At 58.1% G+C, this 112,863-nt stretch carries 105 protein-coding genes, 3 pseudogenes and 1 riboswitch (1 of these 109 only partly in view); of the genes and pseudogenes, 64 read left to right on the top strand and 44 right to left on the bottom strand.

Translation table 11 applies throughout. The features are described 5' to 3' along the window. The 4 genes from livG to QN399_RS00530 form a co-directional block, all read right to left on the bottom strand. Positions 1–337, bottom strand: partial view of a high-affinity branched-chain amino acid ABC transporter ATP-binding protein LivG gene (gene livG, locus QN399_RS00545; protein WP_219064133.1) — the 5' end (the start) only. It extends 431 nt beyond the left edge of the window; the window shows 337 of its 768 coding nt (coding positions 1–337); its start codon is at positions 335–337; its stop codon lies beyond the left edge, outside the window. Next, positions 334–1,590 (bottom strand): high-affinity branched-chain amino acid ABC transporter permease LivM, encoded by a 1,257-nt coding sequence (locus tag QN399_RS00540; RefSeq protein WP_322181340.1) that lies wholly within the window; start codon positions 1,588–1,590, stop codon positions 334–336. Before QN399_RS00540 ends, livG begins: the two co-directional genes overlap by 4 nt. After that, positions 1,587–2,516, bottom strand: coding sequence for a high-affinity branched-chain amino acid ABC transporter permease LivH (gene livH / locus QN399_RS00535; RefSeq protein ID WP_322217575.1), 930 nt, complete (start codon positions 2,514–2,516; stop codon positions 1,587–1,589). The genes QN399_RS00540 and livH overlap by 4 nt, the downstream gene beginning before the upstream one ends. A 225-nt stretch (positions 2,517–2,741) precedes the next feature. Beyond that, complete coding sequence (locus tag QN399_RS00530) at positions 2,742–3,869, bottom strand: branched-chain amino acid ABC transporter substrate-binding protein (RefSeq protein WP_322181336.1); 1,128 nt, start codon at positions 3,867–3,869, stop codon at positions 2,742–2,744. 339 nt (positions 3,870–4,208) lie between these two features. Here QN399_RS00530 and QN399_RS00525 point away from each other — a divergent pair, with 339 nt between their 5' ends. Further along, positions 4,209–4,514, top strand: a complete 306-nt coding sequence (locus tag QN399_RS00525) for a DUF2288 domain-containing protein (RefSeq protein ID WP_322181334.1) — start codon at positions 4,209–4,211, stop codon at positions 4,512–4,514. A gap of 214 nt (positions 4,515–4,728) precedes the next feature. On the opposite strand, the gene QN399_RS00520 is transcribed toward QN399_RS00525, so the two are convergent. Then, on the bottom strand, positions 4,729–6,900 hold the full coding sequence (locus tag QN399_RS00520) for a hypothetical protein (RefSeq protein ID WP_330200378.1): 2,172 nt from the start codon (positions 6,898–6,900) through the stop codon (positions 4,729–4,731). Between the two features lie 480 nt (positions 6,901–7,380). On the opposite strand from QN399_RS00520, the gene QN399_RS00515 reads away from it, so the two are divergent. Then, positions 7,381–8,727 carry an MFS transporter gene (locus QN399_RS00515; protein WP_330200377.1) on the top strand — a complete coding sequence of 449 codons (1,347 nt, stop codon included), beginning with the start codon at positions 7,381–7,383 and terminating at the stop codon, positions 8,725–8,727. Positions 8,728–8,835: 108 nt separating this feature from the next. Here QN399_RS00515 and rapA read toward each other — a convergent pair whose 3' ends face one another. Further along, positions 8,836–11,682 (bottom strand): RNA polymerase-associated protein RapA, encoded by a 2,847-nt coding sequence (rapA, locus tag QN399_RS00510; RefSeq protein WP_322181328.1) that lies wholly within the window; start codon positions 11,680–11,682, stop codon positions 8,836–8,838. A gap of 219 nt (positions 11,683–11,901) precedes the next feature. Between rapA and QN399_RS00505 the strand changes: the two genes are divergently transcribed. The 3 genes from QN399_RS00505 to ccoM all read left to right on the top strand — a co-directional run bounded on the left by QN399_RS00505 (position 11,902) and on the right by ccoM (position 12,810). Continuing rightward, positions 11,902–12,240 carry an aspartate-semialdehyde dehydrogenase gene (locus QN399_RS00505; protein ID WP_322181326.1) on the top strand — a complete coding sequence of 113 codons (339 nt, stop codon included), beginning with the start codon at positions 11,902–11,904 and terminating at the stop codon, positions 12,238–12,240. Between the two features lie 86 nt (positions 12,241–12,326). Then, positions 12,327–12,545, top strand: a complete 219-nt coding sequence (locus tag QN399_RS00500; protein ID WP_322183160.1) for a hypothetical protein — start codon at positions 12,327–12,329, stop codon at positions 12,543–12,545. A gap of 154 nt (positions 12,546–12,699) precedes the next feature. Next, positions 12,700–12,810: a cytochrome c oxidase subunit CcoM gene (gene ccoM, locus QN399_RS00495; RefSeq protein ID WP_322181324.1), complete on the top strand. Its 111-nt coding sequence runs from the start codon at positions 12,700–12,702 to the stop codon at positions 12,808–12,810. A gap of 112 nt (positions 12,811–12,922) precedes the next feature. On the opposite strand, the gene QN399_RS00490 is transcribed toward ccoM, so the two are convergent. Further along, positions 12,923–13,393: a MaoC family dehydratase gene (locus QN399_RS00490; protein ID WP_219064124.1), complete on the bottom strand. Its 471-nt coding sequence runs from the start codon at positions 13,391–13,393 to the stop codon at positions 12,923–12,925. Positions 13,394–13,457: 64 nt separating this feature from the next. Then, positions 13,458–14,402: an alpha/beta hydrolase gene (locus QN399_RS00485; RefSeq protein WP_322181322.1), complete on the bottom strand. Its 945-nt coding sequence runs from the start codon at positions 14,400–14,402 to the stop codon at positions 13,458–13,460. 201 nt (positions 14,403–14,603) lie between these two features. Between QN399_RS00485 and fadD2 the strand changes: the two genes are divergently transcribed. The 5 genes from fadD2 to QN399_RS00460 all read left to right on the top strand — a co-directional run bounded on the left by fadD2 (position 14,604) and on the right by QN399_RS00460 (position 25,170). Beyond that, positions 14,604–16,292 (top strand): long-chain-fatty-acid--CoA ligase FadD2, encoded by a 1,689-nt coding sequence (gene fadD2, locus QN399_RS00480; RefSeq protein WP_330200376.1) that lies wholly within the window; start codon positions 14,604–14,606, stop codon positions 16,290–16,292. A 382-nt stretch (positions 16,293–16,674) separates the two neighbouring features. Beyond that, positions 16,675–18,366 carry a long-chain-fatty-acid--CoA ligase FadD1 gene (gene fadD1, locus QN399_RS00475; RefSeq protein WP_322181318.1) on the top strand — a complete coding sequence of 564 codons (1,692 nt, stop codon included), beginning with the start codon at positions 16,675–16,677 and terminating at the stop codon, positions 18,364–18,366. A gap of 186 nt (positions 18,367–18,552) precedes the next feature. Further along, positions 18,553–22,464, top strand: a complete 3,912-nt coding sequence (gene hrpA, locus QN399_RS00470) for an ATP-dependent RNA helicase HrpA (protein WP_322181315.1) — start codon at positions 18,553–18,555, stop codon at positions 22,462–22,464. 265 nt (positions 22,465–22,729) lie between these two features. After that, positions 22,730–23,851 carry a beta-ketoacyl-ACP synthase III gene (locus tag QN399_RS00465; RefSeq protein WP_330200375.1) on the top strand — a complete coding sequence of 374 codons (1,122 nt, stop codon included), beginning with the start codon at positions 22,730–22,732 and terminating at the stop codon, positions 23,849–23,851. 194 nt (positions 23,852–24,045) lie between these two features. Then, a complete protein-coding gene (locus QN399_RS00460; RefSeq protein WP_330200374.1) occupies positions 24,046–25,170 on the top strand; it encodes a GNAT family N-acetyltransferase in 1,125 nt (374 codons plus the stop codon). 27 nt (positions 25,171–25,197) lie between these two features. Here the strand turns inward: QN399_RS00460 and QN399_RS00455 are convergent, their stop codons facing one another. The 4 genes from QN399_RS00455 to QN399_RS00440 form a co-directional block, all read right to left on the bottom strand. Continuing rightward, positions 25,198–27,030 carry an ABC transporter ATP-binding protein gene (locus QN399_RS00455; RefSeq protein WP_323566143.1) on the bottom strand — a complete coding sequence of 611 codons (1,833 nt, stop codon included), beginning with the start codon at positions 27,028–27,030 and terminating at the stop codon, positions 25,198–25,200. 114 nt (positions 27,031–27,144) lie between these two features. Then, positions 27,145–27,714 carry a peptidylprolyl isomerase gene (locus tag QN399_RS00450; protein WP_322181306.1) on the bottom strand — a complete coding sequence of 190 codons (570 nt, stop codon included), beginning with the start codon at positions 27,712–27,714 and terminating at the stop codon, positions 27,145–27,147. Between the two features lie 157 nt (positions 27,715–27,871). Next, positions 27,872–28,672 (bottom strand): alpha/beta hydrolase, encoded by an 801-nt coding sequence (locus QN399_RS00445; protein ID WP_322217558.1) that lies wholly within the window; start codon positions 28,670–28,672, stop codon positions 27,872–27,874. Between the two features lie 14 nt (positions 28,673–28,686). Further along, positions 28,687–29,610: a LysR family transcriptional regulator gene (locus QN399_RS00440; protein ID WP_322181301.1), complete on the bottom strand. Its 924-nt coding sequence runs from the start codon at positions 29,608–29,610 to the stop codon at positions 28,687–28,689. Positions 29,611–29,658: 48 nt separating this feature from the next. Here QN399_RS00440 and QN399_RS00435 point away from each other — a divergent pair, with 48 nt between their 5' ends. The 3 genes from QN399_RS00435 to QN399_RS00425 all read left to right on the top strand — a co-directional run bounded on the left by QN399_RS00435 (position 29,659) and on the right by QN399_RS00425 (position 31,759). Then, on the top strand, positions 29,659–29,973 hold the full coding sequence (locus tag QN399_RS00435; RefSeq protein ID WP_322181299.1) for a 3-phosphoglycerate kinase: 315 nt from the start codon (positions 29,659–29,661) through the stop codon (positions 29,971–29,973). Positions 29,974–30,141: 168 nt separating this feature from the next. Continuing rightward, a complete protein-coding gene (locus QN399_RS00430) occupies positions 30,142–30,741 on the top strand; it encodes an FMN-dependent NADH-azoreductase (RefSeq protein WP_330200373.1) in 600 nt (199 codons plus the stop codon). Between the two features lie 139 nt (positions 30,742–30,880). After that, positions 30,881–31,759, top strand: coding sequence for a carboxylate/amino acid/amine transporter (locus tag QN399_RS00425; RefSeq protein ID WP_322181295.1), 879 nt, complete (start codon positions 30,881–30,883; stop codon positions 31,757–31,759). Here the strand turns inward: QN399_RS00425 and QN399_RS00420 are convergent. Beyond that, entirely contained in the window at positions 31,743–33,011 is a 1,269-nt protein-coding gene (locus QN399_RS00420) for a mechanosensitive ion channel family protein (protein ID WP_322217553.1), read from the bottom strand. The two genes, QN399_RS00425 and QN399_RS00420, sit on opposite strands and share 17 nt — an antisense overlap. A gap of 201 nt (positions 33,012–33,212) precedes the next feature. Between QN399_RS00420 and QN399_RS00415 the strand changes: the two genes are divergently transcribed. Continuing rightward, on the top strand, positions 33,213–34,559 hold the full coding sequence (locus QN399_RS00415; RefSeq protein WP_219064628.1) for a DEAD/DEAH box helicase: 1,347 nt from the start codon (positions 33,213–33,215) through the stop codon (positions 34,557–34,559). 117 nt (positions 34,560–34,676) lie between these two features. Here the strand turns inward: QN399_RS00415 and QN399_RS00410 are convergent, their stop codons facing one another. From QN399_RS00410 to QN399_RS00400, 3 genes are all read right to left on the bottom strand, one after another. Beyond that, positions 34,677–35,402 carry a TorF family putative porin gene (locus QN399_RS00410; protein ID WP_322181200.1) on the bottom strand — a complete coding sequence of 242 codons (726 nt, stop codon included), beginning with the start codon at positions 35,400–35,402 and terminating at the stop codon, positions 34,677–34,679. A gap of 163 nt (positions 35,403–35,565) precedes the next feature. Further along, a complete protein-coding gene (locus QN399_RS00405; RefSeq protein WP_322181198.1) occupies positions 35,566–36,063 on the bottom strand; it encodes a hypothetical protein in 498 nt (165 codons plus the stop codon). Positions 36,064–36,246: 183 nt separating this feature from the next. Beyond that, positions 36,247–36,435, bottom strand: a complete 189-nt coding sequence (locus QN399_RS00400; protein WP_219064632.1) for a hypothetical protein — start codon at positions 36,433–36,435, stop codon at positions 36,247–36,249. A gap of 361 nt (positions 36,436–36,796) precedes the next feature. Here QN399_RS00400 and QN399_RS00395 point away from each other — a divergent pair, with 361 nt between their 5' ends. After that, positions 36,797–37,633, top strand: a complete 837-nt coding sequence (locus QN399_RS00395) for a S1 RNA-binding domain-containing protein (protein ID WP_219064633.1) — start codon at positions 36,797–36,799, stop codon at positions 37,631–37,633. A gap of 127 nt (positions 37,634–37,760) precedes the next feature. Here the strand turns inward: QN399_RS00395 and QN399_RS00390 are convergent, their stop codons facing one another. Further along, complete coding sequence (locus QN399_RS00390) at positions 37,761–38,141, bottom strand: hypothetical protein (RefSeq protein ID WP_322181196.1); 381 nt, start codon at positions 38,139–38,141, stop codon at positions 37,761–37,763. A 257-nt stretch (positions 38,142–38,398) separates the two neighbouring features. Here QN399_RS00390 and QN399_RS00385 point away from each other — a divergent pair, with 257 nt between their 5' ends. The 3 genes from QN399_RS00385 (at position 38,399) to def (ending at position 40,383) form a co-directional block, all read left to right on the top strand. Further along, on the top strand, positions 38,399–38,590 hold the full coding sequence (locus QN399_RS00385; RefSeq protein ID WP_322181194.1) for a CsbD family protein: 192 nt from the start codon (positions 38,399–38,401) through the stop codon (positions 38,588–38,590). Between the two features lie 246 nt (positions 38,591–38,836). After that, on the top strand, positions 38,837–39,796 hold the full coding sequence (locus tag QN399_RS00380) for a YihY/virulence factor BrkB family protein (RefSeq protein ID WP_322181192.1): 960 nt from the start codon (positions 38,837–38,839) through the stop codon (positions 39,794–39,796). A 47-nt stretch (positions 39,797–39,843) separates the two neighbouring features. Continuing rightward, positions 39,844–40,383, top strand: coding sequence for a peptide deformylase (gene def, locus QN399_RS00375; protein ID WP_219064638.1), 540 nt, complete (start codon positions 39,844–39,846; stop codon positions 40,381–40,383). Between the two features lie 20 nt (positions 40,384–40,403). Here the strand turns inward: def and QN399_RS00370 are convergent, their stop codons facing one another. Both QN399_RS00370 and QN399_RS00365 read right to left on the bottom strand, forming a co-directional pair. Next, positions 40,404–41,273 (bottom strand): methyltransferase, encoded by an 870-nt coding sequence (locus QN399_RS00370; RefSeq protein WP_322181189.1) that lies wholly within the window; start codon positions 41,271–41,273, stop codon positions 40,404–40,406. Between the two features lie 111 nt (positions 41,274–41,384). Next, the gene (locus QN399_RS00365) at positions 41,385–41,804 is read right to left on the bottom strand and encodes a GNAT family N-acetyltransferase (protein ID WP_322181187.1); all 420 of its coding nucleotides are present in this window, start codon (positions 41,802–41,804) and stop codon (positions 41,385–41,387) included. A gap of 463 nt (positions 41,805–42,267) precedes the next feature. Here QN399_RS00365 and QN399_RS00360 point away from each other — a divergent pair, with 463 nt between their 5' ends. From QN399_RS00360 to QN399_RS00345, 4 genes are all read left to right on the top strand, one after another. Beyond that, positions 42,268–42,825 (top strand): GNAT family N-acetyltransferase, encoded by a 558-nt coding sequence (locus QN399_RS00360; protein ID WP_322181185.1) that lies wholly within the window; start codon positions 42,268–42,270, stop codon positions 42,823–42,825. After that, on the top strand, positions 42,822–43,325 hold the full coding sequence (locus tag QN399_RS00355) for a hypothetical protein (protein WP_330200372.1): 504 nt from the start codon (positions 42,822–42,824) through the stop codon (positions 43,323–43,325). Before QN399_RS00360 ends, QN399_RS00355 begins: the two co-directional genes overlap by 4 nt. Before the next feature lie 87 nt (positions 43,326–43,412). After that, complete coding sequence (locus QN399_RS00350) at positions 43,413–43,850, top strand: nucleoside deaminase (protein ID WP_219064643.1); 438 nt, start codon at positions 43,413–43,415, stop codon at positions 43,848–43,850. A gap of 197 nt (positions 43,851–44,047) precedes the next feature. Beyond that, the gene (locus QN399_RS00345) at positions 44,048–44,635 is read left to right on the top strand and encodes a LysE family translocator (protein ID WP_322181181.1); all 588 of its coding nucleotides are present in this window, start codon (positions 44,048–44,050) and stop codon (positions 44,633–44,635) included. 6 nt (positions 44,636–44,641) lie between these two features. Here the strand turns inward: QN399_RS00345 and QN399_RS00340 are convergent, their stop codons facing one another. Continuing rightward, positions 44,642–45,472, bottom strand: coding sequence for an AraC family transcriptional regulator (locus tag QN399_RS00340; RefSeq protein ID WP_322181179.1), 831 nt, complete (start codon positions 45,470–45,472; stop codon positions 44,642–44,644). Positions 45,473–45,822: 350 nt separating this feature from the next. Here QN399_RS00340 and QN399_RS00335 point away from each other — a divergent pair, with 350 nt between their 5' ends. Then, positions 45,823–46,089, top strand: a complete 267-nt coding sequence (locus QN399_RS00335; protein WP_322217823.1) for a hypothetical protein — start codon at positions 45,823–45,825, stop codon at positions 46,087–46,089. A 63-nt stretch (positions 46,090–46,152) separates the two neighbouring features. Continuing rightward, a pseudogene (locus QN399_RS00330) lies at positions 46,153–46,563 on the top strand (PQQ-dependent sugar dehydrogenase); the annotation flags it as partial. Between the two features lie 27 nt (positions 46,564–46,590). Here QN399_RS00330 and QN399_RS00325 read toward each other — a convergent pair. Beyond that, positions 46,591–46,896, bottom strand: a complete 306-nt coding sequence (locus QN399_RS00325) for a PepSY domain-containing protein (protein ID WP_322181176.1) — start codon at positions 46,894–46,896, stop codon at positions 46,591–46,593. A gap of 202 nt (positions 46,897–47,098) precedes the next feature. Between QN399_RS00325 and QN399_RS00320 the strand changes: the two genes are divergently transcribed. Beyond that, positions 47,099–47,593 (top strand): GNAT family N-acetyltransferase, encoded by a 495-nt coding sequence (locus QN399_RS00320; RefSeq protein WP_330200371.1) that lies wholly within the window; start codon positions 47,099–47,101, stop codon positions 47,591–47,593. Between the two features lie 45 nt (positions 47,594–47,638). Here the strand turns inward: QN399_RS00320 and QN399_RS00315 are convergent, their stop codons facing one another. Then, positions 47,639–49,807 (bottom strand): methyl-accepting chemotaxis protein, encoded by a 2,169-nt coding sequence (locus QN399_RS00315; RefSeq protein WP_330200370.1) that lies wholly within the window; start codon positions 49,805–49,807, stop codon positions 47,639–47,641. Between the two features lie 423 nt (positions 49,808–50,230). Here QN399_RS00315 and QN399_RS00310 point away from each other — a divergent pair, with 423 nt between their 5' ends. The 6 genes and pseudogenes from QN399_RS00310 (at position 50,231) to QN399_RS00285 (ending at position 55,907) form a co-directional block, all read left to right on the top strand. Beyond that, positions 50,231–51,550, top strand: coding sequence for an MFS transporter (locus QN399_RS00310; RefSeq protein WP_322181170.1), 1,320 nt, complete (start codon positions 50,231–50,233; stop codon positions 51,548–51,550). A 209-nt stretch (positions 51,551–51,759) separates the two neighbouring features. Continuing rightward, a complete protein-coding gene (locus tag QN399_RS00305) occupies positions 51,760–52,230 on the top strand; it encodes a VOC family protein (RefSeq protein WP_330200369.1) in 471 nt (156 codons plus the stop codon). 496 nt (positions 52,231–52,726) lie between these two features. Next, positions 52,727–52,971: pseudogene (locus QN399_RS00300) on the top strand (LuxR C-terminal-related transcriptional regulator). Between the two features lie 325 nt (positions 52,972–53,296). Next, positions 53,297–53,992: a hypothetical protein gene (locus tag QN399_RS00295; protein WP_323566145.1), complete on the top strand. Its 696-nt coding sequence runs from the start codon at positions 53,297–53,299 to the stop codon at positions 53,990–53,992. 206 nt (positions 53,993–54,198) lie between these two features. Further along, positions 54,199–54,570 carry a cupin domain-containing protein gene (locus tag QN399_RS00290; RefSeq protein WP_322181164.1) on the top strand — a complete coding sequence of 124 codons (372 nt, stop codon included), beginning with the start codon at positions 54,199–54,201 and terminating at the stop codon, positions 54,568–54,570. A 137-nt stretch (positions 54,571–54,707) separates the two neighbouring features. After that, complete coding sequence (locus QN399_RS00285) at positions 54,708–55,907, top strand: hypothetical protein (protein ID WP_330200368.1); 1,200 nt, start codon at positions 54,708–54,710, stop codon at positions 55,905–55,907. A 351-nt stretch (positions 55,908–56,258) separates the two neighbouring features. Here QN399_RS00285 and QN399_RS00280 read toward each other — a convergent pair whose 3' ends face one another. Further along, the gene (locus tag QN399_RS00280) at positions 56,259–57,179 is read right to left on the bottom strand and encodes a restriction endonuclease (protein WP_330200367.1); all 921 of its coding nucleotides are present in this window, start codon (positions 57,177–57,179) and stop codon (positions 56,259–56,261) included. 150 nt (positions 57,180–57,329) lie between these two features. Here QN399_RS00280 and QN399_RS00275 point away from each other — a divergent pair, with 150 nt between their 5' ends. Both QN399_RS00275 and QN399_RS00270 read left to right on the top strand, forming a co-directional pair. Further along, entirely contained in the window at positions 57,330–57,920 is a 591-nt protein-coding gene (locus QN399_RS00275; protein WP_322181158.1) for a nucleotidyltransferase domain-containing protein, read from the top strand. Further along, entirely contained in the window at positions 57,920–58,363 is a 444-nt protein-coding gene (locus QN399_RS00270) for a DNA-binding protein (protein WP_330200366.1), read from the top strand. The genes QN399_RS00275 and QN399_RS00270 overlap by 1 nt, the downstream gene beginning before the upstream one ends. 108 nt (positions 58,364–58,471) lie before the next feature. On the opposite strand, the pseudogene QN399_RS00265 reads toward QN399_RS00270, so the two are convergent. Together QN399_RS00265 and QN399_RS00260 are read right to left on the bottom strand one after the other, a co-directional pair. Further along, a pseudogene (locus tag QN399_RS00265) lies at positions 58,472–59,732 on the bottom strand (ferric reductase-like transmembrane domain-containing protein). A 187-nt stretch (positions 59,733–59,919) separates the two neighbouring features. Continuing rightward, positions 59,920–60,651, bottom strand: coding sequence for an HNH endonuclease (locus tag QN399_RS00260; protein ID WP_322181151.1), 732 nt, complete (start codon positions 60,649–60,651; stop codon positions 59,920–59,922). Between the two features lie 163 nt (positions 60,652–60,814). Here QN399_RS00260 and QN399_RS00255 point away from each other — a divergent pair, with 163 nt between their 5' ends. Then, the gene (locus QN399_RS00255; protein ID WP_330200365.1) at positions 60,815–61,129 is read left to right on the top strand and encodes a hypothetical protein; all 315 of its coding nucleotides are present in this window, start codon (positions 60,815–60,817) and stop codon (positions 61,127–61,129) included. Positions 61,130–61,395: 266 nt separating this feature from the next. On the opposite strand, the gene QN399_RS00250 is transcribed toward QN399_RS00255, so the two are convergent. Together QN399_RS00250 and QN399_RS00245 are read right to left on the bottom strand one after the other, a co-directional pair. Beyond that, the gene (locus QN399_RS00250) at positions 61,396–62,643 is read right to left on the bottom strand and encodes a ribonucleotide-diphosphate reductase subunit beta (RefSeq protein WP_322181149.1); all 1,248 of its coding nucleotides are present in this window, start codon (positions 62,641–62,643) and stop codon (positions 61,396–61,398) included. Positions 62,644–62,834: 191 nt separating this feature from the next. Then, complete coding sequence (locus QN399_RS00245) at positions 62,835–65,723, bottom strand: ribonucleoside-diphosphate reductase subunit alpha (RefSeq protein WP_322181148.1); 2,889 nt, start codon at positions 65,721–65,723, stop codon at positions 62,835–62,837. Positions 65,724–66,447: 724 nt separating this feature from the next. Between QN399_RS00245 and QN399_RS00240 the strand changes: the two genes are divergently transcribed. Both QN399_RS00240 and QN399_RS00235 read left to right on the top strand, forming a co-directional pair. After that, complete coding sequence (locus QN399_RS00240; RefSeq protein WP_330200364.1) at positions 66,448–67,188, top strand: response regulator transcription factor; 741 nt, start codon at positions 66,448–66,450, stop codon at positions 67,186–67,188. A gap of 4 nt (positions 67,189–67,192) precedes the next feature. Continuing rightward, entirely contained in the window at positions 67,193–68,803 is a 1,611-nt protein-coding gene (locus tag QN399_RS00235) for an ATP-binding protein (protein WP_322217532.1), read from the top strand. Between the two features lies 1 nt (position 68,804). On the opposite strand, the gene QN399_RS00230 is transcribed toward QN399_RS00235, so the two are convergent. Beyond that, positions 68,805–69,533, bottom strand: a complete 729-nt coding sequence (locus QN399_RS00230; protein WP_322181142.1) for a 4'-phosphopantetheinyl transferase — start codon at positions 69,531–69,533, stop codon at positions 68,805–68,807. A 232-nt stretch (positions 69,534–69,765) separates the two neighbouring features. Continuing rightward, positions 69,766–70,554, bottom strand: a complete 789-nt coding sequence (locus QN399_RS00225; protein ID WP_322181140.1) for a dienelactone hydrolase family protein — start codon at positions 70,552–70,554, stop codon at positions 69,766–69,768. A 183-nt stretch (positions 70,555–70,737) separates the two neighbouring features. On the opposite strand from QN399_RS00225, the gene QN399_RS00220 reads away from it, so the two are divergent. The 3 genes from QN399_RS00220 (at position 70,738) to QN399_RS00210 (ending at position 73,148) form a co-directional block, all read left to right on the top strand. Next, entirely contained in the window at positions 70,738–71,001 is a 264-nt protein-coding gene (locus QN399_RS00220) for a hypothetical protein (protein WP_322181137.1), read from the top strand. A gap of 126 nt (positions 71,002–71,127) precedes the next feature. Next, positions 71,128–71,805, top strand: coding sequence for a response regulator (locus QN399_RS00215; RefSeq protein WP_322181135.1), 678 nt, complete (start codon positions 71,128–71,130; stop codon positions 71,803–71,805). Then, entirely contained in the window at positions 71,802–73,148 is a 1,347-nt protein-coding gene (locus tag QN399_RS00210; RefSeq protein ID WP_322181133.1) for an ATP-binding protein, read from the top strand. Before QN399_RS00215 ends, QN399_RS00210 begins: the two co-directional genes overlap by 4 nt. Before the next feature lie 50 nt (positions 73,149–73,198). Here QN399_RS00210 and QN399_RS00205 read toward each other — a convergent pair whose 3' ends face one another. Next, positions 73,199–74,197 (bottom strand): AraC family transcriptional regulator, encoded by a 999-nt coding sequence (locus QN399_RS00205; RefSeq protein ID WP_322217531.1) that lies wholly within the window; start codon positions 74,195–74,197, stop codon positions 73,199–73,201. A gap of 341 nt (positions 74,198–74,538) precedes the next feature. Between QN399_RS00205 and QN399_RS00200 the strand changes: the two genes are divergently transcribed. Together QN399_RS00200 and QN399_RS00195 are read left to right on the top strand one after the other, a co-directional pair. Continuing rightward, positions 74,539–75,894 (top strand): dicarboxylate/amino acid:cation symporter, encoded by a 1,356-nt coding sequence (locus QN399_RS00200; RefSeq protein WP_322181129.1) that lies wholly within the window; start codon positions 74,539–74,541, stop codon positions 75,892–75,894. 171 nt (positions 75,895–76,065) lie between these two features. Next, entirely contained in the window at positions 76,066–77,247 is a 1,182-nt protein-coding gene (locus tag QN399_RS00195) for a CaiB/BaiF CoA-transferase family protein (RefSeq protein WP_322181127.1), read from the top strand. A gap of 170 nt (positions 77,248–77,417) precedes the next feature. Here the strand turns inward: QN399_RS00195 and QN399_RS00190 are convergent, their stop codons facing one another. Beyond that, positions 77,418–77,912: a SprT family zinc-dependent metalloprotease gene (locus tag QN399_RS00190; RefSeq protein WP_219063952.1), complete on the bottom strand. Its 495-nt coding sequence runs from the start codon at positions 77,910–77,912 to the stop codon at positions 77,418–77,420. 136 nt (positions 77,913–78,048) lie between these two features. Continuing rightward, positions 78,049–78,651: a Yip1 family protein gene (locus tag QN399_RS00185; protein ID WP_322181124.1), complete on the bottom strand. Its 603-nt coding sequence runs from the start codon at positions 78,649–78,651 to the stop codon at positions 78,049–78,051. Positions 78,652–78,936: 285 nt separating this feature from the next. Here QN399_RS00185 and ttcA point away from each other — a divergent pair, with 285 nt between their 5' ends. Together ttcA and QN399_RS00175 are read left to right on the top strand one after the other, a co-directional pair. Continuing rightward, positions 78,937–79,761, top strand: a complete 825-nt coding sequence (gene ttcA / locus QN399_RS00180) for a tRNA 2-thiocytidine(32) synthetase TtcA (protein ID WP_322217530.1) — start codon at positions 78,937–78,939, stop codon at positions 79,759–79,761. An 87-nt stretch (positions 79,762–79,848) separates the two neighbouring features. Next, on the top strand, positions 79,849–80,520 hold the full coding sequence (locus QN399_RS00175; RefSeq protein WP_322181120.1) for a DNA-3-methyladenine glycosylase I: 672 nt from the start codon (positions 79,849–79,851) through the stop codon (positions 80,518–80,520). 32 nt (positions 80,521–80,552) lie between these two features. Here the strand turns inward: QN399_RS00175 and QN399_RS00170 are convergent, their stop codons facing one another. From QN399_RS00170 to arsC, 3 genes are read right to left on the bottom strand one after another with little or no spacing between them, the layout of a single operon-like run. After that, positions 80,553–80,969, bottom strand: coding sequence for a DUF2069 domain-containing protein (locus tag QN399_RS00170; RefSeq protein ID WP_322217528.1), 417 nt, complete (start codon positions 80,967–80,969; stop codon positions 80,553–80,555). After that, positions 80,962–81,567: an NAD(P)H:quinone oxidoreductase gene (wrbA, locus tag QN399_RS00165; RefSeq protein WP_219063947.1), complete on the bottom strand. Its 606-nt coding sequence runs from the start codon at positions 81,565–81,567 to the stop codon at positions 80,962–80,964. Before wrbA ends, QN399_RS00170 begins: the two co-directional genes overlap by 8 nt. After that, on the bottom strand, positions 81,564–81,917 hold the full coding sequence (arsC, locus tag QN399_RS00160) for an arsenate reductase (glutaredoxin) (protein WP_330200363.1): 354 nt from the start codon (positions 81,915–81,917) through the stop codon (positions 81,564–81,566). Before arsC ends, wrbA begins: the two co-directional genes overlap by 4 nt. Before the next feature lie 115 nt (positions 81,918–82,032). Here arsC and QN399_RS00155 point away from each other — a divergent pair, with 115 nt between their 5' ends. Then, positions 82,033–82,500: a TlpA disulfide reductase family protein gene (locus tag QN399_RS00155; protein WP_322217527.1), complete on the top strand. Its 468-nt coding sequence runs from the start codon at positions 82,033–82,035 to the stop codon at positions 82,498–82,500. Positions 82,501–82,606: 106 nt separating this feature from the next. Here the strand turns inward: QN399_RS00155 and QN399_RS00150 are convergent, their stop codons facing one another. The 4 genes from QN399_RS00150 to QN399_RS00135 form a co-directional block, all read right to left on the bottom strand. Beyond that, positions 82,607–83,011 (bottom strand): META domain-containing protein, encoded by a 405-nt coding sequence (locus tag QN399_RS00150; protein ID WP_322181110.1) that lies wholly within the window; start codon positions 83,009–83,011, stop codon positions 82,607–82,609. Continuing rightward, positions 83,008–83,445 (bottom strand): hypothetical protein, encoded by a 438-nt coding sequence (locus tag QN399_RS00145; protein ID WP_322181108.1) that lies wholly within the window; start codon positions 83,443–83,445, stop codon positions 83,008–83,010. The genes QN399_RS00150 and QN399_RS00145 overlap by 4 nt, the downstream gene beginning before the upstream one ends. 42 nt (positions 83,446–83,487) lie before the next feature. Then, positions 83,488–84,477 carry a 2-hydroxyacid dehydrogenase gene (locus QN399_RS00140; RefSeq protein WP_322181106.1) on the bottom strand — a complete coding sequence of 330 codons (990 nt, stop codon included), beginning with the start codon at positions 84,475–84,477 and terminating at the stop codon, positions 83,488–83,490. Between the two features lie 86 nt (positions 84,478–84,563). Then, positions 84,564–87,317: a response regulator gene (locus QN399_RS00135; RefSeq protein WP_322181104.1), complete on the bottom strand. Its 2,754-nt coding sequence runs from the start codon at positions 87,315–87,317 to the stop codon at positions 84,564–84,566. A gap of 310 nt (positions 87,318–87,627) precedes the next feature. Here QN399_RS00135 and cysM point away from each other — a divergent pair, with 310 nt between their 5' ends. The 5 genes from cysM (at position 87,628) to QN399_RS00110 (ending at position 93,685) form a co-directional block, all read left to right on the top strand. Beyond that, positions 87,628–88,530 carry a cysteine synthase CysM gene (cysM, locus tag QN399_RS00130; RefSeq protein ID WP_322181102.1) on the top strand — a complete coding sequence of 301 codons (903 nt, stop codon included), beginning with the start codon at positions 87,628–87,630 and terminating at the stop codon, positions 88,528–88,530. After that, positions 88,530–89,885, top strand: a complete 1,356-nt coding sequence (gene rlmD, locus QN399_RS00125; RefSeq protein WP_330200362.1) for a 23S rRNA (uracil(1939)-C(5))-methyltransferase RlmD — start codon at positions 88,530–88,532, stop codon at positions 89,883–89,885. The genes cysM and rlmD overlap by 1 nt, the downstream gene beginning before the upstream one ends. Before the next feature lie 161 nt (positions 89,886–90,046). Beyond that, positions 90,047–92,290, top strand: a complete 2,244-nt coding sequence (relA, locus tag QN399_RS00120; RefSeq protein ID WP_322217522.1) for a GTP diphosphokinase — start codon at positions 90,047–90,049, stop codon at positions 92,288–92,290. Between the two features lie 34 nt (positions 92,291–92,324). Continuing rightward, positions 92,325–93,149, top strand: a complete 825-nt coding sequence (mazG, locus tag QN399_RS00115) for a nucleoside triphosphate pyrophosphohydrolase (RefSeq protein WP_322181096.1) — start codon at positions 92,325–92,327, stop codon at positions 93,147–93,149. Then, a complete protein-coding gene (locus QN399_RS00110) occupies positions 93,146–93,685 on the top strand; it encodes a DUF2058 domain-containing protein (RefSeq protein WP_219063936.1) in 540 nt (179 codons plus the stop codon). Before mazG ends, QN399_RS00110 begins: the two co-directional genes overlap by 4 nt. A 212-nt stretch (positions 93,686–93,897) precedes the next feature. Here QN399_RS00110 and QN399_RS00105 read toward each other — a convergent pair whose 3' ends face one another. From QN399_RS00105 to purM, 4 genes are all read right to left on the bottom strand, one after another. Next, positions 93,898–94,077, bottom strand: coding sequence for a hypothetical protein (locus QN399_RS00105; RefSeq protein WP_330200361.1), 180 nt, complete (start codon positions 94,075–94,077; stop codon positions 93,898–93,900). A 288-nt stretch (positions 94,078–94,365) separates the two neighbouring features. Next, positions 94,366–95,079, bottom strand: a complete 714-nt coding sequence (locus QN399_RS00100) for a DUF3108 domain-containing protein (RefSeq protein ID WP_219063934.1) — start codon at positions 95,077–95,079, stop codon at positions 94,366–94,368. 8 nt (positions 95,080–95,087) lie between these two features. Continuing rightward, on the bottom strand, positions 95,088–95,738 hold the full coding sequence (gene purN, locus QN399_RS00095; protein ID WP_322182811.1) for a phosphoribosylglycinamide formyltransferase: 651 nt from the start codon (positions 95,736–95,738) through the stop codon (positions 95,088–95,090). A gap of 11 nt (positions 95,739–95,749) precedes the next feature. Beyond that, entirely contained in the window at positions 95,750–96,808 is a 1,059-nt protein-coding gene (gene purM, locus QN399_RS00090; protein ID WP_219063933.1) for a phosphoribosylformylglycinamidine cyclo-ligase, read from the bottom strand. A gap of 349 nt (positions 96,809–97,157) precedes the next feature. Between purM and QN399_RS00085 the strand changes: the two genes are divergently transcribed. The 6 genes from QN399_RS00085 (at position 97,158) to QN399_RS00060 (ending at position 102,368) form a co-directional block, all read left to right on the top strand. Next, positions 97,158–98,210, top strand: a complete 1,053-nt coding sequence (locus QN399_RS00085) for a DUF2066 domain-containing protein (protein ID WP_330200360.1) — start codon at positions 97,158–97,160, stop codon at positions 98,208–98,210. A gap of 52 nt (positions 98,211–98,262) precedes the next feature. Beyond that, entirely contained in the window at positions 98,263–99,336 is a 1,074-nt protein-coding gene (locus tag QN399_RS00080; protein ID WP_330200359.1) for an AI-2E family transporter, read from the top strand. Positions 99,337–99,531: 195 nt separating this feature from the next. After that, positions 99,532–100,236, top strand: coding sequence for a DnaA regulatory inactivator Hda (hda, locus tag QN399_RS00075; protein WP_322182809.1), 705 nt, complete (start codon positions 99,532–99,534; stop codon positions 100,234–100,236). A 7-nt stretch (positions 100,237–100,243) separates the two neighbouring features. Then, positions 100,244–101,008 carry an NAD-dependent deacylase gene (locus tag QN399_RS00070; protein WP_330200358.1) on the top strand — a complete coding sequence of 255 codons (765 nt, stop codon included), beginning with the start codon at positions 100,244–100,246 and terminating at the stop codon, positions 101,006–101,008. Positions 101,009–101,084: 76 nt separating this feature from the next. Continuing rightward, on the top strand, positions 101,085–101,738 hold the full coding sequence (locus QN399_RS00065; protein ID WP_330200357.1) for an NlpC/P60 family protein: 654 nt from the start codon (positions 101,085–101,087) through the stop codon (positions 101,736–101,738). Positions 101,739–101,822: 84 nt separating this feature from the next. Then, positions 101,823–102,368 carry a C40 family peptidase gene (locus tag QN399_RS00060; RefSeq protein ID WP_330200356.1) on the top strand — a complete coding sequence of 182 codons (546 nt, stop codon included), beginning with the start codon at positions 101,823–101,825 and terminating at the stop codon, positions 102,366–102,368. Positions 102,369–102,414: 46 nt separating this feature from the next. Here the strand turns inward: QN399_RS00060 and QN399_RS00055 are convergent, their stop codons facing one another. Then, positions 102,415–103,740, bottom strand: coding sequence for a sorbosone dehydrogenase family protein (locus QN399_RS00055; protein WP_330200355.1), 1,326 nt, complete (start codon positions 103,738–103,740; stop codon positions 102,415–102,417). Positions 103,741–103,960: 220 nt separating this feature from the next. Further along, positions 103,961–104,184: riboswitch (cobalamin riboswitch) on the top strand. A gap of 104 nt (positions 104,185–104,288) precedes the next feature. On the opposite strand from QN399_RS00055, the gene cobO reads away from it, so the two are divergent. Genes cobO through cobC form a run of 9 tightly spaced genes read left to right on the top strand, consistent with a single transcriptional unit; the run spans position 104,289 to position 112,368 of the window. After that, on the top strand, positions 104,289–104,900 hold the full coding sequence (gene cobO, locus QN399_RS00050; protein WP_330200354.1) for a cob(I)yrinic acid a,c-diamide adenosyltransferase: 612 nt from the start codon (positions 104,289–104,291) through the stop codon (positions 104,898–104,900). A gap of 10 nt (positions 104,901–104,910) precedes the next feature. Further along, positions 104,911–106,206, top strand: a complete 1,296-nt coding sequence (locus tag QN399_RS00045) for a cobyrinate a,c-diamide synthase (protein WP_330200353.1) — start codon at positions 104,911–104,913, stop codon at positions 106,204–106,206. Then, a complete protein-coding gene (bluB, locus tag QN399_RS00040; protein WP_330200352.1) occupies positions 106,203–106,853 on the top strand; it encodes a 5,6-dimethylbenzimidazole synthase in 651 nt (216 codons plus the stop codon). The genes QN399_RS00045 and bluB overlap by 4 nt, the downstream gene beginning before the upstream one ends. Beyond that, positions 106,850–107,758, top strand: coding sequence for an adenosylcobinamide-phosphate synthase CbiB (cbiB, locus tag QN399_RS00035; RefSeq protein ID WP_330200351.1), 909 nt, complete (start codon positions 106,850–106,852; stop codon positions 107,756–107,758). The genes bluB and cbiB overlap by 4 nt, the downstream gene beginning before the upstream one ends. Further along, positions 107,751–108,758 (top strand): threonine-phosphate decarboxylase CobD, encoded by a 1,008-nt coding sequence (gene cobD, locus QN399_RS00030; protein ID WP_330200350.1) that lies wholly within the window; start codon positions 107,751–107,753, stop codon positions 108,756–108,758. Before cbiB ends, cobD begins: the two co-directional genes overlap by 8 nt. After that, positions 108,755–110,230, top strand: coding sequence for a cobyric acid synthase (locus QN399_RS00025; RefSeq protein ID WP_330200349.1), 1,476 nt, complete (start codon positions 108,755–108,757; stop codon positions 110,228–110,230). The genes cobD and QN399_RS00025 overlap by 4 nt, the downstream gene beginning before the upstream one ends. 1 nt (position 110,231) lies before the next feature. Continuing rightward, a complete protein-coding gene (cobU, locus tag QN399_RS00020) occupies positions 110,232–110,753 on the top strand; it encodes a bifunctional adenosylcobinamide kinase/adenosylcobinamide-phosphate guanylyltransferase (RefSeq protein WP_330200348.1) in 522 nt (173 codons plus the stop codon). Next, complete coding sequence (gene cobT, locus QN399_RS00015; RefSeq protein WP_330200347.1) at positions 110,750–111,802, top strand: nicotinate-nucleotide--dimethylbenzimidazole phosphoribosyltransferase; 1,053 nt, start codon at positions 110,750–110,752, stop codon at positions 111,800–111,802. The genes cobU and cobT overlap by 4 nt, the downstream gene beginning before the upstream one ends. Then, the gene (gene cobC / locus QN399_RS00010) at positions 111,799–112,368 is read left to right on the top strand and encodes an alpha-ribazole phosphatase family protein (protein ID WP_330200346.1); all 570 of its coding nucleotides are present in this window, start codon (positions 111,799–111,801) and stop codon (positions 112,366–112,368) included. The genes cobT and cobC overlap by 4 nt, the downstream gene beginning before the upstream one ends. The last annotated feature ends 495 nt before the right edge of the window (positions 112,369–112,863 follow it).

Below are 112,863 nucleotides of genomic sequence, written 5' to 3'. Positions count from 1 at the left end.
AATTGGTGTTGAGGTGACGATGCTGGGCAACCAGCAAGTTCTCCACTGCCGTCATTTCCTTGAATAGACGCACGTTCTGGAAGGTACGCACCACGCCTTTGCGGGCGATTTGATGGCCGGCAAGGCCTTCGATCGCTTCGCCGTCGAGCAGGATGCTGCCCGCCGTGGGTTTGTAGAAACCGGTCAGGCAGTTGAATACGGTGGTTTTGCCGGCACCGTTCGGACCGATCATCGACACCACTTGTTTTTCATTAACGGTCAGGCCGACGCCATTGACCGCCAACAAGCCGCCAAAGCGCATGCACAGGCCGCTGACTTGCAGAATCGGACGGGTCATCGCTGCAGCTCCATATGGGGACGTTGCATGGGCAGCAGACCTTGTGGACGCCAGATCATCATCAGCACCATCAGGGCGCCGAACATCAACATTCGGTATTCACTGAAATCACGCATCAATTCAGGCATCAGGATCAGCACCACGGCGGCGAGGATTACCCCCAGTTGCGAGCCCATCCCTCCCAGCACGACGATGGCGAGGATGATCGCCGACTCGATGAAGGTGAATGACTCCGGGGTCACCAGACCTTGGCGAGCCGCGAAGAAGCTACCGGCGAAACCGGCAAAGCAGGCGCCAAGGGTGAAGGCCGAAAGCTTGATGATGGTCGGGTTAAGACCCAGTGCGCGGCAGGCGATTTCGTCTTCACGCAAGGCTTCCCAGGCACGACCAATGGGCATGCGCAGCAAGCGGTTGATGACGAACAACGCCAGCAGGGCCAGCAACAGCGCGACCAGATACAGGAAAATCACCTTGTTCACCGAGCTGTAGGCGATGCCGAAGAACTCGTGGAAGGTCTGCATGCCTTCAGCCGCCGTTTTCTCGAACGTCAGGCCGAACAGGGTCGGTTTCGGGATGTTACTGATGCCGTTCGGGCCACCGGTAAGGCCTGTCAGGTTACGCAGCAACAGACGGATGATCTCGCCGAAACCGAGGGTCACGATCGCCAGGTAGTCACCGCGCAGACGCAACACCGGGAAACCGAGGAGAAAGCCAAACAGCGCTGACATCATCCCGGCAATCGGCAAGCAGATCCAGAAACCGAGTCCGTAGTAATGCGAGAGCAGGGCATAGGTGTAGGCGCCGACGGCGTAGAAGCCGACATAACCCAGATCGAGCAGACCGGCCAGACCGACCACGATGTTCAGGCCAAGGCCGAGCATCACGTAGATCAGGATCAGAGTGGCGATATCCACCGCGCCGCGCGAGCCGAAGAACGGCCAGACCAGCGCCACCAGAATCAAGCCAAGGATGATCCAGCGCTGAGTCGAAGGCAGGGTCAGGAAGTTGCTGGCCTTGGCTGGAATCAGCGGCATGCTTGGCGTCGAACGCCAGGCCGCGGCGATAGGTTCGTGGAACAATACCCGCAGGAACATCGCAACAGCGCAGGCGAAAATGGCGAACAAGGTTGTGGTGCTGGTGCCAATGACAGCCAGATTGACGCCGACGATTTCCAGCTTGAGGCCGAGGATCGGGTAGGCGACTGCCAGCACCAGCAAGGCGCTGAAAAACGCCGATTTAAGATTCCTGGTCATACTTTTTCAACCTCCGGACGGCCAAGCAGGCCGGTCGGCCGGACCAACAGCACCAAGACGAGAAGAGCGAAGGCCACCACATCCTTGTATTGGTCGCCGAAAATATCGGCACCAAAGGCTTCAGCTACGCCCAATACCAATCCACCCAGCATCGCGCCGGGAATACTGCCGATGCCGCCCAGTACTGCGGCGGTAAATGCCTTGATCCCGACGAGGAAACCGGCGTTGGGGTTGATCACGCCGTATTGCATGCTGAGCAATACCGCAGCGACCGCAGCCAGCGCGGCACCGATGACGAAGGTCAGGGCGATGATGTTGTTGGTGTTGATACCGAGCAGGTTGGCCATCTTGATGTCTTCAGCGCATGCGCGGCAGGCGCGGCCCAGACGAGAGCGTGAGATGAACCAGGTCAGTGCGAGCATGGCGACCAGGGTGACGATGAAAATCAGAATCTGCATGTACGAAATCACCACCTCATGGGTACTGGTGGTGCCGAACACGAAGTTGCCAGGGATCAAGTTGGGGATCGATTTGTCTTTCGAGTCTTGAGAGAGCAAAACCGTGTTTTGCAGAAAGATCGACATCCCGATGGCTGAGATCAGCGGGATCAATCGGTTGCTGCCGCGCAACGGGCGGTAGGCAACACGCTCGATGGCGTAGCCGTAAGCACTGGTGACGACGATGCTTGCGACGAATGCGGCGGTGATCAGCAGCGGCAAGCTGTCCAGACCGAGCATGGTCAGGCCGGCGATGGCGATGAACGCCACGTACGAACCGATCATGTACACCTCGCCGTGGGCGAAGTTGATCATGCCAATGATCCCGTAAACCATGGTGTAGCCGATGGCGATCAAGGCATAGGTGCTGCCAATGGTCAGGCCATTAATCAGCTGTTGGAAAAAGTGATAGACATCTATCTCAGGCATTACAGCGCTCCTAAAAACCTACTGAGTGTTCCACTGGTGAAGTCGTTTCCCGCTCGCGCGTCGTGGTATTTGTCCACGTTTCACGTGAGCCCAGTGAATCACTGGTGACGGTTTCAAGATTTTCAGGGAGGAAGAGGTGCTATAGCGCAGCGCTCTTCCCGTTACCTTGTAAAACAAAGCCCACTGTGGATGCAGTGGGCTTTGGGTGAGTCACAAGCGTGCCGGTTATTTCAGCGGAGCTTCTGTTTTTGTGCCGTCTTTGTGCCAGGTGTAGACCACGAATTTGAAGTCTTTCAGGTCGCCCTTGCTATCAAAGCTCAGGTCGCCAGTCGGGGTCTTGAAGGTGCCTGCACGGATCGCCGCAGCCACTTTGGCGGTGTCTTCGCTCTTGGCGTTCTTGATGCCGTCTGCGATCACTTCAACCGCTGCGTAAGCCGGGAATACGAACGGGCCGCTTGGGTCTTCTTTCTTCGCCGCAAATGCTTCTACCAGTGCCTTGTTGGAAGGGTCCTGGTCAAAAGATTTAGGCAGGGTCACCAGCAGGCCTTCGGAAGCATCCTGAGCGATCTGGGAGATCGACGCGTTACCCACGCCTTCTGGACCCATGAAGCCGGCTTTCAGGCCTTTCTCTTTCGCCTGACGCAGGATCAGACCCAATTCAGGGTGGTAGCCGCCGTAGTAAACGAAGTCGACATTGGCTTGCTTCATCTTCGCGATCATCGACGAGAAGTCTTTGTCGCCAGCGTTGATGCCTTCGAACAGGGCGACTTTCACGCCTTTGCTTTCGAGGGTTTTCTTCACTGCGGTCGCGATACCTTCACCGTATTGTTGCTTGTCATGGATGACAGCAACGACTTTCGGTTTGACGACATCAGCGATGTAGTTACCGGCCGCCGGGCCTTGGGCGCTGTCCAGACCAATGGTGCGGAAGACCATTTTATAGCCACGTGCGGTGATTTCCGGGCTGGTAGCGGCCGGGGTCACCATGATGATGCCTTCGTCTTCGTAGATGTCCGAAGCCGGTTGAGTCGAGCTGGAGCACAGGTGGCCCACAACGAATTTCACGCCATCGTTGACGACTTTGTTGGCGACCGCGACCGCTTGCTTCGGATCACAGGCATCGTCGTATTCGATAGCTTCGAGTTTCTTGCCATCAACGCCGCCTTTGGCGTTGATTTGCTCGATGGCCATTTTTGCGCCACTGAACTGCATATCGCCGTATTGGGCAACAGCACCTGTTTTAGGGCCGGCGATACCGATCTTGATGGTATCTGCAGCGAACGAATGGCTGGCAACCCCTGCCAGAACCAATGCGGCAAACAGCTTGGAAATCTGCTTAGTACCCTTAGTCATGATGCTCCACTCTTGTGTTTTAATTTTTATAATCCTGGCGGCCAAAGCTGCAGGACCGGATTAGAAACGCCCGGTCATCCCCCTGGCAACTGTACCGGTACAGTGTAGAGCGCCGGTTTGTCGCTTGAAAAGCTGGCTACTGGGGGGAAAACCGTATGATGTCGCTTAATTGAAAGAAAGATACAGAATCTAACCGGCTTCTTGAGCATGCGAGCTGCACATGTCCGTCCGCACCCCCGATCGTTTCTGAACCTGTCGTGCAATCAACCACTTAAATCTGGGTTTGTCTGTCGAAATTGCGGCGTTATGATTGCGCCGATTTTCTCTTTGGTGAAACCCATGACGAAAGAAGCTAGCACCCTCTATGCCAAACTGCTTGGCGAAACCGCCGCAATCACTTGGAGTGAATTGCAACCATTCTTTGCGAGGGGTGCCCTGTTGTGGGTCGAAGCTCCCTTGGATTTGATCGAAGTGGCGCACGCAGTGGCCGAAAATCAGGCCGATAAAGTGGCTGCCTGGCTTGCTGCGGGGGAGGTCAGCAAGGTGGCTGAATCACGGGCGCTGGATCTTCTTGAGCGCGATCCACCTCTTTGGGCGGTTGTCGTGGCGCCTTGGGTATTGATCCAGGACAGGGCGCAGGTCTGATCTGACGCTCTTTATTGGTGCGCAATGGCTGGCGAGTGGGTAGCTCGGTAACCGAGCGATAAAGGATGGCGAAGTGCCGTAGCGAAAAATCCCATCTGATTTAAGGATTTGGCAGGCATACCGGGTCAAGCCATTTGCCGGCAAGCCTGCCCCCATAAAGCCTGCACAGAAGTGTGCATTCCATTGGGAGAGCAGGCTTGTCAGCGGATTAGGCTCAATGCTCGGTTTTGCCCGTGTGACGGTTAAGCGAAATGACCCGTGTTTTGCCGATGCGGTGACGGTAAATTTCGCGCAGGTATTTGACTGCTTTCTTTACGCTATCGCGGGAGAGGCGGATGTCGTTGATCGAGACGAACTTGGATTTGTCGTCGATCAGCTCGCGGTACTTCTTCTCGTACATCGGTTTGATCGCGTACCAGTTGGTATCGAGGATCTTCGCCGGGTTTTCGTATTCGTTGAGTAACGCGTCGATGCTCCTTTCGTTGAACTCGTCGTTGACGATGAACTCGATAATGGCGTTGTCCAGTGTGTCGTCGAAACGGTATTCGGTCCGGGCGAAGCAGCGCTTGATGAACGCCACGATCAGCGTCAGGAAGTCATCGGACAGGCAGGGGCTTTTCGCGATCAGGGTGGTCAGCGACAGGTTGGCCGAAGCGCCGATCACCAACGCATAGCGCTTGAGCGTGGTATTGGGAAACAGGCTGTTGAGGTGAGTCTTGAGCCTGTTCAGGTCCATGTAGGACAGTTTGTAGTCCTTGGGTAACGAAACGATTGAGACCACTGACGAGCAATTCTTGAAGAAGTGCAGGTCGTGCAGGGCCGCCGCGTCATAGCCGGAGGCCTTGTACTGCTCCAGCGCCGCGCGATAACGCTTGGACTCGATCGGTAGCAGGCTGATGCCTTCGATGGCCTGGGTTACTTTGTTGAAGTGCGGCAGGTCGATGGAGCGGAAGAACAGGTCGTCGATGTTCAGCCGTGCCGGTTCTTTTTCGAACAGTTTCAACTTGTCCGAACTCGGTGCCGGTGTTTCCGGTACGACGGATTCTGCGTAGGCAATCGCTACGGGCCCGGCCAGACTCATGAACAAGTCGTTGGCATCCAGGCGAATGGTTTCGCCGATGTCGATCCCGGCCCGACGGAAGTAGTTCTGGTCGTAGTCAGTGGTGACCGCCTGCGCCGTCAGAATGTTGAAAATCTGCTGAGAGATGTATTGGTTAGCGTGCCGCTCCATGGCGTTGACGTCGATGTTCTCGATATTGCCGTCATCGCTTTCTTCGGCGTAACGCATGATGTCGTTGGAGATCAGCATCATCGCGTTCCATGGACGAATACGGCCCATGACGCTGGCTTCGCTGCTGTCTTCGTTCTCGAAGTTGTAGGAGAAGTCCCATTCTTCCGCGAGATACTTGCACAGCAGTCGTCCGGCGTTGATGTGCAGGGCTTCGGACATTTCACTGCGGTGGTCGGAAATGTTCGGCAGGATGCAGATGCCGCTGGTGAAAATAGGTTCAAAGACGAAGGAGCGGCCACGCTTGCCGTCGTTTTCACCCATCGGTTTGGTGTCAAACGTCTTGTTCATGTACGAGTACTGCTGTGCCAGGCCGAACTCTGAAGCCATGCCTGAACCGGTGCCACCGCCGGCGCTGAAGATATAGAAATACAGGCGCGACTGGTTGGCCTTGATCCCGCAGGAATCAATCAGGTACGAGTGAATCAGTTTCCAGTCGGTACTGGAGAAGTTTTGCGTGTCTTTGTTCAGGATGATCTTGGCCAGGTACTGACCGAGAATCGGCGCGTTACCAGCGCCGCCCGCATGGACCTCGGACAGGTCCATTATTTTCATTTTGCTGTAGTCATTGATGAAGCCGCCTTTTTCGCCCTTGCGGGAGAAGCGGATGCGCCCGGCGATGTCCTTGTCCAGGTCACCCAGCATCACCAGCGGCTCCACCAGGAATACCGGTTTGGCCGACTTGTTTTGTACCAGGCGCAGGTTGTTACGAATCCAGCGGGCCGGGCTGTAACCTTTCTCGTCTGCCAGACGGTCTTCATTGCTGAACTGGTTAAGGTAGAACTTCCGTGCGTTGTACACCAACTCGGCGACATCCAGCGCAATGTTCGACCCGCAACGACCCAGGCCGATCAGGCACACCGACGGGAACTGTTGGTCGCGGCGCAATTCGTTTTGGTCATCGATGTGAATCGAAGGTGGGAACACGATGTCACGCAGACCGTCCAGATTATCGAGGATACGATCAGTGTCGGTCTCGGTGAAATACAGGTACTGGTGCGCTGGCATTGGCTGCGGACTGTAAACGCCGCGCGGGGCGAGAGGAGCAATAGACGGGAACTCTAATGCCGCGCTGGCCGGATCGTTTTTTTTTGTCATCGTGCGCCATATGCCTGGAAAGGATGGCTGCTCGACTAGTGTTATCGGGCCATCACAGAGAAAGAAATTACGACTTTACAGTGCGTCTTGAGCTTGATCGATAGGGGTTACCCCTAGTGGGCCTAGGGTATTGCGTAGTCTCAAGCACCCAGTAGTCAGCTGAATGCTCGTGGTGACGGTGTACGGTCAGTCGGCAGAGTGCGCAATCGATGCGCTGACGAGGCCGTCAAGGGTCTTGGTCAACAGGTTTTCGGTAGTATTCGCACCCGGTCACCAGGCTGTCGGGTTGGGGTTGGGGGTGTTCTGCGTGCCCTGCCCATTACCCCCTATCAGCGTGACGAATGTTTACAGACAGTTGTGTTTGCGGGTTCTAGATTGGAACTTCCAGGCTCGGCTGCAGCAGGCTTGAAGTTCGTAAGCTCGTTGTCGGTTGGGTGTGTTGAAAGCCAATTGAATAACAATAAAAGAGACGGACCCCACATGCAGAACTTGACCCAAGCGGAGAATGCCTGGCGCATTCTGTTCCTGCTGTTCCTGGCAAATCTGTTCAATTTCTTCGACCGCACCCTTCCGGCGATCATCATCGAGCCAATCCGCATGGAATGGCATCTGAGCGATTTTCAGATCGGCATCATCGGTACCGCATTCACCGTGGTTTATGCCATTGCCGGGCTGCCGTTAGGTCGGATAGCCGACACCGGTTCGCGGCGCAAATTAATGGGCTGGGGCCTGGCGGTGTGGAGCGGGCTGACAGCGGCCAATGGCCTGGTTGGGAGTTTTTGGGCGTTCCTGCTGGTGCGCATGGGCATTGGTATCGGTGAAGCCAGCTACGCACCGGCGGCCAACTCGCTGATCGGGGACCTGTTCCCGGCCCACCGTCGCGGGAGGGCCATGGGTGTTTTCATGCTTGGTCTACCGCTGGGGCTGGTATTGGCGTTCTTCACTACCGGTGCGTTGGTCCAGGCATTCGGCAGTTGGCGCGCGCCGTTCTTCATTGCGGCAGTACCCGGTTTGCTCCTGGCAATCTTCATGTTTTTTATCCGCGAGCCCAAGCGCGGTGCCGCCGAAAGCATGCGGATCTCCGAAGAGAAAATCGACAAGCCGATTCGTCGAGTGTTATCGATTCCTACCTTTGGCTGGCTGGTATTGGCGGGCCTGACGTTCAACTTCGCCACCTACGCCTGCAACTCGTTCATGGTGCCCATGCTGCAGCGCTATTTTTTGTTGCCGTTGCAGGATGCCGCCATGGCGACCGGGCTGATCGTGGGTGTGACGGGGTTGTTCGGCCTGACCCTTGGCGGCTGGGTCGCCGACAAGATCCATCAGCGTGTCGCCAATGGACGCCTGCTGTTTGCCGCCGTCAGCATGCTGGTTGCGGCCATCGCTACGGGGTACGCGCTGCATTCTGGACGCATTGAAATAGGCCTGTTCGTCGGCGTGTTCAGCGTGGGCTGGCTGTTTTCCTACAACTTTTACACATGCGTCTACACGGCGATCCAGGATGTGGTCGAGCCGCGCCTGCGGGCCACCGCCATGGCGTTGTTCTTCGCCGGGTTGTATCTGTTGGGAGGAGGGCTTGGGCCGGTGGTAGTCGGACTGCTGTCCGACTATTTCGCCCATTCGGCGATGTTGTCGGCGGGTGCCGGGGAGATGAGCGAAGTGTTCAAGGCCGATGGCTTGCACGACGCGATGTATCTGATTCCGGTGGCGCTGTTCCTGACGCTGTTGTTCCTGCTCCAGGCGTCGCGCTGCTTCGCTCGAGATGCCGAGCGGATGAAAGTGGGAATGGTGGCGGATGAGCCGGATATGCCTGCGGTGACGGCCTGAAACACCCCTTCGGTCTATTCGCGAAGGCGGTGCCAGCTCAATCGCCAGTCATGTGCTTGAACGACAAAGCCCGCATCAGCGGGCTTTGTCGTTCAAGCAGTCAGCAGATCAACCGGCTACCAACACCCGAATCGCTTCCAGACGTAGCGCTGCTTTTTCAAGCATGGCCAGGCCCTGTTCGCGTTGTTTACGCAGCGCGACCAGTTCGCTGTCGCGCACGGTCGGATTGACCGCTTGCAGAGCGGTCAGGCGTGCCAGTTCTTCGTCGGTCTCGGCGGCCAGTCGACGTTGCGCCTCAGCCACGCGCTCGGCGTGTTTCGGCGCGATCTTGGCTTCGCCCGCATTGATCTGCGGGTTGAGCACATCGCGCTGCGCCTGGATGAATTTGTTGGCGCTGGCACGCGGTACGCTTTCCAGCTGCTCGTTCAAGGTCACGAACGAAACACGGCCCGACAGATCGTTGCCATTGGTATCGAGCAAGCAGCGCAATGCCGCTGGAGGCAGGTAGCGACCCAGCTGCAACGAGCGAGGTGCAACCACCTCACTGACGTAGAGCAGTTCCAGCAACACGGTGCCGGGTTTCAGCGCCTTGTTCTTGATCAGCGCTACGGCGGTGTTGCCCATGGAACCGGCCAATACCAAGTCCATGCCGCCCTGGACCATCGGGTGTTCCCACGTGATGAACTGCATGTCTTCACGCGCGAGCGCCTGATTGCGGTCGTAGGTGATGGTCACGCCTTCGTCATCGCCCAGCGGAAAGCTGGCGTCGAGCATTTTTTCGCTTGGCTTGAGGATCAGCGCGTTTTCCGAATGGTCCTCACTGTCGATACCAAAGGCGTCGAACAGGGTTTCCATGTAGATCGGCAGGGTGAACTGATCGTCCTGTTCGAGAATCGCCTCAACCAGCGCCTGACCTTCGCCAGCACCGCCAGAGTTGAGCTCCAGCAATCGGTCGCGACCGCTGTGCAGTTCACCTTCCAGGCGGATGCGTTCCTCGCGTGCCGCGTCGACCAGGGCTTGCCACTCATCGTCATCGCCACTTTCCAGAAGCGGGAGCAGGCGCGGGCCGAATTGGTGTTGCAGAGCGTTACCGGTCGGGCAGGTATTAAGGAAGGCGTTCAGCGCTTCGTGATACCACTGGAACAGACGCTCTTGCGGGCTGGTTTCCAGATACGGTACATGCAGCTCGATGATGTGCTTCTGGCCGATCCGGTCGAGACGACCGATCCGTTGTTCCAGCAAGTCTGGGTGCGCCGGCAGATCGAACAGTACCAGGTGGTGGGCGAACTGGAAGTTGCGGCCTTCGCTACCGATTTCCGAACAGATCAGCACTTGCGCGCCAAACTCTTCATCGGCGAAATACGCTGCGGCGCGATCACGTTCGAGGATGTTCATCCCTTCGTGGAACACGGTGGCGGGGATACCTGAACGCACGCGCAGCGCGTCTTCGAGGTCCATCGCGGTTTCGGCGTGAGCGCAGATCACCAGCACTTTGACGCGCTTGAGCATTTTCAGGGTGTCGATCAACCAGTCGACCCGCGGGTCAAAGCGCCACCAGCGTTCTTCTTCAGTGACGTCTGGCTGCGACTGGAAGCTGACTTCCGGGTACAGGTCGGCATGTTCGCCCACCGGCAATTCCAGGTATTCGGCAGGGCAGGGCAGTGGATACGGGTGCAGTTTTCGCTCCGGAAAGCCTTGCACGGCAGCCCGGGTGTTGCGGAACAGCACGCGGCCGGTGCCATGGCGGTCAAGCAATTCGCGGATCAGGCGTGCACTGGCTTCGGTATCGCCGTCAGCCACCGCGCCCAGCAGGGCTTCGCCTTCGACACCCAGAAATCCGTGGATGGTTTCGTGTGCTTTAGGTGACAGGCGGCCCTGATCGAGCAACTCCTGCACGGCTTCGGCCACAGGGCGATAGTTTTCGCTTTCTGCACGAAACGCGTGCAGGTCATGGAAACGATTCGGATCGAGCAGGCGCAGACGAGCGAAGTGGCTGTCTTGACCCAGTTGTTCCGGGGTGGCGGTCAGCAACAGAACGCCGGGTATGACTTGCGCCAACTGCTCGACCAGTGAGTATTCAGGGCTGGCTTGTTCTTCATGCCAGACCAAGTGGTGAGCTTCGTCGACCACCAGTAAATCCCAGCCAGCGGCAAACAGCGCGTCCTGGGCCTTTTCGTCGTCGACCAGCCACTCCAGCGCGACCAGCGCCAGTTGCGTGTCTTCAAAGGGGTTGCTGGCATCGCTTTCGATAAAGCGCTCGGCGTCGAACAACGCCACTTGCAGGTTGAAACGGCGACGCATCTCCACCAGCCATTGGTGCTGGAGGTTTTCCGGAACCAGGATCAGCACTCGATTGGCGCGGCCAGACAGCAATTGGCGATGGATCACCAGACCGGCTTCGATGGTTTTACCCAGGCCTACTTCGTCTGCCAGCAGAACCCGTGGCGCGATACGGTCAGCGACTTCGCGGGCGATGTGCAATTGGTGAGCAATGGGCTGCGCACGAACGCCGCCCAGGCCCCACAGTGAGGACTGCAACTGGCGGCTGGTGTGCTCGAGTGTGTGGTAACGCAGCGAGAACCAGGCCAGCGGATCGATCTGTCCGGCGAACAAGCGGTCAGAGGCCAAGCGGAACTGAATGAAGTTCGACAGCTGGGTTTCCGGCAGGGTGACAGGTTCATTCTGGGCGTTGAGGCCGTGGTAGACCAGTAAGCCGTCGACGTCGTCGACTTCGCGTACGGTCATCTTCCAGCTTTCGAAGTGCGTGATCACGTCACCTGGCGAAAAGCGCACGCGTGTAAGCGGTGCATTGCGCAGTGCGTACTGGCGGGTATCGCCAGTGGCCGGGTAGAGCACGGTCAACAAGCGGCCGTCTTGCGCCAGAACGGTGCCTAAACCCAGCTCGGCTTCGCTGTCACTAATCCAGCGTTGCCCCGGTTGATACTGCTGCGCCATGCTGCCTGACTCCCGCCGTGAAAAGCCGACTATATTAACGGATCAGGGCGCCCAAACCAAAGCGCCCCGTCAAAACAGCCCGTATTCATTGGATACGGGCCCTCGCACAGGGTCGTGCAAGGCACTTGTGGGCCGGAACATAGTCGAAAGTCTTGCGTCAAGCGGCTCAAGTCGACGAACCGGCAGCCGACAGCTTGCTAATAAGGAGAACAACCACACATGCTGCCACCAATGATTCCGCTGAGTGCAGTGCCAGTCACCTCGCAACTCGACCCCGTCAAGCAAAGGCCGGAAATCCCGCCTGTGGTGCCGGTACAGCCGAGTTCTAACGAAAGCACTATCGACCTGCGCAAACGCGATCCCGAACAGACCGCGATCATGTTGCGTGAAGAGCAGCGGCGTCAGCGCGAACGGCAACGCGGCAAAGGTCATCAGGATGCACAGGAAGAACCGCTGGCCGTTCCGGGCGATTCATTGAACGCCGACAACACTGTGCCAGTGGTGGCGTTGATGGATGATGAGCCAAGGCAGGGCTTATGGGTGGATGTAGAGGTTTGAGTTGTTCGGACGTCTTTCACAGGTTCTCTGCATGCCTAGTCACGCTGAATGGTTTTGTCGTGTAAGAAGGCAGATCACCACTGGTCATGGCCGCCGTCACCCCGCATTATTGGCAGCATCCCCGTAGTCAAGACGTGCAGACCATGAGCGAAGACGACAAATTGATAGACTTGGGCGCTGAACGCGCCAAACGCACGCACGACCTCAATGACAAGCGCCTCAACGAAGTGCGCAAGGCTTTCGAGCAGGCGCTGCCGATGGGCAAAGGCAAGAAAAAGCCCAAGGGCAAACCGAAAAAACCCTGATTGCTGGCTTCCCTCCCTCCTGTTTTTTGACACAGATCAGTTATTAGCGACCTGCCGTGGGCTGTCGCGGTGGCGCTTGATCTGGGTCAATTTCCCCCACCGTCACCTTGGCTAACCTAGCCCTATCGAACAAGGCAGGTCAGGGGAGGCGGTTATGTTTCTCGATAATGTGGTTGTCGCCGGTGTTGTCACCGTGGGCTTGATGGTGTTGTTTTTCGCAGGCCTGGGAGTTTTTATCTGGAAGGACTCGCATAAGCGCAAGTAAGGCTGAGAGTCGTTTCGGTACATGAGCACGCAAGGCACTTTGGGCGACTTCGGTCGCCTTTTTTTCGTTTCGACTTTAGTCGTGCCCGCACCAAAGTGCGGGCGCGGTGACCTCAGCCGATGCTGATAGGCGGCAAGGTCGGCAGGGTGACCGTCTGTTGCTTGCGAGGGGCGAGGATCTCTGCTTCGCCATCAACCACCAGTTCATCCCGCTGGTTGAATACACGGGTAGCGATGCGCACGCGGAATTTTGGCAGCTTTTCCAGAATTTCCAGGCGCACGGTCAGGGTGTCGCCAATTTTCACTGGCTTCTGAAAACTCATTTGCTGACCGATATAAATAGTGCCCGGTCCAGGCAACTCACATGCGACTGCCGCGCTGATCAGTGCGCCGCTGAACATGCCGTGAGCGATACGCTCCTTGAACATGCTTTGGGCTGCGAATTCAGGATCAAGGTGCACCGGGTTGTGATCGCCCGACATCGCAGCGAACAACTGGATATCACGCTCTTCGACAGTTTTGCTGTAGCTGGCAGTCTGGCCGACTTCGAGAGCTTCGTAAGGCGTATTGGTGACTTGAGTCATTGAATAATCCTGTGGCGTGTTGGTTGACGATTTACGTATCGATGTCTTGAAAAAACCGATTCATTCATTCGGTGCGCGGAGGTCGTGGATTGGCCAGAGCGTGCTCCAGCCATGTGAGTAAATCACGAGTGACTTCATCGCGGTTGGTTTCATTGAGCAGTTCGTGCCGCGCCTGTGGGTAAATTTTCAGCTCTACCGCTTGATTGCCCGCCGAAATCAAGGCGTCGGCAAGGTCTTTGAGACGCGTGCCATTGCTGACGGGATCACATTCGCCGCCGACCACCAGCAGGGGTATGCCTGGATCAATCTGTTCAAGGTTCGCCGGTTTGCTGATGTGCTGCAACCCGGCGAGCATGTCGAGCCAGAATTGGTTGGTACAGCGGAAGCCGCATAACGGATCGTTGACGTAGCGGTCGACTTCTTGCGGATCGCGGCTGAGCCAGTCGAACGCCGTACGCATGGGTTTGAACGCTTTATTGAACGAACCGAATGATAGCCATTCGATCAACGCACTGCGCCCGGTTGGCCCTTGGCGCCAGCACTCCAACCAGGCGATCAGGCGGGCGCTGCGATAAAGCGAAACCGGCTGAAAGTTCGACCCGCTGAGAATCGCGCCTTGCAGGCCGGCGCTGTGTAGCAACAGATACGCCAGGGCAATATAGCTGCCCATGCTGTGGCCCATCAGGAATACCGGCAGGTCGGGATGCGTCTGGGCGATGTACTGCCTCAGACAGGCCAGATCACCCACCACTTTGTTCCAGCCGTTTTTATCGGCGTAGTGCCCAAGCACGCCGTGGGCGGCGGTTTTACCATGCCCCCGCTGATCAGGGACGTAGAGCTCGAAACCCGCGGCAGTCAAGGCTGTGCCGAACCGCTCATAGCGAGCGCTGTGCTCGGCCATTCCATGCGACAGCATCACCACTGCCCTGGGCGTGACAGATGGCTGCCAATGACTGACGTAGAGGCGACTGTGATCGTGGGTATCAAGCCAGAAAGCATCATGACTCATGGCGATTCCTTATGCCCTGCGTGACCGACTGTTTGCAGTGTATAGCGCATCGACAAATTGCAGACCGACCAGCAGTAAGATTCACGTTGTTGATGACGCACTGCGCGCTATTTGCCTTGTGGGTGTTAGCTGCTAACGTCCGGCAAGCCCCGCTTTTAATGCAGCGGGCCAGACACACTCAGGTAAAAGGACAAAAAAACAATGCAACCTGAATTCTGGAACGACAAACGGCCCGCAGGCGTGCTCTCTGAGGTGGACCTCGGCGCTTACAGGTCAGTGAACGAGGTGTTCGAGCGCTGCTGCAAGACGTTCGCTGATCGCCCGGCTTTCAGCAATATGGGGGTAACCCTCACTTACGCCGAGCTGGAACGTTACTCGGCGGCGTTCACCGCCTACGTGCAAACACAGACTGACCTGCAGCCGGGTGATCGCATCGCGGTGCAAATGCCCAACCTGCTGCAATACCCGATTGCGGTGTTTGGCGCGTTGCGTGCCGGCCTGATCGTGGTCAACACCAACCCACTGTACACCGCTCGCGAAATGCGCCATCAGTTCAAGGACTCAGGTGCCCGTGCACTGGTCTACCTGAATATTTTCGGCAAGCTGGTGCAGGACGTTCTGCCTGACACCGATATCCAGTACCTGATCGAAGTAAAAATGGGCGATATGCAGCCTGCGGCCAAAGGCTGGTTGGTCAATACCCTGGTCGACAAAGTAAAAAAGATGGTCCCTGCGTTCAGCCTGCCGCAGGCCGTCCCGTTCAAGAGCGTATTGAAGCTGGGGCGCGGCCATCATTTGCAAGGGGTCAAGGTCAGCAGTGACGATATTGCGGTGCTGCAATACACCGGTGGCACCACCGGTTTGCCCAAAGGCGCGATGCTCACCCATGGCAATCTGGTGGCGAACATGCAGCAGGTTTATGCCTGCATGTCGCAGCATGGCCCGGACGGCAGCCAACTTTTCAAACAGGGCAGCGAAGTGATGATCGCGCCGTTGCCGCTTTATCACATCTATGCCTTCACCGCGAACTGCATGTGCATGATGGTCAGCGGCAACCATAACGTACTGATCACCAACCCACGGGACATCGGCGGCTTCATCAAGGAGCTGAAAAAATGGCGCTTCTCGGCGTTGTTGGGGCTGAACACATTGTTCGTGGCCTTGATGGAGCACCCTGATTTCAAAAGCCTGGACTTCTCTAACCTCAAACTCACCAACTCCGGAGGCACCGCGCTGGTCAAGGCCACGGCCGAACGCTGGCAGCAACTTACCGGTTGCCGAATTGTTGAAGGTTACGGCTTGACCGAAACCTCCCCGGTGGCCTGTACCAACCCATACGGCGATCAGGCGCGGCTGGGCACGGTGGGGATTCCTGTCCCCGGTACGGCGTTGAAAGTTATCGATGACAACGGGGTCGAGCTGGCGATTGGAGAGCGTGGCGAACTGTGCATCCAGGGCCCGCAGGTGATGAAGGGGTATTGGCAGCGACCTGAGGCCACCGACGAGGTGCTGGATGCTGACGGCTGGTTGAAGACCGGCGACATCGCGGTCATTGATCCGGACGGCTTTGTACGCATCGTCGACCGCAAGAAAGACATGATCATCGTCTCCGGCTTCAACGTGTACCCCAATGAAATCGAAGATGTCGTCATGGCACACCCCCAGGTCGCCAGTTGTGCGGTGATCGGCGTGCCGGACGATCGCTCGGGCGAAGCGGTGAAGCTGTTCGTGGTGGCGCGGGAGTCGGGCGTGAGTGTTGAAGAACTCAAGGCCTACTGCAAAGAAAACTTCACCGCCTACAAAGTGCCCAAACACATCGTGCTGCGCGACTCATTGCCGATGACCCCTGTGGGCAAAATCCTGCGCCGTGAGTTGCGTGATATTGCCTGAGACATTAGTCCCGTAAAGCGGTGTGCCAGACACATCGACATCGCGAATAAACTCGCGCCCACAGGTTATTCACAAATCTGTGGGCGCGAATTTATTGGCGAGCGGTTTGACGCGGAATACCTGAAATACCGCCATCGCGGTGTCCCTGACACTCCGGTTCTCGCTGAATAGTATCTTTGCTCTAAATGTGACCTGAGCATATTAAAAAGTCACAATTGTGACTATATGGGCCGCTATTGGCTCTAGTCGACCCATGGCAAAGCTGCTACTCTCGGCCCGCTTTTTGCCCCATTGGCAAGCAAAAAAGCCCGCAACAAAACACAAAAAAATAATCGCATTCAAGCGGTGTGTAGAATTCGCTGTCGCTGAGGAGTCGGCTTCCATGATCGAAAATTTCTGGAAGGATAAATATCCGTCTGGCATTGCTGCCGATATCAATCCTGACGAGTATCCAAATATTCAGGCGGTATTGAAGCAGTCTTGTGAGCGTTTCGCCAATAAACCGGCTTTCAGCAACCTGGGCAAGACCCTCACTTACGGTGAGCTGTATGAATTATCGGGTGCGTTTGCTGCTTATCTGCAGCAGCACACCAACCTGCAACCGGGCGACCGTATCGCCGTGCAGTTGCCCAATTTGCTGCAGTACCCGATCGCTGTGTTTGGAGCTATCCGCGCCGGCTTGATCGTGGTCAACACCAACCCGCTGTACACCGCGCGGGAGATGGAACATCAGTTCAACGACTCTGGCGCGAAGGCGCTGGTGTGCCTGGCGAACATGGCGCACCTGGCCGAAAAAGTGGTGCCCAAGACCCAGGTTCAGTACGTCATCGTTACCGAAGTGGCGGATATGCTGTCACCGCTCAAGCGTCTGCTGATCAACAGCGTGATCAAGTACGTGAAGAAAATGGTCCCGGCGTACCACTTGCCCAAGGCGATCAAACTCAACGATGTGCTGAGCAAGGGCCGTGGTCAGCCGGTGAAGGACGCTTCGCCTGTCAGCAGCGACGTCGCCGTGTTGCAGTACACCGGCGGTACCACAGGTGTGGCCAAGGGTGCCATGCTGACCCACCGCAACCTGATCGCCAACATGCTGCAATGCAAGGCGCTGATGGGCTCCAACCTGCATGAAGGGTGCGAGATTCTGATCACGCCGCTGCCGCTGTATCACATCTATGCCTTCACCTTTCACTGCATGTCGATGATGCTGATCGGCAACCACAACATCCTGATCAGCAACCCGCGCGACCTGCCGGCGATGGTCAAGGAGCTGTCGAAGTGGAAGTTCAGTGGTTTTGTCGGCCTCAACACCTTGTTCGTGGCGCTGTGCAATAACGAAGCGTTCCGCAAACTCGACTTCTCTGCCTTGAAAGTCACCCTGTCCGGCGGCATGGCCCTGCAATTGGCCGCCGCCGAGCGCTGGGAAGCAGTGACCGGCTGCGCAATCTGCGAAGGTTACGGCATGACCGAAACCAGCCCGGTGGCCACGGTCAATCCGATCCAGAAGATACAGGTGGGCACCATCGGTATTCCGGTGCCATCCACGTTGTGCCGGGTGATCGACGACGAAGGCAATGAGTTGCCGTTGGGCGGGGTCGGTGAGTTGTGTGTCAAAGGCCCGCAAGTCATGAAGGGCTACTGGCACAATCAGGAAGCCACCGATGAAATGCTCGACGCCGAGGGCTGGTTGAAAACCGGCGACATCGCGATCATCCAGCCAGACGGTTACTTGCGCATTGTCGATCGCAAGAAAGACATGATTCTGATCTCCGGTTTCAACGTCTACCCCAACGAACTTGAAGACGTGCTGGTGATGTTGCCCGGCGTCCTGCAGTGCGCCGCCATCGGCATCCCTGACGAAAAATCTGGTGAGGCGATCAAGCTGTTCATCGTCGTCAAGCCGGGTGTGACCCTGACCAAAGATCAGGTCATGGAACACATGCGTGCCAATGTCACGGGCTATAAAGTGCCGAAGTCGGTCGAGTTTCGCGACGCGCTGCCGACTACCAACGTCGGCAAGATCCTGCGCCGGGAATTGCGTGACGAAGAACTGAAAAAACTCGGGCTGAAAAAATAAGCCAGGCAGCGCTACACCCCAAGCCCCGCCGATGCGGGGCTTGATTGTTTTTGTAGGCGCGCGCTTGCCCGCGATAAGGTCCGTATGACCGCTTCGCGGCCAATCGCAGCCTCTGGCAGCGCCTACAGGGATTGTGTTGTGCGACAATCCCCGCCTTTGCACCCATCAAAAGACTCTGCGCACCTGATGACTGACGAATCGCCCTCCATCGACCAATTGCTGAGAAACCTCGACCACGCGATGATTTCTGATCGTCATCGCTTTCGTCGTCAGTTGCATGAGCTTCAAAAGAAGCCCAACGAGGCCAAGCTGGCGCAGTGGACGGCGCGCGTGCAGGCGTCTTTTGCCCAGGTCACGGCCCGGCGCGACAGCCTGCCGGTGATTCGCTACGACGACAGCCTGCCGATTGCCGCCAAGCGCGACGAGATCAAAGCGGCGTTGCTCAAGCATCAGGTGCTGATCATTGCGGGCGAAACCGGGTCAGGCAAAACCACGCAGTTGCCGAAGATCTGCCTGGAAATCGGTCGTGGGCAGCACGGCCTGATCGGTCATACCCAGCCGCGCCGGATCGCTGCGCGCAGCGTGGCAAGCCGGGTCGCCGAAGAACTGGGGACGCCGCTGGGCGCGCTGGTTGGCTATCAAGTGCGTTTCGAAGATCAAAGTGACAGCAACACCCTGATCAAGCTGATGACCGACGGTATTCTGCTGGCTGAAACCCAGCACGACCGCTACCTGGAACGCTACGACACGATCATCGTCGACGAAGCTCACGAACGCAGCCTGAACATCGACTTCCTGCTCGGCTACTTGAAAACCCTGCTGCCGCGTCGCCCTGACCTGAAACTCATCATCACCTCGGCGACCATCGACCTGCAGCGTTTCTCCGAGCATTTCAATGACGCGCCGATTGTCGAAGTCTCGGGTCGCACGTTTCCGGTGGAAACCTGGTACCGCCCTCTGACGTCCCAGCAGGACGAAGAGGGCAATGCGGTCGAGGACGACTTGACGGTCGATCAGGCGATTCTGGCGACCCTTGATGAACTGGAAGCGTTCGAGCGTAGCGAACGCAAGAGCCCCGGCGATGTGCTGGTGTTTTTGCCGGGCGAACGGGAAATCCGTGATGCCGCCGAGATGCTGCGCAAGGCCCAACTCAAACACACTGAAATCCTGCCGTTGTACGCACGCCTGTCTCCGGCTGAACAGCAGCGGATTTTCCAGTCCCATCCTGGACGGCGTGTGGTGCTGGCGACCAACGTTGCCGAAACCTCGTTGACGGTGCCAGGCATTCGCTACGTGATTGACAGCGGTACTGCGCGGATCAGCCGTTACAGCTATCGCGCCAAGGTTCAGCGTCTGCCCATCGAAGCGGTTTCGCAAGCCAGCGCCAACCAGCGCAAAGGCCGTTGCGGCCGGGTCGAGCCGGGGCTGTGCGTGCGCTTGTACAGCGAGGAGGACTTCAACGGCAGACCGGAGTTCACTGATCCGGAAATCCTGCGGACCAACCTGGCGGCCGTGATTCTGCAGATGCTCCATCTGCGTCTGGGCGAGATCACCGACTTCCCCTTTATCGAGCCACCCGATGGCAAGGCCATCAGCGACGGTTTCAACCTGTTGCAAGAGCTGTCGGCGGTCAACCGCGAGAACCAACTGACACCGCTGGGTCGCCAGTTGGCACGTTTGCCGGTGGACCCGCGCATGGGGCGCATGTTGCTGGAGGCGGCCAAACAAGGCAGCTTGCAGGAAGTCTTGATCGTTGCCAGCGCCATGTCCGTGCAGGACGTACGAGAACGTCCGCCCGAGCGGCAGCAGGCGGCGGATCAGGCCCATGCGCAATGGAAGGACATCGATTCCGACTTTGCCGGGTTGGTCAATTTGTGGCGCGGTTTTGAAGAACAACGCCTGGCCCTGACTGCCAGCCCGCTACGCAACTGGTGCCGCAAAAACTTCCTCAACTACCTGCGCCTGCGCGAGTGGCGCGATTCCCATCGGCAATTGAGCCTGATCTGCCGTGACCTGCAGTTAACGGTCAACCACGAACCGGCCGATTACACCAAGTTGCACAAGGCCGTGCTGTCGGGCTTGCTCAGCCAAATCGGGCAGAAGACCGAAGACGGTGATTACCTCGGCGCGCGCCAGCGGCGGTTCTGGATTCATCCGTCGTCCGGGCTGGGCAAGAAACGCCCGCAATGGCTGATGGCCGCCGAGCTGGTGGAGACCACCAAGCTCTACGCGCGCATGGTGGCCAAGATCGATGCGGACTGGATCGAGCCGTTGGCCGGGCACCTGATCAAGAAGAACCATTTCGAGCCGCATTGGGAGAAAAAGCGCGGCCAGGTCGTTGCGTTCGAGCAGATCACGTTGTTCGGCCTGATCGTGGTCGGTCGGCGTCCGGTGCATTACGGGCCGATCGATCCTCAGGTATCCCGTGAACTGTTTATCCGTGAAGGGCTGGTGCGTGGCGAGATTCTTTCGCGGGCTAAATGCCTGACCGCCAACACTCAGTTGCTGGAACAACTCGACGAACTGGAGGCCAAGGCCCGCCGTCGTGACATCCTGGCCGACGAAGACACGCTATTCAGTTTCTACGAAGCACGGGTCCCGGCGGAGATTCATCAAACCGCGACCTTCGACAGTTGGTACAAGGTCGAAAGCCAGAAAAATCCGCAGCTGCTGATCATGCGCGAAGAAGACGTGCTGGCCCGCGAAGCCAGCGAAATCACGGCCGCGTATTACCCGGACACCCTGCGCCTGGGCGATCTGACCCTGGCCCTGAGTTATCACTTCGAGCCCAATCATCCGCGCGACGGGGTAACCCTGCGGGTGCCCGCGCCGTTGCTGCCGGTATTGCCTGGCGAGCGTCTGGAATGGCTGGTACCGGGGTTGCTGGAAACCAAATGCATCGCGTTGGTGCGCAACCTGCCCAAGGCGGTTCGCAAAAACTTTGTGCCGGTGCCCGACTTCATCAAGGCGGCCCTGCAGCGCATCACCTTCGGCGAGGGCTCGTTGCCCCATGCGCTGGGTCGTGAATTGCTGCGCATGACCGGCGCGCGAGTGACGGACGAAGCCTGGGTCGAAGCGACCCAGCAGCTTGAAAATCACCTGAAGATGAACCTGGAAATCCTTGACGGCAGCGGGAAATTCCTCGGCGAAGGGCGTGATTTGGCCGAGTTGACCGCGCGTTTCGCCGAGGCCAGCCAAGCGGCATTGGCTGCGCCGCACACCTCGAAAAGCCAGTTGCCTGTCGAGGCCAAAATCTTCGCCCCGGTAGCCGAAAAAACCCAACAAAACATCGCGGGCCTGTCGATGACGGTTTACCCGGCGCTGGTCGAAGAGTCGGGCACGGTCAAGGAAGGGCGCTTCTCGACGCCTGCTGAGGCCGAGTATCAACACCGCCGAGCCTTGCAGCGTCTGCTGTTGCAGCAACTCGCCGAACCCGCCAAGTTCCTGCGCAGCAAATTGCCGGGGCAGACCGAACTGGCGTTGCTCCACCGCGAGCTGGGCCGGGTCGATGGGTTGATCGAAGACATTCTGTTGGCCAGCCTCGACAGCTGCATTCTCGATGGCGAAGACAGCCTGCCGCGTGACGGTGCCGGGCTGGCAGCACTGGCCGAACGCAAACGTGCCGGCTGGACCGAGCATGCTGAGCGCCTGGCGAAACTGACACTGGATATCCTGACCCTGTGGCATGGCCTGCAAAAGCGCTTCAAGGGCAAGATTGATCTGGCGCAGGCGGTAGCGCTCAACGACATCAAGTCGCAGTTGAAGTATCTGGTGTATCCGGGCTTCGTCCGCGAAACGCCTGCACAGTGGCTCAAGGAGCTGCCGCGCTATTTGAAATCCATCGAAATGCGCCTGGAAAAACTACCTGGCCAAGTGCAGAAAGACCGGGTCTGGAGCATCGAACTGGCGGGCTTGTGGGCTCAGTATCAGGCCCGCGCCAGCAAGCATGCCCAGGAAGGCAAGCGCGACGCTGAGTTGGTGCTGTATCGCTGGTGGCTGGAGGAGTATCGCGTGTCGCTGTTTGCCCAGCAGTTGGGGACAAAAATTCCGGTTTCGGACAAGCGTCTGAGTAAGCAATGGAGCCAGGTGGATGGCTGAATAGCGCGAAAATCGGGCCGATATGGCACACTTCGCACCATTGTCCGCAGGCTGTCTGATAGAACGTTGCTGACCGTGCCGACGTTTTCGCGAGTGAATTCGCGAAAACGGAAGCTCAGTCGCCGAAGGTCGGCCCGCCTGCCAAGTGATCCAACCTGAAACCCGTGCCTTAACGGGACAGTTTTTCGTACGTATTGGTACGTTTGTACCAATCTTCAAGCCCAGCAAGTCGTTGCTTGCAACGATCAATAAGAGAGGAACGACCGTGTATAACGTCGTCATCAGTGGCACTGGCCTGTATACCCCGGCCAACAGCATTTCCAACGATGAGCTGGTGCAGTCCTTCAATGCCTATGTCGCCCTGTTCAATGTCGAAAACGCGTCAGCGATTGAGCGTGGAGACGTTCAGGCGCTGACAGAGTCGAGCGCAGCTTTTATCGAAAGAGCATCCGGCATCAAAAGCCGTTTCGTCATGGACAAGGAAGGCATTCTCGATCCGCTGCGCATGGCGCCGCGTTTGCCAGAGCGCTCCAATGACGAGTGGTCGATCCTCTGCCAGATGGGCGTCGCTGCCGCCGAACAAGCCTTGCAACGTGCAGGCAAAACCGCTGCCGATATCGACGGCGTGATTGTCGCCTGCTCCAACCTGCAACGTGCTTATCCGGCGATCTCTATCGAAATTCAGGAAGCGCTGGGTGTCCAGGGTTTCGGCTTTGACATGAATGTTGCTTGTTCGTCCGCGACGTTCGGCATCCAGCAAGCGTGCAACACCGTTAAGTTGGGCCAGGCCCGGGCGGTATTGGTCATAAGCCCGGAAATCTGCACCGGCCACCTGAATTTCCGTGACCGCGACAGCCACTTTATCTTCGGCGACGCCGCTACGGCGGTGGTGATTGAACGCGCGGACCTGGCGACCTCACCGCATCAGTTCGACATTGTCAGTACCAAACTGCTGACCAAATTCTCCAACAATATTCGTAACAACTTCGGCTTCCTCAATCGCGCGGCAGAAGAGGGCATCGGTGCCCCGGACAAGCTGTTCGTTCAGGAAGGCCGCAAAGTGTTCCGTGACGTGTGCCCGATGGTGGCAGAGCTGATCGGCACCCATTTGCAGGAAAACGCTCTGGACGTCAGGGACATCAAACGTTTCTGGTTGCATCAAGCCAACCTCAGCATGAACCACTTGATTGTGAAAAAACTGCTGGGCCGCGAAGCCTCGCTGGAAGAGGCGCCGGTGATTCTCGACACTTACGCCAATACCAGCTCGGCCGGTTCAGTGATCGCGCTGCACACATACCAAGACGACTTGCCGAGTGGCGCACTGGGCGTGCTCAGCTCGTTCGGTGCTGGCTACTCAATCGGCAGCGTAATTCTGCGTAAGCATTGATCGACGATGTCTCTTTGAGGCGCCGATTGCCTATTCGGGTTAGATCGGCCGACACCTGGTGCATGAGCAGCAGGTATTCGGTAAGGATTTAGACGTGGCAACGGCGCTGTCTCGTCCGTTTTTTTTATTTCGGCTTACTCAGAGGATGCGCGATACTCGCCAGGCTTGTGTGCGATAACGCGTGGGGAATGCTGATGCCGCTACAACGTTTGGACAGCCTTTCAGCGCTGGCACCTGAGCTGTGGGATGCCTTGGTGCCCACTGCCCAGCCTTTTTTACGCCACGCCTTCCTCAGCTCACTGGAAGACAGCGGCAGCCTCGGCCCACATTCAGGTTGGCGAGCAGAACACTTGCTGCACTACGAAAACGGCCAACTGATTGCGGCGCTGCCCAGCTACCGTAAATGGCATTCCTATGGCGAGTACGTGTTTGACCACGCGTGGGCCGATGCCTGCAAACGCGCCGGTATCGACTATTACCCGAAGCTGTTGGTCGCCGTGCCGTTCAGCCCGGTGAGCGGGCCGCGTTTGCTGTCGGCGACCCCGGAAGCCGGGATTGAGCTATTGGCGAGCCTGCCCGGTTACATCGAAATCGAAAAGCTGTCGAGCGTGCACATCAACTTCACCGATCCGGTGGCCGATACCTTGCTGGCGGAACAGCAGGGTTGGTTGCAGCGGCTGGGTTGCCAGTTTCATTGGCAGAATCGTGGTTATCGCGACTTCCAGGACTTTCTCGACGCCTTGAGTTCGCGCAAGCGTAAGCAGATGCGCAAAGAACGCGAACAGGTGGCGGGGCAGGGCATTGAGTTCGAATGGCTCGAAGGCCATCAACTGAGCGAAGCGCAATGGGACTTCGTGTATGCCTGCTATGCCAACACCTATGCAGTACGTCGACAAACGCCGTACCTGACCCGCGAGTTCTTCAGCCTCCTGGCAGAGCGTATGCCCGAAGCGATCCGAGTGGTCTTGGCCAAGCAGGGTTCAAGGCCGGTGGCGATGGCGTTCAGCCTGATTGGCGGCGACAGTTTCTATGGGCGCTACTGGGGGTGTCTGGCCGAGTTCGACCGGCTGCACTTCGAGACCTGCTTTTACCAAGGCATGGATTACGCGATTGCCCATGGGGTGCAGCGTTTTGATGCCGGCGCTCAGGGCGAACACAAGTTGATTCGAGGCTTTGAACCGGTCATCACCCACTCCTGGCATTACCTGGCGCATCCAGGGTTGAAGGCGGCGGTCAGCGACTTCCTCGACCAGGAGAGCGAACGCATCCTGGCCTACGCCGAAGAGGCTCGAGCAGCGTTGCCGTATCGGCAGGATTGAGGTTCAAGGCAGCTGATCGAGCCACCTTCAATCAATTCCGACAAACCCACCAGTCTGATGCTGCCACAGCCGCGCATACAGGCCGCCATGGGCCAGCAATTCAGCATGGGTGCCGCTCTCGGCGATCTGGCCTTTTTCCAGAACCACCAGGCGGTCCATGCGGGCGATAGTCGAGAGCCGGTGGGCGATGGCGATCACCGTTTTGCCTTGCATCAGGGTTTCCAGACTTTCCTGGATCGCCGCTTCAACCTCCGAATCCAGGGCTGAGGTCGCCTCGTCCATGATCAGGATGGGCGCGTCCTTGAGCAGTACGCGGGCAATAGCGATCCGCTGCCGTTGACCACCCGACAGTTTGACCCCGCGCTCGCCGACATGCGCGTCGAAGCCTGTGCGGCCTTCAGCGTCGGATAGCAGTGGAATAAACTCATCGGCGCGAGCCTTGCGCACCGCTTCCCACAGTTCTGCATCGGTGGCGTCGGGTTTGCCATAGAGCAAGTTGTCACGGATTGAACGGTGCAGTAGCGAGGTGTCCTGGGTGATCATGCCAATGCGTTCGCGCAGGCTTTCCTGGGCAACGTGAGAAATGTCCTGCCCATCGACCAGAATCTGCCCGCCTTGTAGGTCATACAGGCGCAGGAGCAGGTTGACCAACGTTGATTTGCCCGCGCCGGATGGCCCGATCAAGCCGATTTTTTCACCGGGTTTGATGTCCAGATTCAGGCCGTGGATGATGCCGCTGCTTTTGCCGTAGTGGAAATCGACATGCTCGAACTTCACACCGCCGCGCTCGACCTTCAATGCAGGCGCTGACTCGCGGTCGGTGACGCTGACCGGTTGAGCAATGGTTTGCAGGCCGTCCTGGACCATGCCGATGTTCTCGAAAATGCCGTTGACCACCCACATGATCCAGCCGGACATGTTGACGATGCGGATCGCCAGCCCGGTTGCCAGGGCAATGGCGCCGACCGAAATCGAGGATTGAGTCCACAACCACAGCGCCAGGCCGGTGGTGCTGACGATCAACACCCCGTTCATGGTGGTGATCACCGTGTCCATGGACGTGACCACCCGACCGGCCAGTTGGCTTTTTTCGGTCTGTTCTCTGATCGCTTCCCGAGCGTATTGCTGCTCGAAATTAGTGTGAGCGAACAGTTTGAGGGTGGTGATATTGGTGTAGCCGTCGACAATCCGACCCATCAGCTTGGAGCGGGCCTCCGACGACACCACCGAGCGTTCTTTGACTCTCGGCACGAAGTAGCACAGGGCGAGGATGTAGCAGACGATCCAGGCCAACAGCGGGATCATCAGGCGCCAGTCGGCTTCGGCGAACAGCACCAGCGAGCCGATGGCGTAGATCAGCACATGCCACAACGCGTCCACCGCTTGCACCGCAGAATCACGTAGCGAGTTACCGGTCTGCATGATCCGCTGGGCGATGCGTCCGGCGAAGTCGTTCTGGAAAAAGTTGAGGCTCTGTTTGAGCACATAGCTGTGGTTCTGCCAGCGAATCATGCTGGTCATGCCAGGACTGATGGTCTGATGCACCAGCAGGTCGTGCAGGCCGACGAAGATCGGTCGGAACACCAGCGCAACCACGGCCATCCAGATCAGCTCAGTGCTGTGCACACTGAAGAAATCGGCATTGGGGGTGCCTTGGGCCAGGTCGATGATCCGGCTCAGGTAACTGAACAGCGCGACTTCGATCAGGGCGCCAATCAGCCCGACCACCAACAACGCGGCGAAACTCGGCCAGACCTGACGCAGGTAATAGATGTAAAACGGCAGGACTTGGTTCGGTGGGGCGGCAGTGGGGGCGTCGCGAAAAATATCGATCAGTTGTTCAAAACGACGATAGAGCATTAGTTCTGACGCCCGCTGCGGCGGGCTCTCCTTGCAGGTGAAAAACTTCCCTCATCACACCGCCTGCCTCCGACGTTGCTCACGGCGGTTTCAGGCGGCCCGATGTGCATCGACTTAGTCGATACGTTTGGCTGACTTAATCAACACAGGGGTTGAGGGTACGTTTTGCATGCCTTTTTGGGTGCTGGTAGGCGTCTGAGCGATCTGGTCGACCACGTCCATGCCTTTGATGACTTTACCGAACACCGCATAACCGAAGTCGCGAGCGCCGTTGTCGAGCATGTCATTGTCTTTGTGGTTGATGAAAAACTGGCTAGTGGCCGAGTTTACGTCCGACGTCCGCGCCATTGCGATCGTACCGCGCACGTTGTGCAGGCCGTTGTTGGCTTCGTTCTTGATCGGGTCTTTGGTCGGTTTTTGTACCATGTACTGATTAAACCCGCCGCCCTGAATCATGAAGCCCGGAATGACCCGGTGAAAGATGGTGTTGGCGTAGAAGCCGCTGTCGACATAGCCCAGGAAGTTCTGGGTGCTGATCGGCGCCTTGGTGTCTTCAAGCTCGATGACGATCTCGCCCATGTCGGTGGTCAGCAGCACGTGGGTCGGCTTGGCGGTCGGTTGTGCGGCCATCAGATTGGCGGCGAACAGCACGGAACAAGCGGCGAGGACGATTTTTTTCAGCATGGGTCAGTGATCCTGGGTAGTGGTTTCGACTGCAAAAAAGCAATTCATGCGGGTGCGATCAAGGGCACAAGGTAAGCACGTTTGGGTTTTTTTGGACAGTGCCGGGCGCACTGTCCGAACGGATAGCGCCCGGATGGAGGTGCCCCCTACGGTTCACTCATCGCCCTGAAGCCGCTTCAGCGTCATCGACAAATGCCAGCAGTTCCCGGTTGAATGCTTCAGGTTGATCCAGCGGCGTGGCGTGCCGGGAGTCCTTGATCACCACCAGTCGAGCCTGGCGGATCAGGCCCATGTAAGCTTCTTTCAAGGCCACCGGGGTGTAATCGTGATCAGCGCTGACGATCAGGGTCGGGCAACTGATTCGTGACAGTTTTTCCTGCACGCCCCAACCGACGATGGCATCGAAACTGGCGAGATAAGCGCGTTTGTCGTTTTGCCCCCAGCGCTCGGCGATTTTGTTGCGCAGGTCGGCTTGCTCGGGTTTGGGGAACAGGGTCTGGCCCAGGCCCTTGCCGATGGCGGACATGCTGAACAGCCGCCCCAGGCCCCAGCGTTTAGCCCATTGCAAGCCGTCGTTGGCGGTTTTGAGTTTGACTTGTGGCGCGCTGTTCACGATGCACAGGCTTTTGAGCAAGGACGGGTGATCGACCGCCAATTGAAAGCCGATCATACCGCCCATCGACAATCCGACCAGGTGCACCGGCCCCAGCTGCAAATGTTCAATCAGCGCTTCGACGTCGGCGGCGAAACCGGGAATGCTGTAGCGCTCGTTGGGCTTGTCGGAGCGACCGTGGCCGCGCATGTCCATGACAATGACGCGGTAGCGCGCGGCCAGGGTCGGGATCTGGTATTCCCAGTCCTGGCAGCTTGAACCCAGGCCGTGCACCAATAGCAGCGGCGAACCCTGACCATATTCTTCGTAGTGCAATGAACAGCCGTCATGCTCAAAAAAGGCCATGGTCGATTTCCCTGTCAGGCTTGTTGTGGGGCCGCAAATGCGGCGCTCAGCGGGGCCGTGTCGAAGGTGCGGATCAGGTCGATCAGAATCTGCGTCGCGGGCCCCAGCGATTTGTCCTTGCTCGAGTAAAGATAGAACACCGGATGACGGCTGCCGCCTTGATCCAGCGGCAGGGCTTTGAGTGTGCCTTCCTGGAGTTCACGCTCGATCACGTGCCGTGGCAGCCAGGCGAAGCCCAAACCGCTGCTGACGAAGGTTGCGGCGGTTGCTAGGCTACCAACCGTCCAGCGTTGTTCAGCGCCCAGCCAGCCGACGTCGCGGGGCTGTTGACGGCCGGAGTCGCGGATCACGACTTGCAGGTGACTTTCCAGGTCCTGGAAATTCAACTCGCGATTCATTTGATGCAGCGGGTGCTCAGGGTGAGCGACGGCGACGAACTCGACGGCGCTCATTTCGGTCCCCAGGTACCCAGGGATACTGAAGCCGCTAATGGCCAGATCGGCGACGCCTTCAAGGAGCACTTCTTCGACTCCGGACAACACTTCCTCGCGTAACCGCACGCGGCAGCCACGGCTTTGCGGCATGAACGCGGTCAAGGCACGCACCAGTCGCGCGTTAGGGTAGGCTGCATCGACCACTAGCCGTACCTCTGCCTCCCAGCCTTGTTCCATATGGTGGGCCAGGTCCTCCAGTTGGCTGGCCTGCTTGACCAACTGCCGGGAGCGACGCAAGAGCACCCCGCCAGCGTCGGTCAACACCGCTTTACGCCCGTCGATACGCAATAACGGCACGCCAAGCTGGTCTTGCATCCGGGCCACGGTGTAGCTCACGGAAGACTGTGAGCGGTGCAAGGCTTCGGCCGCTTGGGCGAAGCCACCGTGGTCGACCACCGCTTGCAGTGTCCGCCATTGATCCAGGGTCACGCGGGGCGCTTTCATCACTCGCTCCTCTTGTCTAAGCTGGCACTCCAAATTGGAGACTGCCGAATGAAAAAATTCTGTTGTGTGTTGTTGGCGTTGTTGCCCGTCACTGCTTTCGCGTATCCGATTGACGTGGAAAAGGAATACAACGGTGCCCAGGTCGACTACACAAGCCACGATACCGACTACGACATGGGCGCTATTACGCTGCACAACTATGGTGCTTCTGATGCGCAGTGCACGGTGGTGTTCAGCAATGGCCCCGAAGCACCACGTACTCGGCGGGTGCAGATCCCTCCTAAAAGCAGTGTGGATGTCTCAGCCAAGTTCAGCCGCAGCATCATCAAACTGCGGATCAAGCTGACCTGCGCGCCTAAATAAAACGCTCGCTCGGGGCTGCTTCCGCTCTTCAGCGAGAGTAATGCCCCGTTTTCGATAAAACAATTTATTAGATGGTTTGTAGCAGGTTTTTACGCTTTTTAATCGATTCGCTCCTGTTTAACCTTCACTCCATCGACTCAAGACACTCTTCGATGGAGGCAACATCCCATGTCCCGCGTACTGATCATTGAAAGCAGCGCCCGCCAGCAAGACTCGGTCTCACGCCAATTGACCCAGCAATTCATCAGCCAATGGCAGGCTGCGCATCCGGCGGATCAGATAACCGTGCGTGACCTGGCGATCAACCCTGTGCCGCATCTGGATTCAACCTTGCTCGGAGGCTGGATGAAACCAGCCGAGCAACGCAATGAAACCGAGGAACTGGCCCTTGAGCGCTCCACTCAGCTGACGGATGAACTGGTCGCAGCCGATGTGTTGGTGTTGGCCGCGCCCATGTACAACTTTGCGATCCCCAGCACCCTCAAAGCCTGGTTCGACCATGTGCTGCGTGCTGGCGTGACCTTTAAATACGGCGAGACAGGTCCTCAGGGGCTGCTCATCGGCAAACGTGCCTATGTGTTGACCGCTCGTGGCGGTATCTATGCGGGCAGCAGCCTCGACCATCAGGAGCCCTACCTGCGTCAAGTGCTCGGTTTTGTCGGCATCCACGACGTCACCTTCATCCACGCCGAAGGCCTGAACATGGGCGGTGACTTCCTCGAGAAAGGCCTGAATCAGGCCGAAGCAAAACTCGCCCAGGTCGCCTGACCCCCGCGCTCCACCGACTTCCCTTGGTACCTGTTGCTCCTTAGGTGCACTGCCCGATCATCCTTTTGTGCTGATCGGGCTTTTTATTGCCTGTCTGATCCCGAAACGCTAAGGTCGCCGCCACTGAAAAGGGGCGAGCATGGGCTATCTATTATTCGTGACGCTGATTCAGGCGTTTTCGTTCAACCTGATTGGCGTGTACCTGGCAGGGCACGTTGACAGCTACTTCGCGGTGCTGATTCGGGTGGTCTTGGCCGGGTTAGTGTTTATTCCGCTGACACGCTGGCGTCAGGTCGAACCCGGCTTCATGCGCGGCATGCTACTGATTGGCGCCTTGCAGTTCGGGGTCACCTACGTGTGCCTGTACTTGAGCTTTCGCGTGCTGACCGTGCCCGAAGTGCTGTTATTCACCATTCTCACGCCGTTGCACGTAACCCTGATCGAAGACGCACTGAATCGCCGTTTCAACCCTTGGGCCTTGTTGGCGGCGTTGGTCGCTGTACTGGGCGCCGGAGTCATTCGCTACGACGGGATCGACTCTGACTTCTTCGGCGGTTTTCTGTTGTTGCAGGTGGCCAACTTCACCTACGCCGCCGGGCAAGTGTTGTACAAGCATCTGGTGGCACGCTACCCGAGTGATCTGCCTCATTACCGCAGGTTCGGCTATTTCTACCTGGGGGCACTGGCCGTCGCCTTGCCGGCGTTCCTGTTGTTTGGTAATACGCAGCATTTGCCCGAAGCTCCCCAACAATGGATCGTGTTGTTATTCCTGGGGCTGTGCTCTACAGCGCTGGGCATGTACTGGTGGAACAAAGGCGCGTGCCTGGTCAACGGCGGCACCCTGGCGGTCATGAACAACCTGCACGTGCCGGTGGGGTTGCTGATCAACCTGTTGCTGTGGAATCAGCACGAAAACCTGGGCCGGTTGTTCGTGGGCGGGATGGTCATCGTGGGGTCGGTGTGGATCAGTCGATGGGGCGCCAGGCGCCAGGGTGCCGTTGCTAATCGGCTGATTTAGCGTTGCCTGTCCATCCAGCCCGAAAATCCATACCGCTGGGCTGTTGATACAGGCTCAGGCCAAACTCTGGCATCACCGCCAGCAGGTAATCGAAGATGTCGCCCTGAATTCGCTCGTAGTCGGCCCAGGCGGTGGTCCGAGTGAAGCAGTAGATTTCCAGGGGGATGCCCTGTGCGGTGGCCTGCATCTGCCGGACCATGCAGGTCATGTCCGGCTGGATATCCGGGTGGCTGTGCAGATAAGCCAGCGCATAGGCGCGGAATGTACCGATATTGGTCATGCGTCGACGGTTGGCGGACAGTGCTGCGACGTTGCCTTGGGCTTCGTTCCAGCTCTTCAGTTCGGCCTGTTTACGGCCGATGTAATCAGTCAGCAGATGGATCTGGGTGAGTTTGAGCTCTTCGTCATCGCGCACGAAACGCACGCCGCTGGCATCAATGAACAGGCTGCGTTTGATCCGGCGTCCGCCGGATTGCTGCATGCCGCGCCAGTTTTTGAACGACTCGGACATCATTCGCCAAGTCGGAATCGAGACGATGGTTTTATCAAAGTTCTGCACTTTGACCGTGTGCAGCGTGATGTCGACCACATCACCGTCGGCACCGACTTGCGGCATTTCGATCCAGTCGCCGACCCGCAGCATGTCGTTGCTGGTCAACTGCACGCTGGCGACGAATGACAGCAGGGTGTCTTTGTAGACCAACAGAATCACTGCCGACATTGCGCCCAGGCCCGACAACAGCAGCAGCGGCGACCGGTCTATCAGCGTCGCGACGATAATGATTGCGCCAAAAATGTACAGAATCATCTTCGCCAGTTGCACGTAGCCTTTAATCGAGCGGGTGCGGGCGTGATCGGTGCGGGCGTAGATATCCAGCAGGGCATTGAGCAGGGCGCCCAGGGCCAGCACCTGGAACAGGATGGTGAACGCCAGCGCCACATTACCGAGGAAGTGCTTGCTGGCATTGCTCAGTTCCGGCACCAGGTTCAGGCCGAACTGGATGACCAGAGAGGGCACCATCTGCGCCAGCCGATGAAAAAGCTTGTTGTGCAGTAAATCGACAATCCAGTGCATAGCCGGTTGTCGGCCCAGTAATTTGGCCATGTGCAGGATAACGAAACGCGCCACTCGGCCTAGCGCGAGCGCGACAACCAACAGCAGTACCAACCCCAAACCAGCATGCAATACAGGGTGTTGATCGAGCATGCCCCAGAGTTCCTGGGTGCGTAGCCATACCGTTTGAATGTCCATGGGCGCGAGTGATAGTCCTGTCATTAGGGTCAGCAATTAGAACATTCCTGCCCCCTGATCGTCCGTCGTGTGCAAATCGAGTAACAAAAAACTCACCTTTTATTAAAGAAATAGCCCTTATGTCGTAAAGAAACTCGGCCTCGGCGCTCGAAACCGTTAGGCTATGCGACTGTTTTTTTGTTTTTCGTCGAGGTAGCACCCGTGTTTTCCCAATTCGCCCTGCACGAACGCCTGCTTAAAGCCGTGGCCGAGCTTAAATTTGTCGAGCCTACGCCTGTGCAAGCAGCAGCCATCCCGCTGGCGCTGGAAGGGCATGACCTGCGGGTGACTGCCCAAACCGGCAGCGGCAAAACTGCGGCTTTCGTGCTGCCAATCCTCAATCGCCTGATGGGCCCGTCCAAGGTTCGCGTCGACATTCGCGCAGTGATTCTGCTGCCGACCCGCGAACTGGCGCAGCAGACCCTCAAGGAAGTCGAGCGGTTCTCCCAGTTCACGTTCATTAAATCCGGCCTGATCACTGGCGGTGAGGACTTCAAGGTCCAGGCTGCCATGTTGCGCAAGGTTCCGGACATCCTGATCGGCACCCCTGGGCGCCTGCTGGAGCAACTCAACGCCGGTAACCTGGACCTGTCGCAGGTTGAAGTGCTGGTGCTTGATGAAGCCGACCGCATGCTCGACATGGGTTTTGCCGAAGACGTCGAACGTCTGGCCGGCGAGTGCAAGAATCGCGAGCAAACCCTGCTGTTCTCGGCAACCACCGGCGGTGCCGGCCTGCGCGAAATGATCAGCAAGATCCTGACGGATCCACAGCACCTGCAAGTCAATAGCGTGAGTGAGCTGGCTGCGGGTACGCGTCAGCAGATCATCACTGCCGACCACAACAGCCATAAAGAGAAGATTGTCCATTGGCTGTTGGCCAACGAGACGTATCAAAAAGCTATTATCTTCACCAACACCCGCGCCATGGCCGACCGCCTTTATGGTCGTTTGGTCGCGCTGGAGTACAAGGCATTTGTTCTGCACGGCGACAAGGACCAGAAAGATCGCAAGCTGGCCATCGACCGACTGAAGCAGGGCGGCGTGAAGATCCTGGTAGCCACTGATGTGGCGGCCCGTGGTCTGGACGTTGAAGGTCTGGACATGGTGATCAACTTCGATATGCCACGCAGCGGCGATGACTACGTGCACCGTATTGGTCGTACTGGCCGTGCCGGTGGCGAAGGTCTGGCGATTTCGCTGATCTGCCATGGCGACTGGAACTTGATGTCCAGCGTCGAGCGCTATTTGAAGCAGAGCTTCGAGCGTCGTGTGATCAAGGAAGTCAAAGGCACCTACGGCGGACCGAAAAAGGTCAAGGCGTCGGGCAAGGCTGTCGGCGTGAAGAAGAAAAAGACCGGCGACAAGAAAACCGACAAGAAAGGCAGCGCGAAGGCGCCGACCAAACGCAAGATAACCAACCGGCCAAAAACCGACGCGTTGTCGTTGGTCAGTGCAGACGGCAAGGCTCCGTTGAAAAAACGCAAGCCAGAAGCGCCAGCAGCTGAGTAAGCGTTAAGCAACCCACAAAAAAACCGGCCCTTTGTGTTTTGAAGGGGGCCGGTTTTTTTATGGGCGATGCACTCGCTCTTTGTAATGGCACTTACCGGAATACAGCCGTTCAGTCCCTCAGAAAAACGAGCGCACTGCCTTGAGCGTGAACATTCCCTCGCATTGGGTATTATGCCCCGTGTAAGCACTGCAGCTGTTGCCGCTCAGGCTGGAGTCGCTGTAAGTCAGATTGAGGTCGACCCCAAACCAGGGGCGCGAGACATTCAGTGACCAGTCATTGAAGGCGCTGACCGCGCTGCCGTCGCTGATCAATTGCGGTGTATCGAACTGATGATTGGCGTACTGCACCCGGAGGCCAAGACCCAGCGGCTGAAGTGTGCCCAGGTCAACGAACAAGGTGCTGTTGCGGTTTCCGGGGTCGTTGCTCAGTGCAGCGCCAAAGCGGCTGCCCAGCACGGTCAGTCCGGCGTAGAACTGGTGGCTGTCGGTCTGGCTTGCGTCCGGGTAGGTGTAGCGGATCATCCCCAGTTCATAGCCCAGGGTTTTATCGAAGGGTTTCTTGAAGCCCAGGTACGAATCCACTTCCAGGGCAGCGCTGGAGGTGGCGCCCACGCTGGGTGACCATTGCCCCGCGTACCAGCCACTGTCGTGGGTCAGGTCCAGCCCGCCATGGAACGAACCGACACCGGTAGGCTTCACCAGGCCTTGCGCCATGCTGCGCGCCGGTGTGCTACCGAGCTTGAGGTCGAAGTCGCCGAGGTCGCGCTCCAGCAGTTGCGCGGAGGCCGACTGGCAGACCAGCAAGGCGCTGAGCGCCAGCGCTCGATAGGTGTACGTGAACATGCTTCACTCCTGAAAAAGGCGAAGGAGTGTCAGGGGTGACGTTCGCGCGCCTCTGGATTTGCGCGCAGGATCACGCGGAACCCGCGAAATAGAGCCGTGCAAGGATACCGGCGAAATACGGAAGACGCGGACCGTTCGTCGATCCGGGCGAATTGTTGTGAGATTAGAGCGCCGGAGTGATCAAGCCGTTGGCTACATGGAGGGCTTGATCGAACGACGGGTAACCGCTCTTGGCGACATCCAGGTCGGCATAGTCGGCGCGGTACTGTTCGGCTTTTTTGGCGTCGCTGCTGGCCAGTTGCTGGGCGAGCAGGGCGATTGCCAGTGGATGATTACGCTTGGCTGCCAGTTCGAGCAGGTCGATGGCTTCAGCGTTATCGCTGTTCGCACGCAGCAACAGGACGGCCTGATAAAACTCTGCTTCACCGCTTCTATCCTGGCTGGCCGCGCGCTCGAGCAATGCCTTGGCCAGTTCGATATTGTCGCTACCGCCTGCGCTGATCATCAGCTTGGCCTGGAGCATGTCGTTCTGATAAAGCAGATGCGCTGAGCGACAGGGGGTGTCGCTGGACGGTTCGTCGAAGCGGGTTGAGGTGTCGCAACGATGTGATGCACAACCACCCAGGCAAAGCAGTGCGCAGAAAAGCATCCATTTGTTCATAGTGGATTCCGCGGAAGGAACTGACCGTCAGGTCATCATCCTGCCTGTCCCGCTACGGCTGTGCAACGTAGCTGTATCAAAGGGCAAGGCAACGCTTGAGAAAAAGATCATGCAACGAAGGATCGATAGCCCTAGCGCCTTGAAAAACAAAGCGCATAGAGATCGACAACTGGGGCGGGGGTATTACTTCTTGCCGAGGGTGATTTGCTTGGACGGGCCGAAAGTCTGGCCGCTGACGCCTTTAGCAATCTCTTGAATCTGACCGCCAGATTTCAGGAACGTAGCAATCTGTGCGTTGATCGAGTCGCTGGTCTCAACGGCTGGAGCTGCCTTTGGTTTCGAGTTGGATGCTTTTACGCGCATGGCTTCCATTAACCTATGTAAAATTCAATACGGCCAGCAATTGTATATGAAATGCTTGACAATTGCTTGGTAAATATAGCTCTGAAACGCATGGGTTTGGGCCTCTCCTGTTGGACAGGTTGTCACGGTATTTGGCCGCAACTGACTGTTTTAACTGAGAAGTTATTTCATGAGCGGATTTACCTGGAATAGAGCGGTGGGGCCAGGGCCTCTATTGATCTGACGAGCGGAGGCGCGGGACGCTCGGCGTTATGAGCAAATCATTGATTGTTATAGTCTTTCTGATCGGCCTCGCGCCTCGTCGGCGGGAGCCGCGAACACAATGGCAAACTCGGGTAGAATGCCGCCCACGTAATGAGGGTATTTGGAAATGGCTTTAGTCGGGCGCTACAACAGCTTGCAAGTGGTAAAACACACTAACTTTGGTTTGTATCTGGACGGCGCTCAGGACGGCGAAATCCTCCTGCCCAATCGCTATATCCCGAAAGATATTCCCAGCGAAGATGAAGACTGGCTCAATGTCTTCGTTTACCTGGACAGTGACGACAAGCTGATTGCCACCACTGAGAAACCCAAGGTCCAGGTCGGTGAGTTCGCCAGCTTGAAAGTCCTTGAAGTGAACAGCATTGGCATTTTCCTTGATTGGGGCCTGTCCAAGGATCTGTTGCTGCCTTACTCCGAAGAAAAGCATTCGTTGCAGGCTGGCGATTATTGCGTGGTCCACGTTTATCTGGACAAGCACACGCGCCGGATCACCGCTACCGCCCGGCTGGATCGCTATCTGGACAAGACGCCCGCCGATTATAAGGTCGGACAAGAAGTCAATTTGCTGGTGGCTGAAGCGACGGACATGGGCTTCAAGGCCATTATCAACAACAAGCATTGGGGCCTGATTCACAAGAACGAAGTGTTCAAATTCTTGCGCCCGGGCAAAGAAGAGAAAGGCTTCATCAAAGAAATTCGCGCGGACGGCAATATCAGCCTGAGCCTGCAACCGGTGGGTGAGGAAGCGGCCAGCAGTCTGAACTCGAAGATCCTCACCAAGTTGCGGGAAAACAACGGCGTGCTGCCGGTCAGCGATAAGAGCGATCCGCAAGTGATCAGCGGCTTGTTCGGGGTCAGCAAAGGTAACTTCAAGAAAGCGATTGGTGCGCTGTACAAGCAGGGCCAGATCGTTATTCACGCGGATCGCATCGAGCTGGTCTGAAGGCTCAGCCTTTCCGAACGCAATGCCGACAGGCCACGGTGTGGCCCTGCAGTGCGTTCGGTCCGCGGCCCATTCGAGGAAAAAGCCCAAGCCGTCGGCTCAATCTCACAGGGATGTCTCGTGGGGCCTATTTCTGCACGAAGGACGCGAACGGCACATTGGCACCCGCAGGGCGAACGTCTTTAAGGAACGAGTCCTTGTCGGCGCTCAGTTCCAGGCTGAGGCTCGAGTTGCGTTTGTCCTTGTTGCGGACCACCAGGCCTTCCATATGATCGCGCAGATACACCGTTGGCACTTTCAAGTGCAGCAGTTCATCGGTGCTCGGTGTGTGCAGTAGCAAGTGCACCCACTCGTATTGACCGATCTTCAGGCGGCTCATGGGCAGGTCAAACCACCAGATGTTCTTGTTGGTGTTCAGCACCGTGAAATGGGTGTTGTTGACACCGAGCACGGCACCGCCGAGTTCCTGGTTCCTACGAGCGATGGCCAGCTTTTTATCGAGTTTCATAACGTTCCTGTGGATCTGTGTGTACAGCGCGGTGGCCTTGACCACCACAGCCTGACTGCGTTGCGCATTCTCGGGGGTTGTCGCGCAAACTTAAAGTTAAACCTGCATTACGCGGTGAAATGGCCGGGTTTTAGAGCATTGAGTCTGCGACGAACGGAAAGACCGACTGGGAAATTTTTTGAAACTCTGCGCGACGGAGGTGGGTCAATCCTTATGTCGAGGTTATGACGCTTATTTTCCTACCCTGGAGAAACACCATGAGCAGCAGTGGCGATAAAATCAAAGGCATGACCAACGAAGCAGTGGGTAACGTCAAGCAAGGCATTGGCAAAGCCACTGACAACCCGAAACTCAGGACTGAAGGCAAGGCCCAGGAAATCAAAGGTAAAGCCCAGGAAGCCGTAGGCAAAGCAAAGGATGCGGTGAAAAAGGGTGTCGATAAAATCTGAGTATGTAAGTGAGCTAGCAGTGAATCGCAACGGTCATCTTTTGATGGCCGTTGCTCTATCTGATCACGCTGTTTACAGGGCTTGAGTAATGGGCCGAATAACCGGAAAAGGATTGATACCTCTTTGGCGTCGCCAATTGGGCTACCTTAAGGTAGAACGCCTGCCTGTGGACAGAAAGGCTGAGCAGTTGAAGCGCCCACCTATCGATCAATGAAGTCGGCTTGAGTTGTAGGGTAAGGAGATACGATGATTTTTCCGGAGTTGCGCCAGCTTCCATTGGGTAAGGTGATGGTGCATACCGTCAACGAGTTCATTAATGATGAAATGTCGACCTATGCGTCGGCATTAGCGTATCAAATGCTGTTTTCGCTTTTTCCGTTTCTGTTGTTTCTCATCGCCCTGATCGGCTTTCTGCACCTGCCGGACTTTTTCTCCTGGCTGCGCCTGCAATCGGAACTGGTGTTGCCGCCACAGGCGCTTGAGCAGGTTAATCCAGTGATTGATCAGTTGCAGCAGTCCAAGGGCGGGTTGCTGTCGGTCGGTATCGTTATCGCGCTATGGACCGCCTCGGCGGGTGTGCGCTTGATGATGAGTGCCATGAACGCCGCCTACGATGTGGTGGAAGGGCGGCCAATCTGGAAGCGTTTCCCTCTGTCGATTCTCTACACCGTGGGTATTGCCGGAATGTTGCTGGCCGCCGCTGCGTTCATGGTCACCGGACCGCAAGTGATGAACTGGCTGGCCGGGCAGATCGGCATGGAGGACTTTATCGTCACCTTGTGGACCGTCCTGCGTTGGCCCTTGATCATCATGTTGTTGATGGTGGCGGTGGCGTTGATTTACTACGTCATGCCTGATGTGGAGCAGAAGTTTCGCTTCATTACTCCCGGTTCGGTCCTGGCCGTGGTGGTTTGGATTGTGGCCTCTCTGGGCTTTGGTTATTACGTGAAAACGTTTGCCGATTACAACGCCATGTACGGCAGCATCGGCGCGATCATTGTGCTGTTGCTGTATTTCTATATTTCGGCGGCGGTGCTGTTGCTCGGCGCGGAAATGAATGCGGTGATCGAACACATGTCCGCCGAGGGCAAGAATCCGGGGGACAAAGCATTCGGCGCTAGCCATCAGCCTGATGACAAGCATCACATCTCCGGGCTCGGGCGTGATCATTCCATCCCGATGCCTGTGAAGGCTGACGAATCATGAGCATGATGTGGCACGATTGTGCCCTTGGCTGACCTATAAGGCTTTTTATGATTCGAGAAATTCTGAAAATGGGCGACGAGCGCTTGCTGCGAATCGCGCCCCCGGTACCTGAAGCCCTGTTCGGTACGCCGGAACTTGAGGCCTTGATTGCAGACATGTTCGAGACCATGGACAGCGTCGGCGGAGTAGGTCTGGCGGCACCGCAAATTGGTATCGATCTGCAATTGGTGATCTTCGGTTTCGAGCACAGCGAGCGTTACCCGGAAGCGGATGCCGTGCCGCAAACCATTCTGCTCAATCCGTTGATCACACCCCTCAGCCCATTCCTGGAAGAGGACTGGGAAGGGTGTCTATCAGTACCGGGTTTACGCGGCGCTGTGGAGCGTTACGAGCATATTCGTTACGAAGGTTTCGATCCGGATGGCAACCCGATTCAGCGCATTGCTCATGGCTTTCATGCCCGCGTAGTGCAGCATGAATGTGATCACCTGATCGGCCGGTTGTACCCCTCGCGGATCAGCGACTTCAGTAAGTTTGGTTACACTGAAGTGCTGTTTCCGGACATGGACCCCGACGCGGACGAGTGAGTCTGCGGGTAGGCGAATGTTTAGTGGGCGATCTGGACCGGCTTGATGAAGCGCAGAGTCATTCGGTCCGACTCGCCAATTTCCAGGTACCTGGCCCGGTCCTGTTCTCCCAATCTCAAGGACGGTGGCAGGGTCCATACCCCTTGTGGGTAGTCCTTGGTATCTGCTGGGTTGGCGTTGATTTCGCTTTCGTCCGCTAGGGTGAACCCGGCTTCGGTGGCCAGCTTGACCACGTACGTGGTGGGCAGATAGCCGCTCTGTTTGATGGCCTCCAGTGAGGCTCCTTCTTTGGCCCGATGATCGACCACACCCAAGGTACCGCCCGGTTTCAGTACCGCGTAAAACGCCTTGAACATCGCTGGCGCGTCGTCAGCCATCACCCAGTTATGCACATTACGGAACGTCAGCACAGTATCCGCAGACGCCGGTTTGCCGAAGACCGGTGCTTGCGGGTCGAACTCAATGATCTGCGCCTTGCCATAGCGCGCTGGATCGGCGGCGAACTTCTGTTTCAGGCTGTCGGCGGCCTTACGGTAATAATCGCCGCTGGCAGGTGTCTGTACAGCTGCAATGTAATGACCTTCGTCCTTGAGCAACGGCGCCAGCAGCTCGCTGTACCAGCCGTTGCCGGGGGTAATTTCAATCAGGGTCTGATTGGGGCGCACACCGAAGAATTGCAGGGTTTGTTGCGGATGACGATATTGATCCCTTGCACGATTTTCCGGTGATCTCCATGCCCCCGATAACACCCTGGAAAACTGCTCTGCCGTGACGGCGAAAGCAAGCGCGGGCAGTGTTTCAGGGTGTGTGGTTGCAGGGTTTTCGGCGGCCTGGACCAGAGCGGTCCCGAGCAGGGTGGTGAGGGAGTAAGCGATAAGCTGACGTTTCATTACCAGTCTTTGTCGTCCAGGCCCGACTCGAGCCCATCCAGCTCGGAGGCTACCACGCAGATTTACCCCCTGCGATCACACATTTTTGCGCATGCCACTGAACTAAAGGTTCTATGGCTGGAGGTTTGATCGGCTCATCGCTATCAAGGCCTTGGTGCGAGTGTAGCGCTCGAATCGATCTGACAACGGTTCTGGCAAGACAGATATCGCTTCGAACCCTGCGCGCTGATAAAAAGCCAACAACTCCGGATGGCAAAACAACCAGACCGGTCCGCGAGTGTGCGTCAAGGCTTCGCCGAGCAAGCGACTGGCGATGGCTTGGCCGCGCAATAAGGGGGCGACGAACAAACCGGTCAGCCAATGCCCGTTGGCGACCGGCGTCAGGCACATTGCCCCGATGATTTCAGTCTGTTTCGCCACCCACAATTGCGCGTCTTTGCCAGCACGCATCGGTGACTTGTGTGCTCGATAGAACTTGTCCAGCAGTGGTCTGGACAGCTCGGACAACACGTAGAACTGAGTGGCGGACATGAGGCTCGATAGCACGGCGGCAACAAATCAAAGAAGGCCTAATCTATAAAGACGGCCTTACGGGCAGCGCATCATAGCGCGCGGCAATCGGTACCAGTGTGGCATCCGATTAGGTGTATAACTGAGGCAAGATCACTCACAGTGGAGAGCGCATCATGAGCAAAGGCATGGAATCAAAGAAAGCCGCGAAGAAGAAACCGGCTAAAACCCTCGATGAAAAACGCGCTGATAAAAAAGCCAAAAAATCCGATGCCGGTGCTTTTGGTCATTGATCCAATCCTGCGGAGCCTTATCAGGCTCCGTTTTTATCTGCGACTCTTCCCTAAAGTCGATTTCCCCGTCGACGCCTTCAACCAGACGCTCAGCCATTAGGTCGCGTCGCACCCGGCTCGGTGCGAAGCGCTCGCATAAGGGCTGGATGATGTGCGTAAATCCACCCCATGCGTGCGACAACGAGGCACAAATGGGCAGGACAGGACTGCATTTAGAAACCGACAGACTGATTATCCGCGAGTTGACGGCCGAGGATGTGCCCGCCCTCGCGTTGATTTTGGGTGATGCACAGGTTATGCGGCATTCGGTCAGGGGTGTGTTGACCGAGAAGGCGACGCGTGAGTTCGTGGCCGGGTGTTTTTTTTCATATCAGGCCAATGACTTCGGTCCGTGGGCGGTGGTCGAGAAGTGTTCATCGGCGTTTGTCGGATTCTGCGGTCTGAATGCCGAACCCGTGGAAGGTGCCGAGGAAGTGGAAATCGGCTATCGGTTGGGCCGTGCTTTCTGGGGCAAGGGTTTGGCGACGGAGGCGGCCATGGCCACTCTGACTTACGCGTTCGAAACGCTGAGCATCGATTCGGTGATCGCGATTGTCGAGCCGGAAAATATCGCGTCGGTGAATGTGATTGAGAAGCTAGGCTTCAACACGTTCATCCACAGCCAATACCATCGGCGCGGGGTCAAGATCTATCGGATGACGCTGCCGGACTGGAACTCACCCAGTGCTGTTGCCAAGAGGGCGACATGACGAAATACCGCACATCGTTTTCGCAGACGGCATGCAATGTGATCCTTGGGTTGCTGATCTTTGTGTTGCTGGCAGGCCCGCGCAGTGCGCTGGCCGGACAGGGCAATGATGTCGCGCTGGCATTCGTTCAGCAGCGCCACTTGGGCGACAGCCTTGCCTGGCTCGGTTATCAGGTCGCCTCGCGCACCGTGGCCTTTGCAACCCTTGTGCAGAAGGTGGGCAAGACCCAGGCGCAAACCACGGTCCAAGATGCGTTGCAGCACCTTCAGCCGCGTTACCAAGAGCAGTGGAACAGCAACATGGCCACCGCTTATGCGGAGTCCTTCACTCCTGACGAACTGCGCGAGCTGAATGAAGGAAGCCCTTCGTCTGCGCTGGCCAATAAATTCCGCGCCAGACAGAAGGATGTCGGAATGAGCATGAAAGCAAAGTCTGACGAACTGCTTGAGACCTTCGTCTCCAAAGCACTGCTTGATGCGCAGGACACGGTTAGTCATTAGCGTTCAGGCCATCACGCACGGGCAAACTGTCGGTGAGCCGCGGTGGTCGGATCTGTTCTTTTTATCTGTTCAACAGCAGGGGGAATCATGGACCCATTCATGCAGGCGGCGATTGAAGAGGCTCAACTGGGGTTGGCCGAGGGCGGGATTCCGATTGGTTCGGTGATTGTGCACAAGGGGCAGATCATTGGCCGTGGGCACAATCGGCGAGTACAGGAGGGCAGTGCGATCAAGCACGGGGAGATGGACGCGTTCGAAAACGCGGGTCGTTTACCGGCGCGCACGTATAAAGAGTCCGTGCTTTACACCACGTTGTCGCCGTGTGCGATGTGCAGCGGCGCGATCCTGCTGTATGGCATTCAAAAAATCGTGGTGGGCGAAAATCAGACGTTCATGGGTGAGGAAGCATTGTTGCGCTCCAGAGGCGTGGAGGTCGATGTGGTCCAGGATCACACCTGCATCGAGTTGATGCGCGGCTTTATCGCCAGCAAGCCTGAGTTGTGGAACGAAGACATCGGCGAATAAGCCCGCCATGCATTAGATAAAAAACATAGGCAAGTGAGTGTCATGGCTCTCTGAAAAAGTGCCTTTTCGCAGGCAAGCCCGCGCTCAGCTGCCGTATTGATCGCGACACAGGGTTATTTTGTTCAATAACCGAGGGCGCTCAGTCTTTACCTTCGTACGGCTATCTCAAAAAACGCCGTAAAAAATGAAGGTATTAAATGAGCATGCTTATATCCATGGCCGCGTTCGCGTTGGCGTCTTCTATTTCGCCAGGGCCAGTGAACATCGTGGCATTGAGTTCCGGTGCGCAGTTCGGCTTTCGTGCCAGTCTGCCGCATGTGAGTGGTGCGACGGTGGGCTTCACGGTGTTGCTGTTGATGATTGGGTTGGGGTTGCATGAACTGTCTAGCCATTGGCCGTTCCTGACCCAGGTCATCCAGTGGGCGGGCGTGGCTTTTCTGTTGTTCCTGGCTTACAAGCTAGCGGTGGATAACGGCACGTTGGGCGCCGGGAAGCAGGTCAAGGGCCCGTCATTTTTATACGGGGCAGCGATGCAGTGGCTCAATCCCAAGGCGTGGCTGGCATCGCTGGCAGGCATGGGAGCGTATGCGGCCAATGGCGCAGACCTGTTGATCTGGCAGTTCGCGGGGGTGTACTTCGTGGTTTGCTACGGCTCGATTGCCTGCTGGGCTTATGCGGGCACCTGCCTGCGCAGCTATCTACAGGTGCCGGCGCGGGTTCGTGTGTTTAATCGTGCGATGGCATTGTTGTTGGCCGGCAGCGCCGTGTACCTGCTGGTCGCTTGACCCCCGTCAGCCTCGGTATTGGCGTGGCGTGGCGGCATGGAAGCGTTTGAATGCCCGCTGAAAATGCGCCTGATCGGCAAAGCCCGCCTCAAGGGCGACATCCGCAATCCGATGACCCCGTTTGAGCTGTGCGCGGCCAAATTGCAGGCGGCGGTTTATCAGGTATGCATGTGGCGTCATGCCGTAGTGCTGCTTGAACGCGCGGATCAGGTAGGAGGCCGACAAGTCAGCCGACGCGCAGATTTCTTCCAGACTCAATGATCGCGTGCAGTGCTCGCTGATGAAGTCCGCAGCACGTTTAAGTTTGAAGTTGGCATCTTTGGCCAAGGCCGGAGCAGGGTTGAGTGTCTGCTGTACATGGGTGAAAAACTCGATAACGGCAGTGTGCTTATGCAACGTATCGGTTTGGGCGTCGATGAGCATTGCATACAGGCGATTGAGCCCGTCATATAGCGCAGGCTCCGTGCTCATGATCGCCGAAAACGCTCTGAAGTCCTGATTTTCGCTAAAGCCCAGTTCATGTTGAAGGCGCGTCAGCCAAGCAACATCCACGTACATCATTCGATAAGACCACGGATGATCATCCAGCGGATTGCAGGCATGAACATCGTCCGGGTTCATGAGCACTACCACTCCGGCTCCGATGCGCTCCTGCGAGCGCCCGTTCAGGTACGTGCTGCGCCCGCCTGTAACCGCGCCGATGGAAAAAGTTTCATGGGCGTGTCGGTCATAGCAGATCTGCCGCCCATCCTGAATCGACCGGGCTTCGATGAATGGCAGGTATTCATCGCGCCAAAACTGTGGGCCTGTGACCTCTTGTTCGGCTGTTTTTTCCATGATTGCCACCACTCCTTCATCTCGGGCTGACAGGATCAGAATCCGTGCCGATCACTGTAACCGCATTCAGTCAAATCGGCGCATGACAGGAACGCTTTGCCACTGGAATAGGAGCCGTGCAGTGGCGCAGACTATTGTTGTTACACACTGATTCCCGCATAGGTTGATCTGTTTGCAGTTTGAGGACGAACCTAGAGACGCAACGGTTATCAAACGTCTGTGTCGTGACCGTTTCGAACAGAAGGTAAGCGATGAATAGTCTAGTGCGCAGTATTGCAACACTGACGCTGAGTGGGTTTCTGGGGATGGGCATGACCAGCATGGCCCACTCCCAAACCGCTTCAGCCCCTATGGATCGTGACCTGATGCTCGCGGGTGCCAGTTCACCGGGTATGCTCGAGAACAGCAAAAATAACCCCTATAACAGCCCTATCCGTCGCGCCAATCCCAATAGTCGGCAAGGCACGGAATCCAGTACTCCTCCGGTACGCGGGCCAAACACGGTCCCCAATCCGCGCCCCCCCACTCTAGAGAACGGTGGCATCCGCAATGGCTATCCGACCCGCCAGCAACCGTCCGGGGGCGCCACGAAAATCCAGCGCGGGGACCTGAATTGAACTGCGTGCGACGGAAACATTGATCGCGACACTCTGTGCCAGTGCCTTGTTCAGCCTGCTGGCGGCACGACTGTAGGTCGTGGCCGGCTCTCCCTCGACATGAGCGGGCTGGAGAACTTCAACGTGATTTTCCGTCAGGAACCGAAACTGTCGACGGGTAATCACTTCGGCTCGCGCATGGTCTTCGACCGCGATGGCTATCTGTTCATCACCTTGGGCGAAAACAACAACCGCCCGACGGCTCAGGATCTGGACAAGCTGCAAGGCAAGGTCGTGCGTATCTTCCCTGACGGCAGAGCGCCGGAGGCCAAGGGCAAAACCGTCGAAGGCACCGTGGCGCCCAGCCATGTATGGGAAAAGTCCCCAGCCATCAGCGGCATGGCGTTCTACGATTCCAATCGCTTCAAGCCTTGGAACCACAATCTGTTTATAGGGGCGCTGGCGGCAGAGACGTTGATTCGTCTGCAATTCGAAAGTTGGCCGGGCAACAATGATGCTCACTCAGGTATCTTGCTTGTCTTTCAGTACTTCACCCGTCTTGGCGTCCAGGTCTACATCCCATTTGACGCCTTTAGCGTCGAGCATTTCGGTTTGGTAGATGTAGCGACCGTAGGAGTTTTCCAGTTCGGTACTGTGCAGGGTTGCGCCAGGGTGTTTGACCAGCGCTGCTTTGTTCAACACTTCGAAGTCCATTACGGTGCCAGCCTTGTGCAGGCGAACGATTTCATCGGGCCCGATATCCGCTTGTGCGAGGCCCGCGACACCCGTCAGGGCGAGGATGGCGAACATGGCATTCAAGGTTTTCATTGGATTTTCCTTTGGGTTCAACTGTTTGGTTGAGTCCAGAGTAACCACTCAGACTTAATTCAGGCTTAATTGTCTCCGGTTCGCTGGAAATACCGTTGTGCCATGACGACGGTGACAGGGATCTTTCCGTGCAAGGGCAAGCGGCCGCACGTCGAGCCAAACGCAGTTGAACAACTTCTCGACAGGGTGTGTGAACAAGGCAATGATCGAACTCAAACCGGCATTCATCGACGATATACCGCGCCTGTGGGCGCTCAGAACCCGCGCGGTGCGGGTCAGTTGCGCGGGCCATTACTCGCCGGCACAGATCGACATCTGGAGTGCGACGACCGCGCCAGAGACGTACCTCCGACTGATTGCCAGCCAAGGCGCGTTGATCGCCGAAGAGGGCGGCCAACTGCGGGGCTATGCGATCCTCGACCTGCAAACCGGCGAAGTCGATGCCATCTTCGTCGACCCGGACCACAGCGGAAAAGGCATCGGCAAACACTTGCTGCAGGGCATCGAAGCACTGGCGTTGCAACACGCATTCAGGCGCGTATATCTGTTTTCCTCGCTGAATGCTGTTGCGTTCTATCAGGCGGCCGGGTTTATCGCGATGAGGGACGAGGAATACGTTCATCCCAGCGGCATCATCTTGCGCAGTCTGTACATGGAGAAGGTGCTGCCAGAGTCGGCAGTTACGCCTGGGCGGTAACTGAGGGGACGACGTCCTTGTCGAAGCATCAGTGAGGCCGTATATCTACGAAGCCAAAGCGCTTCTCTCCCGCCCGCTGCTGACTTCAAACTGGCCCACCAGCTTTTGCAGTTTGTTGGCATTCAGGCGTACGGTTTCCGCGCTGCTTTGCAACACAACTACGGTCTGGCGCATCTCGCCTGAGGCCAGGTCCACGCGCTTGATGGTCTTGCCATAATCCAGGCTGCGGTCGCTGAGCTGCTGGATGATGCTGATCATGCTTTCAACCTCATGGTGCAGCTGAGCGTTTTCCGATGAAGCGTCTTCGGTGGTTCGCAGGTGGTTGTCGACGTCCTGCACGCCGCTCTCCATGAAGGCCACGGCTTGTTGGGTTTCGCTTTGCAGCCCCTCGACCATGTGTTTAATGTCATCGGCGGCACTGGCGGTACGGATTGCCAGGCTGCGTACTTCATCGGCGACTACCGCAAAACCACGACCGTGCTCACCGGCGCGAGCGGCTTCGATGGCGGCATTGAGCGCCAGCAGGTTGGTCTGATTGGTGATGTTGGTGATCAGGCCGACGATCTGGCTGATCTGCGACATTCGGCTGTCGAGCAACTGCACACTGGAAGCCGAGCGCTCGACCACGTCGCGAATCGACTGGGTGCCCACGCGGACCGCCTCAAACTGCTCGCGGGCACGTCGAACCACGTGGTCCATGGCCTGCTTCATCTGCTCGGCCGTCAATGACGCCTGGTTGATTTCACTCAGTTGCCCCTCGACGATCAGCATCATGCGGTTTACCGCTTCAGCCACTTCGGTGGAGGTAAAACCGGCTTCCTGGCTGCTGCCGAGCATCAGTGCATTAGTCTTGCCCATGCTTTTGGAGGCGTGGATCACCTGACCGACCACCGCATCCAGATTGTCGATGAAACTGTTGATCCAGCGGCCCATGTCACCGGTTTCGTCGTTGGCCATCTTCTCGGTATCAAGGCGCTGACGCAGGTTGCCTTCGCCCTCGGCGATGGTGCGGATCACTTGCGTCATGTCGCTCAGGCGCACCGCCAGGCGTTTAGGCCCGAATGATGAGAACAGCAGGGCGGTGATCGCCATGCTGAATATCTCGATGCCGTCGATCTGCAACTGACCCAGGCCGCTGTAATGCTGGACCAGATAATTGCAGGTGAACAGGCCACCCATGGTTGCCAGATAGGGTTTCATCAGGCCGTAGCTCAGAGAACGACGCCGATAGACTTCCTCCAGATCGGCCTCACACATCATGCCCCAGTGATCCGCCGAGCCGGGCAGCTGGAAGGTCACACCCTTGCCAATCACCGGGATGTGCCGGTAGTCGGAATAGCCGGGATAGGTGACGAACAGGTTGGAGCCGGTGCGAATGGTTTCGCGCACGCCGGGGTGCAATTGTTGAGTGGCAGGATCGATAAAACGCAATTCGAGCTCGGTGTGACGCTGGATCTTCACCGAGCCCCAAGCGGTGTGCACGCCGGTCTTGAGGTTTTCCCCGTGGGTAAATGCGTTGTCTTCGAAGCGCGAGCGTGACAGTGCGATGCCGGGTTGCAGGGCGCGGTCGAAGCCGGCCTTGACCATGAACAGGTAGTTATCGCCAGACTCAGGGTAGATATGCCCGGCTTCGCGCTGGATCAAATCCCCAAGCACATCGTTGGGTACCCGCCCGCACAGGCAGCCCAGCACTTTGCCATCGAGCAAGAGCGGCTGATAGAACATCAGGGTAACTTCGTCATGGAAGCGTGAGGACGACGGACCAATTTTCAAGGTCAGCGGATCGCTGTATGGACCGTGCAAGAATGGCTTTTTCAGGCCTTCTGCCAGCGCACGAGGGTCCAGATCCTTGGCGTTGCAATGCGCTGGCCATGTCGAGGCAAGCACCTCGCCCTGAATATCGACGACAAAGAGCTCGGAAAAGTCCGACGCCTGGCTGAGCTTCTCCACCAGTACCAAGGCATCGATCCGGGTAAGGTCGCGTGCGACGTTGGTGCTCAGTTCGCTCAAGTGTTCCCAATACTCTTGAGCCCAATGCTGGAGCAATTTGACGCGGGTTTCGGCGATCGATTCGAACGTGCCTTCGATCACAGAGTAAATGGACTTGTTCATACGACAGGAGCGCCTCATGGCCAGTTTTCCTGTCTTGCCGAACCAGGGCAGCCAATGCTTTTCAGCGGTGGATAGCTGCATTGAATCACTGTGCAGGGTCATGCCGGACTCCTTAAACAACGGCATCAAAGATACGGGTGAACAGGCAAGGACCGAGCCATTCCCTGTAATAAGTGCGGTTTTCACAAAAAATGCAGGCATATCAGTCGTTTTTTGGCGTTTTACCCTATTTAAGTGTCGTTTTTATGCTCTATAGAAGTGCGTTTTCTGATATGGGTGCCCATCAGAGAGCGCAATCGAGCATGTAGACTCCTGTGTCGGGGACATCTTGGTGGCCGCGAATGGCTTGACGCGCCGGGCCTTCCTGGGACGGCGCCATCATTTGCGCCGTGTATGTGCTGCCAATCAAGTGCGCTTTGCTATGCTTCGCGTCCAGCGTCCGGGCGAAAAGCGTCGCGTGACAGTTTCAATGGAGCGACCTGTCGTGACGGTCGAGCCTTAATCACTTCACGTTTTGGATTGCTCATGACAGCCATTATTCGACCACGCCTCCAGCCGCTGTCCCGGGTTGACTACACAACCTTGGGCCTTGCGGCGCTCGGTGGGGCGCTGGAAATCTATGACTTCATCATCTTTGTGTTCTTCGCGCTGACCTTGAGTCAGCTGTTTTTTCCGCCAGACATGCCTGAATGGCTGCGCTTGCTGCAAAGCTTCGGCATTTTCGTCACCGGTTATCTGGCTCGGCCGCTGGGCGGCATCCTGATGGCGCACTTCGCTGACCGATTGGGCCGCAAGCGCGTGTTCAGCCTGAGCATTTTGTTGATGGCACTCCCGTGCCTGCTGATCGGGGTGATGCCGACCTATGCCCAGATAGGTTACTGGGCGCCGCTGATTCTGTTGGCCCTGCGTATCCTGCAAGGCGCCGCAGTGGGTGGAGAGGTCCCGAGCGCCTGGGTGTTCGTCGCCGAGCATGCGCCCAGAGGTCATCGTGGCTATGCGTTGGGCGTGCTACAAGCCGGGCTGACGTTTGGCTATTTGCTGGGCGCGCTGACGGCGACCTGGCTGGCGCAGGTGTTCAGCCCTGCGGAAATTCTCGATTACGCCTGGCGCATTCCGTTTCTGCTGGGCGGTGTGTTTGGCGTGGTGGGTGTCTGGCTTCGGCGCTGGTTGAGCGAAACCCCGGTGTTCATGGCCCTGCAGGCACAGCGTGAAGCCCAGCCCGAGTTTCCGTTGCGAGCGGTGCTGCGCGAACATCGCCAGGCATTATTACCAGCGGCGTTGCTGACGTGCGTGCTGACCTCTGCAGTCGTGGTGCTGGTGGTGATCACCCCGACAGTGATGCAGCAACGATTCGGCATGACCGCCAGCCACACGTTCGCCCTGAGCGCACTGGGGATTGTTTTTCTGAACATCGGCTGCGTCCTGGCCGGTCTGGTAGTGGATCGTTTTGGCGCCTGGCGCGGCGTGGTGCTGTACAGCCTGCTGTTGCCGCTGGGGATCGCGTTGTTGTATGCCAGCCTGATTGGCGGCTGGCTCTCACCCGGTCTTGCCTATGCCATCGCGGGGTTGTCCTGCGGCATCGTCGGTGTGGTGCCGTCGGTGATGGTCGGGCTGTTCCCGGCGCATATCCGTGTGTCGGGTATTTCGTTCACCTACAACATCGCCTACGCACTCTGGGCCAGCACCACGCCGTTGATATTGATCGCGCTAATGCCGTGGAGCCCTTGGGTATGCGTAGGCTATTGCGCAATCATGGGGGGCGTGGGTGTGCTGACGGCGACTTTTTTCGGCCTGCAGCGCGGCGTCGAGGTTGATGGTGTCATGGCGGTAAGAGCCGCACGCTGAGGACCTTTCGAGGCAACCGAATGCGTCATAGAATAAAGCAGCAGTGAGCAGCGACGTCGTGGGGCAGAAACCGCCTCGAACGACAGGCCCGCCTTAAGGACGGCCAACTGCGTCTGATCTGCCGCAACGAACGGACCTGGTCTTCAGTTGACCAACCGGCGTACCTGTCTTTGTAAGCCGTACCTATCTTCGTAAAAAGGAGAATGGACATGAGCGTCAAAGCAATCCCGGAGGGCTTCCATAGCCTGACCGTGTACATGGGCGTCAAAGATGCAGCCAAGGCCATCGAGTTTTACAAAAAGGCATTTGGCGCCACTGAGAATTTCCACCTCAACAACCCGGACGGTAAAGTCGGGCACGCCGACATTCAGATCGGCGATTCCAGGCTGATGCTCGCCGATCCATGTGATCAGGGCGGGTTCAACAGCGCCGATCCGATGAGTAAACCTTCATTTGGCATGTACCTGTATGTGCCCGACGTCGACACGCAATTCACGCGCGCCGTCGACGCCGGGGCCACGGTCGTGAGTGAGGTCAAGGATCAGTTTTACGGTGACCGTTCTGGCGCTGTGAGAGATCCTTTTGGGCACTTGTGGTTCATCGCTACCCACAAGGAAGACCTGACGCCCGAACAAATCGGCAGACGTGCCGAAGTGGCCTTCAAACAAATGCAGGCCTGACGGTCTCCGCAATAATCAGCACGTCGCCAGTCTGCCCCCCGTCAGCTCGGCGTGCTGGTCTGTGCCATGCCTCGTCAAACCGCTATGCTCGACAATGGAAGTACTGTTTTGTTACAGCGTTATTTGTAACAGATGATTGTAATTATCATTCTTGAAGTTTATTCTGCCTGTCTATACAACTGATGTCGAAATGCTTTCGTGCATCGATCATTTGCCTGAATAGGTAAATGAGCGATGAGGATTTTTTTGCGCGGATTTTATGTGCGGCTTTAGTGTCTGGCCTACGTGCTAGGTCCTGTTTTGTTGTAGGAATATTCTTTAAGTGCCTAGTGCTGTAGCGAACAATCATAAAAATATGCCTGATATTTATTTGCGTGAAAACATTCTAAATAAATGGGTCGATGTGCCGACTTACTGTTTAAGGTCAGGAAAGGAGGCAGCAACAAGCTTTCTGTCTGTGTGTGTCAGATGCTCAATAATAAAAGGCTCGAAACCTATGCGGGTAACACGGAGAGAACGTGATGTCCTGTCCCTTCTGCTGCGCGGTAAAACCAACAAGCAAATCGCTGAGGCCCTTGGTATCAGTGGCTATACCGCTCGTGATCATGTCTCGTCTCTGCTGAAAAAAAATGGAGTCAAGACCCGCGCTGCGTTGATGGTGGAGTATATGTCCAGAAAAATTCAAAATAAACATGACCCCCTACATCTGTAGGATTGTGTGTGAAGTCAGTGTGTTCATAATACTAATCTCTGAGTCCGTATGGGCCGTTGTGCCGATCTGAGCACTGCTCGCTGCTATTAGCGGTCGTCAATATTAGTTGTCAGTTTATTGTCTGGATTGCGTTTGTCTTGACGGGCGTTCGGCTGTCTTGAATAAACGTTAATACTCACGTTGTCGGCTAACGATAGTGGCGGGTATTGAACACGCATTGACTCATCTACTCGCAGGGGCTGAAGCGTTTCATTGCTGGCCGGCAGTAGTGGGGTAATGAGTGAGTGCAAAAAAAAATACAAAAGCAGGATGTCTTCGTTAATAACAAGTGGAGTAACACTCGTGAATTTTTCCATGACCGCGGCTGATGCAATCGTCCATACCCCGCAATGGATCGACTTCTGCAATATCGATGAGTGTTTGCCAATGGACTGTTCGCAGTTGGCCGCACGGCAGGCGAGGTTGTCGAAACCTGAACTGCAGGACCTGCAAGGAAGAATCGTGGGTCCGCGAGGTATTTTGGCCGCTTTTTCCATCCAGGTGGCTGAGCAGGGGCGGCAGGCGCCCTACCTTCAAATACTGCCTGAAAGCTCTGATCCAACGCGGCTGATGCTGGCTGAAAAAGCGCTGGAATTTGCACTGGGTTGCCACCAGCGTCGAGCGTCTGGCGAGAACCCTTTCGCCGACCTGCCAAGGGCTCCGCTGTGCTGTATCGTTTATGACGATTTGGGCCCCTATAACCTTGCTGAGCGTTATGCCGCAAGTGAGGAACTCAGGACCTTCGATGGCCAGTTTTTCGCCCGCTTGATCGCGACAACCCATGAAACGGTTGAGCGAAGGGTGGTCTTTAAAGGCCTGCTTGAACATTTCGACGCTTTGCTGCCGGTAGAGCAGAGCATTTATCCGGAAGGCTATAGAGACGTGCAGCAACGCTATCTGGATCGTGAGGAGCAGCTTTACGGCAAGTTGACTCTGGGCAAACCACTGAGTGTGATTTTTGCTGAACAAACACCCGAAAGTCTGCTGGTAAGCCTGGGTGCACGCGGATGAACGCATTCAACCGACGCCGATCGCCAAACGCACGTCAGCCAATGCCAACCGAACGTCACCGGTCGGAAGATCAATCAATGGGGGGGCAGAATTCGGTACTAAACTGATTAGGTACTTTATTGGGGGCGAACCCTAAGCCTTGTAGCTGCCAGAACATAGGCTCCGGGGCTTGGGATTATCCAGTCACTCGATCAAGGAACCCTGTCATGCACACTCACGAGCAAAAAACCGAACACAAGTCCTTCTCCAAACCCGATGAAGTCCGCGAGTTTGGTCACGGCAAAGCTGAAATCCTCAAAATCGGTGACGCAGAAGTGGGCCGATATACCTTCGAACCCGGTTGGCGCTGGTCAAATGACATCAAGCCTCTGGCCAAAACAGCCAGCTGCCAGGCGCCTCACTTCCAGTACCACGTCACGGGCAGAATCGCCATTCGCATGGATGACGGTACAGAGTTTATCGCCGGACCAGGAGACATCACCTCGTTACCCCAAGGCCATGATGCCTGGGTCGTTGGCAACGAAACGGTCGTGCTGGTCGACTGGTTTGGTGCAACCAACTACGCCAGGAAGGTTTGATCTTGTTCGAAACGAGGGTAAAAGAGGCGGCTCATTGATGATCAATGAGTCAGCCCCTTTTGCGATTGTTCGGGCACGAAATGAGCTTTGTATCTAGAGTTCGTGGATCGTCTATCCCTTTGCTAAAGGATTGCCTCATGACCAAAGGATTGTTCAGCTCCGGTCCTGCGTACGCCTTTCTCCTCTGTGCATTCCTGCCATTCACCCTTCACGCCAGTGAATCCCTGCACGTCTTCACCGGCACACTGGGCAATATGCCGATTGTGCTGGAGCTGGATCTGAGCGATCCGATGGTGGTCAGCGGTCGGTACTTCTACGAGAAACACCACAACGACTTGCCGCTCAGCGGCGTCTTGAGCGGGAAGGAGCTCACCCTCGAGGAGGGCCTGGACGATAACAGTGGTAACGCTCTCCCCGAGATGCTCCTGCATCAAGGGGCACAATCAGACTGGCAAGGTGAATGGGGGGGGCCTGGGGGTAAAACCCTCACGGTTAAACTGACCGAAACACAAGTACCGCCACCGTCCAAAGGTGTTGAGGCGGGTTGGCAGACGATCTATCAACAGTCGCCCTATGATTACCTGCGCCTGCAAGGTTTGCCGCTAAAGCCGGACAGGATGCAGACCTTCATGGGCTACACTCTGCAATGGTGGACGGAACCGGAATCCAGACTCTCATTGTTCGAGATTACCTCGGGCTACACACCGGAGCAGCGTGATCGCATCAATCAACAACTGCGCGCCCGTCTGTGGAATGAAGTGGTCAGTTACCACGCCTGCCTGCTCCAGGGCAGCCGCTTCGGCGCGGACTTTCAGCAAACAGTCACTCCCGAGCTGCTGTCGCCCGGCATCGTCAGCGTGAATATCTTCACTCGCTATAACTGTGGCGGTGCACATCCGGACTTCGGCGACTCGCCAATCAGTGTCGATGTGAACACGGGTAAATCGCTATCGATGGAAGACGTGCTCTGGATCGGTAAAGGCAAAGCCTTCCATTACGATGATCGCGAGGAGGCTAACGGAAAAGGCACATCCAGCGTGAGTTTTGACACCTTCTCTAATTACCGCAACAAACAGTTCGCGCCCTGGATCGTGAGTCAGCTAAAAATCTCCGCCCCGGAAAAAATGAAAAAACCGGCGACAAAAGACGAAGACTGCAACTATAGCGATCCGAGCATCTGGAGCTTCCCGGCCTGGTACTTCAAACCCGGCGGCCTGTATTTCGGCCCATCCTTCGCCCGCGTGATGCGCGCCTGCGAAAGTCCGGAGTGGTCGGTGGTGCCTTACAGCGAAATCAAACAACACCCCGGTGGCATGGCGCTGGATTTACCGGACTAAGGCTCGCGCAGCAAACGAGGTCTCGATTCTCGTGGGAGCTGACTTGTCTGCGAAGACCATCCAGCGCGGACCACCTGCCGCACCTCGATCCAACACCCGCCAGCAGGTGATCATGGCTGCAGGGTCAAACCCAAACCTGACGGAAGCCCGTGCCGGGCTTATTCGCAGACAAGTCAGCTCCTACGAATAATGTGCTATTTCAGATGGTTATCGATTGTTTGATAGGACTGTCGCGCAGCAAGCCGGGTCCAGGTAGGAGCTGACTTGTCTGCGAATAAGGGCTGAAGGACCTTCCTACGGTGGTGAATCCAGTAATTTCAATTGCTTATAAGCTGTTTAACAAGAGCCATCTTACAGAGGCCGGAATATAGGGCGAATACCCTTACACCCTGGATATGAAGAACACCCCCAGAAGTCACCCCCCGCATTAGCGCCACTTCGGGCGACTCTGATTACCATCGGCTTCCTGCAATGAGGGCAAGCAGGCGCTACCGGTTTAGCTGGGGATGGTTTGGCTGGTGGCTCAGCAACCGGGGGCGCTTTGGCAACTTCAGGAACAATGACCGGCTCCACCTGTTCCTCTACGACAGCCGAAGTAGGCCGCGGCCCTGGGCGCTTGGTCGCTGCGATCCATTGGTTCAGCAGCTCCCCATCCACCAGCCGCAGGTTCCGTCCCGAAGCGAACTGCTTCGCTGGCCCAGTAAAGCGGCCGCTGGTGATCACAAATCCGCCCGTCGCACCCTCTGCCGCCATCGCCCCATACAGCTCACGAACCGTCGGCACGCCAACCTGCAGCGAGCGCCATTGCTTGCATTGCACCAGGTACTTTTCTCCGTCCTTGCGAGCAACCAAATCGACCCCGCCATCCGGCCCGTTACCACCGGTTTCCTGAACGCTAAAGCCCTGATGCCGCAACGCCTCACCCACCAACAGCTCGAACTGCTGCCAGGTAATGCCTTCAAGCGTCTTGCCACCCGGCATCGCGACCGCCGCCAGCAACCGACGCCGTTTACGTCGACCGAACACCGACGCCGCAGCACCGCCGAGAAAAATCAGCGGGACCAGGTACTGGCCGAAGGTGGCGAAAGTTTTGAAGGCGGTGTTGAAGATCATTGAATCCAGGTGCTGCATGCCCGAATAGATCGGTGTCTGGGCGATGGCGATCGAATGCAGATACACACCTGACGCGATGGCGATCATTGCACTGACCCACCACGGGAGTTTGCTGGCGATGTAAAAGAGGTCTTCGAAAGGGGAGGTTTTTTTAGCCATGACTTCGCTGATATTGAAAGGCCATCTGAAGATACGTGCAGGGTGATTCGGTGTCTACGGAGTGCGATCTGTCTCGTCCTGCAATGCTTGAATATTGCTGCTTTTTAGGCTTCAATTGCTGCCTTAAAAGCAGCATATAAGGGCGTTGCCATGTCGCTGAGTACGTTTCTATTTTCCGATTACCGCAGAAAGGTGCTGGCGTTGTTGTTGCTCCACCCCGACGAACGTTATCACCAACGTGAGATTGCCCGTCTCACCGATACCATTTCAGGCACCCTGAGTCGTGAGCTAGCCAAGATGGTGGAAGCGGGTTTGCTAGAAAAAATGCGTGTCGGTAACCAAGTGCAATACAAAGCCAATCTGGAATGTCCGGTTTTCGAAGAGTTAGCCAGTATCCTTCGCAAAACGGAGGGTTGGATTCAGTCGCTGGCAGAAGCGCTGGAACCGCTGGCAGATTCTATCAAGGTGGCTTTTGTATTCGGCTCCATGGCCAGCGGCAAAGCGGGTTCAAGCAGTGACATCGATCTGATGGTTATCGGTGACGCAAGGTTTAGCGACTTGATTACCCACCTCTATCCGCTTCAGGAGGCGCTCGGCAGGGAGATTAATCCCAAGCAGTACTCGATCAGTGAATGGCGCCGCCTAATAGAAGAGAAGGGCGCGTTTGTGCGGGACGTGTTGAGCAAGCCAAAGCTATTTGTGATTGGGCATCAGCAAGATCTGGTGGTTGATGAGGCGTAATGATGACGTTGGCGAATTTGTTGGGACTGTCACTGGAGAAGGTCGAGCCTGATGCCGCGAGCATCAGCCGCTTGATGGATGCGGCACGGCGCAGCCTGGCAGATGCTCAGTTGACGAACATGAGTAGCGAAGGTCGTTTCGACATGGCGTACAAAGCCATCATGCAAGCTGCCAACTCGGCTCTGCAGGCCAATGGGTATCGAACGTTGACGAGCAAGCCCGGACATCATCAGACGATGATCCAGAGCTTGCCTCTGACTATTGGTCTGGATGCGAAAACCATGATCGTCCTGGATGGTCTTCGCAAGCAGCGCAATGTCAGTGACTACTCTGGAGATCCGGTTAGTGAAAGCATGGCGCTGGAAGCAATCGCTCATGCTCGGGCTTTGCTAGTCCAGGTTGAGCATTGGCTGAACGCTAACAAACGACATTTGGTTGGGTGAGTGGCGTGTTGCATGGATTGAGCAATCACTGTGTCCACCCATCATGGGACTTCGCCAGCGATGGTGAAGAGATCGCCGAGTGAGGTGGTTTTTAGCCATGACTTCGCTTCAGCGGAACTCAAAAAATTCGTAGTGGAGATTACCTTCAGGAATCCCGCTTTCGCGCATCAGTTCACGGACGCGTGACATCAAGCCCTTGGGACCACAGAAGCTAACGTGGATCTGTGCCGGATCTGTTTGGGTGGCTGCCTGACGCACGGTTTCAGCCAACTGATCGGCACCCCCGCCATTGCCAACGAACTCGACCCCACGCTTTTCGGCCATACCTTGCAAAAGCTCGACGCTCGGGAACGCTCGCGACGGATTAAAGCAATAGACCAGAGTGGCATTGTCGAAGTGGCTGGCAGACGTGTCCTGCAGCCAAGAGATGAATGGCGAAATACCCACACCTCCGCCGATCCAGATTTCCCGCTCCGCGCCGGGCTGACGCTTGAAGCGTCCGTACGGTGCATAGATATCCGCCAGCATCCCAACCTTGACCTGATCGCGCAGTTTCTGCGTGTAGTCCCCCAAGGCGCGGATCACAAACTTGATACGGCCACTGTCGGAATGGGCGGCAGCAATAGTGAACGGGTGAGGCTCGCGCAAGCCTTTCTCCTTCATGGCCAGGAACGCAAACTGCCCTGCCTTGAACGTAAAGCCGCTATGGATCGGCTCAAGCTCAAGGCTCAGGGAATTCTTGCCAAGGGAAACGGCCGACACCTTGTATTCGCCAGCGGTAGCGATGAAGGGGTAAAGCAGCAGTTTGTAGAACGCCGCGAGCGCACCCGTGCCACACAACAGCGCTAACCAGATGCCGGCGGGGTTGCTCAACGTCATAGGCGACTTGAAGCTCAGCCAATGCAGGATGACGATCACAAACAGCGGGCCTGACAGCTTGTGCCACCAGCGCCACAGGCCATAGGCCATAGGGGATATTCCGGTTCAAGGCGAGCAACACAATCATGCCCAGTGCAACGTAACTCAGTTGGCGTACCAGACGCGTCCAGTATTTAGACATCTCAAGGATCGGCACGCTGTGCCAGACGTCCAGATAGGCCTTGAACACAAAATGGTGAGAGGCAAATACCAGCGCCCAAATACCCAGCCATTTATGGGTTTCATAGACCCTATCCAGGCCCCCGAACAAAACCTCAACGGCACGCCAGCGGCTGGACAGCAAGGCGGCAACCGCCATATAGGCCAGCGCCGCAGTGCCTAGGATCAGACTAAGCGTTGCCGAGGTCAGCCACGTGTCGGAAGGAATCTCGATGAGCAGGGTCGTTGCCGTGATCAGCAGGATGCCAACGATACAGTGCCAGCTTTTCAAGGACGCATGCTCCAGCCATTTACGGCTTTAACGATAATTCTGAATAAATACTGACCGGAAAAACCGGGAGAAAGCAGAATTGAAGTAGGCCATGTTACGGCATTGAGTGCTGTGTGACCCTGACCTCTGTCATCGCTTTAGTCAGGTGTCTTAATTGGCGCAAGGCTCTGGACCGGGCTTTATGGGCTCATTTATTCACATCTGGATCTTCGATAATCAAACGATTAAGTCTTTCGTAGAGCGATGCTGTAAACATTTTCCCATCTGCTGACAAATGACAGCGTCGGTGGCAATTCGGGCAGAGCGCGACGGCGTTCGTTGTTCTGTCGCTGCCATTATCAGCTAAGCGACGAACATGATGGACCTCAAGACAAGGGGCACCGTCGGTGAGCAAAAACGGTGCGTCCTGCCCGCAACCCTCGCATTTCCCTTTTGCGTTTTTGAGCACCCAGTCTCGAACCTTAAGATCACGTTCATAAGTAGTCGTTGTACTCGTTACAGACTTTGGATATTTGTTGCCTGGTGGCGGTGGGCTTAGGAAGTCAGTAGAGGACTCCTCAGTTTTCTGATTAGGTGATTTGATGTCGGTCGATGCAACGTAACTAGTTGATGTGGATACGCCTTTGCTTTCTAGAATCGCTTGGATCTTACTGCGGATGTTTGTCCCCGCGTTATCCCGAGGGACATAGCCCTCGACGCGTCGCAACCCCATAGCAATGAAGATGCTGGAAAGGTTGTGCATGCGCATCTCTACGGAAGACTTTCCTCGTGCGGAAAGCGCACCTTCACGTAGGTTTCGGTTTATTTCCGCTTTGTTGAACGGCTCAGACACCCTCTCCTTTTGAAGCATGCCGAGGTACGCATCTACAGCGGCCTCTAGCTCGATATCGTTCCAGCGAGTCGATGTTTTTTTCGTCATAACGGCGCCGATATTGAAATGCCAGCGCGAAGATACGTGTAGGACGAATCTGTGTCTATTAAGGGATCTTTCCTACAGAAGATGAAGCGGTGATGTTTGATGGCTTTTAGTCATCATGGTAAAAAGTTTGCTGGATATGTCATCCGCAAGCGAAGGAACTGCCATGAAAAAAATAGGGATAGGGTTTATCGCAGTGCTGTCGCTGCTCTGTGCTTTTTCGGTGTCTGGCAAGGACGTCAATCTTTCAGATTCAGCAATCATCAAGACCCTCATTGACGACTCGATATCGTCATACCCAGGCAATTGTCCGTGTCCATATAACTCTGCGAGAAACGGTAGCCGTTGCGGCAAGCGTAGCGCGTATAACCGTGCTGGTGGGTATGCGCCGCTTTGCTTTAAAGAGGATGTTTCTAAGGAGATGGTTGAGGATTATCAGTCGGCGACTGAAGGCATGACCGAACACATTGCTGAAAACTGATTTCAGAGTATTCCTCCCGTCCGGGAGGGCATAGCATCCCGTGGCACTGTGGGGCGTTTGTTATTCAGTCTTCGCGGACAAGTCCGCTCCTACGCCCTTCGGGCAGAATCGAGACCCAGTTTGCTACGCGACAGCGCGACGTCGAAGCGGTCCTCCTACAGAGGATTTGTATCGGGTGCATCACTGTCGAGTCACCCCAACAAAAAAGCCAGAAGCAACCGCTTCTGGCTTTTCCACTTCAAACATCAGCTAAGTAAATCGAGCGATCAATCCCAGCTCAAAGCCCCACCGGTCTGATACTCAATAACCCGAGTTTCGAAGAAGTTTTTCTCTTTCTTCAAGTCCATGATCTCGCTCATCCATGGGAACGGGTTGGTTGTGCCTGGGTATTCTTCCTTCAAGCCAATCTGGCTCAAACGACGGTTGGCGATGAATTTGAGGTAGTCCTCCATCATTGCCGCGTTCATGCCCAGTACGCCGCGAGGCATGGTGTCGCGGGCGTATTCGATTTCCAGTTGGGTGCCCTGGAGGATCATTTGGCTGGCTTCTTCCTTCATTTCAGCGTCCCACAGGTGTGGGTTTTCGATTTTGATCTGGTTGATCACGTCGATGCCGAAGTTCAGGTGCATGGATTCGTCGCGCAGGATGTATTGGAACTGCTCGGCGACGCCGGTCATTTTGTTGCGACGGCCCATGGAGAGGATTTGGGTGAAGCCGCAGTAGAAGAAGATGCCTTCCAGCACGCAGTAGTAGGCGATCAGGTTGCGCAGCAGTTCTTTGTCGGTGTCGACGGTGCCGGTTTCGAACTTCGGATCGGAGATCGAGCGGGTGTATTTGAGGCCCCAGGCGGCCTTTTTGGCGACCGATGGGATCTCGTGGTACATGTTGAAGATCTCGCCTTCGTCCATGCCCAGCGATTCGATGCAGTACTGGTAGGCGTGGGTGTGGATCGCTTCTTCGAAGGCCTGGCGCAGGATGTACTGGCGGCACTCCGGGTTGGTGATCAGGCGGTATACGGCGAGTACCAGGTTGTTGGCAACCAGGGAGTCGGCGGTGGAGAAGAAGCCAAGGTTGCGCATGACGATGCGGCGTTCGTCGTCGGTCAGGCCTTCCGGATCACGCCAGACAGCGATGTCGGCGGTCATGTTGACTTCTTGCGGCATCCAGTGGTTCGCGCAGCCGTCGAGGTACTTCTGCCAAGCCCAGTCGTATTTGAACGGGACCAGTTGGTTGAGGTCGGCGCGGCAGTTGATCATCATCTTTTCGTCAACGGCAACGCGGGCGCTGGCGCCTTCGAGTTCAGCCAGACCTTCGGCGACGTCGAGGCTGTCCAGAGCCGCCTTGGCGCGGATGATCGCGGCCGAGTCGGTGTTCGTGACTGCACGGGCGGCGAGGGCGGCGGCGCCACCAGCGCTGTCGAGGCGGTCCATGTTGGCTTCGTTGGCGTGACCGGCGTTGGTTGCTTTGGCGGCTACTTCGCCGTCTTCTTTATCGAATTCGTCCCAGCTCAGCATGATGTTCGTCTCCTGCGTGAGGGCCAGTCTGCTGGACTGGCCTGTGGATCTTTAGGTGTGTTGCTTGCGTTACGTTTGCTGCACGCAAAAAACATAAAATTGTAGGGCTCAGAGGCCCTTGATGTTGCTTTCAATACCCGCACTGCAAAACAACGCGGGCGCCACTCAGACTCGTGCGACGCCCGGATGAATTATTGGCAGGCTTCGCAATCCGGCTCATCGATAGCGCAGGCTTTAGGCACTGGCGCTGGACCGGCAGGGGCGGCGAGTACGGAGTCGTCGCCGTGGTTGCCGCTAGAGACTGCGTTGAGCTTGCTGGTGCTGATGGTCGACTTCTCGGTGCTGGTCGCGGCCAGGGCACGGAGGTAGTAAGTGGTTTTCAGGCCACGGTACCAAGCCATGCGGTAGGTCACGTCGAGCTTTTTACCCGATGCTCCGGCGATGTACAGGTTCAGCGATTGCGCCTGGTCGATCCATTTCTGGCGGCGGCTGGCGGCGTCGACGATCCACTTGGTGTCGACTTCGAACGCAGTGGCGTACAGGTCTTTGAGTTCCTGCGGGATGCGGTCGATTTGCTGTACGGAACCGTCGTAGTACTTCAGGTCGTTGATCATGACCGAGTCCCACAGACCGCGAGCCTTGAGGTCGCGAACCAGGTACGGGTTGATCACGGTGAACTCGCCGGAGAGGTTCGATTTCACGTACAGGTTTTGATACGTCGGTTCGATCGACTGCGACACGCCAGTGATGTTGGCGATGGTTGCGGTCGGTGCGATGGCCATGATGTTGGAGTTACGAATACCTTTCTGTACACGGGCACGGACAGGCGCCCAGTCCAGGGTTTCGTTCAGGTCAACGTCGATGTATTTCTGGCCACGTTGTTCGATCAGGATCTGTTGCGAATCCAGCGGCAGGATGCCTTTGGACCACAGCGAGCCCGGGAACGTCTGGTAAGCGCCACGCTCATCGGCCAGATCGCAGGAAGCCTGGATCGCGAAGTAGCTGACAGCTTCCATCGAACGGTCGGCGAACTCGACCGCAGCGTCGGAGGCGTACGGGATGTGCTGCAGGTACAGCGCGTCCTGGAAGCCCATGATGCCCAAGCCGACTGGGCGGTGCTTGAAGTTCGAGTTCTTCGCTTGCGGCACCGAGTAGTAGTTGATGTCGATCACGTTATCGAGCATGCGCACGGCGGTATTGACGGTGCGCTCAAGCTTGGCGGTGTCCAGCTTGCCGTTGACGATGTGGTTCGGCAGGTTGATCGAGCCCAGGTTGCAAACGGCGATTTCGTCCTTGTTGGTGTTCAAGGTGATTTCGGTGCACAGGTTCGAGCTGTGGACCACGCCGACGTGCTGCTGCGGGCTGCGCAGGTTGCACGGGTCTTTGAAGGTCAACCATGGGTGGCCGGTTTCGAACAGCATCGAGAGCATCTTGCGCCACAGATCTTTGGCCTGGATGGTCTTGAACAGTTTGATTTTGCCTGGGTACTGGGACAGGGCTTCGTAGTACTCGTAACGCTCTTCGAAGGCCTTGCCGGTCAGGTCGTGAAGGTCTGGCACTTCCGATGGCGAGAACAGGGTCCACTGGCCGTCATCGAAGACGCGCTTCATGAACAGGTCAGGGATCCAGTTGGCGGTGTTCATGTCGTGGGTACGACGACGATCATCACCGGTGTTCTTGCGCAGTTCGATGAACTCTTCGATGTCCATGTGCCAGGTTTCCAGGTAAGCACAGACCGCGCCTTTGCGCTTACCGCCCTGGTTGACTGCTACAGCGGTGTCGTTGACCACTTTGAGGAACGGCACGACGCCCTGGGATTTGCCGTTGGTGCCCTTGATGTAAGAGCCCAGCGCGCGAACCGGCGTCCAGTCGTTACCCAGACCGCCTGCGAATTTGGACAGCATGGCGTTGTCGTGAATGGCGTGGTAAATGCCCGACAGGTCATCCGGTACGGTGGTCAGGTAGCAACTGGACAGCTGTGGACGCAGGGTGCCGGCGTTGAACAGGGTTGGGGTCGACGACATGTAGTCGAAGGACGACAACAGGTTGTAGAACTCGATGGCGCGATCTTCTTTGTTCTTTTCTTCGATCGCCAGGCCCATGGCCACGCGCATGAAGAAGATCTGCGGCAGTTCGAAACGCACGCCATCCTTGTGGATGAAGTAACGGTCGTACAGGGTTTGCAGGCCCAGGTAGGTGAACTGCTGATCGCGTTCGTGGTTGATCGCCTTGCCCAGTTTTTCCAGGTCGAAGGTGGCCAGAATCGGGTTCAGCAATTCGTGCTGAATGCCTTTGGCGATGTAGGACGGCAGAGCCTTGGCGTACAGGTCGACCATTTCGTGGTGAGTGGCGCTGTCGGCCACTTCGAGGAAGCTCAAGCCTTCGGCACGCAAGGTGTCCATCAGCAGGCGAGCAGTCACGAACGAGTAGTTAGGCTCGCGCTCTACCAGGGTGCGCGCGGTCATCACCAGGGCGGTGTTGACGTCTTTCAGCGCTACGCCGTCGTAGAGGTTTTTCAGGGTTTCGCTCTGGATCAGGTTCGCATCGACTTCTTCCAGGCCTTCGCAGGCCTCGGTGACGATGGTGTTCAGGCGACCCATGTCCAGCGGCGCAAGGCTGCCGTCGGCGCGGGTGATGCGGATCGACGGGTGCGCTTGTACGGGGTCTTCGATAGAGCGAACAGCACGCTCTTTGGCGCGCGAATCACGGTAGATCACGTAGTCGCGGGCGACTTTTTGTTCGCCAGCACGCATCAGGGCCAGTTCGACCTGATCCTGGATTTCTTCGATGTGGATAGTACCGCCAGAAGGCATGCGACGTTTGAACGTGGCAGTGACCTGTTCGGTCAGGCGCGCAACGGTATCGTGGATACGCGACGAGGCGGCAGCGGTGCCGCCCTCAACTGCGAGAAATGCTTTGGTGATGGCGACGGTGATTTTGTCATCGGTGTAAGGAACGACAGTGCCGTTGCGCTTGATCACGCGCAGCTGACCAGGTGCCGTAGCGGACAGATCCTGATGGGATTCGCCAGCCTGCGGCGCAGTGGCCTGCGGGTTCTCGCGGGTTGTGTCGGTTTGCATGGGTGTCTCCACGTTCTCTATGTTTGTTTGGGCACTGAATACGTGCCCACCGTTCCGTCTTGAGGCAGTCAGCCGACAAACGTCAGCTAAAAGACTTCAAAACGGATAAGGAAGGCTTTTGCCGCCATTCCCTGGCTTTGAAGTCGATGGTTTCGGGTCAATGCCCGCTACCGGAAATCTTTTGGAGGATGCTCGCTATTTGTTGCAACACGTGTGCCGTTTTGCCCCGATGGTTGAGGCAGAGCAGCGACCATCCGCATCAGCGGTTGGTGTACTGAAAAATGCTTAAGTTCAACCAAACCGACACAAGAAAACTGCTTGAGTTTCTAGGTTGAAATGTGTTTGGTTTTTTGGCCTAAAACCCTACATGTAGGGTTTTTTTTTGCGGCGAGATACAAGATAAAGCGTTTTGGGGATGGATTGCAACGTGGTCATTGTGGATAAAGCTGTGGGTATATTGTGTATGAAACAGGGAAGTCGGCTGTAGGCCGCGCCGCTGCTGGACTGCACCGCTTGTCACTGCTTTTTACTGTTTTCGCGGGTTTTTGCGGGCGCGAACCCTATCACAAAAAACACAGATAACAAGGGTATTCTGGCATGTCGTGTGCTTGGCGCGAGCGGTTGCTACAATCGCCTTCGATCTCGCCCTGACACCGGGTGTTTTGCGCGATGATTCGACAAAAGATGTCTCTATTAATAAGAACAATGGCAGCAGAGGTAACCCGTGGAGCAAGAAGCCTGGCAGGTGCTTATTGTCGAGGATGATCAGCGTCTGGCTGAACTGACTCGTGACTACCTTCAGAGTAATGGCCTGCGGGTAACCCTTGAAGGTGATGGTGCTTGCGCCGCTGAACGCATCATTGCCGAGCAGCCGGATCTGGTGATTCTCGACCTGATGCTGCCCGGTGAAGACGGCCTGAGCATTTGTCGCAAGGTGCGAGACCGCTATGACGGACCGATTCTGATGCTCACGGCGCGCACCGATGACACCGATCAAATTCAGGGGCTGGACATGGGCGCCGACGATTTTGTCTGCAAGCCGGTGCACCCTCGTGTGTTGTTGGCGCGCATTCATGCGTTGTTGCGGCGCAGCGAAGGGCCTGAACCCGAGGCGGCAACGAACCCGCGGCGGCGGGTGTTCGGCCCTCTGGTGGTCGACAACGCCCTGCGTGAAGCCTGGTTGCAAGGCAACAGCATCGAATTGACCAGTGCCGAGTTTGATTTGTTATGGCTGCTGGTGGCCAACGCAGGGCGGATTCTTTCCCGCGAAGAGATCTTCACGGCCTTGCGCGGCTTTGGTTATGACGGCCAGGACCGCTCCATTGATGTACGCATCTCACGGATTCGACCCAAGATCGGCGACGATCCGATTCATCCGCGCCTGATCAAGACCATTCGCAGCAAAGGGTATCTGTTCGTCCCGGAAGCGGCGCAAGACCCAACGTGTTACGTGCTGAACACCTGACGCCATGAACTCCATCTTCCTGCGTATCTACGGCGGCATGCTCGGTGTGTTGGTGCTGGTGGCGTTGCTCGGCGTGCTGGCCCTGCACCTGGTCAATCAGGTGCGCGGCGAGCAGTACCGCGAGCGCCTGGCCCACGGCACCTTCACCCTGATGGCCGACAACCTGCAACCGATGAACGCGATTGATCGTAATCGTTCGCTGGCGGTCTGGGAGCGTTTGCTGGGGATTCCGTTGACCCTGCAAACACTCAGCGAAGCCGGTCTCGACAGCGGTGACCATAGTCGCCTGCTGCGTGGGCAGGTGGTGGTCGAGCAAACTGGGCCCCATGCAGCCAAGGTGTACCGACTGGTCAGCGACGCGGAACCGTGGGTGTTGACCGGGGAGGTGCAGCAAATCAGTGAACAACTGGCGCGGGCGACGATTTATCTGCTGACCGACGAACTGGTGCGCTTCCCCATCGATGAACAACCCAGTCGCCTGGCCGCCTTGAAGCGGGACAAGGGCTTTGGTTTCGACATCAGTCTGATCCGTCTGGAGCAGGCTGATGTCGATGAGGACCAGCGACGTCGGGTCGATGAAGGCGATACCGTGATGGCGCTGGGCAAGGGTGGTGATTCGATCCGTGTGTTCGCCGGCATGGTCGGCACGCCGTGGGTCCTGGAGATCGGTCCCCTTTACCAAATGAACCCTTACCCGCCTGAGCTGCTGGTGCTGATTGCGTTTCTGGGCCTGTGTTTTATCGGGGTGGTGGTTTACTTGTTGGTACGTCGGCTTGAGCGCCGCCTTTTAGGCCTGGAATCGGCCGCCACCCGCATCGCCAAGGGCAGCCTGGAAACCCGCGTGCCAACGGCCGGGGCTGACTCGGTTGGGCGGCTGGCGGCAGCGTTCAATGGCATGGCTGAGCATTTGCAACGTTCACTGGCGATGCAGCGAGAGCTGGTACGTGCGGTCTCCCATGAACTGCGTACGCCGGTGGCGCGTTTGCGCTTTGGCCTGGAAATGATCGGCCAGGCCTCCACGCAAGAGGCTCGGGATAAATACAGGCTCGGCATGGATAGCGATATTCAGGACCTCGACAAGCTGGTGGACGAGATGTTGACGTACGCGCGATTGGAGCAGGGTTCGCCGACCCTTAGCTTTCAGCGCATCGATCTGGATGCGCTGGTCAATCAGGTGATCGCCGAGCTGGCACCGTTGCGCGCCAATGTCGCGGTCACGCGCGGGCAATGCCTGGCGGCGTCTGATAACGACGGGGCGTGGGTCGAGGCTGAGCCACGCTATTTGCATCGGGCCTTGCAGAATCTGGTGAGCAACGCCATGCGTCACGCCGAATCCAGGGTCAGCGTCAGTTATCAGGTCGGTCAGTTACGCTGTCGCATCGACATCGAGGACGACGGCCCCGGCGTCCCGGAAAGCGCTTGGGAGCGGATATTCACGCCCTTCATGCGTCTGGATGACAGTCGCACCCGGGCGTCGGGCGGGCATGGCCTGGGCTTGTCGATCGTTCGTCGAATCATTTACTGGCACAACGGTAGGGCGTTGATCAGTAAAAGCAAAAATCTAGGCGGTGCTTGCTTCAGTCTGGCTTGGCCGCGCCAGCAGGAAAAGCCCTGAGTCACAGGGCCGCGACGCTGACCAGACTCAGCAATTTGCCATTGTCCACGCGAAATTGCGCGTCCAGCTCTGTGCCGTTGCGCCACTCGCTGGACAGGTCGATCTGCAAACGCAGGCGGGCACTGCCACTGTCTGACCACTCCAGCAATTGCGCGTCTTTGAAGTAGAAACGCTTTTGCACGAGGGGGTAGATCGCCTTGAACAGGCTCTCTTTCGCAGAGAAAGTCAGGGTAACCAGCAGTGCAATCTGCGCATCCGGGCCTGCGGCCATGCGTTGCAATTCGTCGTCAGTCAGAATCTCCCCGGCCAGGCGCTGGGCGCGCTTGTGGTCGAGCAGGGGTTCCATGTCCAGGCCCAGGCCGCGCCATTGCTGCTGGTGGCCGACAATGGCCGCCGCCCAGCCGTGGCTGTGGGTAATCGAGCCCCGGACATCTGCTGGCCAGACCGGCGCGCGGTCCTCGCCGATGCTGGGTACATAGTGCCGGCCGTCCAACTGCTGCAAGGCTTCCCGAGCGCAAAGACGTCCCGCCAGAAACTCGGCCTGACGCTTGGCGACGGAGCGCTGAATACTGTGGGGCGACTCGATCAGGCAACGCTGAAAATCGCCATCAGCCAGATGGTGCGGATGGAACACGCCACTGACCAGGATCACGCCGGGCAGGGCTTGGGGCAGCGGCCAATGAGTGTCGAGTACGGGGCAGCAGGCGGGGAGTACAGGGGGTTGAGTCATGCCTTGCATTTTGCCGTGTCGGAGGCGGGCTGGGTAGGGGCACAGATTAATTGAACTGCGCCCCAGAAGTTGGACACCCATCCGATCTCTGGTGTGTGTCGCTGGGGCTGCGTCGGGCATAGATTAATTGTAGGAGCGGACTTGTCCGCGAAGGCGGTGTGCCAGATACACCGCGTTAAGTTATTCGCAGGCAAGTCACCCACATTAGATTGAGGCTGACAGGATCAAGTACTCAACCAAACACTTTCTTCAAGAATGCTTTCATGTCTGCCCACGAGCTCTCGTCGGCGGCTTTGTTGTAGCCGATGTCGGGGGCATGGTCGCCGTGGCTCAGGTGGTCGGCGTCGGGGTTGGTGAAGCCGTGTTTGGCGCCATCGATGCCGACGAATTTATAGTGGGCACCGGCTTTGTCCATTTCCGCTTTGAAGGCGATGACGCTGTCCGGGGTGACCATGCTATCGCTGTTGCCATGCTCAATCAGGAGTGGCGCCTTGACGCTGCCGGGGGTGGCCGGTGATTGGGTCGACAGCGCGCCGTGGAAAGACACCACGCCGGCCAGCGGTTCGCCACGCCGGGCCGCATTGAGAACCACCGCGCCGCCGAAGCAGTAACCAATAGCGGCGATCTTGGCCGGATTGGTTTGCGCTTGTTTTTTCAGCTGTTCAAGCCCTGCATCGAAACGCTTGGCCGAGGCTGCGCTGTCTTTGGTCGCCTCCTGCATGAACGCCATGGCGTCCGTTGGGTGCTCGGTGTGCTTGCCTTCGCCGTACATGTCGATGGCCATGGCGCTGTAACCCAGTGCCGCAAGGTCGCGGGCGCGGCGTTTGGCGTATTCGTTCAGGCCCCACCACTCATGCACCACCAGGACCCCGGGGCGCTGACCCTTGATTGCGTCGTCGTAGGCGTAATAGCCGATCAGTTTGGTGCCGTCAGCACTTTGATAGTCGATGGTTTCAGTCTTGATCGCGGCCTGAGCCAGCCCGGCCAGGCTCATCATGATTAACGCAGTCCAGAAACGCATGGTGGGTTTCTCCTGTGATCGATAGGGAAAGTAGATTACGTCAAAAGAGCCTAGACGATTGTTCGGCCTTAGAGGTGGTGGGTCCGTTCAGCTTAAGTTCAGGCCGCGTTCAGTGGGGGTTCAGGGCCCGGTGATTAGTCTTGTGGCGTACCCCAACAGCGCCCGGCGCAAGAGGACATTCCCATGCTCACCTTAAATAAGCTCTTTTTTGCGTTGGCTTTTCTCGGCGGCAGCGCTACCGCACAGACCACTGACGGTACCAGCAAGCTCGTCCAGGGCAAGACCGGCGGGAGCGTCGATGCATACGGCGCCTATCTGGGAGCCGTCGCGGGTCACTATTACTCGAGTTATCCCAACGTCTCCGGTACGCATAACGGTATTCAGCTGAGCCAAGCCATCTTGCTCGGCAGCTTTGACCCTGGCCTGCCCTCCAACTACATCTTTTAACCGTTAACAGACTGGCGCTGGACATTTTTCGCCCAGCCCGCACACTTAACAGGCGAGGCGCTGTTCAACCGGTCATGTTGTATTTGCCTTAATCTTGAGAGGAATGATTTTGCCTGGGAGAGCCTCATGAAACTGCTGGTGGTTGAAGATGAGGCATTATTGCGCCATCACTTACAAACCCGATTGGCCGAGAGCGGCCATGTGGTCGAGGCCGTGGCCAATGCCGAGGAAGCACTGTACCAGGCGGGACAGTTCAACCATGACCTGGCGGTGATTGACCTGGGTTTGCCGGGCATGGGTGGGTTGGACTTGATTCGCCAACTGCGCTCCCATGGCAAGGCATTTCCGATTCTGATCCTCACGGCCCGTGGCAACTGGCAAGACAAAGTCGAAGGGCTGGCCGCCGGGGCGGACGACTATCTGGTCAAGCCGTTTCAGTTCGAAGAACTGGAGGCGCGGCTTAATGCCCTGTTGCGCCGTTCCAGCGGTTTTATCCAGTCGACCATCACCGCCGGGCCCTTGCTGCTGGACCTGAACCGCAAGCAGGCCTCCCTCGAAGAACAGCCGCTGGCGTTGACGGCCTATGAGTACCGGATTCTTGAATACTTGATGCGTCACCATCAGCAGGTGGTGGCCAAGGAGCGCTTGATGGAGCAGCTCTACCCCGACGATGATGAGCGTGATCCGAACGTGATCGAGGTGTTGGTCGGACGCTTGCGCCGCAAGCTGGAAGGCTCGTTGGGTTTCAAGCCTATCGAAACGGTGCGCGGTCTGGGGTATCTGTTCACTGAGCGCTGCCGATGATCCGTTCGCTGCGGCTGCGGTTGATGATGGCTGCCGCGCTGTTGGCGGTGATCTTCATGCTGGCGCTGTTGCCCGCGTTGCAGGGCGCCTACAGCCTGGCCCTGCAGGACTCCATTGAGCAGCGCCTGGCCTCGGACGTGACCACGATGATTTCCGCGGCCCGGGTCGAGGACAATCGTTTGTTGATGCCCCTGCTGTTGCCGGGCGAGCAATTCAATCTGTCAGACAGCCGCCTGTTCGGTTATATCTACAACCGTAATGGTGAGTTGGTATGGCGTTCGCGTGCCACCGAACTGGCAGGTATCGATTATCGCCCGCGTTATGACGGGACGGGGAATCAGTTCGGTAAAATCAAGAACGCCAAGGGCGATGAGTTTTTCGTCTATGACGTCGAAATCAAACTGCTCGGTGGCAGAAACGCAGCGTTCAGCATCGTCGCTTTGCAGCCGGTGCACGAGTATCAGGTGATCATTTCCGCGCTACGCGAGAAACTCTATCTGGGCTTCGGTGCGGCCCTGGTGGTTTTGCTCGCATTGCTCTGGATGGGCCTGACCTGGGGCCTTAAAGCGTTGAGGGGATTGAGTCAGGAGCTGGATCAGGTCGAAACCGGCGAGCGGGAAAGCCTGAGTGAGGAGCACCCCCTGGAGTTATTGCGCCTGACCGGCTCACTGAACCGCCTGCTACTCAGCGAACGCGAGCAGCGCATCCGTTACCGCGACTCGCTGGGCGACTTGGCCCACAGCTTGAAAACGCCGCTGGCGGTGCTGCAAGGCGTCAGCGAAACCATGGCCAAGCGTCCGCAAGACCTGGAGCAGGCACGCCTCCTGCAATCGCAGATCGAACGCATGAGTCAACAGATCAGTTACCAGTTGCAGCGCGCCAGCCTGCGCAAAAGTGGCCTGGTGCGGCACCATGTGGTGTTGCGGCCGGTGGTCGAAAGCCTGTGCAATACCCTGGACAAGGTCTATCGCGACAAGCAGGTCAACGTCTGCCTTGATCTGCCCGACGGATGCCAAGTGGCGATGGAGCAGGGCGCTTTGCTTGAAATGCTCGGTAATCTGCTGGAAAACGCCTATCGCCTCTGTTTGGGCCGAATACGCATCAGCCTGCGCGCATCGCTGTCCGGTGACGAGTTGTGCGTCGAAGACGATGGCCCCGGCGTGCCAGAGAGTCAGAGGGCGCGGATTCTAGAGCGTGGTGAGCGGCTGGATCGGCAGAATCCGGGGCAGGGCATTGGCCTGGCTGTGGTCAAAGACATCATTGAAAGCTACAACGCTCGCCTGACCCTGGAGGACTCTCCTTTGGGTGGCGCCGCATTCCGGATTCATTTTCCGGCCAGATGAAGCGTCCTGCCGCATTCGCGAATGGCTTCACGCCTCCATCATGCGAACCGTCAGACCTCCTGAGCCCGGTAAGCCCCGGGTGTCAGTCCGGTCCACTTCTTGAACGCGCGATGAAAGGCCGACGGCTCGGAAAAACCGAGCTGTTCGGCAATCTGCTGCAATGACAGGTCGGCGCGGCTCAAGTGATAAATCGCCATGTCGCGGCGCAGTTGATCCTTCAACCCCTGAAAACTCGTGCCTTCTTCACGCAGATGCCGGCGCAGGGTCTGTGGGCTGATGTGCATCTGCTCGGCGACGCCGTCTAGATCGGGCCAGCGGTTGCAGTCACGACTGAGCAAGCGTCGCAGCTGATTGCTCAGGCTGTCGCCATCGTCGGGACGGGCCAGCAGATCGGCGGGCGAGCGTTCGAGAAAATGCTTGAGCGTGCGTTCGTCCTGCAGCAGCGGCATGCTCAGGTAGCGTGCGTGAAACAGCAGACTGCTGGTCTCGGCGTTGAACAGGATCGGGCACGGGAACAGCAGGTCATATTCGCCGCTGTGCTCCGGCCTGTCATAACTGAATGTCGCGTGCTCCAGGCGGATGCGCTGGCCGATCAGCCAACTGCCGAGCCGGTGCCAGATCACCAGCAGGCACTCGCTGAGAAAATGGTCCGGGTCGCGCAGTGCCGAGTCGTCCAGGCTCAGCCGCGCCCAATCCCCTTCTCGACGCAAGCTCAGGCGCGGCGCGTCGGGGAACAAGCCATAAAACAACAGACCGCGTGCGAGTGCCTTCTCCAGGCTGCGACAGTGAATCAGCGCATGGCACATCATGGCGAATGTGCCGCGCTTGCTCGGGCCATGGCCGAAGCCCATGTATTCATCGTCCATTTGCTGCCAGACCAATTGAATCAGGCGAGCAAACTGTTCCGGAGCGATGCGGGCACGAGGCTCGCTCAACAGCTCAGACTGGATCCCCGATTGTTGCAGCAAGCTCGAACAATCGATGCCACGTCGTTGCATGCCACCGAGAGCAGCGCGGGCGAAGTGACTGGCGATCGTACGTTGGCGCATAAGGTGCTCATCCTGGGAACGGCCGATGGTAGTCATCGCACGGGCAACGGACAAGGCGGATACCCGCCAATGCAGGGGGTATTTTTGCGGTATATGGCGGAAATCCGCCATGTTTTCAGCTATTACCAATGTGTAAGGTGCGTCATAGCTTACGGGGTAGTTGATCTAGAGCGGTTTTGTCGAAAGTGGCACGCGCCCTGCAATAATACCGGTAGAGATTTGCGAAGGGGCTGCCCGCGCAACTCGCCAAAACAAATCCCTCCAGTGCAGGAGGGTTAGCGCTTTATGGCGTCGCACGCATCAGATGGATGATGACCGGCGATGCTCTTGAGGAACTTGCAATGACGACTCGTCAGCCGCTGTATAAATCCCTGTATCTCCAGGTCATCGTAGCCATTGTCATTGGCATTCTGATCGGCCACTTCTACCCTCAAGCCGGTGTGTCGCTCAAGCCGTTGGGTGACGGGTTCATCAAACTGATCAAAATGATCATCGCTCCGATCATTTTCTGCACGGTCGTCAGCGGTATCGCTGGCATGCAGAGCATGAAGTCAGTCGGTAAAACCGGCGGTTATGCGCTGTTGTACTTCGAAGTCGTTTCTACCATCGCGCTGCTGATCGGTCTGGTCGTGGTTAACCTCGTTCAGCCGGGTGCTGGCATGCACATCGACGTGGCGACGCTGGATGCTTCCAAGGTCGCGGCCTACGTTGCTGCAGGCGCTGACCAGAGCATCGTCGGCTTCCTGCTCAACGTTATCCCAAGCACTATCGTTGGCGCTTTTGCGACGGGCGATATCCTGCAAGTACTGATGTTCTCGGTGATCTTCGGTTTTGCCTTGCATCGCCTGGGTGCCTACGGCAAACCGCTGCTCGACTTCATCGATCGTTTCGCCCACGTGATGTTCAACATCATCAATATGATCATGAAGCTGGCTCCGCTGGGTGCTTTTGGCGCGATGGCTTTCACCATCGGCGCTTACGGTGTCGGTTCGCTGGTGCAACTCGGTCAATTGATGCTGTGCTTCTACATCACCTGCGCACTCTTCGTACTGATTGTGCTGGGTGGTATCGCTCGCGCTCACGGCTTCAGCATACTCAAGTTGATCCGCTACATTCGTGAAGAGTTGCTGATCGTGCTGGGCACGTCTTCTTCGGAGTCCGCTCTGCCGCGCATGCTGATCAAGATGGAACGCTTGGGCGCGCAGAAGTCGGTTGTCGGTCTGGTTATTCCGACGGGTTACTCCTTCAACCTGGACGGTACTGCGATCTACCTGACCATGGCTGCCGTGTTCATCGCCCAGGCGACCGACTCCCACATGGACATCACTCACCAGATCACCTTGTTGGTGGTGTTGTTGCTGTCCTCCAAGGGCGCAGCCGGCGTTACCGGCAGTGGCTTCATCGTGTTGGCCGCCACCCTGTCCGCCGTTGGCCACTTGCCAGTTGCCGGTCTGGCGCTGATCCTGGGTATCGACCGCTTCATGTCTGAAGCCCGCGCACTGACCAACTTGGTCGGTAACGCTGTTGCGACTTTGGTTGTGGCCAAGTGGGTTAACGAGCTGGACGAAGACAAGCTGCAAATCGAACTGGCTTCCGGTGGTCGCGGGATCTCCAACACAGGTCCAGAAGATGATCTGGGCGTGAATGAAGGCCCGATTCCAGCGACGGTATCCAGCACCGCGCCTAAAACTGCATAACGCGGCGCAGGTATAAAAAAACCCATCTTCGGATGGGTTTTTTTATACCTGCCGATTGATCGAATCAGTCAGCGACGATGAGTGGCGCGGCCATTGAAGGGTGGCTCGTGGTTGCTTACTCTGAAGGCCTCAGGTGTAAGGTCTGGTTACAGAACTGCTAAGGGAGTAAGCATGCAAGGGCCATTGTCATCGCTCAAGATTCTCGATTTTTCCACCTTGTTGCCGGGACCGTTCGCTTCGTTGCTGCTCGCCGACATGGGGGCCGACGTATTGCGCATCGAATCGCCGACGCGCATGGACCTTCTGAAACTGTTGCCGCCTCACGATCACGGGACGTCAGCCAGCCACGCCTACCTCAATCGCAACAAGCGCAGCCTCGCCCTCGACTTGAAGCAACCGCAGGCGCTCGAGGTGATCCGCCAGTTGGTGGCTGAATACGACATCGTGCTCGAACAGTTTCGACCGGGTGTCATGGCACGCCTGGGGCTGGGCTACGAGGCGTTGAAGGCGATCAACCCGAAACTGATTTATGTGTCGATCACCGGCTATGGCCAGACAGGCCCTTATCGGGATCGCGCCGGGCATGACATCAACTACCTTGCACTGTCGGGCATCGCCAGCTACACCGGGCGCCTGGACAGTGGTCCGGTGCCGTTGGGCATTCAGGCGGCGGATGTGGCGGGAGGGTCGCTGCATGGAGTGGTGGGTCTGCTGGCCGCCGTGGTCGCACGCCAGCAAACCGGGCTCGGGCAATATGTGGATGTCAGCATGACTGACTGTGTGTTCAGTCTGAATGCCATGGCCGGGGCGGGTTATCTGGCGTGCGGTGTGGAGCCGGCCCGGGAAAGCCAGATGCTCAATGGCGGCAGTTTTTATGATTATTACTGCTGTCGAGATGGCCGCTGGTTCTCCGTGGGCAGCCTGGAACCCGCGTTCATGCAACCCTTGTGCGTCGCGCTGGGTCGCCCGGAGTTGGCCGCGCTCGGCCTGTCGTCGAGCCCCGAGGTGCAGGCCTCATTGAAGGACGAGCTGAAAATTGAATTCGAGAAACGCTCTTTTGAAGAGCTGCGCGCGTGCTTTGCCGGTCTGGATGCGTGTGTCGAACCGGTGCTGAGCGTTGCCGAGGCAATCGAGCATCCACAATTACAGGCGCGTGAGCTGGTCTGCCAAGTGCCCCGTGAAGACGGCAGCTTGCAGGCGCAGATGGCCTGCCCGCTGAAGTTCTCCGACGGCCTGCCCGAGCCCCGGCATATCGGTGCGACGTTGGGTGCGCACAGTGAGGAAGTGCTGGCGGGGTTGGGTTACAGCGCTGAGCGGATCGCTGAATTGCGGGCGGCGGGGGTTATTGCCTGACCGCTTTCGCGAGTGAACTCACCCACACCGCCTGCACACAGGCGCAGTTCAAAGCCCGTGCCGGGCTTGTTCGCAGACAAGTCAGCGCCTAAAAATAATGTTCTATTTCAAATGGTTATGGGTTTTTTGATAGGCGAGAATGGCTGTGCGCGGAGTACCTGGCTCTCTCATCACTCGACCCGCACTTCTCCACTGAACACCAAGGTCTCCCGGCAGCGACGGCACAAATAGCGTCGGCCTTTCCCGACCAGCAGGTGGCGCTGGGCGGAGAACGGGAAATCGCTGTTTGCGCAGGGGCAGCGGTAGATGTAGCGGGTCATGCGGCGACGTTTGATCGCGTAAGTGTGGCAGCGATTGGGCGGGAGTTCGTATACCCCGCGCATGATCAATTGCCATTCTTCGCCGTGGGGCTGAATACGCTCGCCAAACAATTGATGGGCGATCAAGTGCGCGACTTCGTGGGCGACCGTCTGCTTGAGAAAATCTTCACTGTTTTCCCGGTACAGCTGCGGGTTGAAGCGCAACAGATTCTCGTGCAGATGGGCAACACCCGCTTTTTGACCGCGCAGCTTGAGGCTGACCACCGGCCGTTTGAAGGGGCGTTTGAAAAAGGCTTCGGCTTGCTGATAACAGACTTCGACGCGGGTATTGAGCTGCTCGGGCATTCTTAAAGGCTCTCCAGAGGTGGCCAGTATGCCGTAAAGCCCTGGCCTGCCGAAAACTGAAGGCGCCCAATGGTCATGGTTAAACGCATGAGCCGCCTCAAAGGCGGCTCATGGTCAACGGTTAACCGTCAGTCAGTCAGTTAGTGTATTCAGGCCCTACACCGACGCCCCACAGGACGACGGTGAACGCCATGATGGCGACCAGCACCACCAGGCCCACGGCCAATACGGAGCTTGAGAACATGAAGCCCTCATCGGAAGGGATGTTCATGAACGTCGGCAAGCCGACGTATAGCAGATAAACCGTGTAACAAACGGCCGCGAGGCCGACGATCATTCCCAGCCACATATGCGGATACAGGGCCGCCAGCCCGCCAATGAACAGCGGTGTTGCGGTGTAGGTGGCGAAGGCGACACAGCGCGCCAGGCTCGGACTGGCGTCGTACGTGCGCGCCATCCAGTGGATGAATGCTCCCATGACGGCCACGCCAGCCAGCATGGCAATGTAGGACATGATGGTCATCCACAGCGCGCTTACGGGGGTCAGCATGACCGCCGCTCGACTGCCAATCACCCAGCCCACCTGAGTGGTGCCGATATAAGCCGAAACTGCGGGAATCGCCGCAAGAATCAGGGTATGCGTGAGGTACATGTGGCCGATGCTTTCTTCTTTTTCGCCACGTATTTGCTGCCATTCTTGATCAGGATGGGTGAACAGTCCGATAACGTGATGGATCATGCCGGTCACTCCTTTTTGTTTTACCGTCGCCCCCCAGCGGAGCGCCTGTCGGGCCTAAGTGCCACGGCAGGTGTAAGGCCACAGCCTCGATACAGGAATGGGTGCGACCCTATGACGCAGTATAGGAAGGGAAGACGCAGCCCTTTAGAGTAAATTGTGCTCGAGAGACTGCTGTTAATCGCAATGCGCTATTTGAGTGCCAACAATAAATCGGCATGCGCCTATGATCCTTGTCGCGTAAAATGCCGGCCTTTTACCGAGTCATCGTTAGCGGATATCTGCGCCATGGGCACCCTTTCAGTCAATCAGAACAAACTGCAGAAACGTCTGCGTCGGCTCGCGGGCGAAGCAGTGGCCGACTTCAACATGATTGAGGAAGGCGACAAGATCATGGTGTGTCTGTCGGGCGGTAAAGACAGCTATACCCTGCTTGATGTGCTGCTGCATTTTCAGAAAGTGGCGCCGATCAAATTCGATATCGTCGTTGTCAACATGGACCAGAAACAGCCAGGCTTCCCCGAGCATGTGCTGCCTGCGTACCTCGAGGCGTTGGGTGTGGAGTACCACATCGTCGAAAAAGACACCTATTCGCTGGTCAAAAAGCTTATCCCCGAAGGCAAGACCACGTGCTCGCTGTGTTCGCGCCTGCGCCGTGGCACGCTGTACACCTTTGCCGATGAAATCGGCGCGACCAAGATGGCGCTGGGGCATCACCGCAACGACATCATCGAGACCTTTTTTCTCAACCTGTTCTTCACGGGCACGCTCAAGGCCATGCCGCCCAAACTGCGGGCTGACGATGGTCGTAATGTGGTGATTCGTCCGCTGGCGTACTGCAACGAGCGTGATATTCAGGCTTTTTCCGATCTGAAAGCGTTTCCGATCATTCCGTGCAACCTCTGCGGTTCTCAGCAAAACCTGCAGCGTCAGGTGGTCAAGGACATGCTGTCGGAGTGGGAACGCACGACCCCAGGCCGTACCGAAAGCATCTTCAGTGCGTTGCAGAACGTGCAGCCGTCGCAACTGGCGGACCGTACTCTGTTCGACTTCGCCAACCTGCGGATCGATGAAACCGCAGCCTCGCGCTTCGTCAATGTCGTGAACCTCTGATCGATCTCGACACTCTGTTCTATTTGCTGCCTGACACCTGGCCTCGGCGAGATGTCAGACCTCTATCAATTGTCAGTAGGAAAGGGCATGCGCGATTACAAATGGCTTCATGAATATTGCCTGAACCGCTTTGGCTCGGCCTCGGCGCTTGAAGCACATCTGCCCGTGCCCAATTCCCCGGCGCAACTTCGCGCAATCAGCAATGACCGTTACCTGTCGGCCCTCGCCCGACGGGTGTTTCGCGCCGGCCTCAAGCACAGCCTGGTAGACGCCAAATGGCCGATGTTCGAAGAAGTGTTCTTTCGCTTCGATCCCGAGAAGGTCGTGCTGATGGGCGCCGAGCACCTGGAGCGCCTGATGCAGGACGCACGAATCATTCGCCATTTGGGCAAACTGAAAAGTGTGCCACGCAATGCGCAGATGATTCTGGACATCAGTAAGGAGAAGGGCAGCTTCGGTAATTTCATCGCCGATTGGCCAGTGACCGATATCGTCGGCCTGTGGAAGTACCTGGCCAAACACGGGCATCAATTGGGCGGGATGTCAGCGCCGAGTTTTCTGCGCATGGTCGGCAAGGACACGTTCATCCCGACCTACGACGTGGTCGCCGGGCTCAACGCACAGGGCATCATCGACAAAGTGCCCACCAGCCTCAAGGACCTCGCCACCGTGCAAGGTGCGTTCAACCAGTGGCACGCAGAGAGTGGGCGGCCGATGTGTCAGCTGTCGTTGATGCTGGCGTATACGGTCAACCACTGACATCGCATCAAGCCATTCGCGATGACGGTCTGTCAGACGGCGCCTTCCCCCGCCAGCTTGCGGTTGTACTGAAAACGCCAGCGCACATACAGCAACGCGCTGACGAACACTGCCAGACTCGCAAGCATCTCCAGTGCACCGAACAGGCTGCGGTTCGGGTCGTAAACGGCCAGTGCGCCTTTGATGAAGTACAGGTTGATCACAAAGCAGGTCCACGAATGACCGCGGGCGCTGCCGCTGATCATGCCCGGAGCGAGCAGGATCAGCGGCACCAGTTCGATGAGCAGGATCACCCAAGGGCGCGCGCCATGCAGGTCGGCAAAGATCAGGTAATACGCGGCCAGCAGCAGGATCAGGCCGAAAAAACAGATCAGACTGGCGATCCGGCTCAGGCGCACTCGCGGCTCCAGCCATTCCAGCGCGGGCAGGACTTTAGGCTTTTTAGCCACGAGGCGTCTCCAACAACAAAGCGGTTTTAGCCAGGCGCTGACCGAGCGCGCGACACAGGGTGATTTCGTGTTGATCCAGCGCGCGTTTACCGTCGGCACCGGCATGGTGACTGGCGCCGTAAGGCGTGCCGCCGCCGCTGGTTTCCAGCAACGCGGCTTCGCTGTAGGGCAGGCCTGCGACCAGCATGCCGTGGTGCAGCAACGGCAATAACATCGACATCAGCGTGGTTTCCTGGCCGCCGTGCAGGCTGGCAGTCGACGTGAACACGCTGGCGGGCTTGCCCACCAGGGCGCCGGTCAGCCACAGGGTGCTGGTGCCGTCGAGGAAGTATTTCAGCGGCGCGGCCATGTTGCCGAAGCGCGTCGGGCTGCCCAGGGCCAGACCGGAGCAGTTTTTCAGGTCGTCGAGACTGGCATATAAGCAGCCTTGCTCGGGGATGCTGGGCGCGACCGCTTCGATTTCGGACGAAATCGCGGGCACGGTGCGCAGACGTGCTTCCATGCCACCCAACTCGACACCTCGGGCAATCTGCCGAGCCATCTCGCTGGTCGAGCCGTTGCGGCTGTAGAACAAGACCAGGATGTACGGGGCACTCATGCCAGGATCTCCAGCACGCTTTCTGGTGGACGGCCAATGACGGCCTTGTCGCCCACCACCAGAATCGGTCGCTCGATCAACTTGGGGTGGGCGGCCATGGCGGCGATCAGTTGCTCGTCGCTCAGGCTGGCGTCCGCCAGGTTCAGGGCTTTGTATTCCTCTTCACCGGTCCGCAGCAGCTCCCGGGCGCCGATGCCCAGCTTGCCCAGCAGATCGCGCAATTGCGCGGCGTCTGGCGGGGTTTCCAGGTAGCGGATGATGGTCGGCGTCAGGCCGCGGGCCTCAAGCAGTTCCAGCGCACCGCGAGATTTCGAGCAGCGCGGGTTGTGATAAAGCGTCAGATCGGTCATTTGCGGGTCGCATCTTGCGTAAGGTGGCGGCTATTCTACCTGTGTGAGGTCCGCTCCTGAACCTTGGGCGGTGATTGGTCGCAGTTAAAGTGAATCTCTGGATAAGGAAGGGCACATGACAAGGCGATTGGCAGCGATAGCAGCGCTCATCGGCAGTTTGCTGCTCAGTGGTTGTGGCGCAGACCTGGGGCCTGATCAAAACGGGCAGAAGGTTGCCAGCGAGCGTGTCGACAAGCATTGGCTGGTGATCAATTACTGGGCTGAGTGGTGTGGGCCATGCCGGACGGAGATCCCGGAACTCAACGCGTTGGCCGATCAGCTCAAAGACAGGCAGGTGAGTGTGTTCGGGGTCAACTTCGACGGCCTGCAAGGCGAAGACCTGAAGTCCGCCACTGCCGCGCTGGGTATCACCTTCACTGTCCTGGCTCTGGACCCGGCCGAACGTTACGACCTGCCCCACAGCGAAGCGCTGCCGGTGACGTACATCATTGATGACAAGGGCAAGGTGCGGGAGCAATTGCTCGGCGAGCAGACCGCAGCCGGTGTGAGTCAGCGGTTGGCGGTATTGCGGGGCGAGGGGTAACGCAGGTCAGTCACCGCGAGCCGTTCGCGAATGAGTTCACTCCCACAAGGCTGGAGACCTCTGCGAGAGTGAATTCATTCGAGAAGGCGGTACAGCCGCTATTAAATCAGCTGTCTTCCAGCCAAAACCGTAGCGGTTTTCCTTCGGCAGGCCAGAGGCGCAGTTGGTCGATCGGCGAGATGTCCCAGCGCTGCACTTTGGTCAGTGCGTCGAGGAAGCGTTGTTCTTGCTCCATCAGGGCGGGCGCGCACATCTTGCGGGTGCTGCCGACCATGCCGAAGCTGATCGTGTCGTCCTCCACCGTATACGGCGCGAACCAGTGGTTGCAGCCTGCAGTGCCGTAGGCACGACCGTCCTCACCAAGGGTCATGGTCAGGTGGCTGCGGTCGATCAGCGGATTTTCACCGATCCATTCCAGCATGTAGCCCCGATCACGTGTCAATTCTACCGGCTTGGCGGCGCAGCCCATCAGGGTGCTGCCGAGCAGGCCAAACAGGACGGCGCGAATCATGCGGCTTTCTCCTGGCATTTCGGGCAAAAGTGCTTGTCACCTTCGGTTTTCCAGCCCAGCTCGGCAATGCGAGCGGCGGCAGCCGGCTTTTGTGCTTTGATGCCGAGCTTGGCATCGACCGCGAACTCGACGTTCAGCTCGGTCGCGCAACCGTTGCAACTGGCCTTCCACTGATGAATCGCCAGTTCAGCGAAGACCGGACCCTGCGCCACCGCGACCCATTGGCCGCGAGGGTTGATCAGGTGCCGGACTTTTTCCACGGTCAGGCGCATGGACAAGTCCTTGCTCCCTTTGAGCGTGACCAAAAGCACGTCATCCGCGTGGATCGAGCCGCCGTTGCCGGTGACTTGATAACGACCGGGGGCCAGCGCGCGGCATTCGATCAGCGTGTGTTGTGGGTTAAACAGGGTGTAGCGGAAATCGTGTTCGACCATGGGTCCTCCAAATCTGCGCGCATCCTATCATGCAGCCTGTTATTAACCCTCGACCAGATTCTGCGGCGAACCCTCGGCCCAGGCGGCAATATTGTCCAGAGTGGTCTGCGCAATGGCTCCCAGCGCTTCGCGGGTCAGAAAAGCCTGATGAGCGGTAACGATCACGTTGGGAAACGTCAGCAGGCGAGCCAGCACATCGTCCTGCAGTGGCAGGTCGGAACGGTCTTTGAAGAACAATTGCGCTTCTTCTTCATACACATCCAGCCCCAGATAACCCAATTGCCCGCTTTTTAGCGCTTCGATCAGCGCCGGTGTGTCGACCAGCGCGCCGCGACCGGTGTTGATCAGCATCGCACCGGGCTGCATCTGCGCCAGGGACGTGCTGTTGATCAGGTGTTTGCTGTGCGCGGTCAGCGGGCAGTGCAGGCTGATGATCTGCGCCTGCGCCAGCAAGTCCGGCAAACTCAGGTAGCGCGCGCCCAAGGCTTCGACCTGCGGATTAGGGTAGGGGTCGTGAGCCAACAGCGTGCAGCCGAACCCGGACATGATCCGGGCGAAGGTCGCGCCGATCTGCCCGGTGCCGACGACGCCCACGGTTTTACCCACCAGATCGAAGCCGGTCAGCCCATGCAGGGTGAAGTCACCGTCGCGGGTGCGGTTGTACGCACGGTGCAGATGACGGTTAAGGGCCAGAATCAAGGCCACGGCATGTTCGGCCACGGCGTGCGGAGAGTAGGCCGGCACGCGCACGACCTTGAGCCCGAGGGCGTGCGCCGTTGCCAGGTTTACATGGTTATAACCCGCCGAGCGCAAGGCGATCAGGCGCGTACCGCCTGCGGCCAGTTGTTCGAGTACGGGCGCGCTGAGGTCGTCATTGATGAAGGCACAGACCACTGGGTAGTGGTTGGCCAGGGCAACCGTGTCCAGATTCAGGCGTGCCGGTTGGAAATGCAGATCCACACCCGCCGGTAAACGGGCCGCGAGAAAGCTTTCGCGGTCATAGTTCTGACTGCTGAATAAAAGGATGCGCATAAAATCTCCTTGTGGCGATGCTCCCTTGCAGGAGCCCGCTTGCCCGCTATAACGTCAGAAGGACGTTCATGCAAACGGATCACCCTTCAAGCGGTCACTCGTGCTTCGACGGCCAGCCGTGTGATAGCCATGTCCAGTTCGTCGAGGGCGGCGTTGGCCTCGGGTGCATCCTGCTTGAGTAAGGTTTCACTGCGTTGACAGGCTGCGCGCAGTTGCGGCACCCCGCAATAACGGGTTGCGCCATGCAGGCGATGGACCCTTTCGATCAGTGCCAGTTTGTCGTGGGCATCGCGGGCATCGCGGATGGCGTCACGGTCGGTGTCCAGCGAGGCCAGAAGCATCGCTAGCATGTCCGCTGCCAGGTCAGGCTTGCCCGCTGCCAGGCGCAAGCCTTCTTCAGGGTCGAGCACCTGCAGGTCGATGCCGTGATGTGTGCTTTCGCTGTGACGTTTCGGCACATGATTGCGCAGTGCCAGACCGGTCCATTTGAGCACCACTTGGGCCAATTGCCGCTCACTGATGGGCTTGGTCAGGTAGTCGTCCATGCCGCTTTGCAGCAGGGCGCGCTTTTCGTTGGCCATGGCATGGGCGGTGAGGGCCACGATCGGTAGCGAAGTACTCTGCTGTTCGACCTCCCAGGCCCGGATCGTTTCAGTGGCTTGGCGCCCGTCCATACCGGGCATCTGTACGTCCATCAGCACCAGATCGAAGGTTTCTTTCTGTATCGCCTTGACCGCGGCATAGCCGCTGTCGACGGCCAGCACTTTGGCGCCCATGTCTTCAAGCAGTGTTTGCACCAGCAACAGATTGGCCGGGTTGTCATCGACGCAGAGCAAGTGCGGTGGCCGACTGGACAGGGGGGTAGAGGTATCGATGCGCTGTTGTTTGGGGCTGATCAGTTCGGACAGGCTGCGCCGCAGCTTGCGCGTGCAGGCCGGTTTTACCTGTAACTGGCTGTGGGCGTTGGGCACGGCCAACTGGAATTGCGCCTGCTCGGTGGTCGGGCACAGCACCAGGACCTTGCAGCCGAGGTTTTCAAGGTCCCAGATATGCTGGCGCAGCCGTTCGGGCGGCAGTTCGTGGGCGGTGATGCCCAGCACCGTCAGGTCGATAGCCTGTGCTGTTTGATACGCAGCAGTGACCCCGTTGATCAGGCTTTCCAGGTTGTTGAAAACCACCGCTTCCAGACCGCAATCTTCCAGCTGGTGCTGCAAGGCCTGACGTGCGAGTTCATGATTTTCCAGCACCGCGACCCGACGCCCGAGAAGGGGTGGGGATGGCAGGTCTTCCAGGTCATCGCGGGCTTTGGGCAGGTTCAGGCTGATCCAGAACTCGGAACCTTCACCCGGCGTACTGTCGACCCCTATTTCGCCGCCCATTTGCTCGATCAGTCGTTTGGAAATGACCAGTCCCAACCCGGTGCCGCCCGGTTGCCGCGACAACGAATTGTCTGCCTGACTGAACGCCTGAAACAGCGACCGCACGTCTTGGCTGGACAGACCGATGCCGGTGTCCTGCACGCTGATGCGCAGTTGCACGCTGTCTTCTTGCTCATCTTCGAGCATGGCGCGGGCGACGATGGTGCCTTCGCGGGTGAACTTGATCGCATTGCTGACCAGATTGGTCAGGATCTGCCTGAGCCGCAGCGGATCTCCGAGCAGCGACAACGGTGTGTCGCGGTACACCAGGCTGACCAGTTCCAACTGTTTGGCATGGGCGGCCGGGGCAAGGATGGTCAGGACATCCTGCAGCAGGTCGCGCAGGTTGAACGGAACGCTGTCGAGCACCAGCTTGCCGGCTTCGATTTTCGAAAAATCGAGAATCTCGTTGATGATGCCCAGCAGGTTGTCGGCAGATTTTTCGATGGTGTCCAGATAATCCAGTTGGCGCGGGGTCAGCTCGCTTTTCTGCAGCAGATGAGTGAAGCCGAGAATGCCATTGAGCGGGGTGCGAATCTCGTGGCTCATGTTGGCGAGGAATTCGGATTTGATCCGGCTGGCCTCAAGCGCTTCTTTGCGCGCCAGGTCCAGCTCGATGTTCTGGATTTCGATGGTTTCCAGATTCTGCCGCACGTCTTCAGTGGCCTGATCGATGCTGTGCTGCAATTCTTCCTGGGCATTCTGCAAGGTCGCGGCCATGCGGTTGATACCGGAAGCCAGCTCATCCAGTTCCAGGCTGCCCAGTGGCGGTAGGCGTGTTTCAAGATTGCCGTCTTTGAGTTGCGCCACCGCCAATTTGATCCGGCTGATCGGCTCGTTGATGGTTCGGCTCATGCGGATCGCCACAATCGCAGTCAACACCAACCCCGTAACGATCAGTAGCAGACTGGCGAACAGGCTGCGATAGCCGCGCAACAAGGTCCCGTTATGGGACAGCTCCAGCTCGACCCAGCCGAGCAGACGGTCGGCCTCCTCAGGGATCAGAGCACCGCTCAGGTGGCGCTGGCGACCGAACACCGGCAGCAGATAGCGGGTGGCGTCGTTCCCGGAACGCTGCAGCAAGTGAGTGCTGTTGCCGATGGGGGACGGGTTGATCATGCTCGGCCCGGCATGGGCCAGCAGATCGCGGTCGGGGCCAAGAAAGGACACGGCGCGCACGTCTGTTTGCTCCAGCGCCTGCCCGGCGATGCGTTCGAGCAGCGCGCGGTCGCTATGGCCCAGCGCCGGGGCGGCCAGCGGTGCGAGTTCTTCGGCGATCATTTCACCGCGTTGCAGCAGCTGGCTTTGCAGGTCGGACAGTTGCATCCAGGTGAAGTAACCGCCCAACACCACTGCCATCAGCAGAGCGGGGACAATGGTCAACAGCAGCACACGGCCTTTGATACCCAGCTTTTTCAGCACGCTATTTCTCCAGCAGCCACGCCACTTTGTTCAAGACCGCATCCAGCGATCGATATTCCGGCAGTGTAGCGAGTTGCTCGCGGGCAATCTCGGCAAATTACCCACTTCTACGTCGGCCCAAATGGGAAGGCACGCTCTAGGCAGCCACCACGGTCGGCTGTTTCATTCGCGAAGGCTATTTATATAACGCAGCTGAGCCCGTATTGACTGCTTATATCTTTTCGCCCTATGCAGCGCACTTTGCGTGATATGGGGTTTAGGCGTTTGCCGTTATGATAGGCGCCCCCGCAGTCTGGATTGCGAAGACGTCATGACCCTGCAGTATCAAACCATCGCCGACTGCGTCGGCAACACCCCGCTGGTCCGTTTGCAGCGCCTGCCGGGTGAGACTACTAATACCTTGCTGTTGAAGCTTGAGGGCAACAACCCTGCCGGATCGGTCAAGGATCGCCCGGCGCTGTCGATGATCACTCGCGCCGAATTGCGCGGGCAGATCCATCAGGGCGATACCCTGATCGAAGCGACTTCCGGCAACACCGGCATCGCGCTGGCCATGGCCGCCGCGATCAAAGGCTACCGGATGATTCTGATCATGCCGGATAATTCCAGTGCCGAACGCAAGGCGGCGATGACCGCTTATGGCGCCGAGCTGATTCTGGTCAGCAAGGACGAGGGCATGGAAGGTGCCCGCGACCTGGCTGAACGCATGCAGGCCGAAGGCCGTGGCAAGGTGCTCGATCAATTCGCCAACGGGGATAACCCGGAAGCGCATTACGTCAGCACCGGCCCGGAAATCTGGCAGCAGACTGGCGGCACCATCACCCATTTCATCAGTTCCATGGGCACCACGGGCACCATCATGGGTGTTTCGCGTTACCTCAAGGAGCAAAACCCCAAGGTGCAGATCATTGGTCTGCAACCGATGGACGGGGCCTCCATCCCCGGTATCCGTCGTTGGCCGACAGAATATCTGCCGAAGATCTACCAGGCCGACCGTGTCGACCGGATCGTCGATATGGCCCAGGCCGAAGCCGAAGACGTCATGCGCCGACTGGCCCGCGAAGAAGGCATTTTCTGTGGTGTGTCGTCCGGTGGTGCCGTTGCCGGGATGTTGCGCTTGTCCCGCGAAGTCGAGAATGCAGTCATGGTCGCTATCATTTGTGACCGAGGCGACCGTTACTTGTCGACCGGCGTCTACGATGTGCCTAACTGATGGCTAAGCAAGAGAGAGGCCTGCGCTTCCAGCCCACTGGCGGCACAAAGGTGCCCCAGGTGCCGACTGGGAAGAAGCAGCGGTTGACCATCGAGCGCCTGGCCAATGACGGACGCGGTATCGCATTCATCGAAGGCCGCACTTGGTTTGTGGCCAGCAGTCTGGCCGGTGAAGAGGTCGAGGCGCGGGTACTCAACGCCCACGGCAAAGTCGTGGAAGCCCGCACTGAGCGTGTATTCCAGCCCAGTCCTCTGCGCCGGCCGTCACCCTGCGTGCATTTCGGTCGGTGTGGCGGTTGCAGCGTCCAGCATTTGCCCCATAGCGAACAGCTTGCCCTGAAACAGCGCATGCTCGCCGAGCAGTTGACCCGGGTTGCAGGTGTCGAGCCTGAAGAGTGGGCAGCCCCCTTGACCGGTCCAGAGTTCGCCTACCGACGTCGGGCGCGCATCGCCGTACGCTGGGATGCCAAGGCCAAACGGCTTGATGTGGGATTCCGGGCCGCGGCCAGTCAGGACATCGTCGCCATCGACGAATGCCCGGTTCTGGTACAGGCCTTGCAACCTATCATGACCGAGTTGCCGGCCATGCTGCGTCGTTTCAGCAAGCCGCAGGTCGTCGGGCATGTCGAGTTGTTCAGCGGTTCGTCGACGGCGGTGCTTCTGCGCCATACCGCGCCGTTGGCCGAGGCCGATCTGGCGACCTTGATCGCTTTCTGTCAGACCCACGATGCCCAGCTTTGGCTGCACGGCGAGGGTGAGCCGCAACCGGTCGACCCGAGTCAGCAATTGGGCTATCGACTGGAACCGTGGAATTTGCAATTGGCCTACCGGCCGGGGGATTTCATTCAGGTCAACGCCGCGGTTAATGCCGCGATGGTTGCGCAGGCATTGGAATGGCTGGCGCCCACGGCGGACGAGCGGGTTCTGGACCTGTTCTGTGGGCTGGGTAACTTCGCTTTACCATTGGCCCAACAGGCCCGTGAAGTGGTGGCGGTAGAAGGCGTTGCGACCATGGTCGAACGTGCCACGGGTAATGCAATGAGCAATGAACTGCACAATGTGCAGTTCATTCAGGCCGATTTGATGCAGCCGTTGGCACACGCGAGCTGGGCCGAAAACGGCTTTTCTGCGGTACTTTTGGACCCCCCGCGTGACGGTGCTTTTGAGGTGGTGCGCAAGCTGTCGACATTAGGTGCCAAGCGGTTACTTTATGTTTCATGTAACCCTGCAACTTTAGCGCGCGACACGGTCGAATTGATCAAGCAGGGCTATAGATTAAAACGCGCCGGAATTCTCGATATGTTCCCGCAAACGGCTCATGTCGAGGCGATGGCTTTATTTGAAGCGAGTAAGTGAGCGACACGGCTTAAGGAAATGAGTCAGCCGCTCACAGGGAATCTCGTTTAATCCGACTGGACCGCGGACGCACAGCCCTTGCCTGCCCAGCAAGGAGCGTTTGCTCAAGAAGCCCAGCGACTGAAGGCGCTTTTTATCGCGCCGTAGGGAAGGTAAGCAACATGGTACAGGTGAGAGCGCACCAGCCGATCAACACCGATGGCAGTATCAATCTTGATGCATGGCTCGATCATATAGTCAGCGTTGACCTTGCATTGGACCGACAGGCCTTGAAAGAGGCTTGCGAGTTTGCCCGCCATGCCGAGCAACAGGACAACGCCTCAAAGAATTTATGGGCAGAAGGGGCCTCCAGTTTCCAGTCTGGCCTGGAAATCGCCGAGATCCTCGCAGATCTCAAGCTCGATCAGGACTCACTGGTCGCTGCCGTGATCTACCGTGGCGTGCGCGAGGGCAAGATCCCCTTGGCGGACGTCAGTCAGCGTTTTGGTCCGACAGTGACTAAACTGATCGACGGCGTGCTTCGCATGGCGGCGATCAGTTCCAGTCTGAGCCCTCGCGAGTCGTTGGTGATGGGGTCTCAGGCCCAGGTAGAAAACCTGCGCAAGATGCTGGTGGCGATGGTCGATGACGTGCGCGTCCCGCTGATCAAGCTGGCCGAACGCACCTGCGCGATTCGTGCGGTCAAGAATGCCGACGAAGAAAAGCGCAACCGCGTGGCCCGGGAAGTGTTCGACATCTATGCGCCACTGGCGCACCGCTTGGGTATCGGGCACATCAAATGGGAGCTGGAGGATTTGTCCTTCCGCTACCTGGAACCCGAACAGTACAAACAGATTGCTAAATTGCTGCATGAGCGCCGCCTTGATCGCGAGCGTTTTATCAGCGAGGTCATGGGCCAACTGGAAAACGAACTGCTGAGTACCGGGGTGAAAGCCGATATCAGCGGTCGGGCTAAACACATCTATTCGATCTGGCGCAAAATGCAGCGCAAGGGTCTGGAGTTCAGCCAGATCTACGACGTGCGTGCCGTGCGCGTGTTGGTGCCTGAAATCCGCGACTGCTATACCGCGCTGGGCATCGTGCACACGCTTTGGCGGCACATCCCCAAGGAGTTTGACGACTACATCGCCAACCCCAAGGAAAACGGCTATCGCTCGCTGCACACTGCGGTCATTGGCCCCGAAGGCAAGGTGCTGGAAGTGCAAATCCGCACCCACGCCATGCACGAAGAGGCAGAGCTGGGCGTATGCGCGCACTGGCGCTACAAAGGCACCGACGTCAAATCCGGCTCTAATCAATACGAAGAGAAAATTTCCTGGCTGCGGCAGGTGCTCGAGTGGCATGAAGAGCTGGGTGATATCGGCGGATTGGCAGATCAACTGCGGGTCGATATCGAGCCCGACCGGGTGTACGTGTTCACCCCGGATGGCCATGCCATCGATCTGCCCAAAGGCTCGACGCCGCTGGACTTCGCTTATCGGGTGCACACCGAAATCGGTCACAACTGCCGTGGCGCCAAGATCAACGGGCGTATCGTGCCGCTCAACTACAGCCTGCAGACCGGTGAGCAGGTTGAGATCATCACCAGTAAACACGGTACGCCGAGTCGCGATTGGCTGAACTCGAACCTTGGCTATATCACCACCTCGCGGGCGCGGGCGAAGGTCGTCCACTGGTACAAATTGCAGGCGCGTGACCAGAACGTCTCGGCGGGTAAAACCCTGCTGGAGCGTGAACTGGCGCGCGTGGGATTGCCACAGGTGGATTTCGACAAATTGGCCGAAAAAGCCAATCTGAAAACCGCCGAAGACATGTTCGCCGCTCTGGGTGCTGGCGACCTGCGTCTGACGCAGCTGGTCAATGCTGCGCAGCAACTGGTCGAGCCGGAACGCGGCAACGAACAACTGGAGCTGATCCCGCGCAAAGCCACCGGCTACAAGCCCGGCAAGCGTGGCGATATCCAGATTCAGGGCGTCGGCAACTTGATGACGCAAATGGCCGGTTGCTGCCAACCGCTGCCCGGCGATGCCATTGTGGGCTACATCACGCAGGGCCGTGGCGTGAGCATTCACCGCCAGGACTGCGCGGCAGTGCTGCAGCTGGGCAGTCGCGAGCCGGAGCGGATCATCCAGGTCAACTGGGGCCCGGTGCCGGTGCTCACCTACCCGGTGGACATCGTCATCCGTGCCTATGATCGCTCCGGTTTGCTGCGTGACGTTTCTCAGGTTCTGCTCAACGAGCGGATCAACGTGCTGGCGGTCAATACCCGCTCGAACAAGGAAGACAACACCGCGCTGATGTCGCTGACCATCGAAATTCCGGGCCTGGATGCGCTAGGACGACTCCTGGGGCGGATCTCCCAGTTGCCGAACATCATCGAGACACGGCGTAACCGCACACCCTGAGTACTTGCAGCTTTGGTTTGAATGAGAACAATTGATGTACACACTCGAAGACTTGCTGCACCTGATGGCCCGACTGCGTGACCCGCAGTTCGGGTGCCCGTGGGATGTCAAACAAACCTACGCGAGTATCGTGCCTCACACGCTTGAAGAAGCCTACGAAGTCGCCGATGCGATTGAGCGCGGTGACTTCGATCACTTGCAGGGCGAGCTGGGCGATCTGTTGTTCCAGGTGGTTTATTACAGCCAGTTGGCGCGCGAAGAAGGGCGCTTCGAGTTCGATGGCGTGGTCGACAGCATCACCCGAAAATTGATTCGCCGTCACCCGCATGTGTTCCCTACTGGCGATCTGTATGCGCCGCTGGAAACGCCGCAGCTGGACGAGGCCCAGGTCAAGCAGCGCTGGGAGGAAATCAAAGCCGAAGAGCGAGCGGCCAAGTCTGACGTGCCTGAGCAGTTGTCCCTGCTCGATGATGTCCCCGGCGTGCTGCCAGCCTTGTCCCGCTCGGCGAAGTTGCAGAAGCGCGCGGCGCAGGTCGGTTTCGACTGGCCAGACGCCTTGCCGGTGGTCGACAAGGTGCGTGAAGAGCTCGATGAAGTGCTGGAAGCCATGGCGGACAATGACGCCCCGGCCATCGCGGATGAGGTCGGTGACCTGCTGTTTGCGGTGGTGAATCTGGCCCGGCACCTTAAGGTCGATCCTGAAAGCGCCTTGCGTGCGGCGAACACTAAATTCGAAAGACGCTTCCGATTTATCGAACAGGCATTGCGCCAGACCCATCGTCCCATTGAAAATTGCACCCTCGAAGAACTGGACGCTCTCTGGGGCGAAGCCAAACGTCAGGAAAAGAACGCATCATGAGCATTTCCCTTCGCGACCAGTTGCTCAAAGCAGGTCTGGTCAACCAAAAGCAGGCCAAGCAGGTCAGCAAAGACAAGCAAAAAGAACAACGTCTGGTGCATAAGGGCCAGATCGAAGCCGATGACTCGCAAAAGCGTGCGGCGCAGGACGCCATGGCCGAAAAAGCCAAGCGTGATCAAGAACTCAATCGCCAGCAGCAGGAAAAGGTCGAGCTCAAAGCTCGTACCGCTCAGGTCAAGCAGTTGATCGAAGTCTCTCGGCTGCCGAAGCTGACCACCGAGGACTACTACAACTTCGTCGACGACAAGAAGGTCAAGCGCATTTCGGTCAACACGCTGATGCGTAACAAGCTCAGCAGCGGCTCACTGGCCATCGTTCATCATGGCGGCGGTTACGAGATCATTCCGCGTGAAGCCGCGCTGAAGATCCAGGAACGCGACCCACGCCGGGTCGTGCTGCTCAATACACCGACCGAAGCACCGGATGCCGATGATCCGTACGCGGCCTATCAGGTGCCTGACGACCTGATGTGGTAAGCCCAGGTCCTGGACAAACAAAACCCGCTTCTGCTCAGGCTGTGTGAAAACTACTGCGCTCGGCAATACTGCGTTAAAAACAGGCTCGGAATGCTCATTTACAACACGTAGACTCCGCTTCCTCGCCTGTTTTTGCCTTGTCTTGCCTTCGCTCGCTGCGTTTTCACACAGTCTGTGTGGTTTTGTTTTTACAGCGATTCCTAAAGGGCGTCTTACTGGGTGCGTTGGCTTTCCAGTGTTTCCAGTTCGGCTTTGTATTGATGAGCGTCCGTCTCGTTATGGAACATCCCGACCAGCAAATCCTGCTGGTACACATCCCATATCTGCACGCCCGCGGCGTTGCTTTCATGGGAGATATGGGAAGCGTCGCGTTCAGTAACTTTTACGGTCATCTTTGTAAGCTCCTGACTCTAGGTAGCTGCGGCAACACGTCGCAGGTCTCTGTTATATCGTTAGCTAGCTATCTAAGTAAATGACTGAAAGCTGTAACACACCTTTGCATAAAGTGAGGGAATAACTCCGGGGCGCGTGCTGTATGGGTGTCGCGGAAGTCGCGGGCGTGGGGTGTCGGCGTCTCGGACAGGTTACGTTCAGTTTTGTCTTGGTTCTGTGCAGGCCGCGCAATAAAAAGCCCCCGCTGAAAAGCGGAGGCTTGGGTCTTGCTGGCGAACTCAGGCCTGTCAGCTGCCTTTGACCGCGTTGCCGTTGACGGTGCCGTTCAACAGCATGATGTTGTATTCCTTGCCGTCGGTTTCGACCTGTTGCAGGCGAACCAGCAGGTAATCCCAATCCTTGGCGAACCACATCACGGTAATGCGCTTGTTTTGCGTTGGGTCGCGTACACGCTCGACCTTGATAGCGTCGATCTTGCCAGCCTTGGTATCGACCTTTTCCGAGCCGAGTACGCGGAAGTCGTAGGTGTCTACAGAGTCACCATCGACCACCTGGTAGCTCATGCTCTTCTTGCCGGCAGCCACGTCTTTTTGCAACGCCAGCTGGTAGGTCGACTTGTCGAGCACGCCGGGGTTGATGGGCAGGTTGATCACGTCACCGCGATCCGTGCCGCTTACCACCTTGCTGCTCCAGTCGAACGCCATGTCGATCTTTTTGGTTTTACCCAGACCGCCGCGTTCGAAGTTATAGGACTGTGGCAGCAGGGTGCCCTTGTCGACACGCAGGGTGCTGACCTCGGTCAGGCTGGCGATCATCATGGAAGCCTTGAAACTCAGGGTCCAGGTGTCGTTCGCGTTTTTCGTGAGGCTGCGTTCGGCGGTGCCGCTCATGGGCAGCTGTTTCCAGTCAGCGGTGTAGCTGGCGGAAAACGGCTGAAGGTCTGCGGCCTGAACAGCTGGCAGTGCGAGCAGAGCGAAAGCGAAGAGCAAAGCGCGACGCATAATATCTCCTAGATTCGAATCAAGTGGCCACTGGCCGGGAGTAACTGGCCATCCAGTAATGCGCCCTGTTCGCCGAGGCTTAGTCTTCCTTCGGCAAACCATCGTATTGCCAGCGGATAAATCTCGTGTTCCTGAGCATGAACCCGGTGTGCCAGGGTGGCTGGCGAGTCGTTCAACTCTACCGGGATTACTGCCTGTACGACCAGTGGACCCCCATCGAGTTCCTCTGTCACGAAATGCACGCTGCAGCCGTGTTCGCTGTCACCAGCTTCAAGCACTCGCTGGTGAGTATGCAAGCCCTTATAAAGCGGCAGCAGAGAAGGATGAATATTCAGCAGGCGGCCCTGGTAGTGACGGACGAATGTCGCACTTAATATGCGCATGAACCCGGCGAGCACCACCAGCTTGGGTTGAAAGGTGTCGATCAGCTCGATCAGCGCAGCATCGAAGGCCTCTCGACCTTCGAACGCCTTGTGATCGAGGACGCGGGCTTCGATGCCTGCGTCCCTGGCGCGCTGCAGGCCGAACGCATCGGCGCGATTGGAGATCACCGCGCGGATACGGACAGGGTTGTCGACACCCTTGAAGCTGTCGATCATGGCTTGCAGGTTGCTGCCGGTGCCAGACAGCAGCACCACCACGTCACACGTTGCAGGTATCTGCACTGACATCAATGTACCTTGAGGTTTTTCAGCTCGACCTGCGCAGCGCCTTCGGCAGCGGTGGCGATCTGACCGATGACCCAAGGTTGCTCGCCGGCTTCACGCAGCACGTTCAAGGCCACTTCGACGTGTTCCTGAGCGACGCAGATGACCATGCCCACGCCACAGTTCAGGACGCGGTGCATTTCCGTTTCAGCGACATTGCCTTGCTGCTGCAGCCAGTCGAACACGGCAGGACGCTGCCAGCTGGCGACATCGACCACCGCCTGAGCGCCTGCTGGCAGTACGCGCGGGATGTTGTCCAGCAGGCCGCCGCCAGTGATGTGGGCCATGGCCTTGACTGCGCCAGTGTCCTTGATCAGCTTGAGCAACGGTTTGACGTAAATGCGGGTGGGCGCCATCAACAGGTCGGTCAGCGGTTTGCCGTCGAGCTGGATGTTTTCGATGTCGGCACCGGCCACTTCGATGATCTTGCGGATCAGCGAGTAACCGTTGGAGTGCGGGCCGGAAGACGGCAGGGCGAGCAGGGCGTCACCGGCGGCGACTTTCGAACCATCGATAATGTCGGCTTTTTCCACGACACCGACGCAGAAGCCGGCCAGGTCATAGTCTTCGCCTTCGTACATGCCGGGCATTTCTGCGGTTTCGCCGCCTACCAGCGAGCAACCGGACAGCTCACAGCCAGCGCCGATGCCGGTCACGACCTGAGTCGCGGTCTCGACGTTGAGTTTGCCGGTGGCGTAGTAATCGAGGAAGAACAGCGGCTCTGCACCGCAAACCACCAGGTCGTTGACGCACATGGCGACCAGATCGATGCCGATGGTGTCGTGTTTGTTCAGGTTCAGCGCCAGACGCAGCTTGGTGCCCACGCCGTCGGTGCCGGAGACCAGTACAGGCTGCTTGTAGCCGGCCGGGATTTCGCAGAGGGCGCCGAAGCCACCCAGACCGCCCATGACTTCCGGACGCTTGGTGCGCTTGGCCACGCTCTTGATGCGTTCGACCAATGCTTCACCGGCGTCGATGTCTACACCGGCGTCTTTGTAGCTCAGGGAGGGTTGCTTGCTCATAATCCAGGCCTTTAAGGGGATTCGGGGGGTCGACCGAAGTCGGCAGGGCCTCTCGAAAAACGCTGCATACAAGGAATGCTGCGTTTTCAGGGGCCACCGCCATCGCCAGTCTGCGAAGGCGCGCGATTTTATCAGGCTTACAGGGCAGCGGCCATCCTTAGGCCGACGGGCAGGCTTATTAGAACCCAAAATAATCGATGCATGCGCCCAAGCTGGCTCGTTTGTCGGCGGCTGTATAAGGTGTCGCTATGATTCTGTATGAATGATTCGGCTCGATGTGTGGTCTCAACCATATCAGTCGTTTTCACGCGGCCTTTTTCATGCCGCTTTTGCCCGTCGGGAACCTTCCATGCGTCTTTCTAAATTGTTGTTCGTGGGCTGTCTGTCATTGATCAGTCTGCCCAGCGTTGCTGAAACCGTGAGCAACTTGTATCAAGTGCGTGAAACAGTCAGTGGGCAAACCCCTGATGAGCGCACTCAGGCCACGCAACGCGCGTTGGAAACCTTGATTCTGCGGCTGACAGGTGATCCCAAGGCCCCGCAAAGCGCTGGCCTGGCCGGGGTGCGCAAGGACCCGCAACAGATCATCACCAAGTACGGCTACGAAGCGGGTCCGCCAGAGACCTTGCTGGTTGATTTCGACCCGGCCAGTACCGAGCGCTCGCTGCATCAGGCAGGCTTGTCTGTGTGGGGCAGTAATCGTCCGACGATCCTTGGTTGGTGGTTGAGTGATGCCACTGATGGCTCCAATCTGGTGGGCGATGGTCAGAGCGCGGCCGAACCCTTGCGTCGCGCGGCGCAGCACCGGGGTTTGCCACTGCGTCTGCCTTTGGCGGATTTGAGTGAGCAAATTGTAGGAACGGCCAAGAACATCGAAGGCACCGACTCTGCGCCGTTGAGGGCCGCTTCCGAGCGGTATGGCGCCGATGGTTTGCTGGCGGTGCATGCTCGTGAAGAGAACGGTCAATGGCAGGGTAAATGGCGTTTGTGGCTGGGCCAGCAGAGTGAGCAGGGCACGGCCACTGGCGCGGACAGCGGAGCCTTGGCCGATGCTGTCCTGCTGGCGGTCAGCGAACGTCTGGCGCCGCGCTATGTGGTCAAGCCGGGTGCCTCGACCGCGCTGGTGCTGGAAGTGCAGGGCATGAACCTTGAACGTTACGCTCAGTTGAGTCGCTTGCTCGATCCATTTGGCGCCAAGCTGAAAACGGTGAGCGGTGATCGCATTACCTACGAGGTCAATGGCAGTGCCGATCAACTTCGTTCGCAATTGTCCCTGGCCAAATTGCAGGAAGTCCCGGCGGGCGAGGTGAGTGCTGCAACACCAGCACAACAACCTCCGGTCGATGGCGCTGCCCCCGTGACTCAGTCGTCTTCTGCAGCGCAGTTGCACTTTCGTTGGTAACGGCGGGACGGTGCTTCGGGTTGGTTTTTATTCTTGGGTTTGAGGGGTGGTAATGGCTGACTCACGTCGTTGGTTCTGGATTGGCGGGGTTGTCCTGCTGTGTGTGTTTGTGTTTTTGCTGCATCCGATTCTGACGCCTTTTCTGATTGCGCTGCTTTTGGCCTATATGGCCGACCCTTTGGTCGATCGGCTGGAAGCCGCCGGGCTGTCGCGCACCTTGGGTGTGGTCGCGGTGTTCGGCTTGTTCACGATGATTCTCATGGCGCTGTTGCTGGTCCTGGTGCCGATGCTGGCCAAACAGTTGTTCCGCCTGTATGAGCTGGCGCCACAGATGCTCGACTGGTTGCAGCACACCGCATTGCCATGGATCCAGGCCAAGCTGGGCCTGGCTGAAGGTTTCTGGAAGTTCGACAAGGTCAAGGCTGCCATTTCCGAGCACATGGGGCAGACGGGCGATATTGTCAGTATGGTGTTGGCTCAGGCGACGGCATCCGGTCTGGCGTTGATCGGCTGGTTGACCAATCTGGTGCTGATTCCGGTGGTGTGCTTCTACCTGCTGCGCGACTGGGACCTGATGATGGCCAGGATTCGCAGTCTGTTGCCGCGTCATCGTGAAGGGCAGATCGTCAAGCTGGCCAGCGAGTGCCATGAAGTCCTTGGTGCCTTTATTCGCGGCCAGCTATTGGTCATGGTTGCGCTGGGCTTTATCTATGCCGCCGGCTTGATGCTGGTGGGCCTGGAGTTGGGCCTGCTGATCGGAGTGATTGCGGGCCTTGCGGCGATTGTGCCGTACATGGGATTTGTAATCGGCATCGGTGCCGCCGTCATCGCCGGGCTGTTCCAGTTTGGCGGCGACGTGTACCCCATGATGGGCATCATCGCGGTGTTTATGGTCGGTCAGGCTCTGGAGGGGATGGTGCTCACCCCGTTGCTGGTGGGTGACCGGATTGGTCTGCACCCGGTGGCGGTGATCTTCGCGATTTTAGCGGGCGGTGAGCTGTTCGGTTTCACGGGTGTGTTACTGGCGCTGCCAGTGGCGGCTGTCATCATGGTTTTGGTGCGCCATATGCATGACCTCTATAAAGAGTCGGATATTTACGGTGGCACGGTAGATCCTGATCTGTAGGTGATCTGCCTGTTGCGTCGGATCCTGGTCTATTCGCACTGGATCTGGCGCACCGATGCGGCGCATGACACGAAGTAAACGCAAACCTTTGATTTTGCTTGTGGTCTGCCGCATTGTGCACCCAGCGTCGCCGGTATAAACTTTGTCCACTTTACACAGAGGCCCCTAGCGGCTCGCTTGAGCCGTTCAGCCAGCATGAAACCGATTCAGCTGCCCTTGGGTGTGCGTCTGCGTGATGACGCCACCTTCATCAATTACTATCCCGGCGCCAATGCCGCAGCACTCGGCTATGTTGAGCGGCTGTGCGAAGCCGATGCTGGCTGGACCGAAAGCCTGATTTACCTCTGGGGCAAGGATGGCGTCGGGCGTACTCACTTGCTGCAAGCCGCTTGCCTGCGCTTCGAGCAGTTGGGCGAGCTGGCGGTTTACTTGCCCTTGGCAGATGTGATGGATCAAGGCGTCGAGCTGCTCGATAATCTGGAGCAGTACGAGCTGGTTTGCCTGGATGACCTGCAAGCGGTGGTCGGCAAGCCGGAATGGGAAGAGGCGCTGTTCCATCTGTTCAATCGCCTGCGCGATAGCGGCCGTCGCCTGTTGATCGCCGCGTCCCAGTCTCCACGGGAATTGCCGGTCAAGCTTCTCGACCTCAAATCACGGCTGACCATGGCTCTGGTGTTCCAGATGCGTGGTCTGTCCGATGAAGACAAACTGCGCGCCTTGCAGTTGCGCGCTTCGCGCCGGGGCCTGCACCTGACTGATGAGGTCGGGCATTTCATCCTGACTCGCGGTACCCGCAGCATGAGTGCGCTCTTCGACTTGCTCGAACGTCTCGATCAAGCGTCACTGCAAGCGCAACGCAAGCTGACCATTCCTTTCCTGAAGGAAACGTTAGGTTGGTAGCGCGGCCGTGGTAGATCGCAAGCTGTTGCTGCAAACAGCGGCGGCGTTGCGTCATGCCCGGCGCATCCTGATTATTACCGGCGCTGGCTTGTCGGCCGACTCGGGCCTCCCGACCTACCGGGGCGTTGGCGGGCTGTATAACGCAAAGACCTCGGACGGGCTGCCCATCGAAATGGCGCTGTCTGGCCCGATGTTGCGCCGCGACCCTGCGCTGTGCTGGAAATATATCGCTGAACTGGGCAAGGCTTGTCTCGGTGCGCAACCGAATGCCGCCCATTACGCCATCGCTCAGTTGCAGCGGCTCAAGCCTGAATGCTGGGTCCTGACGCAGAACGTCGATGGCTATCATCGTGCCGCTGGCAGTCCACCTGAGCGCTTGATCGAAATCCACGGGCAGTTGGCGCCGTTGTTTTGCCAATCCTGTGGCGCCATCGACCCGGAACTGAGCGAGCACCTGCAACGGCCATTGCCGCCCTTGTGCAAGCACTGCCATGGGGTATTGCGCCCGCCAGTGGTGTTGTTCGAGGAAATGTTGCCCGAGCGGGCGCTGGAAACGTTGTACGAAGAAATGGCCAAGGGTTTCGACGCTGTATTGAGCATCGGCACCACCGCCAGCTTCCCGTATATTCACGAGCCGGTCCTGCGTACGCGGGTGTCGGGGGGCTTTACCGCCGAGATAAATCCGGCGCCGACCGACCATAGCGCCGCCATGGATGTTTTCCTGGGCTGTAGAGCCTTAGAAGTTATGGAGGAACTGGTAAGTCACATTTAGATCGATTGAATTTGCAAATCAGGGTGATAGAAGGCATAGTCTCATCTCCTTTACATCATTAGCCACGGTCGTGCCCATGCTAAATCGCTTCGCACCCCTCGTGCCCCTCGCACTGGTTTCACTCCTTTTTGGTTGCGCGGCTAACATGCCTGCCTCGAACCAGCAGCAGGTCCAGAATCAGGCTCATGCCTCGATTACTGCGCAGTCTGCACGCTCCTCCCAGATGGCCGACGGATCTGACTCCGTGCTGTCCGAAGAGTTGATCACCGAAAAAGAACTGGCCGAGTTTGCTGACAGCAAGCCGTACCGCATGCCAGTTCTTGCCGACAGCATCCTGGAACGCGGCATGTCCCTGATCGGTACCCGTTATCGCGTAGGCGGTACGTCCGAAGCCGGTTTCGATTGCAGCGGATTCATCAACTACCTTTTTCGTGAACAAGCGGGCATGACGTTGCCACGCTCCACTCGCGACATGATCAACTTGAAGGCTCCACTGGTTGCTCGCAACAACCTGAAGCCGGGTGATCTGCTGTTCTTCAGCACCAAGGGTCGCGGTCGTGTGAGTCATGCCGGCATCTATCTGGGCGATGATCAATTCATCCATTCCAGCAGCAGCCGTAGCGGTGGTGTTCGGGTCGATAGCCTGGATGACAGCTATTGGAAGAAGACCTTCATCGAAGCTAAACGTGCGTTAGCGATGGCGCCGACTACAATCCAAAGCCAACGCTAGTCATTACCGGAGCGTGTAACCCAAGTTACACGCAGTTCGGGCTCCCGGCAGAGTAAGCCGCATCCAGATCAGGTTGTTGTGTTTATGTCGATTACGGTACGCCTAGGGTTGATCACATTGGCTGCTGCGCTTCTTTCCGCTTGCGCAAGCCACGCTCCACCCCCTTCAAAACAATGGGTTGTTCGACCCGTTGCGCCAATGACTTCCGATTATTCTTCGCCCGCTGCTGAAGACGTGCTGATTCGCGCGCTGGGTTTGGTCGGCACGCCTTATCGCTGGGGCGGCAATACGCCTGATTCAGGCTTCGATTGCAGTGGATTGATTGGTTATGTCTACCGTGACGCGGCCGGTATCGCGCTACCACGCTCGACCCGAGAGTTGATTGTGATGCGCGCGCCGGACGTCGGGCGCAACGCTTTACAGTCTGGTGATCTGTTGTTCTTCGCCACGTCAGGCGGCTCGCAGGTCAGCCACGCCGCGATCTACGTTGGGGAGGGGCGCTTTGTGCATGCGCCGGCAACGGGCGGCACAGTGCGCCTGGACAGTCTCAACAACAGCTATTGGCAAAAAACCTACCTCAACGCCAAGCGCGTCATTCAACCAGAGCATCTGGCGCGTAATAACCCCTGATTTGATGTGATCGTGCAGTAAATCCTGCCCCGTCGAAAGCGGGGGCTTACTGCGCCTTTGCCGCCGTCACCCGCCAGATTTTATTCCCCACGTCATCGGCCACCAGCACTCCGCCATGCTGATCATTGATCACGCCCACCGGACGCCCCTGGGCCTTCTCGTCCGCGTTGAGGAAACCGGTCAACAGGTCGACGGGGGCGCCGCTGGGTTTACCGTTGGTGAACGGTACGAATATCACCTTGTAACCACTGTGGGGGTTGCGGTTCCATGAGCCGTGCTGGCCGATGAATACACCTCGGGTGAACGGTGCTGGCAGCGATTTTCCGTCACTGAAGGTCAGACCCAACGACGCGGTGTGGGGCCCGACGGCGTAATCCGGTGCAATGGCCTTGGCCACCAAAGCCGGGTTTTGGGGTGAGACGCGCACATCCACATGCTGGCCGTAGTAGCTGAACGGCCAACCATAAAATGCGCCATCCTTCACTGACGTAATGTAATCGGGTACCAGATCGCTGCCGATTTCGTCGCGCTCATTGACGGCGGTCCACAGCGTGCCCGTCTGCGGTTCCCAGTCCATGCCATTGGGGTTGCGCAGGCCAGAGGCAAAGATCCGATGCGCGCCCGTCGCGGCATCGACTTCCCAGATCGCGGCTCGACCTTCTTCCTTGTCCAGGCCGTTCTCACCGACATTGCTGTTGGAACCCACGGTCACGTACAGTTTTTTACCGTCTTTGCTGGCAATGACGTTCTTGGTCCAGTGGTGATTGAGTGTCCCTGCGGGCAGGTCTGTCACCTTGCTTGGCTTGCCGGTAATCGAGGTTTGCCCGTTTTCATAATGGAAACGCAGCAGTTGATCGGTGTCGGCGACATAGAAGTCGTTGCCGACCAGAGCCATGCCAAAGGGTGAATTGAGGTTTTGCAGGAACACGGTACGGGTTTCAGCAACGCCGTCATGGTCTTTGTCGCGCAGCAGTGTGATCCGGTTGGCGGACGCTACGCCCGCACCCGCACGCCCCATGACCTTTTTCATGATCCAGCCCCGAATGCCTTTGCTGTCATCGGGCTTGGCCGGCGAGTTGGTTTCGGCGACCAGTACATCGCCGTTAGGCAGCACGTACAGCCAGCGCGGGTGATCCAGGTCTTCGGCAAACGCCGACACCTGAGTGCCTGGTGCAGCGACAGGTTTTGCACCCTTTGCCCAGCCCACGGCAGGGGCGATGTTCACGGTCGGGATCAGGGTTTTGTTCGGTTCCGGCAGCTTCGGCTGCGGGCCGGTACCTTCCGCTACTTGCAGACGCGCGGTCTCGCCGCAAGCGGTAAGGCCGGTCATCAGTACAAGCAGTACTGCCAACTGAGGTCTGAGTGTGAACATGACAATCTCCCTGAAAAGCGAAAGGTGCGCGTAAAGCAGTAGAGGAGGGTGGGCTGTTGAGGTTCAACCTTTTGCAGGTGAGTTGATAGTCAGCAAGCTTAGTAGGTGGCGCGGGATGGCTGTCGTTTAATATCAATCGATATGCCTCGCACGGGTCAAACAGCTTTATTACGCGAAAGGAAAGGGCGCTTCGATTGACGCTCTACCCCCAACCCTCTACCCTTCGCGACGTGTTTCAGGTGCTCAGCCATCGCTGATGGGCTGAGTGAAACAGGGAAGCCGGTGAGGGCGCGTCCAGCGACCGATTCCGGCGCTGCCCCCGCAACGGTAAATGAGTCAAAGCTGCGCATTCAGTCACTGCATCGTAAAAGATGTGGGAAGGCGCGCAGTGGGGGCAAAGCCCGCTCATGAGTCCGGAGACCGGCCTGATCCATCCAACAGCATCACGGCGGGCGATGCTCTGCGCAGGGTCTTTTTTGACCGTGCTGGCAGTCAATTCCTGTGCCTTCCGTTTGCTTTCGCGTGCCCTGCTCAAACGGAGAGCTGAGATGAACGAATCCCCCGAACGTGACGAACGTCATTTGGCGCGCATGCTGCGTAAAAAAGCCGTCATGGACGAGCGCATTGCCAGTTCGCCGAATGAATGCGGGCTGTTACTGGTCCTGACGGGGAACGGCAAAGGCAAAAGCAGCTCAGCGTTCGGCATGCTCGCCCGCGCCATGGGCCACGGTATGCAGTGTGGCGTCGTGCAGTTCATCAAGGGTCGCAACAGCACCGGCGAAGAGCTGTTCTTCCGTCGTTTCCCCGAGCAGGTGCGTTATCACGTCATGGGCGAGGGCTTCACCTGGGAAACCCAGGACCGCCAGCGCGATATCGCCGCCGCCGAAGCCGCCTGGGAAGTGTCCCGGGAAATGCTGCGTGACCCGAGCATCGGCCTGATCGTGCTCGATGAACTGAACATCGCTCTCAAACACGGCTATCTGGACCTGGAGCAGGTCCTCAGCGACCTGCAAAGTCGTCCGCCGATGCAGCATGTGCTGGTGACGGGCCGTGGTGCGAAGCCAGAATTGATTGATCTGGCGGACACGGTTTCCGAGATCGCCGTGGTCAAGCATGCCTTCCAGGCCGGTATCCGTGCGCAGAAAGGCATTGAGCTATGAGCAGTCCTTCATGAGAGCGCCGCGTCATTGCCCGGCGGTGTTGATCGCCGCGCCGGCTTCCGGCCAGGGCAAGACCACCGTGACGGCCGCGTTGGCCCGACTGCACCGCAATCAAGGGCGCAAGGTTCGGGTGTTCAAATGCGGCCCGGACTTTCTCGACCCGATGATTCTCGAACGCGCCAGTGGCGCGCCGGTCTATCAGCTGGATTTGTGGATGGTCGGCGCCGATGAAAGCCGCCGACTGTTGTGGGCGGCGGCGGGCGAAGCCGACTTGATTCTGATTGAAGGGGTCATGGGCTTGTTCGACGGTACGCCGTCCAGCGCAGACCTGGCGCGCCATTTCGGCGTACCGGTGCTGGGCGTGATCGACGGCACTGCGATGGCCCAGACCTTTGGCGCGTTGGCCCTGGGCCTGGCGCGTTATCAGCCGGACCTGCCGTTTGCCGGGGTGTTGGCCAATCGCGTCGGCACCGTGCGCCACGCGCAACTGCTCGAAGGCAGCCTGACTGAGGGTTTGCGCTGGTACGGCGCATTGTCGCGAGAAACCGGGATTGAGTTGCCCAGCCGTCATTTGGGCCTGGTCCAGGCCAGCGAACTGAATGATCTGGATGCACGCCTCGACGCCGCCGCCACCGCCCTAGGCAGCACGTGCGAGGTGTCCTTGCCGCCGGCTGTCGAATTCGCCGCGCCCGACATCGTCAAGGCTGAACCCTTGCTTGAGGGGGTGCGCATTGCCGTGGCTCGGGACGAAGCGTTTGCCTTTACCTACGGCGCCAGTCTTGACCTGCTGCGGGCCATGGGCGCCGAGTTGTCATTTTTCTCGCCGATCCACGACGCCTTCATTCCCGATGCCGACAGCCTTTATCTGCCGGGCGGTTACCCCGAACTGCACCACGTCGCGCTGGGTCAAAACCTACCGATGCTGGCCGCCATTCGCGCCCATCATGCAGCAGGTAAACCCCTGCTGGCTGAGTGCGGCGGCATGCTTTACCTGCTGGATGCCTTGACCGATGTCGACGGTCAGCGTGCGCAACTGGTGGGGCTGCTGACGGGCGAAGCGGTGATGCAGAAACGTTTGGCCGCGCTGGCTTTGCAAGCGGTCGAGCTGCCGGAAGGCTTGCTGCGTGGGCACACCTATCACCACTCGCTGACCAGCACTGAGTTGCAGCCCATCGCTCGCGGCGTGAGCCCCAACGGTGGGCGCGGCGCCGAGGCGGTCTATCGTGACGGGCGCATGACCGCGTCTTACGTACACTTCTATTTCCCTTCTAATCCTCAAGCGGTTGCGGCGCTTTTCAAACCATGAATGATCAGGCGTTCAGCCCCGACGAACGTGCGGCGGTGTATCGAGCGATTGCCGAGCGTCGCGACATGCGCCACTTCATCGGTGGTAGCGTGGCGCCAGAGCTGCTGGCGCGATTGCTCGAAGCGGCGCATCAGGCGCCCAGCGTCGGGTTGATGCAACCGTGGCGCTTTATTCGTATCAGCGACCGGTCGCTGCGGGAGAGCATCAAGACACAGGTCGAGGCAGAGCGGATTCTTACCGCAGAAGCCTTGGGTGAGCGCTCCGACGATTTCATGAAGCTCAAAGTCGAAGGCATTAACGATTGCGCGGAAGTGCTGGTCGCGGCGCTGATGGATGATCGCGAGCGGCATATCTTCGGGCGCCGCACCTTGCCGGAAATGGACATGGCGTCCTTGTCCTGTGCGATTCAGAATTTGTGGCTGGCAGCGCGTGCCGAAGGGTTGGGCATGGGCTGGGTTTCACTGTTCGAACCGCAAGCGCTGGCCGACTTGCTGGGCATGCCGGCGGGGGCAAAACCCCTGGCGATTCTGTGTCTGGGACCGGTGGCCGAGTTTTACCCGGCGCCCATGCTGGTGCTGGAAGGGTGGGCGCAGGCGCGTCCGCTGAGCGAATTGCTCTACGAAAACCAGTGGGGAGTGAGTCGATGAGCGTGGCGTTGCTGAGCGTCGCCGGGGTCGCGCTGGATGCGCTGCTGGGCGAGCCGAAACGGGCGCACCCGCTGGTGGCGTTCGGGCGCTTTGCTGACCGGCTCGAACAGCGTTTCAATTCGGCCGGGCGCGGTTGGCGCAGTCATGGGGTCACCGCCTGGTTCATCGCGGTGATCCCGTTGACGCTGCTGGTGACTCTTTTCAGCTGGGTGCCCTATATAGGCGGGTGGGTGGAGGTTCTGGCGCTGTATTGCGCGCTGGGTCTGCGCAGTCTTGGCGAACACGTCGAGCCGGTGGCGCAGGCCTTGCGCAGCGGTGACCTGGACGAAGCCCGTCGTCGCGTAGGCTATCTGGTGAGTCGGCAGACAGCGGAGCTGGACTCAACCGAAGTCGCCCGTGCGGCCACCGAATCAGTCTTGGAAAACGGTAGCGATGCGGTGTTCGCCGCTTTGTTCTGGTTTGTTGTCGCGGGTGCGCCGGGGGTGGTGTTGTATCGTTTGAGCAATACTCTGGATGCTATGTGGGGCTATCGCAATGAGCGTTTCGAACGGTTTGGCTGGGCGGCGGCAAAGATCGACGATGTCTTGAATTACATTCCGGCACGCCTGGTCGCGTTGACCTACGCCCTGCTGGGCAACACCCGATTGGCCCTGCGCTGCTGGCGTTCTCAAGCACCTGGCTGGGACAGTCCGAATGCCGGTCCGGTGATGGCCGCCGGTGCGGGCGCGCTAGGCGTGGAGTTGGGGGGGGGCGCGATTTATCACGGGGAACTGCACCAGCGTCCGCAATTGGGCGAAGGCGCGCCGGCGGATGCTCAGTCGATCGATCGTGGCTGGCAATTGGTCCAGCGCGGTGTCTGGTTGTGGTTGCTGGTCCTGTGCGTGGGGGCTGAACTGTATGCTTGAGCACGGCGGTCGCTTGCGGGGTGCCGCGCTGCACTACGGCATCGCTGAAGCCGAGTGGCTGGACCTGTCCAGTGGTATCTCGCCCTGGCCCTGGCCGATCCCGGAAATCCCGGCGCGAGCCTGGGCGCGGTTGCCGGAAACCGACGATGGCCTGGAACTGGCCGCCTGCGCCTACTATGGCGCCCCTCGCGTGCTAGCGGTGCCCGGTTCGCAAGCCGCGATTCAGGCGTTGCCGCGTTTGCGTCGTGCGGGCAAGGTCGGTGTGTTATCGCCGTGTTATGCCGAACATGCCGAAGCCTGGCGTGCCAACGGCTTTCGCGTGCGCGAAGTGTTCGAGCACGAAGTGGATTTTTTCATCGACAGCCTTGATGTGCTGGTGGTGGTCAATCCGAACAACCCCACCGGGCTGAGCATCGCCCCGGAGCGCCTGCTTGAATGGCACGCGCACCTGGCCCAGCGCGGTGGATGGTTGGTGGTCGATGAAGCCTTTATGGACAACACGCCGCAGTTGAGCCTGACCGCCGAAGCCTGGCGCGTCGGCCTGATCGTGTTGCGTTCGTTCGGCAAGTTCTTCGGGCTGGCGGGCGTGCGTTTGGGCTTTGTGATTGCCGAACCACAGTTGCTCAAATTACTGGCGCGGCAGATTGGCCCTTGGGCCGTCAGCGGGCCAACGCGCGTGCTGGGGCAAGTGTGCCTGAGCGATGTCGACGGTCATCGCCTGCAACGCTTGCGTACCGAACACGCCAGCCAGCGCCTGGCTGAGCTGCTGAGCCAGTATGGCTTGAAGCCTCAGGGTGGTTGCGCGCTGTTTCAATGGCTGACGACCCCTCACGCCGCTCGGATTTATGAGTTCTGTGCCCGGCGCGGGATTCTGCTGCGGCTGTTTTTGAACGCCGGCAGTCCCCACCACAGCGCCCTGCGTTTCGGTCTGCCGGCTGAAGAAGCCGACTGGCAGCGGTTCGAACGAGCCCTTAGCGAATACACTAAGGAAATACCATGACCACCTTGATGGTGCAGGGGACGACGTCAGACGCCGGTAAAAGCACGCTGGTGACCGCGCTCTGTCGCTGGTTGACCCGTCAGGGCGTTCGTGTGGTGCCTTTCAAACCGCAGAACATGGCGCTCAACAGCGCAGTGACGGCGGACGGTGGCGAGATCGGCCGAGCGCAAGCGGTGCAGGCCCAGGCCGCTGGGCTCGAGCCACACACCGACATGAATCCGGTGTTGCTCAAGCCCAATAGCGACACGGGCGCGCAGGTCATCATCCACGGCCGGGCGGTGACCACCATGAACGCGGTGGCGTATCACGGCTATAAAGAGATCGCGATGCAGGCGGTGCTGGCCTCGCACCACCGCTTGAGTGCGGCCTATCCGGTGGTCATGGTCGAGGGCGCCGGGTCGCCTGCCGAAATCAACCTGCGCGCAGGCGACATCGCCAACATGGGCTTCGCCGAAGCGGTGGATTGCCCTGTCCTGTTGATTGCCGATATCAATCGCGGCGGGGTCTTCGCCCATTTGGTGGGCACCCTGGAACTGCTGTCCCCGAGTGAGCAGGCGCGGGTCAAAGGTTTCATCATCAATCGTTTTCGCGGCGATATCGCCTTACTGCAACCGGGCCTTGACTGGCTGGAAGCACGCACCGGCAAACCGGTGATCGGCGTGCTGCCGTATATGATGGATTTGCACCTCGAGGCCGAAGATGGTCTCGATCAGCGCCAGACCGACAAGGTCGAGCAGGTGCTGAATGTGGTGGTGCCGGTATTGCCGCGTATCAGCAATCACACGGACTTTGACCCGTTGCGCCTGCACCCACAGGTGAATCTACAGTTCGTCGGTCCTGGCCAGCCGATCCCGGCTGCGGACCTGATTATCCTGCCTGGCTCGAAAAGCGTGCGCAGCGATCTGGAATTCTTGCGCAGCCACGGCTGGGACATCGCTATCGCCCGGCATCTGCGCTATGGCGGCAAGGTGTTGGGCATTTGTGGTGGTTTGCAGATGCTCGGTCAGCAGCTGCATGACCCGCTGGGGCTCGAAGGCGCGCCCGGTTCCAGCGCCGGTTTGGGCATGCTGGACATCAACACCGTGTTGGAAGAACAGAAACAACTGCGCAATGTGCGTGGTCATCTCGCGCTGGAAGGCGCGCCCGTGAGCGGTTACGAAATTCACGCGGGGGTGACCACTGGCGCTGCGCTGGAGCATGCGGCCGTGCGCCTTGACGATGGTCGCTGCGATGGTGCACAGAGTGCCGATGGGCAAATTCTCGGCACCTACCTGCACGGCCTGTTCGAGTCGCCGTCAGCGTGTGCTGCATTACTGCGCTGGGCGGGTCTGGAGAATGTGCAGCACGTCGACTACCACGCACTGCGCGAACGCGACATCGAGCGACTGGCGGACCTGGTTGAGAACCACCTGGACGGCGCGCTTTTGCGAACCCTGTGTGGTTTGGACAGCGCTGATTTGGAGGGCAACTGACATGCTGCAACTGATTCTAGGCGGCGCTCGTTCGGGCAAAAGTCGACTGGCCGAGCAGTTGGCCACCCACAGTAACCTCGACGTCATCTATATCGCTACCAGCCAGGCGCTGGATGGCGAAATGAGCCAGCGCGTGGCGATTCATCGTCAGCGCCGCCCCGACAGCTGGGGCCTGATTGAAGAACCGCTCGAACTGGCCCGTGTCCTGGTCGAGCAGGCCAGTGCCCAGCGGTGCCTGCTAGTGGATTGCCTGACCTTATGGCTGACCAATCTGCTGATGCTCGAAGACCCTGAGCGCCTGGCCCTTGAGCGCGAGGCGCTGTTGAGCTGCCTCGCCGGGTTGCCCGGTGAAATCATTTTTGTCAGCAACGAAACCGGGATGGGCGTCGTGCCCCTCGGTGAACTGACCCGGCGTTACGTCGACGAGGCCGGCTGGCTGCATCAAGCCCTGGCCGAACGTTGCCAACGCGTGGTCTTGACCGTCGCTGGCCTGCCCTTGACCTTGAAAGGACCCGCAATATGAGCAATTCCTGGTGGCTGAAGCCGGCGCAGGCAATCAATAGTCAGGTGCGTGAAGAGGCTCTGGCCCGTCAGCAGCAGTTGACCAAACCGGCCGGCTCTCTCGGGCAGCTAGAGCAGGTGGCGTTACAGCTCGCCGGGTTGCAGGGGCGGCTCAGGCCCAGCGTCGACAACCTCTGGATCGCCATTTTTGCGGGCGATCATGGCGTGGTTGCTGAAGGGGTTTCGGCTTTTCCGCAGGAAGTCACCGGGCAAATGCTGCATAACTTCGTGACTGGCGGTGCGGCAATCAGCGTGCTGGCCCGTCAGCTTTCGGCGCAGTTGGAAGTGGTTGATCTGGGCACGGTATCGCCGCTGAACCTGCCGGGCGTCCGGCATTTGCAGTTGGGTGCGGGCACCGCGAACTTCGTCGAAGGGCCGGCGATGACCGAGGTGCAGGGTTTGCTCGCGCTGGAGGCCGGACGTGACAGTGCTCGCCGTGCACTGGCGTCGGGCGCGGAGCTGTTTATTGGCGGCGAGATGGGCATCGGCAACACCGCAGCGGCCAGCGCATTGGGATGCGCCTTGCTCGAATGCCGGGCGCAGTTGCTGGTTGGGCCGGGTACAGGTCTCAATGCGGCGGGCGTCACGCACAAAGCGTTGGTCATCGAGCGTGCGTTGGCGCTGCATGCCGGGCATGCCGGCGATCCGCTGCGCACTTTGTTCTGTCTGGGCGGCTTCGAGATTGCAGCGCTGGTCGGTGCCTACCTGGCCTGTGCTCAGGAAGGTATCGCGGTGCTGGTCGACGGCTTTATTTGCACGGTCGCGGCCGTGGTTGCGGTGCGCTTGAATCCGTCGTGTCGCGACTGGCTGCTGTTTGGCCACCGTGGCGCCGAGCCGGGCCATCGACATTTGTTGGAAACCTTGCAGGCGGAACCCTTGCTCGACCTCGGCTTGCGCCTGGGTGAGGGCAGTGGTGCTGCGTTGGCCGTGCCGTTGCTGCGCCTGGCCTGTGAACTGCACAACGGCATGGCGACGTTCGCCGAAGCGGCAGTGGCAGACCGCCCGGCATGACCTTGCGCCTGGATATGCTGCGTCATGGCGAAACCGAATTGGGCGGTGGCCTGCGCGGCAGCCTGGACGACGCATTGACCGCTGCTGGCTGGGCGCAGATGCGTGCGGCGGTGGCCGAGGCTGGCCCGTGGGATCGAATCGTCAGTTCGCCGCTGCAACGCTGCGCTCGCTTTGCCCAAGAGCTGGCTGACCAGTTGGCCCTGCCGCTGCACACGGACGCTGATCTGCAGGAGCTGCACTTCGGTGAATGGGAAGGGCGCAGCGCTGCCCAACTGATGGAGACCGACGCGGAGAGTTTGGGGCTGTTCTGGGCCAATCCTTATGCGTTCACCCCGCCCAAGGCTGAACCGCTGACGGCTTTTTCCGCGCGGGTATTGGCGGCGGTCGAGCGTCTGCATCAGGCCTATGCCGGTCAGCGTGTGTTGCTGATCAGCCACGGCGGGGTGATGCGCCTGTTGCTGGCTCAGGCCCGGGGTTTACCGCGTGAGCAGTTGCTTCAGGTTGAAGTCGGGCATGGTGCACTGCTGACGCTTCGGGGCGGCAGTGGTTGCGTGTTGAGCGAATGAAACTGTCACCCTTCTGGATTGCCCTGCAGTTTCTCAGCAGCCTGCCCATTCGCCTGCCGGGCATGCCCGAGCCGCAAGCGTTAGGGCGGTCGTTATTGTTTTATCCGTTGGTGGGGCTGCTGTTCGGACTGCTGCTGATGGGCCTCAGCGCACTGTTGAGCGGTACGCCGTCGATGTTGCACGCGGCTTTGCTGCTGACGGCCTGGGTGTTGCTCAGCGGTGGCCTGCACCTGGACGGGCTGGCCGACAGCGCTGATGCGTGGCTCGGTGGCTTTGGTGACCGCGAACGCACCCTGAGCATCATGAAAGACCCGCGCAGTGGACCGATTGCGGTCGTTACCCTGGTGCTGGTGCTTCTGCTCAAATTCTGTGCCCTGCTGGCAGTGATCGAACACCGGCAGAGCTTGGCCTTATTGCTGGCCCCATTGATCGGGCGCAGCGCCATGCTTGCCTTGTTTCTGGGCACACCGTATGTACTGTCTCTTATACACATCT

Source organism: Pseudomonas sp. 10C3 (assembly GCF_036346185.1).
In the GTDB taxonomy this organism is placed as follows: Bacteria; Pseudomonadota; Gammaproteobacteria; order Pseudomonadales; family Pseudomonadaceae; genus Aquipseudomonas.
Note: the sequence above shows the minus strand (reverse complement) of the source record. Positions and strands in the feature narration are given on the sequence as shown.

Excerpts from the sequence above, each read along its gene's own strand:
- QN399_RS00540 (WP_322181340.1), bottom strand. The coding sequence starts at position 1,590 with ATGACCAGGAATCTTAAATCGGCGTTTTTCAGCGCCTTGCTGGTGCTG.
- livH (WP_322217575.1), bottom strand. The coding sequence starts at position 2,516 with ATGCCTGAGATAGATGTCTATCACTTTTTCCAACAGCTGATTAATGGC.
- QN399_RS00530 (WP_322181336.1), bottom strand. The coding sequence starts at position 3,869 with ATGACTAAGGGTACTAAGCAGATTTCCAAGCTGTTTGCCGCATTGGTT.
- QN399_RS00525 (WP_322181334.1), top strand. The coding sequence starts at position 4,209 with ATGACGAAAGAAGCTAGCACCCTCTATGCCAAACTGCTTGGCGAAACC.
- QN399_RS00520 (WP_330200378.1), bottom strand. The coding sequence starts at position 6,900 with ATGACAAAAAAAAACGATCCGGCCAGCGCGGCATTAGAGTTCCCGTCT.
- QN399_RS00515 (WP_330200377.1), top strand. The coding sequence starts at position 7,381 with ATGCAGAACTTGACCCAAGCGGAGAATGCCTGGCGCATTCTGTTCCTG.
- rapA (WP_322181328.1), bottom strand. The coding sequence starts at position 11,682 with ATGGCGCAGCAGTATCAACCGGGGCAACGCTGGATTAGTGACAGCGAA.
- QN399_RS00505 (WP_322181326.1), top strand. The coding sequence starts at position 11,902 with ATGCTGCCACCAATGATTCCGCTGAGTGCAGTGCCAGTCACCTCGCAA.
- QN399_RS00500 (WP_322183160.1), top strand. The coding sequence starts at position 12,327 with ATGGCCGCCGTCACCCCGCATTATTGGCAGCATCCCCGTAGTCAAGAC.
- ccoM (WP_322181324.1), top strand. The coding sequence starts at position 12,700 with ATGTTTCTCGATAATGTGGTTGTCGCCGGTGTTGTCACCGTGGGCTTG.
- QN399_RS00490 (WP_219064124.1), bottom strand. The coding sequence starts at position 13,393 with ATGACTCAAGTCACCAATACGCCTTACGAAGCTCTCGAAGTCGGCCAG.
- QN399_RS00485 (WP_322181322.1), bottom strand. The coding sequence starts at position 14,402 with ATGAGTCATGATGCTTTCTGGCTTGATACCCACGATCACAGTCGCCTC.
- fadD2 (WP_330200376.1), top strand. The coding sequence starts at position 14,604 with ATGCAACCTGAATTCTGGAACGACAAACGGCCCGCAGGCGTGCTCTCT.
- fadD1 (WP_322181318.1), top strand. The coding sequence starts at position 16,675 with ATGATCGAAAATTTCTGGAAGGATAAATATCCGTCTGGCATTGCTGCC.
- hrpA (WP_322181315.1), top strand. The coding sequence starts at position 18,553 with ATGACTGACGAATCGCCCTCCATCGACCAATTGCTGAGAAACCTCGAC.
- QN399_RS00460 (WP_330200374.1), top strand. The coding sequence starts at position 24,046 with ATGCCGCTACAACGTTTGGACAGCCTTTCAGCGCTGGCACCTGAGCTG.
- QN399_RS00455 (WP_323566143.1), bottom strand. The coding sequence starts at position 27,030 with ATGCTCTATCGTCGTTTTGAACAACTGATCGATATTTTTCGCGACGCC.
- QN399_RS00450 (WP_322181306.1), bottom strand. The coding sequence starts at position 27,714 with ATGCTGAAAAAAATCGTCCTCGCCGCTTGTTCCGTGCTGTTCGCCGCC.
- QN399_RS00445 (WP_322217558.1), bottom strand. The coding sequence starts at position 28,672 with ATGGCCTTTTTTGAGCATGACGGCTGTTCATTGCACTACGAAGAATAT.
- QN399_RS00440 (WP_322181301.1), bottom strand. The coding sequence starts at position 29,610 with ATGAAAGCGCCCCGCGTGACCCTGGATCAATGGCGGACACTGCAAGCG.
- QN399_RS00435 (WP_322181299.1), top strand. The coding sequence starts at position 29,659 with ATGAAAAAATTCTGTTGTGTGTTGTTGGCGTTGTTGCCCGTCACTGCT.
- QN399_RS00430 (WP_330200373.1), top strand. The coding sequence starts at position 30,142 with ATGTCCCGCGTACTGATCATTGAAAGCAGCGCCCGCCAGCAAGACTCG.
- QN399_RS00425 (WP_322181295.1), top strand. The coding sequence starts at position 30,881 with ATGGGCTATCTATTATTCGTGACGCTGATTCAGGCGTTTTCGTTCAAC.
- QN399_RS00420 (WP_322217553.1), bottom strand. The coding sequence starts at position 33,011 with ATGGACATTCAAACGGTATGGCTACGCACCCAGGAACTCTGGGGCATG.
- QN399_RS00410 (WP_322181200.1), bottom strand. The coding sequence starts at position 35,402 with ATGTTCACGTACACCTATCGAGCGCTGGCGCTCAGCGCCTTGCTGGTC.
- QN399_RS00405 (WP_322181198.1), bottom strand. The coding sequence starts at position 36,063 with ATGAACAAATGGATGCTTTTCTGCGCACTGCTTTGCCTGGGTGGTTGT.
- QN399_RS00400 (WP_219064632.1), bottom strand. The coding sequence starts at position 36,435 with ATGGAAGCCATGCGCGTAAAAGCATCCAACTCGAAACCAAAGGCAGCT.
- QN399_RS00395 (WP_219064633.1), top strand. The coding sequence starts at position 36,797 with ATGGCTTTAGTCGGGCGCTACAACAGCTTGCAAGTGGTAAAACACACT.
- QN399_RS00390 (WP_322181196.1), bottom strand. The coding sequence starts at position 38,141 with ATGAAACTCGATAAAAAGCTGGCCATCGCTCGTAGGAACCAGGAACTC.
- QN399_RS00385 (WP_322181194.1), top strand. The coding sequence starts at position 38,399 with ATGAGCAGCAGTGGCGATAAAATCAAAGGCATGACCAACGAAGCAGTG.
- QN399_RS00380 (WP_322181192.1), top strand. The coding sequence starts at position 38,837 with ATGATTTTTCCGGAGTTGCGCCAGCTTCCATTGGGTAAGGTGATGGTG.
- def (WP_219064638.1), top strand. The coding sequence starts at position 39,844 with ATGATTCGAGAAATTCTGAAAATGGGCGACGAGCGCTTGCTGCGAATC.
- QN399_RS00370 (WP_322181189.1), bottom strand. The coding sequence starts at position 41,273 with ATGAAACGTCAGCTTATCGCTTACTCCCTCACCACCCTGCTCGGGACC.
- QN399_RS00365 (WP_322181187.1), bottom strand. The coding sequence starts at position 41,804 with ATGTCCGCCACTCAGTTCTACGTGTTGTCCGAGCTGTCCAGACCACTG.
- QN399_RS00360 (WP_322181185.1), top strand. The coding sequence starts at position 42,268 with ATGGGCAGGACAGGACTGCATTTAGAAACCGACAGACTGATTATCCGC.
- QN399_RS00355 (WP_330200372.1), top strand. The coding sequence starts at position 42,822 with ATGACGAAATACCGCACATCGTTTTCGCAGACGGCATGCAATGTGATC.
- QN399_RS00350 (WP_219064643.1), top strand. The coding sequence starts at position 43,413 with ATGGACCCATTCATGCAGGCGGCGATTGAAGAGGCTCAACTGGGGTTG.
- QN399_RS00345 (WP_322181181.1), top strand. The coding sequence starts at position 44,048 with ATGAGCATGCTTATATCCATGGCCGCGTTCGCGTTGGCGTCTTCTATT.
- QN399_RS00340 (WP_322181179.1), bottom strand. The coding sequence starts at position 45,472 with ATGGAAAAAACAGCCGAACAAGAGGTCACAGGCCCACAGTTTTGGCGC.
- QN399_RS00335 (WP_322217823.1), top strand. The coding sequence starts at position 45,823 with ATGGATCGTGACCTGATGCTCGCGGGTGCCAGTTCACCGGGTATGCTC.
- QN399_RS00325 (WP_322181176.1), bottom strand. The coding sequence starts at position 46,896 with ATGAAAACCTTGAATGCCATGTTCGCCATCCTCGCCCTGACGGGTGTC.
- QN399_RS00320 (WP_330200371.1), top strand. The coding sequence starts at position 47,099 with ATGATCGAACTCAAACCGGCATTCATCGACGATATACCGCGCCTGTGG.
- QN399_RS00315 (WP_330200370.1), bottom strand. The coding sequence starts at position 49,807 with ATGACCCTGCACAGTGATTCAATGCAGCTATCCACCGCTGAAAAGCAT.
- QN399_RS00310 (WP_322181170.1), top strand. The coding sequence starts at position 50,231 with ATGACAGCCATTATTCGACCACGCCTCCAGCCGCTGTCCCGGGTTGAC.
- QN399_RS00305 (WP_330200369.1), top strand. The coding sequence starts at position 51,760 with ATGAGCGTCAAAGCAATCCCGGAGGGCTTCCATAGCCTGACCGTGTAC.
- QN399_RS00295 (WP_323566145.1), top strand. The coding sequence starts at position 53,297 with ATGACCGCGGCTGATGCAATCGTCCATACCCCGCAATGGATCGACTTC.
- QN399_RS00290 (WP_322181164.1), top strand. The coding sequence starts at position 54,199 with ATGCACACTCACGAGCAAAAAACCGAACACAAGTCCTTCTCCAAACCC.
- QN399_RS00285 (WP_330200368.1), top strand. The coding sequence starts at position 54,708 with ATGACCAAAGGATTGTTCAGCTCCGGTCCTGCGTACGCCTTTCTCCTC.
- QN399_RS00280 (WP_330200367.1), bottom strand. The coding sequence starts at position 57,179 with ATGGCTAAAAAAACCTCCCCTTTCGAAGACCTCTTTTACATCGCCAGC.
- QN399_RS00275 (WP_322181158.1), top strand. The coding sequence starts at position 57,330 with ATGTCGCTGAGTACGTTTCTATTTTCCGATTACCGCAGAAAGGTGCTG.
- QN399_RS00270 (WP_330200366.1), top strand. The coding sequence starts at position 57,920 with ATGATGACGTTGGCGAATTTGTTGGGACTGTCACTGGAGAAGGTCGAG.
- QN399_RS00260 (WP_322181151.1), bottom strand. The coding sequence starts at position 60,651 with ATGACGAAAAAAACATCGACTCGCTGGAACGATATCGAGCTAGAGGCC.
- QN399_RS00255 (WP_330200365.1), top strand. The coding sequence starts at position 60,815 with ATGAAAAAAATAGGGATAGGGTTTATCGCAGTGCTGTCGCTGCTCTGT.
- QN399_RS00250 (WP_322181149.1), bottom strand. The coding sequence starts at position 62,643 with ATGCTGAGCTGGGACGAATTCGATAAAGAAGACGGCGAAGTAGCCGCC.
- QN399_RS00245 (WP_322181148.1), bottom strand. The coding sequence starts at position 65,723 with ATGCAAACCGACACAACCCGCGAGAACCCGCAGGCCACTGCGCCGCAG.
- QN399_RS00235 (WP_322217532.1), top strand. The coding sequence starts at position 67,193 with ATGAACTCCATCTTCCTGCGTATCTACGGCGGCATGCTCGGTGTGTTG.
- QN399_RS00230 (WP_322181142.1), bottom strand. The coding sequence starts at position 69,533 with ATGACTCAACCCCCTGTACTCCCCGCCTGCTGCCCCGTACTCGACACT.
- QN399_RS00225 (WP_322181140.1), bottom strand. The coding sequence starts at position 70,554 with ATGCGTTTCTGGACTGCGTTAATCATGATGAGCCTGGCCGGGCTGGCT.
- QN399_RS00220 (WP_322181137.1), top strand. The coding sequence starts at position 70,738 with ATGCTCACCTTAAATAAGCTCTTTTTTGCGTTGGCTTTTCTCGGCGGC.
- QN399_RS00215 (WP_322181135.1), top strand. The coding sequence starts at position 71,128 with ATGAAACTGCTGGTGGTTGAAGATGAGGCATTATTGCGCCATCACTTA.
- QN399_RS00210 (WP_322181133.1), top strand. The coding sequence starts at position 71,802 with ATGATCCGTTCGCTGCGGCTGCGGTTGATGATGGCTGCCGCGCTGTTG.
- QN399_RS00205 (WP_322217531.1), bottom strand. The coding sequence starts at position 74,197 with ATGCGCCAACGTACGATCGCCAGTCACTTCGCCCGCGCTGCTCTCGGT.
- QN399_RS00200 (WP_322181129.1), top strand. The coding sequence starts at position 74,539 with ATGACGACTCGTCAGCCGCTGTATAAATCCCTGTATCTCCAGGTCATC.
- QN399_RS00195 (WP_322181127.1), top strand. The coding sequence starts at position 76,066 with ATGCAAGGGCCATTGTCATCGCTCAAGATTCTCGATTTTTCCACCTTG.
- QN399_RS00190 (WP_219063952.1), bottom strand. The coding sequence starts at position 77,912 with ATGCCCGAGCAGCTCAATACCCGCGTCGAAGTCTGTTATCAGCAAGCC.
- QN399_RS00185 (WP_322181124.1), bottom strand. The coding sequence starts at position 78,651 with ATGATCCATCACGTTATCGGACTGTTCACCCATCCTGATCAAGAATGG.
- ttcA (WP_322217530.1), top strand. The coding sequence starts at position 78,937 with ATGGGCACCCTTTCAGTCAATCAGAACAAACTGCAGAAACGTCTGCGT.
- QN399_RS00175 (WP_322181120.1), top strand. The coding sequence starts at position 79,849 with ATGCGCGATTACAAATGGCTTCATGAATATTGCCTGAACCGCTTTGGC.
- wrbA (WP_219063947.1), bottom strand. The coding sequence starts at position 81,567 with ATGAGTGCCCCGTACATCCTGGTCTTGTTCTACAGCCGCAACGGCTCG.
- arsC (WP_330200363.1), bottom strand. The coding sequence starts at position 81,917 with ATGACCGATCTGACGCTTTATCACAACCCGCGCTGCTCGAAATCTCGC.
- QN399_RS00155 (WP_322217527.1), top strand. The coding sequence starts at position 82,033 with ATGACAAGGCGATTGGCAGCGATAGCAGCGCTCATCGGCAGTTTGCTG.
- QN399_RS00150 (WP_322181110.1), bottom strand. The coding sequence starts at position 83,011 with ATGATTCGCGCCGTCCTGTTTGGCCTGCTCGGCAGCACCCTGATGGGC.
- QN399_RS00145 (WP_322181108.1), bottom strand. The coding sequence starts at position 83,445 with ATGGTCGAACACGATTTCCGCTACACCCTGTTTAACCCACAACACACG.
- QN399_RS00140 (WP_322181106.1), bottom strand. The coding sequence starts at position 84,477 with ATGCGCATCCTTTTATTCAGCAGTCAGAACTATGACCGCGAAAGCTTT.
- cysM (WP_322181102.1), top strand. The coding sequence starts at position 87,628 with ATGACCCTGCAGTATCAAACCATCGCCGACTGCGTCGGCAACACCCCG.
- rlmD (WP_330200362.1), top strand. The coding sequence starts at position 88,530 with ATGGCTAAGCAAGAGAGAGGCCTGCGCTTCCAGCCCACTGGCGGCACA.
- relA (WP_322217522.1), top strand. The coding sequence starts at position 90,047 with ATGGTACAGGTGAGAGCGCACCAGCCGATCAACACCGATGGCAGTATC.
- mazG (WP_322181096.1), top strand. The coding sequence starts at position 92,325 with ATGTACACACTCGAAGACTTGCTGCACCTGATGGCCCGACTGCGTGAC.
- QN399_RS00110 (WP_219063936.1), top strand. The coding sequence starts at position 93,146 with ATGAGCATTTCCCTTCGCGACCAGTTGCTCAAAGCAGGTCTGGTCAAC.
- QN399_RS00105 (WP_330200361.1), bottom strand. The coding sequence starts at position 94,077 with ATGACCGTAAAAGTTACTGAACGCGACGCTTCCCATATCTCCCATGAA.
- QN399_RS00100 (WP_219063934.1), bottom strand. The coding sequence starts at position 95,079 with ATGCGTCGCGCTTTGCTCTTCGCTTTCGCTCTGCTCGCACTGCCAGCT.
- purM (WP_219063933.1), bottom strand. The coding sequence starts at position 96,808 with ATGAGCAAGCAACCCTCCCTGAGCTACAAAGACGCCGGTGTAGACATC.
- QN399_RS00085 (WP_330200360.1), top strand. The coding sequence starts at position 97,158 with ATGCGTCTTTCTAAATTGTTGTTCGTGGGCTGTCTGTCATTGATCAGT.
- QN399_RS00080 (WP_330200359.1), top strand. The coding sequence starts at position 98,263 with ATGGCTGACTCACGTCGTTGGTTCTGGATTGGCGGGGTTGTCCTGCTG.
- hda (WP_322182809.1), top strand. The coding sequence starts at position 99,532 with ATGAAACCGATTCAGCTGCCCTTGGGTGTGCGTCTGCGTGATGACGCC.
- QN399_RS00065 (WP_330200357.1), top strand. The coding sequence starts at position 101,085 with ATGCTAAATCGCTTCGCACCCCTCGTGCCCCTCGCACTGGTTTCACTC.
- QN399_RS00060 (WP_330200356.1), top strand. The coding sequence starts at position 101,823 with ATGTCGATTACGGTACGCCTAGGGTTGATCACATTGGCTGCTGCGCTT.
- QN399_RS00055 (WP_330200355.1), bottom strand. The coding sequence starts at position 103,740 with ATGTTCACACTCAGACCTCAGTTGGCAGTACTGCTTGTACTGATGACC.
- cobO (WP_330200354.1), top strand. The coding sequence starts at position 104,289 with ATGAACGAATCCCCCGAACGTGACGAACGTCATTTGGCGCGCATGCTG.
- QN399_RS00045 (WP_330200353.1), top strand. The coding sequence starts at position 104,911 with ATGAGAGCGCCGCGTCATTGCCCGGCGGTGTTGATCGCCGCGCCGGCT.
- bluB (WP_330200352.1), top strand. The coding sequence starts at position 106,203 with ATGAATGATCAGGCGTTCAGCCCCGACGAACGTGCGGCGGTGTATCGA.
- cbiB (WP_330200351.1), top strand. The coding sequence starts at position 106,850 with ATGAGCGTGGCGTTGCTGAGCGTCGCCGGGGTCGCGCTGGATGCGCTG.
- cobD (WP_330200350.1), top strand. The coding sequence starts at position 107,751 with ATGCTTGAGCACGGCGGTCGCTTGCGGGGTGCCGCGCTGCACTACGGC.
- QN399_RS00025 (WP_330200349.1), top strand. The coding sequence starts at position 108,755 with ATGACCACCTTGATGGTGCAGGGGACGACGTCAGACGCCGGTAAAAGC.
- cobU (WP_330200348.1), top strand. The coding sequence starts at position 110,232 with ATGCTGCAACTGATTCTAGGCGGCGCTCGTTCGGGCAAAAGTCGACTG.
- cobT (WP_330200347.1), top strand. The coding sequence starts at position 110,750 with ATGAGCAATTCCTGGTGGCTGAAGCCGGCGCAGGCAATCAATAGTCAG.
- cobC (WP_330200346.1), top strand. The coding sequence starts at position 111,799 with ATGACCTTGCGCCTGGATATGCTGCGTCATGGCGAAACCGAATTGGGC.